Origin of the sequence: Streptomyces monomycini (assembly GCF_022271435.1) — a bacterium.
Classification (GTDB): domain Bacteria; phylum Actinomycetota; class Actinomycetes; order Streptomycetales; family Streptomycetaceae; genus Streptomyces; species Streptomyces monomycini.
In genome coordinates, this window is record NZ_JAFIQY010000021.1 from 1 (window position 1) to 115,015 (window position 115,015).

Sequence of the window (115,015 nt, forward strand, 5' to 3'; positions counted from 1 at the left end):
CTTGATGGGGTAAGGCTCCCAGTAGACGACTGGGTTGATAGGCCAGATATGGAAGCCCGGTAACGGGTGGAGTTGACTGGTACTAATAGGCCGAGGGCTTGTCCTCAGTTGCTCGCGTCCACTGTGTTAGTTCTGAAGTAACGAACTCGCCTTGCCGGCTGGAGTTGTTATCTTCATAGTGTTTCGGTGGTCATAGCGTTAGGGAAACGCCCGGTTACATTTCGAACCCGGAAGCTAAGCCTTTCAGCGCCGATGGTACTGCAGGGGGGACCCTGTGGGAGAGTAGGACGCCGCCGAACAATTTTTGATAGTGGGAAGCCCCGCACCGTATGGTGCGGGGCTTTCTGCGTTGTGCGCCCAGACCCCGGCCGGCGCGGTCCGGAAGGCGGCAAGGCCCGGAGGCAGCACGCCCCGGAAGGCGCCCGGCGGTCCTGTCGAACCGCTCACCGGTTATGTGGGGTGTTGTCGGGCGGTATCCGGACAGGGGGCCCGCGGTGTGCCGGGAGGGAGCGGCCAGGTAAGGTCAGGGGGCATCGTCGGTACGTTCCCACAGGAGGCCCCCGGGTGGAGGTCCAGGAGACGCGCGTCCAGACGGATCGTGTCCTCACCATCCCGAACATTTTGAGCATGGCTCGTCTCGTCGGCGTGCCGGTGTTCCTGTGGTTGATCCTGTGGAAGGAGTTCGGCGGCCCGGACACCAAGTACTGGGCGCTGCTGGTGCTGGCGCTGAGCGGCGTCAGTGACTACCTCGACGGCAAGCTGGCCCGCCGCTGGAACCAGATCAGCAGCCTGGGCCGGATCCTCGACCCGGCCGCCGACCGGCTGTACATCCTCTCCACCCTGGTCGGCCTGACCTGGCGCGGAATCCTTCCGCTCTGGGTCACCGCGGCCCTGCTGGCGCGTGAACTGATGCTGCTGATCGCCGTCGCGGCCCTCGCCCGCCACAAGTACGGACCTCCCCAGGTGAACTTCCTGGGGAAGGCGGCTACATTCAACTTGATGTATGCCTTCCCGTTGCTGCTGCTCAGCGACGGAGAAGGCTGGCTCCACACGCTCGCTGAAATTTTCGGATGGGCGTTCGCCGGATGGGGTACAGCACTGTATTGGTGGGCAGGGATCCTCTATGTGGTCCAGGTCCGCCGGCTCATCAAGGCGGACACCAAGGCCGACTGAACTCGCCGTATGTTTTCGCACCCGGCCCGACCGGGTGCCGAAGACGGAGAACGGTAACTCTCCCGGACGGGCGAAGTCGGCAGGACCGTCGTCTGTTTCGAGGAGGACGCTTCCGACATGAAGGCCGTTGTGATGGCCGGTGGTGAAGGCACCCGCCTTCGCCCCATGACGTCGAGTATGCCCAAGCCGCTGCTGCCCGTGGCCAACAGGCCGATCATGGAGCATGTGCTGCGGCTGTTGAAGCGGCATGGGCTCAGCGAGACCGTAGTGACCGTGCAATTCCTGGCGTCGCTCGTCCGGAACTACTTCGGTGACGGGGAAGAGCTCGGTATGGAGCTCACCTACGCCAACGAGGAGAAACCGCTCGGGACGGCGGGCAGCGTGAAGAACGCCGAGGAGGCGCTCCGCGACGACGCTTTCCTCGTGATCTCCGGAGACGCGCTCACCGACTTCGATCTCACCGACCTGATCCGTTTCCACAAGGAGAAGGGCGCGCTCGTCACCGTCTGCCTCACGAGGGTCCCCAATCCTCTGGAATTCGGTATCACGATCGTCGACGAGGAAGGCAAGGTCGAGCGTTTCCTGGAGAAGCCGACCTGGGGTCAGGTCTTCTCCGACACGGTGAACACGGGCATCTACGTCATGGAGCCCGAAGTATTCGACTATGTGGAACCCGACGTCCCGGTGGACTGGTCGGGTGATGTCTTCCCGCAGCTCATGAAGGAGGGCAAGCCGGTCTACGGCTATGTCGCCGAGGGCTACTGGGAGGACGTCGGTACCCACGAGAGCTATGTGAAGGCCCAGGCCGACGTCCTCGAGGGCAAGGTCGACGTGGACATCGACGGCTTCGAGATCTCGCCGGGCGTCTGGGTCGCCGAGGGCGCCGAGGTGCACCCGGACGCGGTACTGCGCGGCCCGCTGTACATCGGCGACTACGCCAAGGTGGAAGCCGGCGCGGAGCTGCGCGAGCACACCATCGTCGGGTCGAACGTCGTCGTCAAGAGCGGTGCCTTCCTGCACAAGGCCGTGGTGCACGACAACGTGTACATCGGGCAGCAGAGCAACCTGCGCGGCTGTGTGATCGGCAAGAACACCGACATCATGCGGGCGGCCCGGATCGAGGACGGAGCCGTCATCGGCGACGAGTGCCTCGTCGGTGAGGAATCGATTGTTCAGGGCAACGTCCGGGTCTATCCGTTCAAGACCGTCGAGGCCGGTGCCTTCGTCAACACGTCGGTGATCTGGGAGTCCCGCGGCCAGGCGCACCTGTTCGGCGCCCGCGGCGTCTCCGGCATCCTGAACGTCGAGATCACCCCCGAGGTCGCGGTCCGGCTCGCCGGCGCGTACGCCACGACCCTGAAGAAGGGGTCCACGGTCACCATCGCCCGGGACCACTCCCGGGGCGCGCGGGCGCTGAAACGCGCGATGATCTCCGCGCTCCAGGCCAGCGCCATCGACGTACGGGACGTGGAGAACGTGCCGCTGCCGGTCGCCCGGCAGCAGACGGCCCGGGGCAGCGCCGGCGGCATCATGGTCCGTACGACACCGGGCGTACCGGACTCCGTCGACATCGTGTTCCTGGACGAGCGCGGTGCCGACCTCTCACTGGCGCGCCAGCGCAAGCTGGACCGGGTCTACGCGCGCCAGGAGTACCGCCGGGCCTTCCCCGGCGAGATCGGCGACCTGCACTTCCCGTCCAGCGTCTACGACTCCTACACCGGGTCGCTGCTCAGGTCGCTGGACACCGAGGGCATCGGCGAGGCGGGTCTGAAGGTGGTCGTCGACGCCTCCAACGGCAGCGCCGGTCTGGTGCTGCCCAGCCTCCTGGGGCGGCTCGGCGTCGACTCGCTGACCATCAATCCCGGCCTGGACGAGTCCCGGCCGACGGAGACCGCCGACGCCCGGCGCGCCGGGCTGGTCCGGCTCGGGGAGATCGTGGCCTCCGCGCGGGCGGCCTTCGGGGTGCGGTTCGACCCGGTCGGCGAGCGGCTGTCGCTGGTGGACGAGCGCGGCCGGATCATCGAGGACGACCGGGCGCTGCTGGTCATGCTCGACCTGGTGGCCGCCGAGCGGCGCAGCGGCCGGGTGGCGCTGCCGGTGACCACGACCCGTATCGCCGAGCAGGTGGCCGCGTACCACGGCACGCAGGTGGAGTGGACGACCACCTCGCCCGACGACCTGACCCGGGTGGGCCGCGGGGACGACACCATTTTCGGCGGTGACGGCCGCGGTGGGTTCATCGTTCCGGAGTTCAGCAGCGTCTTCGACGGCGCGGCGGCGTTCGTACGGCTGATCGGGCTGGTGGCCCGTACCCAGCTCACGCTCAGCCAGATCGACGCGCGGATCCCGCGCGCGCATGTGCTCAAGCGGGACCTGGCGACGCCGTGGGCCGTCAAGGGCCTGGTCATGCGCCATGTGGTGGAGGCCGCCGGCGACCGGTCGGTGGACACCACCGACGGCGTACGGGTGGTCGAGGCCGACGGGCGCTGGGTGCTGGTGCTGCCGGACCCGGCGGAGGCCGTCACCCATCTGTGGGCGGAAGGCCCGGACGACGCCTCGGCCCAGCAGCTGCTGGACGAGTGGTCGGCGGTGGTGGACAGCGCGGGCCGCTGACCCCCGGCGGGCGTGAACGCGTCCGTACCGTCCCGTGACGCCACCGGCGTGCCGCGATTCGGCGCGCCGGTGGGGCCATTGGGTGACTGCGGCGCCGACGTGCGACGATGTGCGGCATGTCGCAGCAGCGCCCCGACCGGAGCACCCCTCACCAGGCCTCGCGCCCCGACGCCTCGATGTCGCTGCTGACCAACGTCATGGACCACGCCCTGGACGACGGGTACGCGGAAGCGGCGGAGCGCAAGGCCGCGGCGGGGGTGCGGGGCCTGCCCCGTACCCTGCGGGCCAAGTTGGGGCTGGCGGCGGGCCTGGTGCTCGCCGCGGTGGTGGTGACGGTCGGCGCCGCCCAGGCGCGGATATCGGCTCCCACCCTGGCGAAGGAACGCGAAGAGCTGATCAACCGTATCGAGCACGGCACGGCCGACGCCGACGCGGTGCAGAAGCGGGTCGACGCGCTCCGTGACGATGTGGGGACGATGCAGCGCGAGGCGCTGAAGAAGCACGGCGGCGACCGGGCCGAGCTGCTGGCGCTGCTGGCCGGCTCGACACAGGTGACCGGCCCCGGGGTGAAACTCGTCGTGGACGACGCCAAGTCGGCCAAGTCGAGCGGCGGGGGGCCGCGGGAGAGCACCGGCTTCTCGGACACCGGGCGGCTGCGCGACCGGGATCTGCAACGGGTCGTCAACGGTCTCTGGGCGTCCGGCGCCGAGGCGGTCTCCGTCAACGAGCAGCGGCTGACGTCCCTCTCGGCGATCAGAGCCGCGGGAGACGCCATACTGGTCGACAACAAACCGCTGGTGCCGCCGTACACGGTGCTGGCGGTGGGGGACGGGCACAAGCTCGCGACCGCGTTCCAGGACAGTGCGGACGGCCAGTACTTGGACGTGCTGCGCAAGAACTACGGGATTCGTACGAAGCTTTCCGCGGAGAACGAGGTCAGGCTGCCGCCCGCGCCCAGTTTGATCGTACGTACAGCACAGCCGAAGGCCGGTGCCCCGGGTGGCGCCGACACAGGGAAGGGCACATCGTGATCGCCGTACTGGGCCTCATCGTGGGAGTCGTGGTCGGGCTTGTGGTCCGACCCGTGGTGCCGACGGTGGTCGAGCCCTACCTGCCGATCGCTGTCGTCGCGGCGCTGGACGCCGTCTTCGGCGGTCTGCGCGCGATGCTGGACGGCATCTTCGACGACAAGGTCTTCGTCGTCTCGTTCCTGTCCAACGTGGTGGTCGCCGCGCTCATCGTCTTCCTCGGCGACAAGCTCGGCGTCGGCGCCCAACTGTCCACCGGTGTGGTCGTCGTACTGGGCATCCGCATCTTCTCCAACGCCGCGGCCATCCGCCGGCACGTCTTCAGGGCCTGATGCCGATGGCTACGGACGACACCCCCGAGCGGGACGGCACGCCGCCGCGACCGGGCGGCGGTACCCCGCGGGAGCCGCGGCAGGAGCCGCCCGGCGGATCCGGCGGTGCGGACCGCGGGCCCGGTGGAGCGGACCGGCCGGCCGACCGGCGGCCGATGCCGCCCGAGAGCCGGTCGCAGGAGCCGCGGGACGGCGCGGGACGCGCCGCTGACGAGGCGCCGGCGGCAGGTACGGACCAGGCGGCCGGGCCCGGTGCGGCAAAGCCGGAGATGACCGGACGGCAGCGTCTGGCGGCCGGTCTGTGGCCGCCGCGGCTGACCCGGGCCCAACTGATCGTGGCCCTGCTGCTGTTCATTCTCGGTCTCGGCCTGGCAATTCAGGTACGTTCCACGAGTGACAACAGCGCACTACGGGGCGCGCGGCAGGAGGACCTGGTGCGCATCCTGGATGAATTGGACAACCGTTCGCAACGCCTGACGGATGAACAGCGCAGGCTGGAGGGCCAGAAGACCGAGCTGGAGAACAGCTCGGACCAGGCCGAGGAGGCCCGGAAGCAGACCGTGGAGAAGGAGCAGCAGCTCGGCGTGCTGGCGGGGACGGTGGCGGCCCAGGGGCCGGGCATCAACCTGACCATCAACGATCCGACGCACTCCGTCGAGGCGGACAAACTGCTGGACACCGTCCAGGAGTTGCGGGCGGCCGGCGCGGAGGCCATTCAGATCAACGACGTACGGATCGTGGCCGATTCGTACCTGTCGGACGTCCGCGGCGGCGTGGAGGTCGACGGCCGACACGTCACCCAGCCGTACCGTTTCAAGGTGATCGGCAAGCCCGAGGACCTGGAACCGGCGCTGAACATCCCTGGCGGTGTGGTGCAGACTTTGGAGAAGGAGCAGGCCACTGTGTCGGTGAGCCGTGACGGGAAGATCATCGTGGACGCCTTGCGGGAGGCGAAGCGGCCTGACTACGCTCGGTCGTCATCGCGGTGAGCCGGCGACGAATGCGGACGCTTCGGGTCGGGCATGAGGGAGCGGGGGGTCGGCGCACCGTACGGGTGGTGCGTGGTGGAAACTGTGTGAAGGCCACGGACGTTAACAAGATGTCCGGATCGGCCGGTGTGTGCATCGAGGGTTCGTCCTGCCCCACGGGCGGGTCTGTTTCGTTCAAGGGGAATCGCCCGTGAAGTTGTTTGCAAAGCTGTTCGGCAAGAGCGCACGCCAGGAGGGCGGCAGCGGCTCGGCCAAGCACCGCGCCTCGCGCCAGCCCGAGGAGAGCGGCGCCGGCGGAGAGCGTCCGCTCTTCCGCGACCAGGTCGGTGGCCCCGGAGCGCCGGGTGCTCATTCTGTTGACCCCTCCGTGCCCGGCCGCATAGGTTCCCAGGGACCGTCGGCCGCGAACACGGGTGGAGGGGTTGCCTTGCCGGTCTGTACGAGGTGCGGTCACCGCAACGCCGAGGCGAGCCGGTTCTGCTCCAACTGCGGAGCGCCGCTGCGCCCCGGGGCGCAGGCCGAGCGTGCTTCCGAGACGACCTCCACCATCTCCATCTCGGGGCTGGAGGCGTACGACGCGGAGACGACGGGGCAGACGGCGGTGCCGTCGCTGTCCCCCGAGGCGCAGGCGGCCGTCGAGGCGCTGCCCATGGGTTCGGCCCTGCTGGTCGTGCGCCGCGGCCCGAATTCGGGCAGCCGCTTCCTGCTGGACGGCGATCTGACGACGGCCGGGCGGCACCCGCAGAGCGACATCTTCCTGGACGACGTGACGGTCTCGCGCCGCCACGTGGAGTTCCGCCGCGGCCAGGACGGCGGCTTCACCGTCGCCGACGTCGGCAGCCTGAACGGCACGTACGTCAACCGTGAGCGCATCGACTCGGTGCCGCTCGCCAACGGTGACGAGGTCCAGATCGGCAAGTTCCGGCTGGTCTTCTACGCGAGCCAGCGGGGCGTCGGCTTCTGACCGGCCAAGGAAGGCATATGCACCGCACTGCGCCGGGTGGTGCCGGGTCCGCCGGCACCACCTCGGACGGCAAGCTGATGAGCATCGGTACGGTGCTCAACGCGCTGCGCGACGAGTTCCCCGAGGTCACCATCTCCAAGATCCGTTTCTTGGAGGCCGAGGGGCTCGTCGAGCCGCGGCGCACTCCGTCCGGATACCGCAAGTTCAGCGCGGACGACGTCGCCCGGCTGGCGGCCGTCCTGCGGATGCAGCGTGACCACTATCTTCCGCTGAAAGTGATCCGCGAGCACCTGGACGCCCTCGCCCGTGGCGAACAGGTGCCGCTGCCGGCCCCCGCCGCGCCCGCTGGGGAGCTGTTCGAAGGTCTCGGGGAGTCGGCCGGTGACCTGCCCACGGCCGCCCGCATCGGCCGGGCGGAGCTGCTGGCCACCGCGGAGGTCGAGGAGGCCGAGCTCGCCGACTGGGAGGCGTACGGACTCATCGTCCCGGACGCCGACGGCGGGTACGACATCGAGGCCGTGACGGTCGCCAGGCTCGTCGCCGAACTGGGGCGATTCGGACTGGAACCCCGCCACCTGCGGGCGGTCAAGGCGGCCGCCGAACGGGAGGCCAACCTCGTCGAGCAGGTCGTCGCGCCGCTGCGCCGGCACCGCAATCCGCAGACCAGGCAGCACGCCGAGGCCACGGCCAGAGAGCTGGCCACGCTGTCCGTACGGCTGCACGCGGCCCTGGTCCAGTCCGCCCTGCGGGTCCGGCCGACGTGAGCAATGGGTGGCCCGACTACCCAAACCGCCCGGGCACGTCCTAGGGTTGCTGTGTGAACGAGCTCGATGTCGTGGGTGTCCGGGTGGAAATGCCTTCCAACCAACCGATCGTGCTCCTACGGGAGGTAGGAGGCGACCGTTACCTGCCCATTTGGATCGGGCCGGGGGAGGCCACCGCCATCGCCTTCGCCCAGCAGGGGATGGCCCCTGCCAGGCCGCTGACGCACGACCTCTTCAAGGATGTGCTGGAAGCGGTGGGCCAGGAACTGACCCAGGTCCGCATCACGGACCTGCGCGAGGGGGTCTTCTATGCCGAACTGGTCTTCGCCAGTGGTGTCGAGGTCAGCGCCCGTCCGTCCGACGCCATAGCGCTGGCGCTGCGCACCGGTACGCCGATCTACGGGACCGACGGAGTCCTCGACGACGCGGGCATCGCCATCCCGGACGAGCAGGAGGACGAGGTGGAGAAGTTCCGCGAGTTCCTCGACCAGATCTCGCCCGAGGACTTCGGCACCAACAGTCAGTGAGCCGGGTGCGCGGAGGGCCGTCTTCCGCGCATTCGAGTAGCCTTTCCCCGTCCTGGGGCACGAGAAACCACTCGCAGGGTGATTATCACTCGGCGTGGCGAGCGCGGCGATCGTTGACGCACCCCGAGTGACTGCATACCGTCGATGAGGCAGGTCCCGTCCGGGACGTGGAGGACGGAGGTCGGCGTGGCAATCACCGGCGACGGTACGGCGGCGGAAGGGGCGTTGCCGCTCCACCCCGGGGCTGTTGACCGCACCCCGGCACAGGCCGCCGAGGTGCCGGCGGACCGCGGGGCGGAAACCATCGGCTACCGAGGCCCGACGGCGTGCGCGGCCGCGGGAATCACCTATCGCCAGCTCGACTACTGGGCCCGTACGGGGCTCGTCGAGCCGAGCGTTCGGCCCGCCTACGGGTCGGGCACCCAGCGGCTCTACAACTTCCGGGACGTCGTCGTCCTGAAGATCGTCAAGCGGCTGCTGGACACCGGGGTGTCCCTGCAGAACATCCGCACCGCCGTCCGGCACCTGCGCTCGCGCGGGCTGTCCGACCTGGCGAGGATGACCCTGATGAGCGACGGCGCGACGGTCTACGAGTGCACCTCGCCCGACGAGGTCGTCGACCTGCTCCAGGGCGGGCAGGGCGTCTTCGGCATCGCGGTGGGCGTGGTGTGGCGCGACGTGGAGGGCGCGTTGTCGCAGCTCCACGGGGAGCGGGTGGACACCGGCGAGACGCTGGTCCGGCACAACCCGCACGACGAACTGGCGCGGCGGCGCAACCGGGCGGGCTGAGCGGCCGACGGGGCGGCGTGGGGTTCCAGGCGCCGGGTCCTGCGGCGTTCTGAGGCCGGGCCCTGGCGGGTCGATTTCGGCTCGCCGGCGCGGGACCGGGTGTGACGGCGCGGGCCTCTGGGCGAGACGGATCGCAGACGGGCGTCGGGCGTCGGCCGCCTCGTACGCCCGTCACGGCGGCCCGGCGCGTCTCTGCCGCAACAGGAGCACCCCTGACACCTCCGGGCCCCAGGAGACTTTTCCAGCGCCTCGAAGGGTGCCTCACGGCCTTCCGGGCTCGTCCGGCGAGGCCGGTCGGCGCGATTGTCAGTGGTGTGGGGGAGCATCAGTCGTGTGAGACGTGCGCCGACGATCCTGCATCTGGACATGGATGCGTTCTTCGCGGCCGCCGAGCAGGCGGCCAAGCCGAGCCTGCGCGGAAAGCCCGTGGTGGTCGGCGGGATCGGCCCGCGCGGCGTGGTCTCCACGGCCTCGTACGAGGCCCGGGTCTTCGGGGTCCGCTCGGCCATGCCCACCGCGCAGGCCCGCCGCCGCTGTCCGAACGCGGCGTACCTGACCCCGCGCTTCACCCTGTATCGCCAGGTCAGCGACGTGGTGATGGAGCTGCTCCACGAGCTGTCGCCGCTGGTGGAGCCGCTCAGCCTGGACGAGGCGTTCGTGGACCTGGAAGCGGGCGGTGTCGCGGCGGACACCGCGGCGGTGCGGGCGGTGGGGGAGCGGCTGCGGCGGGACATCCGCCGCCGGACGGGACTGACCGGGTCGGTGGGGCTGGCCGGCGCCAAGATGCTGGCCAAGATCGCCTCGGAGCAGGCCAAGCCGGACGGCCTGGTGGTCATCGAACCCGGCACCGAGCGGGAGCTGCTCGGCCCCATGACGGTGCGTACGCTGCCCGGCGTCGGCCCGGCCACGGCGGAGACCCTGCGCCGGGCGGGCATCCACACGGTCGCCGAGACGGCGGAGGCGGGGGAGGCGGAGCTCGTACGGCTGCTGGGCAAGGCACACGGCGTCGGGCTGTACGCGATGGCGCTGGGCCGCGACGAGCGGCCCGTGGTGGCCGAGCGGGACGCGAAGTCCATATCGGTCGAGGACACCTTCGAGGTGGACCTGACGGACCGGACGCGGGTGCGCGCCGAGGTGACGCGGCTGGCGGACCGGTGCGTGCAGCGGCTGCGGGCGGCCGGGCGGTCCGGCCGGACCGTCGTGATCAAGGTGCGTAACTACGACTTCTCGACGCTGACCAGGTCGGAGACGCTGCGCGGGCCCACGGACGACCCGGGGGTGGTGCGGGAGGCCGCGGCCCGGCTGCTGGACCTGGTGGACACGACGGGCGGCGTACGGCTGCTGGGTGTGGGGGTGACCGGTCTCGCGGATTTCACGCAGGAGGACCTGTTCGCCCAGGTGGCGACGGAGAAGGCGGCCGAGGAGGAGGCCGAGCGGGAGCGCCGGGCGGCCGACGAGGCCGCGCGCATGGCTGTCGACGAGCCCGAGCGGCCCCGGCGCTGGCTCCCGGGGCTCGACGTGATCCACGACGAGCACGGAGCGGGCTGGGTGCAGGGCAGCGGCGTGGGCCGGGTGACCGTCCGGTTCGAACAGCCGTGGTCCGGGCCCGGGCGGGTGCGCACGTTCCCGGTCGAGGACCCCGCGCTGCGGCCCGGCGAGCCGCTGCCGCTGGTGGGCGGTCCGCCGGACGGGTGGCGCGACGGTCTGCCCGGTGGGGCGGGCGGCTCCGGCGGCCGTGGGGACCGCGAGGCCGGGAGCCTGGACGGGCCTGCTCCGCAGAGCGGCGGTCCCGCGGGGCCCGGGCAGGCCGCCGGTCCGGGACAGGCCGGTGGTCCAGAACCGGCCGGTGGTCCCGCCGCCCTCGGGAAGACCACCTCGCCCGGCGACGGCGGAACGGAGGAGTCCGGCACCCACGAAGCTCTTCCGCCCGGCGTTCAGTCCTCCGCGCCGGCCACCCTTCCGAACTCCGTGTCGGCCGGTGCGGCGTCCGACCCGGGCACGGGATCGGGGGCCGGGATGTCCAGACGGTAGTGGTGGTAGAGCTGTAGTTCCTGCTCCGGCGAGAGGTGGCGGCCCACCCCGAAGTCCGGCGCGTCCCTGATCAGCTTGCGGTCGTAGGGGACGTGCAGCGCCTCGTCGACCAGATCGCTGGGCTCCAGGGGGACGAACGCGTCCCGGCTGAAGATCCCGGTGCGTACGGCCGCCCATTCCGGTTCACCGGTCGCGTCGTCCAGGTACACCTCGTCGACGGTGCCGATCTTGGTTCCGTTCTTGTCGAACGCCTTGCGGCCGATCAAGCTGCGGGGATCGATATCGGTCTGCACGGTCCCTCCAAGTGGTCGCAACTGCCTTGTGACAACTACCAAACGGCACAATTCATGCCCCGGCCACTCGAAGGAACGCCCGTTCGCCGCGCTGGTAGGCTGGCGAACGGCTGTCGACCCCATGCGGGAGAGTCCTTCGTCGATCGTGGCGGAGGCGCCGAAGGAGCAACTCCTCCCCGGAATCTCTCAGGCTCACGTACCGCATGGACGAGGTCACTCTGGAAAGCAGGGCGGGCCACGGACGGGCACAGCGCCGGAACCCTTCCTCACCGACGGTGAAAGCCGGTACCGCGTGCGGGGCCGGTGAAGCTCTCAGGTTGAGATGACAGAGGGGGAGGCCGTCCGGGCACCAGCGCCGTGGTGCCCCGCGCAGGTCGAAACGACCAGGAGGCCCCCGCAGATGACCACCACCCGCAGCTCCCTGACCGAGCTGGAACGAGGCACCCCGTTCGAGCAGCGGCACATCGGCCCCGGCCCGGAGGCCCAGGCCAAGATGCTGGCGCAGGTCGGGTTCGGATCGCTGGACGAACTGACCGCGGCCGCCGTACCGGACGTGATCAAGAGCGCGGAGGCGCTGGGCCTGCCCCAGGGCCGTACGGAGGCCGAGGTCCTCGCCGAGCTGCGGGCGCTGGCCGACCGCAACCAGGTGCTCGCCCCGATGATCGGGCTCGGTTACCACGGCACGTTCACCCCGCCGGTGATCCTGCGCAACGTGATGGAGAACCCCGCCTGGTACACGGCTTACACCCCGTACCAGCCGGAGATCTCCCAGGGCCGGCTCGAAGCGCTGCTCAATTTCCAGACCATGGTTGCCGACCTGACCGGGCTGCCGACCTCCGGCGCCTCGCTGCTGGACGAGGGCACGGCCGCCGCCGAGGCGATGTCTCTCTCGCGGCGGGTGGGCAAGGTCAAGCAGGGCGTCTTCCTGGTCGATGCCGACTGTCTGCCGCAGACCGTCGCCGTGATCGAGACCCGCGCCGAGCCGACCGGCGTCGAGGTCGTGGTGGCCGACCTGTCCGAGGGCATCCCGGCGGAGGTGGCCGAGCGCGGCGTCTTCGGTGTGCTGCTCCAGTACCCCGGTGCCTCCGGCGCCGTACGGGACCCGCGTGCCGTCATCGAGCAGGCGCACGAGCTGGGCGCGATCGTGACGGTCGCCGCCGACCTGCTGGCGCTGACGCTGCTGACCTCGCCGGGCGAGCTGGGCGCCGACATCGCCGTCTGCACCACGCAGCGGTTCGGCGTCCCGATGGGCTTCGGCGGTCCGCACGCCGGATTCATGGCCGTACGGGAGAAGTTCGCCCGCAGCCTGCCCGGCCGGCTGGTGGGAGTCTCGGTGGACGCCGACGGCAACAAGGCGTACCGGCTCGCCCTCCAGACGCGTGAGCAGCACATCCGCCGGGAGAAGGCCACCAGCAACATCTGCACCGCGCAGGTGCTGCTCGCGGTGATGGCGGGCATGTACGCCGTCTACCACGGCCCGGACGGCCTCGCGGCCATCGCGCGCCGTACCCACCGCTACGCGTCCATACTCGCGGCGGGCCTGCGGGCCGGCGGGGTGGAGGTCGTGCACGGCGGCTACTTCGACACGCTGACCGTACGGGTGCCGGGCCGGGCCGCCGAGGCCGTCGCCGCGGCCCGCGAGGCAGGCGTCAACCTGCGGCTCGTCGACGCCGACCTGGTGGGCGTCGCCTGCGACGAGACCACCGGACGCGCGCAGGTGCACGCGGTGTGGAGGGCCTTCGGGGTCCAGGCCGACATCGAGCAGCTCGACGCGACCGTGGCCGACGCGCTGCCCCAAGGGCTGCTGCGCGGCGACGCGTACCTGACGCACCCGGTCTTCCACCAGCACCGTTCCGAGACCGCCATGCTGCGCTACCTGCGCCGTCTGTCGGACAAGGACTACGCCCTGGACCGCGGCATGATCCCGCTCGGCTCCTGCACCATGAAGCTGAACGCGACGACCGAGATGGAGCCGGTCACCTGGCCCGAGTTCGGGCAGCTGCACCCGTTCGCGCCGGTCGAGCAGGCGCAGGGCTACCTCACCCTCATCGCGGAGCTGGAGGAACGTCTCGCCACGGTCACCGGCTACGACAAGGTCTCCATCCAGCCGAACGCCGGTTCGCAGGGTGAACTGGCCGGCCTGCTGGCCGTACGGGCGTACCACCGCGCCAACGGCGACGAGCAGCGCACCGTCTGCCTGATCCCGTCCTCCGCGCACGGCACCAACGCCGCCAGCGCCGTGATGGCCGGCATGAAGGTCGTCGTCGTCAAGACCGGCGAGGACGGCGAGGTGGACACCGACGACCTGCACGCCAAGATCGAGCAGTACCGGGACCAGCTCGCGGTGCTGATGGTGACCTACCCGTCCACGCACGGCGTGTTCGAGGAGCACATCACGCAGATCTGCGCGGCCGTGCACGACGCGGGCGGTCAGGTGTACGTGGACGGCGCCAACCTCAACGCGCTGGTCGGCCTCGCCGAGCCCGGCAAGTTCGGCGGCGACGTCTCGCACCTGAACCTGCACAAGACCTTCTGCATCCCGCACGGCGGCGGCGGTCCCGGCGTCGGCCCGGTCGGCGTGCGCGCCCACCTCGCGCCGTACCTGCCCAACCACCCGCTGCAGCCCACCGCGGGCCCGGAGACGGGTGTCGGTCCCATCTCGGCGGCGCCGTGGGGTTCCGCGGGCATCCTCCCCATCTCCTGGGCGTACGTCCGGCTGATGGGCGGCGAAGGCCTCACGCGCGCCACCCAGGTCGCGGTCCTCGGCGCCAACTACATCGCCAAGCGCCTGGAGCCGCACTACCCCGTGCTCTACACCGGCCCCGGCGGCCTGGTCGCGCACGAGTGCATCATCGACGTACGGCCGCTGACCAAGGCGACCGGGGTGAGCATCGACGACGTCGCCAAGCGGCTGATCGACTACGGCTTCCACGCGCCGACGATGTCCTTCCCGGTGGCCGGCACGCTGATGATCGAGCCGACCGAGAGCGAGGACCTGCACGAGCTGGACCGCTTCTGCGACGCCATGATCGCGATCCGCGCGGAGATCGAGAAGGTCGGCTCGGGGGAGTGGGACAAGGACGACAACCCGCTGCGCAACGCCCCGCACACCGCGGCGGCGCTCGGCGACGCGTGGACGCACCCGTACACCCGGGAGGAAGCGGTCTTCCCGGCCGGCGTCGAGGCGGCGGAGAAGTACTGGCCGCCGGTACGCCGGATCGACGGTGCGTTCGGTGACCGCAACCTTGTGTGCTCCTGCCCGCCCATGGAGGAGTACGACGGCTGATCCGCCGTCGGCGCGCACCGCTCACGGTCGCGCGGCATGCGAAGGGCCCTCGGCGTCGATGCCGGGGGCCCTGTTGTCCGTTGTGCTCATTTGTCGGCCGGCCGTCGGTCCGTACCGTGCCGTGCTGTGCGGTTCCGCGCGGTGCCGTGCGCCGAGGTGATCAGGCGGCGGTGGCCACGTGCGGCGTGCCCAGGACCCGGTGCGGCGCGATGACCTGGCCGTCCGGCAGCAGTTCGCCGGTGTCCTCGAACAGGAGGACACCGTTGCACAGCAGGCTCCAGCCCTGCTCCGGGTGGTGCGCCACCAGATGGGCGGCCTCCCGGTCGGCGGAGTCTGCGGTCGGGCACGGCGGTTGGTGCTGGCACATGGATGATGTCTTTCGCTGCGATGTGGTCTGATTCGTCCTGCGGCTCGACGAGATGCTCATGGCCGCTCCCCCGTTTCAGTAGGTCGATACCAGTGTTGCCCCACGGGCCGGATTCCGCAGGGATTTGGCTGCAGCGGCACTCACTAGATAATGACGCATCACCCGTGCGGTCGGTTCATTTCAAGTGCGTCCCTGTCACGGGGCGTTGGGAGCTGGGCGGCCGCCTACTCCGCGCGGGTGAGCACAGCGGAGCGCCCCGCGTCCGTGAAGGGCGCGGGGCGCGTTCCTGTGAGGCGGTGTGCTCCTGTGCGCGGTTGCGTCGTACGACCGCGGCCGGTCGCCGTGGAGGACCCCCTGCCGGGTCTCAGGCCGGCGACCCCAGCAGGGGCGCCGGCGCGAGGCGCAGGGTCAGCCGGGGCAGCAGGTCCGCCACCCGGTGCGGCCGGTGGGCGGCGATGCCCGGCGGGGCCGGCGCCAAGGGGACGAGGACGTCACCCGGGGCGGGCACCCCCTCGGAGCCGTCCGCCGAGACGTCGTGGTGCAGCCACAAAGTGAGCATGTACAGCTCCGGCACGGACAGCAGCCGCGGCTGGTACGGGGTCGGTACGGACTCCGCCTGTCGCAGTGCCCGTTCGGTCGACGTGACGTAGGGGCCCTCGCAGAAATGCGAGAAGGTCCAGCCGTCGGCCGTGAGCATGGCTTCCGCGGTCGCCACCGACCGTTCGCCGCTGCGGATCAGGAAACGCCAGCCGGTGAGCCGGGTACGGGGTGGCCCGGCGGGGTGGCTGACATCGTCCAACACGTATACGGGAAGGGGGAGTTCGGGGCTCAGTGGGCCCTGGTGGGCGCGGAGGGCGGGGGTGCGGGCCTCGCGCACGGCGGTGGGGGAACCGAGGGCGGCGAGGACGCTGCGGAGGGCAGGCGCGGGGGCAGGGGGAACATGCAGCGGCATGGTGGGTCGCCTCTCACTTGGGAGACACGGTGGTGCTGGGCATGGTGCGGACGGCGTCGTCAGCGTGCGGGGTCAGAGCGCCAGTACTTGGCCGACCGGGGATGTCGGCCCGGCGGGGTCAGCCGCTTTGCCACAGCCCCGGTGGAACACCGCAACGCTGGGCGCCAACTCTCTGCCTCGTCAGCGAAGTTTATACGACGTGTGTTCACCAAGTGTTTCGGCTAGCCGTTCAGCGGATTGCCGACAAGGCGGAATCCAGACCCCTCCGAAAGGGGTTTTCGGTGCCTTTGTGCGGTGTCCGGCGCCACGGCCTGGTATTCCGCCGTGAACACGGTAGGCCGGATCCGGACGGCCATTTAGCGGATCTCGACGGTATTCACCACGAAACCCTGAGCCGGCCTCCGGTCCCGACGGTATGCCCTCGGAATGTGCCAGCCCGTACGTCTCCCGCAGCCTACCGGTTCCGGCGCACGTCCGAGGCGTTGTCGATCGGATTGCCGGGCATCATCGACCGTAGCGCGATCGCCGGGCCCGCCGGGGAACCCGGCGGACCGGGCGCTGCCGGAAGGCCCCGGCCGGCCTGCCGGGCCGGGCCCGTCGACACGAGGAGGGACGCTCCGATGGGGGAGAAGGTTGCGGCGGGCGGCACCGGTCTCACCGACCGGCAACGCTATCGGAGAAAGCTGAACGAGTGTCTGACGGGATTGCAGAGGCTCCTGAAGGACAAGCGCTTCGACCGCCCCAAGAATCTGATGGGGCTGGAGATCGAGTTGAATCTCGCCGGTCCCGACGGTATGCCGCGGATGATGAACTCGCAGGTGCTGGAGCGCATCGCGAGCCGCGATTTCCAGACCGAACTGGCCCAGTGCAATCTTGAAGTAAATATTCTTCCGCACCGGCTCTCCGGACGCGTCCTCGACCAGCTCGCCGAGGAACTGCGCACGGGCCTGGCCTATGCCGACCGCAAGGCCGCCGAAGTGGCCGCCCGTATCGTGATGATCGGTATTCTGCCGACTCTGGCCGCCGAGGACCTGGTCGCCTCCAACCTTTCGGAGATCGACCGGTACGTCCTGCTCAACGACCAGATGCGGGCCGCGCGCGGCGAGGACTTCGAGATCGACCTGGAGGGCGTCGAGCGGCTGGTCTCCTCCTCGGCCTCCATCGCGCCCGAGGCCGCGTGCACCTCGGTGCAACTCCACCTCCAGGTCACCCCGAACCGCTTCCCCGCCGTGTGGAACGCGGCCCAGGCCATCGCCGCCGTCCAGATCGCGGTCGGCGCCAACTCGCCGTTCGTCTTCGGCCGCGAACTGTGGCGCGAGTCGCGCCCCCCGGTCTTCCAGCAGGCCACCGACGTCCGGCCGCCCGAGCTGCGGGCCCAGGGCGTGCGTCCGCGCACCTGGTTCGGGGAACGCTGGATCGACACCCCGTCCGACCTGTTCGAGGAGAACCTGCGCTTCTTCCCGCCCCTCCTGCCCATCCACGCGGACGAGGACCCCCTCGCCGTCCTGGACGAGGGCGGCATCCCGAGCCTGGCGGAACTGGTGCTGCACAACGGCACCGTCTACCGCTGGAACCGCCCGGTGTACGGCGTCGCGGACGGCGTCCCGCACCTCAGGGTCGAGAACCGGGTCCTGCCGGCGGGCCCCACCGTCACCGACGTCATCGCCAACACGGCCTTCTACTACGGGCTGGTGCGGACGCTGGCCGAGGAGCCGCGGCCGGTGTGGAGCCGAATGCCGTTCGCCGCGGCCGCCGAGAACTTCGACACCGCGTGCCGCCGCGGCATCGACGCCGTACTGAAGTGGCCCCGCCCCGGCCGCTCCGGCGGCCTCGGCGAGGTCGCCGCCGTACGCCTGGTACGCCAGGAACTGCTGCCGATGGCCGCGGCGGGCCTGGACGCCTGGGGCGTCGAACCGGTCGACCGCGACCACTACCTCGGCGTGATCGAAGCGCGCTGCCGACGCCGCGTCAACGGAGCGTCCTGGCAGGCCGCTGCCTACCACCACGCGCTCGGCCGCGGCCTGGACCGGGGCGCGGCGCTGGCGGCGATGACCCAGCGCTACAGCGAACTGATGCACTCGGGGGAGCCGGTCCACGCCTGGCCCGTCGAGTGGACCGCCGCGCCGGTGGCGGCGGGGCGGGGGTGAGGAGGCGGGGCGCTCGGCCTCGACGTCGTGGGTCAGGGCGGTAGGCGGCGACGGTCTTCATGGCGTCGGGCCCGTCCGGGACGGTGCTGCGGTCGGCGACGGCCGGGTACTTTCCGGCGGGCCCGACGCCGTACTCGTTCCGCGGACGCACGGGGCTGCCACCGACGTGTTTCAGGCGGGCCGGGCGGCCCGTCGGGGGCGGCGTCGGGCAAGCTATGACGTTCTACTCGTGGCGTTTCATGTAGGACGCCGCTCATGACGTTTCACGGCAGTGGAGCGGCAGTGCGGAACTGGAGGCAGCTGTGCAGTCGGACGCGCGTCCCGTGACCGGTGCGGAATCCCCTGGCCCGAAGCGGCAGGGCCCGGGCGACGGGCGGGACGACGGCGTGGACGGCGGCCCGGGCGGGGGACACGACGGGGAACCGGGCAGGGGGCCGGGCAGTGGCCTGGACGGCGGGCTCTCGCAACGGCTCCTGCGCGGCGAGATGGTGCTGGTCCTGGCGCTCTCGCTCGGCGCGAGCGGTGTCTCCGCGCTCATCAGCTTCATCGGGTCGCTGACCAAACCCGGCGGTCTCAAGGACCAGGCCGCGATGCTGAACTCCTCGCACGCGCCGGGACGCCCGTGGCTCGACCTCGCCTGGCAGCTGTTCGGTATCGCCACCGCGCTCGTCCCCGTCGCGCTGGTGGCGCACCTGCTGATCCGGGAGCGGGCCGGCGGCCTCCGGGCGGTGGGCTTCGACGGGCGCAGGCCCGGGTTCGACGTGGGCCGCGGCGTCGGCGTGGCGGCGGTCATCGGGGGCAGCGGCCTGCTGCTCTACCTCGGCGCGCGGGCGGCCGGCTTCAACCTGACGGTGGTGCCGGAGGGGCTGCCCGACGTGTGGTGGAAGTTCCCGGTGCTGATCGCCTCGGCGGTGCAGAACGCGGTCGTCGAGGAGGTCATCGTCGTCGGCTATCTGCTGCGACGGCTGGGGCAGCTGAAGTGGACCCCGGTGGCCGCGCTGACGGCGAGCGCGGTACTGCGTGGCTCGTACCACCTCTACCAGGGCATCGGCGGGTTCGTCGGGAACATGGTCATGGGCGTGATCTTCGTCCTGCTGTACCGGCGCTGGGGGCGCGTCGGCCCGCTGGTCGCCGCGCATGCGCTGATCGACATCGTGGCGTTCCTCGGGTACGCGCTGCTGGCGGGGAAGGTGGGGTGGCTGCCCACGGTGTGACGGGCGCTGACGAGGGCGGGAGGGAGCGGGCGGGGGCGGATGGTGACGGGCCGGGGGGACGGTGACGGGCGACGGTCGTCGGCTTCGCCGCCGTACGCCGAGGGGCGGGCCCGGCCGGATGCCGCGGCCGGGCCCGCCCGTGGCGGTTCTCAGGGCGTGGCTCAGGGTGCGGTGAGCAGCTCGCCGTCGATGACGGTGACGGCCGAGCCGGTCAGCAGCGTACGGTCGTCGCGCAGTGCGGTCCGTACGAGACCGGTGCGGCGGGCGGGGCCCTGGAGGCCGGTGAGTTCGTCCCGGCCCAGCCTGGCCGACCAGAACGGCGCCAGCGCGGTGTGCGCGCTGCCCGTCACCGGGTCCTCGTCGATGCCCACGGCCGGGAAGAAGCAGCGGCTGACGAAGTCGTAACCGCCGTTGGGGGCTTCGGCCGCCGCGGTCGCGATCACCCCGCGGCCCCCGGGCGAGGCGAGGGTCCTCAGGTCCGGCTCCAGGGCCCGTACGGCCTTCTCGTCGGCCAGTTCGACGAGGAGGTCCCCGAGCTGTTCGCCGGTGTCGTACGCGCCGCGGATCTCCACGCCCAGCGACGCGGCGACGGCCGGCGGCACCTCGACCGCCGTCAGCGGGGCCGTCGGGAAGTCCATGGTGACCGCGCCGCCGCCGTCGGCCGTCGTGGTCAGCACGCCGCTGCGGGTGGCGAAGCGGACCGTTCCGGTGGCGGTCCCGGTGGTGTGCAGGACGTGTGCGGTGGCCAGAGTGGCGTGACCGCACATGTTCACCTCGGCGGCCGGGGTGAGCCAGCGCAGCGCCCAGTCGGCGTCACCGCCCGCGGGCAGCGGGTGGGCGAAGGCGGTCTCGGAGAGGTTGACCTCGGCGGCGACCCGCTGGAGCCAGGCGTCGTCGGGGAAGCCGCCGGCGTCGAACAGGACGACGCCGGCGGGATTGCCGCCGAAGGGGCGGTCGGTGAAGGCGTCAACGATACGAATCCTCATGGCCTGGAGCTTAGGAGTCCACCTCTGGCATGACTAAGGCCAATCGGATTCATGTGGACTGATTTTTGTCCGTGTCGGGCTCGTATCAGAAGAAGTGGCTGCCTGTCGGAGGGTGTGGTGGAAGCCAGTCAGGGGGACATGCCTCGGGGCGTGGCTTCCCGCTTCCGTGCGTGGCTCCCCGTTTCCGTGCGTGGCTCCCTGTTTCCGTGCGTGGCTCCCTGTTTCAGGGCGCGACGAGCGGCTCGGCCTCGTACGCGCGGTGCAGCAGTGCCAGGAAGTCGGGTGCGTCCGGCAAGGAGGCGGAGCCGATCCGGTGGACGGCCACACCCGGCGTCCACGAGTTCATGACCACCCCGCCGGCCAGCGCGGGCAGGTCGGCGAGAGTGACCTCCTGGACGCGCTGGGGGACACCGAGACCGTCCAGCTGCCGCCGGACGATGCCCATCGTGGTGCCGCCCAGCATCTCGGCCTCCGGCCACACCACCGCGGTGCCGTCCCAGAAGGCGAGGTTCCAGATGGATGCCTCGCTGAGCCGGCCGCGGCGGTCGACGAAGGCGGCGTCGTCGAAGCCGCGCCCCACGGCCTGCCGGAGGAAGTACGTCTTGCCCACCTCGCCCACGTGCTTCACGGCCGGAAGGGTCCGCTCGTGCTCGACCGGCGCCAGCGCCAACGGCCCCTGCGGCCCCGACGCGGCCGGGCCCGTACGGACCAGCACCTCGGGCTCCACCTCGGCCCCCGCCACGGTGAATTCACCTGCCGGCGAGTACACGGTGGCCGTCAGCGACAGGTCGGCCGGCCCAGCCTCCAGCGCCGTCCTCAGGTGGCCCCGTATCCGGTCGTCGGCCACCGCCCGGCCGAACATGACCTCCGAGGCGGTCCGCAGCCGCTCCAGGTGGAGGTCGAGGCCCCGGACCCGGCCCCCGCGCACCTGCATGGCGGTGAAGTGGGCGTAACCCGCGAACGCGAGCGGCGCCAGGTCCCCGGCCGTCGCCGCCCGGCCGTCACGGTGCACAACGAAAGAGGTCACGACATCACTCCAGCTCGTACGGGAAGAGGGGGTGGCGGCAGCGGCCCGTCTTCCGGATCATGGACGGCGGGCGCGGAACGATCGTTCCGTGCACGACGTTAAGGCTTCACACCAATGGAAAGGTCAAACTCGCATGGGACGGGGCAGTGGGGCGGGGCACATGCTGATCGGGGAGTTGTCCCGGCGTACCGGAGTCAGTACGCGGCTGCTGCGGTACTACGAGGAGCAGGGCCTGCTGAACGCGGAGCGCGGCCCGAACGGCTACCGCTGCTACGACGACGACACGGAGCTCACCGTGCGCCAGGTCCGCGCCCTCCTGGACGCGGGGCTGACCACCGAGGCGATCCGCGCGGTGCTGCCGTGCGCGCGGGGTGAGCAGCCGGAGCTCGAAATGTGCGTGGACGTTCGAACCGTCCTGAACCGGGTACTTGCGGACACCGACGCACGCATCGGCGACCTCCAGCGCAGCCGTAGCGCCCTCGTGGGCTACTTGGAGGCGAAGTCCTGACCCGGCGGGTCACCAGCGGAGCGGCGCTTCCTGGGGCGTGACGGGGACCGGGGACACTCGGGGCCGTGCACGGTGCTGCGACACCTGCGGCAAACCGGGAGGTCGTACGGATGCGGAAGCGGAGACGGCTGCAGTGGCGGACGCAATATCCCCTGTCCAAGCGGATGGTCAGGCATCTCCGCCGGGCGCGGTGGGCCTTCGTGGCCTTCTCCCTGTTCGAACTGACCGCGTTCTCCCTGGCCCTGACGGGAGAACAGCCGAGCACCTGGACCCTGATCTGGACAGGCTTCGGCACGGTCTACTTCCCTCTCGTACTCCTCATGACCCATCGGCTCCTGCGCAAGGACAGCAGGGTACGAGCGTCACGAGAGGAGTGACGCCGCCCTGCGGCCCGGCTCCGTCCCTGGACCGCTGCGGATCAGGCGTCATCGCTGGTGGGGTGGAGAACAGCCGCCGCGATGTCGCGCACGCGGTCCAGCGTGATGCCGTGGCGCTGTTCAACGGCGAGGGGGTGTTCGGTGGGCTCCAGCTCGATGAAGGGGAGCTGACCGACGGGACGAGTGTGAACGTGGGTCTTCAGGTTGACGGTGCTGGGCGAGTACGGGGAAAGCTCCGTGGACAGCCACCCGAAGTACGGGCCCTCGGCCTCACGTCCGGGGGCGTGCCGCATGTCCGCTGCGCGAGAGAAGTTGTCCCTGCTCAGGGAGGGGGCCGTGGTCGAGTAGTGCATCGGCAGCTCTGCGTGGCGCCGGCCGCAGCATGAGCAGGGGAAACCGGGGATGTTGGTCATGAACGAGAGACTGATGACCGGCTCCGGCGCAACGAGGTCAGTCGCCTTTCCAGGTCAGCAGCTTGCTTCGGCGTGGCCTCCCGGCGGTCCGGGCTGTGCCCGGTCGGCTGGGTCGGGGTGGATGGCCGAGGCGGACGGCTCATATCGGCGTACTGACGGCGCCGCAAGCGCGCGGGCGAGGACTGGCACGGGTGACGGGCGCAGCGGCGGTCGGTCATGCTCTCGCTGTCGGGCTGCTGCCGCAGTGGCGCGCGCCCTGCCGCCTCCCGGCGTGTTGCGGCGGCATTGGGTTTCGAGGAGCTGGGTTTCCAACTCGGCATCGAAATCGCTTGAAAGAGGAGCGGTGCGGCTCGGTGGGGGCCGAGAGCCGATTCTCACCACCTTCGAGGCGCAGTCCCTCAGCAGCAGTCGGTCCCGCTCCAGCCGCGACGCGAAGCCGACGAGCTGCTTGATCGTCGTCGGCCAGTTCCAGCCCTCAGTGGCGTGACCAGGTGCGCTGAACGGAGCCCCGAACGACTCGGTTCGCTGGGGCTTCGCTGAGACGACGACTCGGTTGAGTGAGGCAGGTCCAGGTCCAGGACTCGCCGACCTCGGGCGTTGCCATCCGAACAGTTCCGATATATCGTTGAGGCATCGCGAACGATCAAAATGATGTCGCGATTGATCATTGATGCAACCACGACACGGAAGGAGCGCCTTATGCGTTCCCATGGACACGAGCACCACGGACACGGCCGGCGCGGTGGCCGCGGAGACTACGAAGGGCGGTTCGAGGAGCGGCGTGCCGCGTTCGGGCCGTTCGGGCCGCCCTTCGGTGGGCCGTCGTTCGGCGGCCGGGGCCGCGGTGGCGGGCCGCGTGGCCGGGCGCGGCGCGGTGACGTACGCGCCTCGATCCTGGCCCTGCTGAAGGACCGGCCGATGCACGGCTACGAGATGATCCAGGAGATCGCCGAGCGCAGTGGCGGAGCCTGGAAGCCGAGCCCCGGCTCGGTGTACCCCACCCTCCAGCTCCTGGAGGACGAGGGGCTGATCAGCAGCGCGAGCGAGGGCGGCAAGAAGCTCTTCTCGCTGACCGAGGCCGGGCGTACGGAGGCGGAGAACGTCGCCGACGCGCCCTGGGAGGAAGCCGGCCGAGGCGTCGACTGGGAGGCCATGAACGAGATCCGTAAGGCGGGCGGCGGCCTGGTCGACGCGTTCCGGCAGGTGTGGGCCACCGGTACGCCCGAGCAGCGGGAGAAGGCCATCTCGGTGGTCAACAAGGCCCGCAAGGAGCTGTACCTGATCCTCGCCGAGGACGAGTGAGCCGCTCGCCGTCGCACGCGCGGGGCTGAGGCGCGACGATGACACGTGAGTTCGGCAGGGGCCGTGACCGGAGGACCGGGTCACGGCCCCTTTTGTGTCCGGACGGGTCTGCGAAGGTTTGAGGTGGTGGTGTGCGTCCCACTCGGGCCCGGGGGTGGCGCGTCGTCTCTCCTTCGCAAGGATGAGATTCCGGAAAGGCGTGCCCAACCACGGGCGGATGCGCAAATGCTTCCCGCCGGGGATGTTCCGGACGTCAGCTGCTGGTGGGGTGGGGACTGTGCAAAACCGTACTGCGTACAACAGTGGAGGGGGCTCGCCCCGCGAGGACCTCGAAACGCGGCTCACCGCGGAGCTCGCGTCGGTGATCTCCGCTGCCCGCAGGCGTGCCACGCGGGACGGTGACCGTCAGGTGGACACGGCCCACCTGCTGCACGGGCTTCTGGAGTCGGACCCGTCGGTACGGGCGGCGTTCGACGGCGGAGCGCAGATCGCCCGGCTGCTCGGCTATCTCGTCCAGCGCAGCATCGGGTACGGCCTCCAGTGGCACGGCACCGTCGAGGATTCCGGCGCGGTGCCGATGGTGACCGAGGGCGTCGCGCCGGGCTGGTCGCCTGCCGCGGCCGCCGCCCTGGACGGCGCACTCGACCGCGCGCACGCCCGGTACGCGACCCATGCCGCCTGCCTGGACCTGCTCGCGGCTCTCGTGGACGACCCCGAGTCGCGCGCGGTCGAGGTGCTGCGCAGGGCCTCGGTCGACACGGAACGGCTGGCGGCCCGGCTGGACGGGGACCGGTCCGGCCAGGAATGACAGGCGTGACAGGGGTGACGCTGCTGACGGCTCCTGTCATGATGTGCCGATGCGTGCGTCTACGGGGAGTGGAGCGGCTCCGGGGGTCGGCGGGGGCCTGGGGGAGCCGGGGGCGTCCGGGAAGCCGGGGGCTTCGCAAGTCTTGACGGTCTCACAAGCTTCACGAGCCTCACAGGCCTCGCCGGTCTCGAAGGCGTCGCGAGCCTTGCGGACTTCGGGAGGGCCGAGGGGGGCGTCGGGTGCGGAACGTCCGGAGAACGGTGACCCGACCGGCCGGAGCCGGAGCGTCGGGCTCACCCTGGCGCTGATCTCCGCGTTCGCCTTCGGCGGTTCGGGAGTGGCCGCGAAACCCCTGATCACCGCCGGTCTCGACCCCTTGCACGTCACCTGGCTGCGGGTCGCGGGCGCCGCCCTCGTCATGCTGCCCGTCGCCTGGCGTCACCGGCGGCTGCCGCTGCGCCGCCCCGCCCTTCTCGCGGGCTTCGGCCTGCTCGCCGTCGCCGGCGTCCAGGCGTGCTACTTCGCGGCGCTCTCCCGCATCCCCGTCGGGGTCGCGCTGCTCATCGAATACCTCGCGCCCGCGCTGGTGCTCGGCTGGGTGCGGTTCGTCCAGCGGAAGCCGGTCACGCGGGCCGCGGCGATCGGCGTCGTCCTGGCGGTCGGCGGGCTGGCCTGCGTGGTGGAGGTGTGGGCCGGTCTCCGTCTCGACCCGGTCGGGCTCGCTCTGGCGCTCGGCGCCGCCTGCTGCCAGGTCGGTTACTTCATCCTCTCCGACCACGGCGGCGACGGTGCGGACGCGGCGGATCCGCTGGGTGTGATCGCGTACGGGCTGCTGGTCGGCGCGGCCGTGCTGACCGTGGTCGCGCGCCCCTGGGAGATGGACTGGCCGGTACTCGGCGGCAGCGCCTACCTGGACGGCACCCGGGTGCCCGCCGTCCTGCTGCTCGTGTGGATCGTGCTGATCGCCACCGTGCTGGCGTACGTCACCGGCGTCCTGTCGGTGCGCAGGCTGTCTCCGCAGGTGGCGGGGGTGGTGGCGTGCCTGGAGGCGGTGATCGCGACGGTACTGGCGTGGGTGCTGCTCGGCGAACACCTCACCGCGCCGCAGGTCGTGGGGGGACTGGTGGTGCTGGCCGGCGCGTTCGTCGCGCAGTCGGCGACGCCGAAGGCGGGCCGGACGGACGAGAGGGGCGGGGGAGACGCGGCGCCTGTACGGGCGGGCGGGGCCGCATCGGGTGTGGACGTACCGGACGAGGACGCATCGGGCGGGACCGGATCGGGCGAGGGTGTACCCGGCGAGGCCGTACCGGACGAGGACGCGCCGCGCCGGGCCGACACGGACGAGGCCGCGAAAGGCGGCACTCCGGGTCTCGAAGACGGCACCGCAGGTCTCGTGGACGGCACTGCGGATCTCGAAGACGGGCAGGGCTTGTCGGCCGGCCGGCGCACCTCCTAAAGTGCCGATCATGCGATTGACCGTGCTGCCCCCTCCTGCCGCGTAGCGCGGGCGGCGGTCTCCGAACGAGAATCCGCCCCGGGCCTGACGTGATCCGCAGGACGCGTACCGCCCCGGGCCGGTCGCTGCTGCCCGCACACGGGACCACGCGACCACTCCACGGCGCTCGGCGCCGTCCCGGATCTCCCGGAGAAGCACAGCCATGCATGGTGTCTCTTCCCCCGCCCTGCCCGTGGGCCGGGGCCTGTTGTACGTGACCGTCGCCGCGACCGCCTGGGGCACAGCGGGCGCGGCCGCCTCCCTCCTCTACGGCAGTAGCGGCCTGGGCCCCCTCGCTCTCACCTTCTGGCGCACCGTCGGCGGCCTTCTGCTGCTGTCGGCCGCACGGGCGGTACTGCGCCGTCGGGCGGTGCACACACCGGATGCCGCCGTACGTCCGAAGCGGCCGCTGCGGCGCCGCGTCGTACGGATGGCCGTCACGGGGAGCGCGCTGGCCGTCTTCCAAGCCGCGTACTTCGCGGCGGTGGAGAGCACGGGACTGGCTGTCGGCACCGTCGTGACCATGGGGGCCGGGCCCGTCCTCATCGCGCTCGGTGCGCGGTTGACCATGGGCGAACGGCTCGGCGCCGGAGGAGTTCCGGCGGTCGTGGGCGCACTGGCCGGCCTGGCCGTGCTGGTGCTCGGAGGCGGTGATTCCGGTACCGTACGGCCCTCCGGTGTCGCCTTGGCGCTGCTGTCCGCCGCGGGCTGCGCCGTGATGACGCTGACGACCCGCCGCCTGGGGCAGGCCGGTGACGCCGCCGATCCGTACGGTTCCACGATCAGCGCCTTCGCCGTCGGAGCCGGGTGCCTGCTGCCGTTCGCCGCGGCCGAAGGGCTGTGGCCGCAGGCGCACGAACTGGGCCGCAGCCTCTGGCTCATGGGGTACATCGCCGCCGTACCGACGGCCCTCGGCTACGGCCTGTACTTCGCGGGCCTGGCGGCCGTCCGCGCGGCCACGGCGTCGGTGATCTCGCTGGTCGAACCGGTGTCCGCGGCGGTGATCGCGGTGCTCTTCCTGGGCGAGGAGCTGACGGCGGGCACGGTTGTCGGTACGTGTGTGCTGCTCGTGGCCGTCGCGGGACTGGCCGTGGCCGAGGCGCGGGAAGCGGCGGCGGCCCGTACGGGCAGGGCGCGCGCGGCGACGGTGCGCTGACCGGCGGGTGGAGCCGGGGCCGACTCGGGCCGCCCCGGCTCCACCGTCCGCCACCCGCCACCGGGCGCCCGGCCAGGCTGCGGACAGGGGCCCTCAGCTGTGGTCGGCCGCCGGACGGTCAGCCGCTGCCGGCCGTCAACCGTCGCAGCTGATGGGTACGGGCCTGGGCGTCACGGGGCGCGGCCCGCTCGGCCAGGCGCTCCGAGATGCGCCGCTGCACGGTCTCGCTCCGCTTGCCCGCGTACTTGAACTTGGCGCGTACGTCCGTGACTTCCAGCCGAAGCCCCCGAATGCCGGGCAGCTGGCGTCCGTACGGCGGGCCGTCGGCGGTGACGGGCGCCGAGCCGCCTTCGGGCTGGAAGTGCCCCATCTGCCGTGCCAGCAGCGCGGCCTTCTCCTGCGGGTCGTCCACGATGTGGGCCGTGCACGTGAGCTGGACGGCGGCGTAGAAGCTGGTGGGGACGCCGTGCTCGGGCGGCTCCTCCTCGGCGGCCTGCCACGGCCCCGGTATGAACACGTAGTCGTCCACGACGCTGAGCAGGACGGTAGGGGCTGCCTCCAGCGCGCGCCATATCGGATTGGGGCGGGCGAGGTGGGTGACGGCCTCCCGGCGGGCCCGGTCGTAGGCGAAGTGCAGGGGCTGGACGAGGGGCGGGGAGCCGGGCGGGCCGTTGACGGCGAGCTGGCCGAAGTCGTGGCCGGCCAGCCAGTCCTGCCACTCGGCGTCGTCGGTGGGCGCGTCCCAGGGATGGATCAGCATGCGCTCCTCCTTCAGCGTGCCGAGAGGTAGGCGGGCTCGGTGATGTCCGGGGCGAGGTCGTCGGCCGGGACGGGTGTTCCATATGCGGGGGCGACCGGCAGGACGCCGCTCCAGTGGGGGAGCGGGAGGTCCTCGGGCTCGTCGCTCGGGCCGCCGGCCCGGATCTTGGCGGAGACCTCGTCCAGGTCGAGGCGGAGGACGGCGGTGGCGGCCAGTTCCTTGGCGTTCGCCGGCCGGGAATCGGCGGCCCGGCCGGGCACGACCTGGTCGACCAGGGCGTCGAGCGCGGCCGTCTTCTCGTCGTGGTCGGTGACCTGGTGGGCGGTGCCGTGGACGACGACGCTGCGGTAGTTGATCGAGTGGTGGAAGGCGGACTTGGCCAGGACCAGGCCGTCGACGTGGGTGACCGTGACGCACACGGGCAGGCCCGGGTCGGCTGTCTCCCCGGCCATCCGCAGCGGGCGCGACCCGGTCGAGCCGTGCAGGTAGAGGCGGTGGCCGGCCCGGGCGTAGAGCGTGGGCAGGACGACGGGGGCGCCGTCGCGGACGAAGCCGAGGTGGCACAGGTAGCCAGCGTCGAGGATGGCGTGCACGGTCTCGTGGTCGTAGGCGGCGCGCTCGCGGGCGCGGGTCGGTACGGTGCGCTCCGTCCGGGTGAAGGACGGCTCCTGGGGCGCCTGGGACATTGCGTTCTCCATTGCACTAGTGCATAATTGGTTTTGTGCTAGGAGAGTATCGGATCGAAGGGCGGCGCGCATCGGAGATTGCCGCCAGTGTCGAGCGAGCCGTCGGTGCGGGTGAGCTCCAACCGGGCGAAGTCCTGCCCCCCATGCGAGAGTTGGCCGTCTATCTGGAGGTCAATCCCAATACGGTGGCGTCCGCGTACCGGACGCTGCGGGACCGGGGTGTGATCGAGACCGCGGGCCGCCGCGGCAGCCGGGTGCGTCCGCGCCCGGCCAGCACGGTCCGCGAGGCAGCGCTGGGACCCCTGCCGCCCGGCGTGCGCGACGCGGCCGCCGGGAATCCCGACCCCGCGCTGCTGCCCGCCCTCGGGCAGGCGCTGGCCGCGGCCGCCGCCCGCAGCGCGGAGCGCCCGACGCTGTACGGGGCCCCTGCGGTCGGCACGGAGCTGGAGCGGATGGCCCGCGCCGCCTTCGAGGCCGACGGGGTGCCGAGCGGCTCGATCGCCGTCACCTCGGGGGCGCTGGACGCGATGGAGCGGGTGCTCGCTGTGCATCTGCGTCCCGGTGACACGGTCGCGGTCGAGGACCCGGGCTGGGGGAGCCTGCTCGATCTGATTCCCGGCCTCGGCCTGCGGGCCGTTCCGGTCGCGGTGGACGATGAAGGGCCGCTGCCCGAGCAGGTCGGCCGGGCGGTGCGCGACGGCGCCCGGGCCCTGGTCGTCACGGACCGGGCGCAGAACCCGACAGGCGCGGTGCTCAGCGCCACCCGGTCGCGGGAGCTGCGCGAGGTGCTGGCGAGCCATCCGGACGTGCTGCTGGTCGAAGACGATCACGGCCACGACATAGTCGACCTCCCGCTCCACCCGCTCGCGGGCGCCACGGACCACTGGGCGCTCGTCCGCTCCACGGCCAAGGCGTACGGCCCCGACCTGCGGCTCGCCGTGCTGACCGGCGACGCCGTGACGGTGGACCGGGTGCGCGGCCGCCAGCGGCTCGGTCCCGGCTGGGTGAGCCATCTCCTGCAAGACGCGGTGGTGCACCTGTGGCGTACGGGAGCGGTCGACCCGAAGGCCGTCGCGGACGCGTACGGCAGACGCCGGAACGCCTTGATCGACGCCTTGGCGGCCCGCGGTGTCCGGGCGCGGGGGCGCAGCGGGATGAACGTATGGATCCCGGTGCCCGACGAAACCGGCGCGGTCGCCCGGCTGTTGCACGCGGGCTGGGCCGTAGCGCCCGGAGCGCGCTTCCGCATGGACTCGCCGCCCGGCATACGCATCACCATCGCGGGCCTCGCGGAGGACGAACTGCCGGCACTGGCGGACGTCGTCGCGTCCGCAGTCGAACCGAAGGAGGCGCGCCGTTACGACTGAAGTGAGCACGGAAGCGTGGGCGCTGCGGACGCGGGGCGCACCGTGAGCCCGGCCGGTGAGATGCCGCATCTCGGCAGGCGCTCACAGGCCGACCGGCCGACTGAACGACTGTCTGACCGGTTGGCCGATTGAATGACGGGCCGGCCGGTTGACCGACTGGCGGACTGGTTGACCGACCGGCCGGCTGATCGAGGATCGAGGGGGAACGATGCTGGTTACGATCGCACGATGTCTGATCAGAGCTTTCTTGTCCGCGGTCCGCGGGTGGCCGTCCGGCGGATCTCCTTCCGGGACCGGGAGGAGATCGCGGTCCTGGACCGTGAGAGCGCCGCACTGCACCACCCGTGGGTCCCCGCGCGGGACACCACGGAGGAGGCGTTTCGCGCGTACGTGGCCAAGTTCGACCAGCCCACCCACGAGGGCTTCGTGGTGTGCCTCCGGGAGAGCGGTGCGATCGTCGGCGGCGTCAACATCAACAACATCGTCCGGGGCGGCATACAGAGCGGAGCCCTCGGCTACGTCGCCTACGCGTCCACCACCGGGCACGGCTATATGACCGAGGGGGTCCGTCTCGTCGTCCGGTACGCCTTCACCGAGCTGGGGCTGCACCGGCTGGAAGCCAACATCCAGCCCGGCAACGCCTCCTCCGTCCGGCTCGTCGAGCGGCTGGGGTTCCGGCTGGAGGGCTACTCTCCTCGCTTCCAGTACGTGGACGGTGCGTGGCGCGACCACGAACGGTGGGCGGTGACGGCCGAGGCGACTGAGACGGCCAACACGGCCAACACGGCCAACACTGCCGAGCATGCCGCCGGGCCGGACCCCCGCTAGGCGGTGCGGCGGGGGCGGCTCTGGGTCAGGGCGGCACCGGCCAGGACGATCAGCGCGCCGACGGGAGTGTTCCAGCTGAGGGACTCGCCGAGCAGGGCGACACCGGCCGTGGTGGCGATCACCGGGACGAAGTAGGTGACCATCTGGGCAGTGGTGGGACCCACCTCCGCCACCAGCCCGTACTGCAACAGGAAGGCGAGCCCGGTGCCCAGGGCGCCGAGCGCGACGACGGCGAGGAGGGGGATGACGGGGTAGGCCGCCGGGGCGGAGGTGAAGAGCACGGTCACCAGGCCGACCTGGGCCGTGGCGAGGAGCATCTGGGTCCCGGAGAGGGCGACGTGGGAAACCTTGGCGCCGGCCAGGGTGCGCCGGACGTAGATCCAGCCGATGGGGTAGCTCAGCGACGCACCCAGAGCCATCACCGTGCCCGCCGGATCCGTTCCGGAGAACCCCTGCCAGGCGCCGAGCACGGTCAGTACCCCCAGGAAACCGAGGCCGAGCCCCGCGACGCGGCGGCGGGTGGGCCGGTCCTCGGAGAGGGCGACGAGGGAGAGCGCCATGCCCCACAGCGGGGAGCCGGCGTTGCAGATGCTGGCCAGGGTGGAGGGGATGGTCAGCTCGGCGTAGGCGAAGAGGGAGAAGGGGAGGGCATTGAGGAAGAACGCGGCGACCGTCAGATGACCCCAGGTCCGCGCGGAGCGGGGCAGCCGCTCCCGCTTGGCGGCCAGTACGGCGATGAGCACCGCCGAACCGAATGCCAGGCGGCCGAAGGTGACGTGCAGGGGAGTGTATCCCTGGGTGCCGACCTTGATGAAGAGGAAGCTGAAGCCCCAGACCAGGCTCAGGATCGCGAATCGCAGACGCCAGTCGAGGGCGCGGCGTGGCCTGCCCCGACGCGCGGTGGAGCGGTCCGAGGTGGCGGCGCCGTCCGAGGTGGCGGAGCGAGGCGGGGGTGAAGGCGCGGCGGGTGCGGTGTCGGTTCCGGAAGGGGTGGTGGCGGAGCTCATGGGGACTACGATGCGGTTCCATGATCTTGTAGCACAAGCGAGTTTTCGTAGGGGGTATCGCTTAGTATTGCTTAGATGTTGAACCTTGATCGCTTGCGGACGCTGAGTGCGGTGGCCCGGCACGGCTCGGTGAGTGCGGCGGCGGACGGGCTGCATGTGACCACTTCCGCCGTCTCGCAGCAACTCGCCAAGCTGGAGCGGGAGACGGGCCAGCAGCTCTTGGCCAAGCACGGCCGCGGCGTGCGGTTGACCGACGCCGGCCGGCTGCTGGCCGGCCATGCCGTACGGATTCTCTCGCAGGTCGAGCTGGCCCAGGCGGAGCTGGAGGCCCACCGCGGTCAGGCCGTCGGTGAGCTGCGGCTCGGCGCCTTTCCCACCGCGGCGCGCGGACTGTTCCCTGCCGCGTTGGCCGGACTGCGTGCCGAGCACCCGCAACTCCGGCCGCGGCTGCGGGAGATGGAGCCCGACGCCTCAGTGCGGTGCGTGGTGCGCGGTGACATCGACCTGGGTGTCGTGCTGGACTGGCACAATCGGCCGCTCTCGCTGCCCGAAGGGCTGGCGAAGGTGCCGATCCTGAACGACCCTGCCGACGTCGCCCTGCCGGCCGGCCACCCGCTGGCGCACCGCGACTCGGTCGACTTGGCGGAGCTGGCCGACGACGAATGGGTCTCCTGGCCGCAGGGCGAGTTCTGCCACGACTGGCTGATGTTCACCCTGCGCGGCCAGGGCATCGAGCCGCGGATCTCGCACATGGTGGACGAGCACCACACCCAGTTGGCGCTGATCGAAGCCGGGCTGGGGGTTGCGGTGGCACCCCGACTGGGACGTGGGCCGGTACCGGCGGGGGTGCGGGTGGTGCCCGTACGCCACACGATGCAGCGGCACGTCTACGCGATCTGGCGCGCCGACGCCGACCGGAGGCCGTCCATTCGTGCCGCGGTCGCCGCGTTGCGCGCTGCGGGTGAGGAGATCGAGGGGCGCTGAAGGGTCGGGGGGCTGAGGTGGCTCTGCAGGGTCCGACCGTGGCCGGGCCCAGCGGGCAGGGCTACCGGTGGTCGCCGTCCGGGAGCAGGGGCGGGGGAGCAGCCGCTGTCCCGCTCGTGCGGAACGACGTACACACACGGCACATCACCTGATGCCAGGTCCAGCGCGTACGGGCTCGGAAGCGCCGGGTGACTGCCAGCCACGCCATGCCGATGACGGTGTCGCCACGGACCATGACCAGGCGGTGGTGCGAGGACGCGTTCTCCCGCGACCACGCCACGAAACGGCGCACGAACGCGTCGCGCGTGGTGATGGGCGGTGCCCCGTCGGCCTCCTGTACCCACTGCCATCGGAGGGCGGCGACGGCGACCAGGCCGTCCGGGCGAGCGGGGCGGATGTGGAGGGTATCCAGGGGGCCATGGGGGCATGGTGATGCGAGGGGCGCCGTCGCGTCACGGGGGTGCGAGAGGCGAGACGACCCCCCGGATCAATCCCAGGTCCAGCAAGTCCTGGGGACGTATCCGGAGGTGGTCGGCGGTGTCGCGTACCGCGTCCGGGGCGCGCTTGAGGATGGCGGCGGCGGCTTCCGGGGCGATGACGGAGAAGTAGCTGTCCGGTGTCGCCCACAGCCGGCCCGGCGCGGCCAACGCCAGCGCTCCGCCGGACCCGCCCTCCCCGATCAGCAGCGAGGTGACGGGTGTACGGACCGAGGCCAGCGCGGCGAAGACGTCCGCGATGGCGGCGCCCGCGCCGGCGCGTTCCGCTGCCGGGTCGTTGGCCGCCCCCGGGGTGTCGATGAGGGTGAGCACCGGTATGCCGAGCCGGTCCGCCATGTGGATCAGCCGGGCAGCCGTACGGAACCCCGCGGGGCGCACGGCCGTACCGCATTGGGCGGCGAACGCGATCGTGCGCCCGTCGCGTCGGCCGAATCCGCAGCGTATGCCCGGGTCGGTGCCGCCGCAGCGGTCGCCGCTGATCTCCTCGCGCCAGTCGAAGTACGCCTCCAGATACGCCGCGGCGCGCGGCCGCCGCGCGTCGCGGGCGGAACACACCGACTCCCATCCGGACGCGGGGAGTCCGGAGGTGCCGAGGGCATTCGGGGGCGGGGCGGCCGTTGTGGCGGGGCTCGCTTCGGCGGGGTCTGTAGTGGCGGAGTCGGCTTCGGGCGGAGCGGATCCGGCTGGGGTCGCTTCGGGTGGGGCCGCTGCGGCAGCTTCGTCCTGGCCCGCCGTCGCGTCCGGTCTCGCGACCGGTGTCGCGTCCGCCGCTGGTGCCCCGTCGCCTCCTGGCGACAGCAGCCGCAACCAGCGGCCGAGTACCGTGCGCAGCTGGTCCGGCGGGACGACGGCGTCGGCCTGGCCGGCCGCTACCTGGCCCTCGGCGCTGTACGCGTACGGGTCGGCGTCCGCCGGGCGCACGCGTGAACCTGCGAAGCCGACCTGCGCGCCCGGCAGCGCGAGCACGACATCCGCGCCCGCGCCGAGTGTCGCCCAGCCGCCGCCGGTCGTCGGATCGCGCAGCACGGCGATCTGAGGGAGCCGCGCCGCCCGGTTCAGCGCGGACCGGCCGGCCACCCGCTGGAGCTGGGTCAGGGCCCGCATACCCTCCTGCATCCGGCTGCCGCCCGTGGCGATCAGCGTCACGACCGGCAGGCGCAGTTCCCGGGCGCGGTCCCAGGCGGCCACCAGTCGATCACCCGTACGCTCCCCCAGGGAGCCGCCGAGAAAACCGAACTCGAAGGAGACCAGGACGGTTTTCACGCCGGCGACACGGGCGAGACCGCAGACCACCGATTCGCTCTCACCGGTCCGTTCCTGCGCCCGCTGCCGTGCGGAGCCGTAGCCGCCCCAGCCGAGCGGCCCGTCGTCGTACGGGGCAACGGCCGCAGGCCCGACCGCCGGGCCGATACCCGCTCCGGCCGTTGGACCGGCCGCCGGGCGCACTGCCGGTGCAGCCGGTCCCCCGGCGGAGTGACCGGAGCCCGACCCCACCGCTCCACTCCCCTCCGCCTCCGGTGCGGCGAACTCCGCGAAGTCGTCCGTCACGACGGCGATCGCCTCGCGCGCGGACCAGCGCGGCGACGGCCCGGCAGGCGCGGGCCCGGCGGGCGCGGAGCATCCCCCCCGCGGTTCCGCTGCCCGTGTCCCCGCTGCCCACGCCCCCGCTGCCGGCGTTCCTGCTGCTGGTGCTCCCGCTGCTGGGGCCCCCGCCGCTGTTCCCGCCACCCGGGTCGCCGGAACCGCTCCCCGGGCCCTCGCTACGCACGGAGATCCCGTTTCAGCACCTTGCCCATGTCGTTGCGGGGCAGGGCTTCGAGGAAGTGCACCACGCGGGGGCGCTTGTGCGGTGCAAGTTGCCGGGCCACGTGGTCGGCCAGCTCGGCGTCGGAGGGAACGGCGACGCCCTCGGCCGCGGGCGTCGGCACGATCCAGGCGACGATCCGCTCGCCCAGGTCCTCGTCCGGCTCACCCGTCACAGCGGCCTCACTGACACCCGGATGCTCCAGCAGGGCGTTCTCGATCTCGCCCGCGCCGATCTTGTACCCGCCGCTCTTGATGAGGTCGGTGGCCTTGCGCCCCACGATGCGGTAGTTGCCCGCCGTGTCGCGGGTGGCCATGTCGCCGGTACGGAACCAGCCGCCGTCGAAGGCCGCGGCGGTGGCGTCCGGGCGGTTGAGGTATTCGACGAACAGGTTGGGGCCGCGGACCTGGATCTCGCCGACCGTCTCGCCGTCACTGGCCTCGACGGCTTGGCCGGACTCGTCGACAAGCCGGACGTACACGCCGGGCAGCGGCACGCCGACGCTGCCGGGCGATGGCTCGCCGTCGGCCCGCACACTCGTGTTCATCAGCGTCTCGGTCATGCCGTACCGCTCGATGACGCGGCACCCGGCGGCCGCGGCGAGCCGCTCGTGGTCGGCGCGCGGCAGGGCCGCCGAGCCGGACACCAGGAGGCGGGCCCGGCCCAGGGCCTTGGCGAGCGCGGGGTTCTCGCCCGCTTCGACGGCCAGGCGGTGGTACATCGTCGGTACGCCGAACAGCATCGTGCCGTCCGCGGTCAGCTCCCGGACGACGCCCTCGGTGCTGAACCGGCCCAGGTGGCGCACGCTGCCACCGCGGCGCAGCGGCCCGAGGACGCCCAGCACGAGACCGTGGACGTGGAACAGCGGCAGACCGTGCACCAGAACGTCGTCGGCGGTCCACTGCCACACCTCCGCCAGCGCGTCCAGCGTGTGCGCGAGCGCCCGGCGGGGGAGCACGACGCCCTTGGGCGGGCCCGTCGTGCCGGAGGTGTAGACGACGAGGGCGGCGGACTCGGCGCCCGGCTCGTACGGAAGGGGCGGCACCTCCTCGACGTCGGTGGCGGGGTCGACATCGAGGCGGGGGAGGGCGGCCAGCGCGCCGGGCAGCTCGGCGTCCGGCTCGGCCAGTACGAGCGTCGGCCCGCTGTCCGACACGATGTGTGCCAGCTCGCTCTCGCCGATCTTCGGATTGACCGGCACGGCGGGCACCCCGGCGAGCAGCGCGGCCACCACGGCGACCGCGGTCTCCAGGGTGGGCGTGGCCCAGACGGCCACCCGGATCTCGCCGTCGAGGCGCTCGGCGAGCCGGCCCGCGACCGCGGCCAACTGGCGGTAACTGAGCGCACGCTCGCCGAAGCGCAGCGCGGGCTGCGGCGACGCGTCGCTCAGCGCCGGAAAGAGCACGTTCACCAGGTCTCCCTCGTTCTGTTCGTCGCACGTCGGTGCCGCCCCGGACCTGCTGGAACGGGCCGACCCCACCACTGTGTCAGAGACCACCGACAACGCGATCAGGCGGCGCCGCGTGGGAGCGCGACCGGTCCGCTGCACCGGGGCGCGGCGGGCGTCCGGCGGGGCCCGCTCAGCCCGGCATCTTGCGGAAGTCCCAGGACACGACGGCTTCCGGAACCAGCCGCAGCCAGGCATGCCGGCCGTCGTACGGCATCTGTTCCAGGCCGAGCCCGCCGAAGTACTTGGTGGTGAAAAGCCGCTCCGGCACGTCCAGTTCCGCGCAGACGTCACCCGTTCGTGGTACCTCGCCGACGAAGGCCGCGCTGCCGGTCAGCTCCACCCCGCGCAGCTCCCCGTAGTCGTGCCCGTCGTCGACGACCACCGCGATCCGCGGGTTCTCGCGCAGCTGGGCCCAGCGCTTGCTGCGGGTGATCGAGTACAGCCAGAGGGCCGTGCCGTCCCAGGCGAACCAGAGGGCGCCGACGTGCGGCGTCCCGTCCGCGCCCACGGTGGCCACCCGGCACGTGCGCTGCTCCGCCAGGAAGGTGTCCCGTTCGTGCGGCGTCATCATGATGCGGCGCCCGCGTCGCTGTGTGCCGGTCATCCGTCGTCCACCTCCGCCGTACGGCCTGACTGATGGTCAGCATCAGGTGCCAGGCATCATCCGGTCTCTTCCGTGCCGGCGCAATGGCGGCTACGCTCACGCGGCCCGGGCGCAGCGCGGCCCGGCCCGCGGAGCCACAGGGGCGACACGGCTCCGGCTCGCGACGACTCCCGCCCCAGGAAGGGACGAGACGATGGCAGCGGACGCCCGCCTCTTGGCACAGACCGATCCGGCGACGACGGCCCTGCTCACCGTCGAGTGCCAGCGCGGCGTCGTCGGACCGGACGGCGCGCTGCCGGAACTGGCGGAAGCGGCGCGCGCGTCCGGGGCGCTCGGGCGGGTGGCGCGGCTGGTCGGGGCCGCGCACGACGCGGGCGTACAGGTGCTGCACGCCGTCGCCGAGCGCCGCCCGGACGGCCGCGGCGCCAACCGCAACGCGCGTCTGTTCGCCGCCGCCGAGCGTCTGCCCGTACAGCAGATCGTCGGGTCGACCGCGGTACGGGTCGCCGAGCCGGTGCCCGTCTCCGATGACGACCTGATCGTCCGCAGGCTGCACGGGCTGTCGCCGCTCGCCGGTACGGACGTGGACCCGCTGCTGCGCAATCTCGGCTGCCGCACCCTTGTCGTCGTCGGGGTGTCGGCGAACGTGGCGATCCCGAACGCCGTCTTCGACGCGGTCAACCTCGGGTACACGGCGGTGGTGCCCGCCGACGCGATCGCCGGTGTGCCGGCCGACTACACCAGGGCGATGATCCGGCACACCCTCGCTCTCGTCGCCACGGTCACCACCACCGGTGATCTGCTCGCGTGCTGGAGCGGTGCGCGGAGCCGGACGCCCGGCCCCCGGACCGGCCCGGTCACCCCAGCTTGATCGCGTCGCCTTCCACGCTCACCTTGGCCGCGACGAGCCCCTGAGTGGCGGGCCCGTTGCGTACGCTGCCGTCGGCGATGGCGTAGGTGCTGCCGTGGCAGGGACAGTTGATCGTGCCGTCCGCGACCTCGTTCACCAGGCAGCCCTGGTGCCGGCACACCGCCGAGAACGCCTTGAACTCACCCTTGGCGGGCTGGGTCACCACGACCTTGCGGTCCTTGAAGACCTTGCCGCCGCCCTCGGGGATGTCCGTGGTCCTGGCCAGCACGCCTCCGGCCGCGCCGGTGCCCGCGCTCCCCGGAGCCTTGCCGCCGGGCTCCGTGTCGCCGTTCTTCGACCCGTCACCCCCGCCGCCTCCGTCGCTCTTCGACGCGTCGGGCGGCGCGGACGAGGCGCTGTCGCCGTACCCGTCCGAGCCGTTGCCGCACGCCGCGAGCGCGGCGGCCAGTCCCGCCGCGCCGGCCGCCGCGACGACCGTACGGCGGGCCGTGCGCGCGTCCGTCCACAGTCCTGGCGACCGCCCTGCCGATCGCCCGGTCGATGTCCGCTGAGTCATGGGGTGCCTCCAACTGTCGGTGACCCAGGGGCCGCCGGATGCCGTGAGCGGTGCGTGTCACGTGGCGCGTGCGTCCTCTGGGCGTTGTGGAAGTTCCATACGGGCGGGCGGGCGCGCGCGTTCAGCTTCTGTCGAGTGCCGAACGCAGGAAATCACGTTGGTGGCGCAGCAGGTTCTCGTTGACCGCCACGTCGGTGGGCGCGTGTCCCGCTCCGGGCAGCGGCAGCACGCTGTGCCGGCGGCCGGCGGCCAGCAGTTCGGCGGAGAAGCGCAGGGTGTGGGCAGGGGCCACGTTGTCGTCCGCCAGTCCCTGGACGAGCAGCAGCGGGCGGCGGAGCAGATGTCCGTGGCCCACCAGGGAGGAACGGGCGTAGTTCTCCGGTGTCTCCCGGGGGTGGCCGAGGTAACGTTCCTTCCAGTGGGTGTCGTACAGCCGCTGGTCCGTGGGCGCGGCGCCGGCGACCGCCGCGTGGAAGACGTCGGGGCGGTGCAGGACGGCAGCGGCGGCCAGGAAGCCGCCGAACGACCAGCCGCGGATCGCCACCCGGGACAGATCCAGGTCCGCGAAGCGCGCGGCGGCAGCGTGCAACGCGTCGGTCTGGTCCTCCAGGGCGGGGGTGAGCTGATCGCCGTGGATGGTCTTCTCCCAGGCCGGACCCCGGCCGGGGGTTCCGCGGCCGTCGGCGACCAGTACGGCGAAACCCTCCTCGGCGAACCACTGCGCCACACAGGCGAACCAGGTGCGGGCCCGTACGGCGAGCTGGACGCTCGGGCCTCCGTACGGGGAGAGGAGCACCGGCAGCGTGCCCGAACCGGGCTCGTACCAGGAGGGGAGATACAACGCACCGCGCAGTTCCCGCCGCCCCAGGAGGAGGTGTTGCGGGCGTGGGGTGACGACCGGGTCCTCGCCGAGCGAGGCGATGGTCCCGACAGTTCCGGGGGCTTCGACGGTTCCGACGGCGGTGTCCTGCCCGGCGGTGTCCTGCCCGGTGGCGCGTGCGCCGGTCACCGGCCCGGCCGGCCCGGGGCCGCGTACCTCGACGACCGGGCCCTCCGGCGTGAGCCCGCTGACGACCACCGTGCCGCCCCCGGCGGCGGCGGTGAACAGCCCCGGCCCTCCGCTCAGCCGGGCCGGCCGGGCCGAGCCGTCCGCCGGGTCCCACCGCCAGACATGCACCTCCGTCGGCTCCTCGCCGGCGGTGAACCACACCTGCTCGCCTTCCACGGCGACGACCTCCCGCACCTGTAATCCGGGCGGCGTCACGGTGGCGCCGCCCACGCTCAGGTGGCGGGTGCCGGGCGTGTCCTCGGGCAGGACGAGGGCTCCTGATGCCGTACGGGCCGGGGTGCCGCGCACGATCTCGGTCCAGGCGAGGTCGGTGCGTTCGTGCAGCGTCCGGGTCGCGCCGGTGCCGGGGTCGACCGCCAGGGTGCGCAGTGTCCGCTGGTCGCGGCTCTGTACGCCGATGAGCGGTCCGTGGCCGTCCCACCCGGCGCTGACGAGGTAGACGTACGCGGCCCGGTCCCACGCCACCTCGACCCGCCGCTCTCCGGAGGCGGCCACGGGTACCGGAGCGGCCGCCGCCCCCGAGGCGGTCACCGGCACGATGTGCAGCGACACGTCCGCGTTGGCCGTCCCCGCCGAGGGATAGGCCACCGTGCGCGGCGGCTGCTCGGGGTGTGCCGGATCGCTGATGTAGCGCCGTTCCACGCCGGACGTGTCCACCCTGGCCACCAGGAGGTGGCGGCTGTCCGGGGCCCACCAGTAGCCGCGCGAGCGTCCCATCGACTCGGCTGCCACGTACTCGGGCAGACCGTAGGTGACGTCCGGGCCTTCGGCGGCCGCCAGCCGCCGGTCCTTCTCGTCCTCCAGGGCGACGACGTGCAGCGATCCACCGGTGACATAGGCGACCAGCCGCCCGTCCGGAGAGGGCCGGGGATCGACGACCGGCCCGGCGGTCCGTACGCGGACGGGGGCGCCTTCATCCGTACGCACCACCCACAGTGCTCCCGAGAGCGCGCAGGCCACCACGCGCGCCGCCGCGTCGGTCGCATACGCCACGACACCGGTGGAATACTCCCGTGCCCGCTCCCGCCGCACCCGCTCCGCCTCGGGCAGCCGCCGCTCCGCGGTCTCTCTCGTCTCTCCGCCGTCCGCGGTCTCCGCTGCCGGGCCGGCTCCCAGCGTCTCCGGATCGATCAACACCCGCTCCACGCCGTCCTCGTACATCCACAGCCGCCCTACGGGGTCGCTGCCCCCGCCCGTACGGACGAAGAGCACGCGGCGGCCGTCCGCGGAGACGCCGAACTGACGCGGCACGCCGAGGGAGAAGCGCCGGGTGCGGGCGAATTGTGCGGGGAAGGCGGCGGAATCGCCTTCGCGGGCGGGGGAGTTGGAGTCGGCGGGCGCCTCGGGGGCGGCACCAGCCGAACGGAAGAGGCCTTCAGCGGGAGTCATGACGGGACTCTGGCACCAAGTCGTCCCGGCTTCCACCATCCATGGCCACGTCTCTGGGCATATCCATGGGCACACGGATGGGCACATGGAATGGGCACACGGTTGGACACATGGATGGGCACGCGGATCAGCGCGCGGATATGACGAAGCCCCGCGGACGGGGGAACCGCGGGGCTTCGTTCGACAAGTGTACATGTGTTCAGGTGTTATGTCTTTTCTGTAGGGCTTGTGGACTCCGTGTCGCTACGCCTCTGCGGGGCCGTGCCTTTCCGTGCCTGGACGGCGCGCCGCCCGCAAGCGCGCCCCGCCCTCCACCGTGGGACGATGGACCCGTGACCTTGGAGGACCTCGTCCGGCTCCGCCGGGCCCGTGACCTGATGGACCGCGAGTACGCGAAGCCGCTCGACGTCGCCGCGCTGGCGCGTACCGCGCACATGTCCGCGGGCCACTTCTCCCGCAGCTTCCGCGCCGCCTTCGGGGAGACGCCGTACAGCTACCTCATGACGCGCCGCATCGAGCGGGCCAAGGCGCTGCTGCGGCGGGGCGACCTGTCGGTGACGGAGGTGTGTTTCGAGGTCGGCTGTACCTCGCTGGGGTCGTTCAGCTCGCGGTTCACCGAGCTGGTGGGCGAGAGCCCGAGCGCGTACCGGGCCCGCCGCCACGACGAGGGCGCCGCCATCCCCGCCTGCTACGCCAAGATCTACACGAGACCGGTCAGGAACGGAGAAGCGCCGCCCGCTCCCCGCCCGTAGCGTTGGCCGTATGGATATCAGCCTTTCGACCTGCTTCATCGCCGTCGACGACCACGACAAGGCGCTCGCCTTCTACCGGGACGTGCTCGGCCTGGAGGTGCGCAACGACGTCAGCTTCGAGGGGATGCGCTGGGTGACCGTCGGCGCGCCGTCGCAGCCCGACGTGAACATCGTCCTCGAACCGCCCCTCGCGGACCCGAACGCCTCGCCCGCCGACCGCGAGGCCTTGACGGAACTTCTGGCCAAGGGCCTGCTGCGGGCCGTCATCTTCACGACCGGCGACTGCGACGCCACCTTCGAGCGCATCCGCGCCGCGGGCGGCGAGGTGCTCCAGGAGCCGGTCGACCAGCCGTACGGCGTCCGCGACTGCGCCTTCCGCGACCCGTCCGGCAACATGCTGCGCTTCAACCAGGCCCGCAAGCAGTGAGCGCGGCGCCCGTCTCCTGAGGACGGACCGGCCGCTTCCCCTGACATGCACAGGGGGGAGCGGCCGGTCCGTGGGCGGCAAGTCGGCAGAGGAGTCAGAGACGGCAGGGGCGGCAGGGGCGGGAGAGATGGCCGCTCGGCCGAGTGACGCCTGCTCTGGCTGGATATTTCCTCAACAACGCCCGCCTCTCCAGCCACACTTGTACGGCACGTACGACGCGTTGGCGACAGCTGTCCGAAGGGCCCCGCATGCACCCCGAAACAACAGGCCGCGACAGCACGCCGCCGGCGTCGGCGCCGGTGCGGGACAGACGTACCGGCGGCCGTGTCCCGCTGCGCGCCGATCTCAAGGCGGCCCTGCCCGACGCCGGTGCCGCGGTGGTGGTCACCGTCGCCGTGTTCGTCTTCCTGTACCTGCGGATGCGGTCCGGCGCGTCCGCGACGGTCTCGGTCATGCCCTTCATGGACGACCCCCGCACCTACTGGATGTACCTGCTCAGCCAGGCGTTCGGCTGGTCGGGGCTGCTCTGGTCGTGGGGGACGGTCATGCTCGGGCTGCTGCTGTCCGGCCCCCGGCCCGGCCGGCTGCCGGTCTCCCGGACCGTGCTGGAGCGCTGGCACCGCACCACCAGTCTGACGACGATGGCGCTGATGTTCGCGCACGCGCTGATGTTCGCCGCCGAACTGGTGCGTGACGCGGGCGGGACGGCTTGGACGGCGCGCCTGTGGTCGGCGTTCGCCGACACGTTCGTGCCGGGCTGGTACGACTCGGGTACCGGCAGGCTGGCCATCCCCATCGGGCAGGGCGCCCTGTACCTCGCCGTCCCGCTGGGGCTGCTCTTCTACGTCCGGCACCGCATCGGCGCGTCCGCCTGGCGCCGGCTGCACCGTTTCGTCATCGTCGTGTACGTGCTGAGCGTCTGGCACACCCTGCTGTACGGCACCAACGTCTGGTACGACGAGTGGCCGCGTACCGTCGTGTGGCTGCTGCAACTGCCCGTCGCGGTGCTGCTCCTGCTCCGGCTGCTGCGTCCGGCGCGGCGGGCCGAGCGCCTGGGGCTGCCCGGGCGGCAGCCGGAGGCCGCGCCGCTGCGCTGGACGGCCCGGGCCGCGGGCCGCGCCGCTGCCGCCGCGGTGATCGTCGGGCTGCTGGCCGTGGTCCTCTCCGGCCACGACGGCGGGCGGCCCCGGCCGGACGAGCCGCCCGCGACCGCCCCGGCCGGCCTGGAGCCGGAGTGACCTGGCACCGCGACAGCCGGTCAGGCACCTGAGTGGCCCGCGACCGCCCCGGCCGCTCAGGAAGCGGAGCGACCCGTACTGCCCCAGCCACTCAGCAACCCGAGTGCCCCGGCACCGCAACAGCCGGCCGATCGCGCTCCCCGGGGAGGAACGACACCTGCGGCGCCCCCGTACGCGGGCTGACGGAGACCTCGGCCGTCACGCCGTACACCTCGGCCAGCAGTTCCTCGGTCAGCACCTCGGCGGGCGGCCCCGACGCCGTGACCTGCCCCTCGCACAGGACGTACAGGCGGTCGCAGTAGTACGCGGCGAGGTTCAGGTCGTGCAGCGCCACCAGGGCCGTGGCGGGCAGCCCGCGCAGGATGCCGAGCACCGTCAGCTGGTGCCGTACGTCCAGATGGTTGGTCGGCTCGTCGAGGACCAGCAGGGAGGGCCGCTGGGCCAGGGCGCGGGCGATGAGCACCCGCTGGCGCTCGCCGCCGGAGAGCCGGTCGAAGGACCGGTCCGCCAGCCCGGCCGCGTCCACCGACTCCAGAGCCCACGCCACCAGTGAGGCGTCCTCGGCGCTGTCGCCGTCGAGCAGCCGCTTGTGCGGTGTACGGCCCATCGCGACGACCTCGCGCACGGTCAGGTCGAAGTCGGCGCCCGTCTCCTGCACCACGGCCGCCACCGTGCGGGCCAGCCGCCGTACCGGCAGCGACCAGGCGTCCGTGCCGTCCACCCGGACCTGCCCCGCGGTCGGCCGCAGCACCCGGTAGACGGCGCGCAGCAGGCTGGACTTGCCGCTGCCGTTGGGCCCGACCAGGCCGATCACCTCGCCGGGCCGGGCGGTCAGGGAGACGTCGTGCACCAGACGGTGGGCCCCGGCGGTGAGCGTGAGGCCGTCGACGGTCAGTTCGGTCGCGCTCATGCCACTCCTCGGTGCACGGTACGGCGGGCGTCCCGGCGCATCAGCCACAGGAAGAACGGTCCGCCGCACAGGGCCGTCAGCACACCGACGGGGATCTCCATGGGCGCGGCGACGGTACGTGCCGCGATGTCGGCCCAGATCAGGAACACCGCGCCGGCCAGTGCGGCGGCGGGCAGCACCCGGCGGTGATCACCGCCCACGAACAGGCGCACCACGTGCGGCAGCATCAGGCCCACGAAGCCGATCGGCCCGGCCGCGGCCACCAGGACGCCGGTGACGAGCGAGAGCAGGACGAACATCCGGGCCCGGAACCGGGCCACGTCCAGCCCCATCGTCGTGGCGGCCTCCTCGCCCGCCAGCAGCAGGTTCAGCGACCGGGCCTGGACCAGCAGGACCGCGATGCCCAGCAGCAGCGCCAGTCCCGGCAGCCACAGCGTGCCCCACTGCACCCCGCCGAGGCCCCCGAGGGTCCAGGCGAGGACCGCACGGGCCTCGTTGCCCCGGTCGGAGGTCAGCAGCAGGATGTCCATCACCGCCGTGAGCACCGCCGCCATCGCCACTCCCGACAGCACCAGCCGTACCGAGGTGATGCGCCCGCCGGTACGGGCCGTCGTGTAGACGAGCAGCAGGGTCAGCAGCGCGCCGGCGAAGGCGGCGGCCGGCAGCGACAGCGGGCCGAACAGGCTCACCCCGAAGACGATCACCATGACGGCGCCCAGGGACGCACCCGAGGAGACGCCCAGCAGATACGGTTCCGCCAACGGGTTGCGGACCAGCGCCTGCATGGCCGTACCGATCACCGCGAGCCCCGCGCCCGTCACCGCGCCGAGCGCCACCCGCGGCGCCCGTACGTCCAGCACGATGGTCTCGCGCGCCCGGGACCACCCCGGGTCCGGCAGGTCGGCGCCCAGCGCGTGGGTCACGATGCCCCACACCTCGCCGGGTGGTACGTGCACCGACCCGATCGCCATCCCCGCCGTGGCGGAGACCAGCAGCAGCACGCCGAGGACGACGAGGGTGACGGCGAAGGACCGGCGGCGCGGCGGCGTCTCCTGCCGGTGCTCGCGGACGACCGCCGTTCCGGCGGCGGCGGTCACCGGAACCGCTCGGGGTGCAGGGCGCGGGCCAGCTCCTGCACCGCGTACGGCGGCCGCACCCCCACGAGGGTCGCGGTCAGCGGCAGGATGACGAACCGTTTGTTCTTGACAGCGGGCACGTCGGCGAGCGCGGGCTGCGACAGCAGGAACTTCTTCTTCGCCTCGACGCTCCCGGCCCCCGCGTAGTCGTAGATCGCGATGACCTCGGGCTTCCGGTCGACGACCTGCTCCCAGGACGCGTCACCGAAGACCTTGTCCAGGTCCGCGAACACGTTCCGGCCGCCCGCGAGCTGGATGATCTCGGTGCCGAGGCTCTTGCCGCCGGCGGTGAAGGCCGCCTTGTCGCCGCTGTCGTACACGAAGACCGGTACGGCCGGGGCGCCCTTGACCGCTTGGGCGGCCCGGTCCACCCGCCCCTTGAGGTCGGCGGCCAGCTTGTCGGCCCGTTCCCGGATGCCGAAGATGCTGCCGACGGTGCGGACCTCGTCGTACGCGTCCTGCATGGACACCTGCTTCTTCCCGCAGTACTCGCGGTTGAGGTAGGTGTTGATCCCGGCGTCGGCGAACGCTTTGCGCGAGCGGCCCTCGTTCTCGGCGAAGGCGCTGGCGTACCCGCCGTAGACGAGGTCGGGATCGGCTTCCAGAACGGTCTCGAAGGACGGTTCCTTCTTCGCCAGCTGCGGCAGCGCCTTGTAGTCCGCGCGCAGCTCCGGCAGGACGGCCGAGTCGGGGAAGGCGGTGCCGATCATGCGGTCCTTGAGCCCCAGCGCCAGCATCAGTTCGGCGGGGTGCTGGTGGATGGTGAGGACCCGGGAGGGCGGCTTCCGGTAGGTGGTACGGATGCCGCAGTTGTCGATGGTGACCGGGAAACCTTTCGCCGCGGTGGCCGCGGGCTCCGCGTCGTCCGCGGTGCCCCGCGATGTGCCGCAGCCGCCCAGCAGGACGGCGGACAGGGCGAGGGCCACCGCCGGTGCCGTGGCGCGCCGCAACCGGCGCCGCCGGGCGGTGGGGGGAGAAAGAGGGGGACGGGTCGTGCCGTCGTACACGTAAAGCCTCCTGCGGAGTCCGCGCTCCTCGGAACGGGCCCGCGACAGGCCAGTGTCCTGACTCCCGGATCGATGTTCCCCCGGCCTTCCCGCGCCGCGCGCGGTGGCCCGATCTGCCTGATGGCGGGTCACTCCCCGGTCACAGTGGCGGGACCGCGCCGGAATCGCACCGGCTTCCTGTCTCCCGTCGCGGTGATGACCAGGTGATATTACGGGCGGTCGGACCGGGGGCAAAGGGCGCGCGTACGGTTCCGCGCGCCGCCTCCGACGTGCGCGCGCCGTCCGCGGTGTGCGGGCGCCGGGCCCCGCCGTGCGGCCCGGCGCCCCGCTCACGCCGCGCGGACCGCCCGCAGCACCAGCCGCTCGGCGTCCTGGTCGTACGGGCGGCCGTCGAAGCCGCCGAAGATCTCCACCTCCTGGAAGCCGGCCTCCCCGGCCATCCGCCGCAACTCCACGGCGCTGTAGACGAACCAGACCAGGCTGGTACGCGTCACCCGGTCGCCCCGTACGAGCACCCAGTCGCTGCGCAGCCGCGCCCAGTCGTCCAGCACGGTGTCGGTCTGCACCAGCAGGTCGGCACCGCGCTGCACCACCTTCGGCGGTGTGACCTTACGGGCCAGCAGTTCCTTTCCGGCCATGTCCAGGAGCAGGGTCCCGCCGGGCGCCAGGCAGTCGTGCATCGTGCGCAGCACACGGGCGTTGTCGGCGGGGTCCTCGAAATAGCCGAACGACGTGAACATGTTGAGGGCGACGTCGAAGGCCCCGGGTTCGGTGAACTCCCGCATGTCGGCCTGGACGTACCGGGCGGTGACCCCGGCGTCGGCGGCTCGCTTGCGGGCGCGGTCCAGCATCACCGGGCTGCGGTCGACACCCGTCACACCGAAGCCCCTGCGGGCGAGCGGAACGGTGAACACCCCCGGGCCGCAGCACAGGTCCAGCACCCGGGCCCCGGCCGGGAAGGACAGCAGGGGTGAGGTGTCGAGCAGTTCCTCGGCCTGGGTGTAGCGCCCGTCGGAGAAGAGGAAGTCGTAGAACTCGGTCCAGAAATCATCGTCCTGGAATCCGCCCGTGTGCGTCATCGGGTACCGGTTTTCCTTCCGTGAGGTCCGTGGTGACCGTGGTGACCGTGTGGTCCGTGGTGGCTGTGTGGTCCGTGGTGACCGTGGGGTCCGTGAGAGGGGTGACGGGGGTGCGGGCATCGGCGGTGACGGGAGCGGCCGAAGCCGTCCCGCGCCTGCGCCGCAGGGCCAGCAGAAGTGGCGGCAGCAGGACGCACTGGGCCGCGGCGAAGAGCCAGAACCAGCCCGCGTGCCCGGCGCGTTCGCCGAAGCCGTAGAGCTGCCCGCCCAGCACACCGCTGGCACAGGCGCCCAGCCCCGCGGCGAGCCGCTGCTGTCCGAAGACCACGGCGTCCGAGCGCGGACTGCGGCGCAGGGCCTCCAGGTCGTTCTTGAGGAAGAGCACGATGTCGCCGAGCGTGATCAGGACACCGCCCGCCAGCAGGGCGGTCCGCGTCCCGGCCGCCAGGACCGCCATCCCGGCGGCCAGACCCGCGAACCCGATCGCCAGGGCGAGGGGGTAGCTCATCCGCCGGATGGCGCCCGACGCGAGCGGCTGGACGACGATGACCAGGACGAAGCAGGTCAGCAGCACCAGGCTGTAGAACTCGCTGGACGCCCGCTCCACGGCGTACACGGCGAGGTAGTGCTGGAAGTGGAAGTAGAGGTAGAACGCCAGGCCGTTGGCGACGAAGGGGAGGACGGCGATGCCGGTGAGCAGGCCCTGGCCGGCCACTGGCGCACTGCCGGGCTCGTCCTTTTCCGGCCCCACCGCAGGCAGGCGCGCATGCCCCACGGCGACCACGGCGAACAGCGCCGTCACGACGAGGAACAGCGGGCCGGGGGACGACAGCACGAACGGCCCCGCGACGAGCGGGCCCACGGCCATCCCCGCGTTGAGCGCCGCGTTGCCCGCGGACAGGAACGCGGGCCGGCGCTCCTCGGCCACCCCGTGCACCAGATACGCCTTGTTGGCCGGCAGGTACAGCGCGGCGCCGCAGCAGGTCAGGATCAGCGCCGCCACCGCCACCGGCGGCCACCGCAGTGCCGCCAGGAACGCCGCGAACCCCGCCGTACGCACCACCAGCGCCCAGAGCATGGTGCGCCGCAACCCCACCCGGTCGGCGAGCGCACCGCCGAGCACCCCACCCGAGAACTGCACGAGGGACGCGGCGGCCAGCACCACGCCGACCGCCCCCAGCCCCATCCCCAGCCGCTCGTGCAGGAAGACCGACATGAACGGCAGGACCATGAAACTGCCGAGCGGGATGAGGAAGGAACTGAGCAGCAGGAAGCGCAGCGGCCCGGTGAGGGTGGACAGCGCGGTGCGCAACCCCGGTCCGCCGCCGACGCGTTCAGCCACCGGAGCCCTGGCCTGCCCGGCTCACCGTAGCCCCAACCGCCGTACCGGCCGCGTCCGCCGGCCCCGCCGCGTCCGCCGGTCCCGCTGCATCCCCCGGTCCCGCTGCATCCCCCGATCCCGTCGCGTCCGCTGCCCGGAACGGCTCCGTCCGCACCCGTACGGCGTTGGCCGCCGCGACGGCGCAGTGGGTGGCCAGTTCGGCCGTTTCCGCCTCCGCGTAGACGATGCCCGCGTATCCGCGGCTGTCGCCCAGGTGCTCGACGGGGTCGCCGGTCCGCTTGACCGGGTACCAGGCGGGGGAGCCCGGCATGTCCGGCAGCCGGTCGAGTCCGTCGACGCCGGTGAACACCCCCGGCTCCTCCGGGTATCCGAGGACGAAGGCCGAGGCGGGGCCGCCGGGCAGTACCGCGTCCATGAGTCCGGGGCGGCTGCCGAGGGCCGCTTCCACCATCGCCTCGTACACGTTGACACCGAGGGCCCGGCACAGCCCTTCACCGACGAGCGCGCCGCCGATCCGCGGGTTGATCTCCACCACTTCCGGGCCGGCGGTGGTCAGGGCGAACTCCACGTGGGCGAACCGGTCGGTGTAGCCGACGGCGGCCAGCACCCGGTCCAGCCACTGCTCCAGAGCGTCCCGGCGCGGCTGCGGGAAGGCCACGGGGAACGCGGTGATCTCCTCCCGGAAGTGCGGCTCGGGCGACATCAGGCGGCTGGAAACGCCCAGCAGGCGGGTCCGTCCCGCCCAGGTGAGGGTCTCCGCGCTGTACACCGGCCCGGAGAAGTACGGTTCGGCGAACAGGCGGCCCTTGAGCTGCCGCCCGGCGGCCTCGGCCAGTGCCGCGTCCAGCTCCCGCTCGTCCCGTACGAGCCAGACGTTCTGGCTTCCGGTGCCCGCGGTGTCCTTGAGGATCGCGGGCAGGCCCACCGTCTTCACCAGCAGCGCGGCCGTCGCCGGGTCGCCACGGTCCGCTTCGGCGGCGCGGGCCCGGGTCAGCCCGGCCTCGAACAGCCGGTCGCGTACGGCGGCCTTGTCCCGGGTCAGCCGCAGCACCGCCGGGGCGAGGCCGGGCAGCCCGAAGCGGGCGGTGAGTTCGGCGCCGACCAGCATCCAGGTGTCGGTCGAGCTGATCAGCCCCCGCAGGTCAGGGGTACGGCCGAGCTGCTCCGCCACCAGTTCCGTGTCGAAGGTCTCGGTCTCCACCACATCGACGGCGCCCGCGGGCAGCCGCTCCAACTCATAGGCGTAATACGCGGGATCGCGGGTCAGCAGCCGCAGGGGCTCGCCCAGCCGGGCGGCGGCGCGCGACAGGTGGCCCAGTCCGAAGGTGAGCGATTCCAGGCAGACCACGGTCATGCGCGGGCCTCCTTCCGGGGGGACGGCCAGGGGGCGCGGTTCCACGCCATCGTCGACCAGGGCATGGTCATCTCCTCGGGGCTGCCGACCTCCGTCGGCTTCAGTGCGGCCAGGTCCGCGGCCTCCCGGTGGCGGGCGTACACCCGTTCCACGTAGCGGTGGCCGGTGTCGGCACCGATCACCAGGTGGAGCCGGTCGGGGTGGCGGCGGGACTCGTAGGTGGCGGTCAGGTACGCGGCGCCGGTGGACAGCCCGGCGAAGACGGCGTGCTCGCGCAGCAGGGCGACGGCGCCGGACATGGCGTGGGTGAAGTCCATCCAGTGGACCGCGTCGTACAGGTGGTGGCGGACGTTGTCGAAGGGGATCGAGGAACCGATGCCGGCGATGATGGCTTCCGGGTCGTGGTGGTCCTGGCTCCCGAAGGTGACGCTGCCGAACGGCTGCACCCCGACCAGCCGGACGCCGGGATCACGGCGGCGCAGATGCCTCACGAGGCCGCCGGTCGAGGCGCCCGACCCGACGCCGCCGACGACGGTCAGGCTGTGGTCCGGCAGAGCCGTGGCCACCAGGTCCGCGACCTCCTGGTAGCCCAGGTAGTGGATGTCGTCGTGGTACTGGCGCATCCAGTGGACGCCGGGCCGTTCGGCGAGGATCTCCCGTACCCGCCGTACCCGCATCTCCTGGTCGAGCTTGAGGTTCTGCGACGGTCTGACCTGCTCGACCGTCGCGCCGAGTATCTCCAGCTGGGCGAGGGTGGTGGCGTCGACGGTGGTCGAGCCCACGATGTGGCAGCGCAGTCCGTAGCGGTGGCAGGCCAGCGCCAGGGCGTAGGCGTAGATGCCGCTGGAGCTGTCGATCAGGGTCTGCCCGGTACGGATGGTGCCCTGGTCGAGCAGTTGGCGGACGGCCGCCAGCGCGGAGTAGATCTTCATCGACTCGAACCGCAGCAGCACCATGCCGTCCGTGAGCCGGACGAGGTCGGGGATCTTGAGGGCGTCGGCTATGTGGGGATGGGCGTCGGCTCTGTGGGGATGTGTCACGCGTAGCCTCCTTGGGCGAAAGAGCACTGGTGACCGAGCGAACGGAAGAAGGCGGACAGCTCGCCCTTCAGGGACGGCGCCGGCCGGCCGCTGAAGAGGTAACCCACCAGCGATCCGGTGTGGGCGACGAAGACGCCGTCCGCGCCGAATTCCTCGCGGTGGGCCAGCACGGTTTCGAAGGTGTGCTTGGGCAGCACCTCCTGGGAGAGCACACTGCTGAAGGTCGCGGCCCGGGCCACGGCTGCCGGGTCGCCGGAGGCGAAGCCCTTCAGGAGGTCGGTCAGACACCGCTCGTACTCCGTGGCACAGCGCCGGTAGTGCCGCCGCAGCAGCGGCGTGACCGCGGCGGTGTCCACCGTGCCCGGCTCCATGACGAAGGCGGTGTGGAAACCGATGCCGGTGCCCAGCCGCCGTACGACCCGGTGCCGTCCGCTCAGATGGAGCGCGAACTCGTCGAGGAACACGCTGTCGGCCCGCTCTATCGCCGCCAGGACGCGAAGGACGGCCCCGGTGTCGTACGGCAGCGAGAAGACCCGGAACAGGCAGCGCAGGGTCGCCACGATGTCCGCCGTCGAGCTGGCCATGCCCACCCCGACGTGCAGGTCCGAGTGGGTGCTCCACCGGCCCGGCGGCAGCGTCAGGCCGAAGTGCTCCAGGAAGAGCCGCGCGGCCGTCGCCGCCTTCGCGCCGAGGGGCGGTTCGCCGGGCGGCTCGTCGCCGGGGCCGGCGCCCGGCGCGAAGTACACCCAGGAGTGGCGGTCCACGGGGAACGAGACGATGGCGATGTCCGCGTCGCCGCCGGGACGCAGCGGGCCCTGGAACAGCTCGCCCAGGGTGCCCTGGCAGACGCCGGAGACCCAGCGTGCCGGGTCGCCGCCGGGGGTGGTCAGCATCGCGCACCGTACAACGGCCGTGCCGCGCCGGGTCGTCGGCCGCCCCGGAGACATTCCCTGCGGTATTCCTCGGTCACGAACACGCCCTCTCTCGCCGCACCCGGTCCGAGGATTTCGACCGGTGAGTGAGAGGGCGGCCGCGCCGGTACGCGCATGGCTCCGCCTGTACCACCGACCCAGCCCTCGCGGTCACCGTGGACAGCGCGTGCGTCCGTTCTCGCTCGCACGCGCGCAGTGGCAGGTATCCGGACTCATGGGCACGTCGGCCGGGCCTTCCGGCAACAGCTACCGGCCACCGTTTCCCGCACCCCTCGTCCGGGTCCGGTGCTGTATCGGTGGCTTTCGCTCCCACTCACCGCTGCGGGACAGTCCCGGATTTCCACCGGGTTCCCTCTTACGACGCCCCACGGAGAGTGGCGCGAACCGACTGCGCACATCAGCGTAGAGGCGTTCCCGCCACCGCAACAGGGAGGTCCGGGTGGTTGTCCGGATTGGTGCCGCTGACAGGCGCGGGCGGTGTGCAGTACGGGGGCCGCGGCCCGCGGGAGCCTGTCACCAGGGGTCCTGCCGTGCAGTACACCGCCCGTGCCCCGGTTCACACATGTCAGGTGGGGAGGGGGCGTCACGGTCCTGCAACAGATCCACTCGCCGGGCCCGGTGGCTGGTTTGAGCCTCCGCGTCGTCGGCTAGAGGTGCCGCTGGGAGCCCTGGGGCCGATGTGGTCCGCCAGCGGGCTTCTTCCCCCACCACCAGCCGGCTCGTCCGGCACCCAAGAGGAACGAGTACACATGAGCAGGAGCGCGGAGCCCTCGGACGTCCGGAAGCCGCTGAGCGGCAAGCGGCGGCTCGCCTTCGGACTGTGCGGCGGCGTGGCCGCCCTCGCGGTGGCGGCGACAGCGGTGGCCGCCACCGGCGGGACCGGCACGGAACGGAACACCTCGCCGCAGCCCGGGAAGGCCGCGCAGGCCCTGAAGGTGATGAGCCTGAACACCTGGCACGGTGGCGCGAAAGTGCCGGACGGCGTCAACAAGATCGTGCGGCAGATCAAGGACTCGGGCGCCGACGTCGTGGCCTTGCAGGAGTCGTCGAGCCCCGTCGCCAAGGAAATGGCGGGCAAACTGGGATGGAAGCACTACACGGCCAGCGGGACGGATGTCGACCTGCTCAGCAGGAAGCCGGTCGAGAAGACGGACGCGTTCTCCGAGAAGGAGTCCGGCGCGAAGGCGATCGCCGCGAAGATCCAGGGCGTGTGGGTGTACTCGATCCACCTCGACTACACCAAGTACGGCCCGTACAACGCCTGCTTCGACCAGGACAGTTACCAGCAGATCTACGCCGACGAGGCGAGCCGGAAGGCCCAGGCAGAGGCGATAGCGAAGTGGACCGGATCCTCACCGGCCATCGTGGCGGGGGACTTCAACACCCCCTCCCACCTCGACTGGACCGAGGCGACCAAGTCCGGACACTGCAATTCGGCGGTCGCCTGGCCCGCCCCCAAGGCGTTCGCCGGACAGGGCTTCAAGGACTCCTTCCGCCAACTCCACCCCGACCCTGCGAAGGTACCCGGCGAAACCTGGTCCCCCGTGACCAAGAAGAACAGCGACTACGGCAACAAGCCGGAGCCGCAGGACCGTATCGACTTCATCCTGCACCGGGGCGGTTCCCTGGAGCCCACCGACTCCAGGACGTTCGGCGGCGGCCCGGACTGGCCCTCCGACCACCTGGCCGTCGTGACCACCTTCCGCCTCTGATCGGTCACCGGCGCCTCCCCACCGCCCCGAACGGACGATGATGGAGGCTCACTCCCGCCGTGCGGGCCACTCCGCGCGGCGGGGCCGGGCTGTCAGTCAGGAGGCGTTGGCCATGCGGATCCCCGGACCCGAGCCCCGGCCGGACGGCGGGGTGGGCGCGGTCGCCGCGGCGGGCGGGCTGCACACCTACCAGCTGCGGCTGCACGCCGAATACGGCCCCGTCGTACGGTTCCAGCTGCCGGGCGCCGAGACGGCCGTGTCGGTCGCCGACCCCGTACTGCTGGAAGCCACGGCCCACATCGACAAACGTCCGGAGCGGCTGTTCGAGTTCCTGGCCCCCCTGTGCGAGGCAGGCAACTTGCAGGTGCTGCCGGCCGAGGAACACACCCCTTGGCGGCGTGTCCTGCTGTCGGTGCTGGCCGGACGCCCCTCCCACGAGCGGCACGTCGAACGGTTCACCGCACTCGCGGCCGGACTCGCGGACCACTGGGGCGAGCGGGCAGGCCACGGGCCCGTCGCCTTGCAGAAGGACCTCACCGCGCTGTCGCTGCGGATGATCTGCGCCTACGCGCTGGAAGGCGAGGCCGCGGACCCGGACGGCGTCGTCGCCGCCTTCGAGGAGGTGCTCACCGAGTACCTGGGACGGCTCTACCAGGTGCCGGTACCGGGCACGGAAGAGGAACGTGCCGAGCGGGCGGCCCGGGCCCTCACCTACCTGCGCGCCACGGTGGACCGGGTGGTCGCGGCGCACCGCTCCGGAGGCCGCGCGGACCGCAGCGATCTCATCGGGGCGCTCGTCGAGGCCGGTGAGCGGCCCGCGCGCATCCGCGACACCGTCATGGTGACGCTGCTCGCCGCCCACCACACCACCGGAGTTGCCGTCTCCTGGACCCTGCACCTCCTGGGCCGCCACCCGGAGGCGGCCGAGCGGGTCGCCGCCGAACTGGACCGCGTACTCGGTGACCGCGCCGTGCCCGAGTACGCCGACCTGCGGCACCTCACCTACCTGGACATGGTCCTGAAGGAAGCGATGCGGCTCTACCCGCCCGGCCCGTACGGCGCGCGGGAGACGACCGAGCCGCTCGTCCTGGGCGCCTACGAACTCCCGGCGGGGACCACGGTCTTCTACCCGTTCTGGGCCGTGCACATGAACCCCGACCACTGGCCGGAGCCCGAGAAGTTCGTCCCCGAGCGGTTCGCCCCGCAGGAAGTGGCCGGGCGGCCGCGGCTGGCCTACATCCCGTTCGGCATCGGACCGCGCAGCTGCGAGGGCGCCGGTCTCGCCATGGTCGAGGCCGAACTGGTCCTGGCCGTCCTGCTCAAACGCTTCCGCTTCCGGCCCGCGCCCGGGCACCGGGTGACACCGGTCGAGCGCTTCGTGCTGTGGGCGCGCGACGACATCCGGATGCTCCTGACACCTCGCGACACCGCGCCGCGTGCCTGAACCCGGTGCCTGAAACCTGCGCGTGCTGCCGGGGCTGGTGTGCGGGGAAGCCGGGTATGCATGGGGCGGCAGTGCCGGTGCGAGCAGGGGAGTGGCCATGACGGAGTGGTTATTGGCGTTCGACGCGGGCTGTGGCACGTGCAGCGAGGTGGCCGGGGATATCGGCGGCCTGGTGGACCACCGGCTGACGATGGTGGGGCTCGGGGACGCACCCGTACGCGCTCTGCGGCACCAGGCACTGGGCGACGACCCGCCGTTCGTCCCCACGCTCCTGGCGGTGCAGGGCGACCGGGTACGGGCGTGGACGGGCCCGGCGCTGTCGGTCCGGCTGTGCCGCCTGCTGGGGCCGGTCGGTTCCCTGCGGGTGGTGCGGGCCCTGAACCGGACCGACGTGCTCGTGCACGGTGACCGGCGCAGGCTGCTCAAGGCCGTGCCGGGCCTGGCGCTGGGCGCGTTCCTGGTCTCCGGCGGTCTCGCCGCCCCGGCCATGGCCTCGCCCGGGCGCCGGATGACGGCTGCCGGCGCCGAGGAATGGGCCGCCGGGCTCGAACGGCTCCCCACCGGCTACCGCGAAGTGGCCGCGTTGCCGATGCCGCAGCGCAGGGCCGTGTACGCCCGTATCCCGGACCGGGCGAAGGCCGGCCTGTGGCTGGAGCACGTACAGCGGTACCGGACGGCACACCCCGAGCTGTCGAAGCCGCGGGCGGCGATGCTGGAGAAGGTCGCCGCGGCGGTACCGGCTGTCTTCGCCGGGAGCGGTGCCTGGTCGGCGGCGGACGTCGACCGGCTGCGGGAAGAGTCGCTGGCGGTGCTGGGCCCCGACGTGTCGTTCGCCGCGCTCGGGGTGCTCGGCCCGGCCGAGCCGTCCGCCCCCGACGCCTCCGGGGGGTCCCGCCTGCTGATGAACTGCGACTGTCACAAGGGGGCCAGCGGTTGCAGCTCCTGCGGCAACTCCGTGCCCTGCACCCCGCAGGCGTCGGGCTGCGGGTGGCTGTGGCAGCAGAACTGCGACGGGGTGTGCGGGGGCTGAGGCACCGGTGTACGGGCAGGTGGCCGAAGGGCCACCTGCCTGCGGTACGCCCCCGCACTCCGTCGAACACCCGGCGCGTCGCAGTCTCAGAACGCACCACCGAGGCGCTCGATCAGCAGCCGCGCCGTCTCGTCACCGCCCGCGGCGGCCCCGGCCGCGACCGCCCCGACGGCGATCGGGGCCAGACACCCCTTGAGCGCCGCCACCGCGCGCCGTACCGCGCCGCGGTCCGGTCGGTCCCGGCCGGCCTCGTCGAGGATGGCCGCTTCGATGGCTGCGGCATCGTCCAGGACCTCCTCCGCGACGGCCAGGGAACGCAACTGGCGCAGGGTGTCGGCGACGGCTTCGACCAGGGCCTCGAATTCCGGGGCGACCTTCCGCCCGTCCGTACGGGCGGAGTTCTCCGAGCCGTCACCCCAGGCCAGTGACGAACCCACGACATCGCCGTACGTCACCGGACCCTGCACCTTGCCCGTATTGCCGTTGCCGACCTGGAATATCCTGTCGCCGAAGTGCGGGGATTCGCTCATCGGGTCACCTTGCCCGTGTTCTGATTGCCGAACTGCTTGATGGTGTCGCCGACATGGAAGTTCTCCACCTGGAATTGGAACTCCGCCTGCGGATTGTCGATCGCGTCCGTGATCGCGTGCGATATCTGGGCCACCAGATTCTTGTCGGGACTCGTCAGGACGGCGTACGGCGCGCCCGCCGTCTCGATGTTGAGCCGGTGCAGCCTGCTCCGCGTCACTGCCATGATCAGCCGCACGAGGACGGAGACGACCAGCACGGCCACGCCGGCGAGCACGGGCGGGGCGACGAGCTCGACGAGGGCGACGCGCCCGCCGCTGCTGAACAGCAGTACGGCCATGAACGCGGCGCATGCGGCGAAGCCCCAGGGCCCCACGCGCTTGAGGATCAGCCAGAGCCTGGGCTTCAGCTTGACCGTCGTCACACAGGCGATGTTGTGCAGCGGGTACGCCGCGGCGCCGACCCACAGGACCCGCCGGCTGACCTGGACATTGATCACTTCGCGTTTGTAGAACATGTTTCCCCCGAGGTGGCACGCTGCCCGAAAAGCCACGGCCGGACCAGCATTGCCGAAAGGCCGCCGGGTGAACAGTGGTTACGCGAGATCCGGAGGGTGGACGCTGTGCGTGAACGTTTCCTCAGAGATTCGATTCCCAGGGCTTCCGGGATTCGACGCAAGCAACTCCGCGCGCCGGAAAGCCCGCACGGCGAACACCGCCGACGGCACACCGGCCGCCGGCTCTCCCCCTCGCACCGCGCGCCCACCGGTCCGGGATACTGGGCCGGTGGGAATGCGGATAGCGGTGCTCGGACCGGTACGGGTCTTCGACGGCGACGGGACACCGGTCGGCATCGGGGGCGCCAGACCGCGCATGCTGCTGGGCCGGCTGGCCCTCGCGGCGGGCGACCTGGTGACGCCCGCCGCGCTCATCGACGGCCTGTGGAGCACGCGGCCTCCCGCCGACGCGCTCAACTCCCTGCACGCGTTGGTCTATCGGCTGCGCAAAGCCCTCCCTGACGGCGAGCTGCTGGAATCGTCGGGCTCCAATGGGCGGCGTCGACCCCGCCGACGTCACCGCGAAGAACCGGGAGTCGATGTTCGAGGAGCCCGGCCTGCCGCTCCTGGACACCACCGAGTACAACAGCTCCTGGGCCTGGTCGGCCGGCAACGTCATCTCCATGACCAGCGAGATGATCAAGGTCTGCGACGCCTTCGTCTCCGGCGGCCTGCTGCCGGAACCCCAGCACCGTGCGATGTGGTCCCTGGTCTCCACCGAGGGCGCCCACTGGATGCCGCACGCCGCGTACGGCCTGCGCGTGTTCGAACTGGACCCGGCGGTGACCGGCGGCCACACGCTCCGCGGCCTGGGCGGCAGCATGCAGGGCTCCCACTTCGCCGTCGTCGGCACGGCCGACGGTGCACAGACGATCGCCCTGCACACCAACATCGAGTTCAAGACCTGGCAGGTCCTCTTCCGGACCCCGGAAGCCGAGTTCGGGCTGCCGGCCGTCGAAGGGGTGTGACAGCGCGGACCGGAACCGCCCCGGCCCGCGCCACGTCGGAACCGCCTCAGACCACTTGTACGCCGATGAGGCAGGTGTCGTCGTCCGTGTCGGACTTGCTGTGGGTCAGCAGGCGGTCGAGCCGGTGCTCCAGAGAGGCCGCGGGAGCCTGCGCGGTGGCGAGCAGCTGGGCCAGCGACTCGTGGATGGCGGTGTCCCGCCGCTCGACCAGGCCGTCCGTGTACATCAGCAGGGTGTCGTCCGCCTCCAGCTGGAGCACCGCCTCCTCGTACGTGGCTTCCGGGAGCGCTCCCAGGAGCAGCCCGCGGACCAGCGGCAGCCTGCTCGCCTCGTGACCGCGGACCAGCACCGGCGGCAGATGCCCGGCCCGCGCCCAGCGCAGGGTGCGGGTCCCGGGGTCGTACACGCCGCAGACGGCCGTGGCGGAGACCTGGTCGGTGAGATGGTGGGCCACGATGTTCAGCCAGGACAGCAGCTGCCCCGGGCCGGCTCCGGTGACGGCGAGGCCGCGCAGGGCGTTGCGCAGCACCACCATGCCGGTGGCGGCCTCGATGCCGTGCCCCGCGATGTCACCGACGCACAGCAGGACGCGCCGGGAGGGCAGGACGACGGCGTCGTACCAGTCGCCGCCCACCAGGGACTCGGTCTCCGCGGGCCGGTAGCGTACGGCGATCTGCAGGCCGGGAGCGCGCATGGGGCCGCGGCTCGGCGGCATGATGGCCTGCTGGAGCTGGAGCGCGAGGCGGTTGCGCTCGGCGGACTGCTGCTCGGTGTGGGCGAGCTGGTCGCGGGTGGCGGCGAGCGCCACCTCGGTCCAGTGCTGGGAGGAGATGTCCTGGTAGGCGCCGCGGACGGACAGCAGACCGCCGTCGGCGTCGAGGACCGGCTCGGCGATCACCCGGATGTGCCGCGTGACGCCGTCGGGCCGCCGGAGGCGGAAGGCGGCCGAGGCCGGGCGCCGGTGGTGCAGCACGGCGCGCTGGAAGCGGCCGATGGCGATGCTGTCGTCCGGGTGCGCGTGGGCGGCCAGGTCGTGCAGGGACACGGGGGTGTCGGTGGCCGGCCGTCCGTAGAGGGCGAAGAGCTGACCGTTCCAGGTGATCTCGCCGGTCAGCAGGTTCTCCTCGAAACCGCCGATACGGCCGAGGCGCTGGGCGTGCTGGAGGAGGCTGGCGAGCCGGGCGGTCTCGTCCTCGATACGCCAGATGAGCAGCACGCTGTTCCCGTGCCGGCTGACGCTGATGTCGGCGACGGCGGCCAGCGGCACCTGGTCCACCAGTGCGGTCAGGGTCGTCCGCCGGGCGCGGAAGGGCTCTCCCGTGGCATAGACGCGCTGGACCTTGTCGAAGAGTTCGCTCTCGTCGGCGGCCATCGGGTACGCCTCCAGCAGCAGCGCGCCGTTGACGAAACCGCGGGGCCGGCCCGCCGGGTCCATGAAGCGGTCGTTGACGTGGTGGATGCGGAAGTCGGTCAGGTGGCCGTCGGCCCCGAGATGCGGGGTGAGGACGAGCGCCGGGTCGTGGAGGCCGTCCGCCAGGTCCACCAGCTCGGCCACGGCGGGGGAGTGCCGGGCGGCGGACGGGCCGCGCCCCTGGGGGGCCGGGGTGTCTTCGAGGGTGTGGGCGCACAGTTGGGCCAGCGCCTCGATCTGGCGCATGATCACGGGCGGCTGCGCGGGGAGCGGCTGCTGCCAGCAGATCTCCAGGACACCGTGGATACGGCCGCCGGTGCCGGCGGGCAGTGCCATCCGGCCGCCGTGCGGGTGGTGGGTGTGGCCGATCGACGGGATGCCCGTCTCGGCCAGGGAGACGAACCGGACGGTGTCCCGTTCGGTCAGCGCCTGGCGGGCGACGGTGACCACGCCGGGGGGTACGTAGCGCCAGCGCACCGCCTCGTCGGCGGGGAACCCCGCATGGCCGGCCAGGGTCAGCGACATGTCCGAGCCCGCCGCCCAGATGGCGACGGCCGTCGCGCCCAGCGGCGCCAGCGCGTGCTGCAGCAGGGAGTCGGCGACGGCCTGGGTGTCGTCGGCGGCCAGCGCGGCGCTCTCGGCCGTACGCAGCCGTACCGCGACGGCCGGGTCCGTCCCGCCCCGCCCGGTCCGGGTGCTCCGCAGGAAGGCGTCGGCGATGTCCGCCACGCGGTCGTGGGCCGCCTGGTTGATGATGTCCACGGCCAGCTCCAGCTGGGAGACATCGGCCTGCTCCGCGAGCTCGGCGAGCTGCCGGGTCGCCTGCGCCGGCCCGCAGTGCAGCCGCTCGATCAGGACGCCCTTGGCGAGTTCGATCAGGGCACGCCCGTCGGCCGCCGCGTGCGCCGCCTGTACTTCGCTGCGCAGCCGCTCGACCGTGGCGGCCAGGCGGCCGACGGCGGATATCTGTCCGGGCCGGGCGCCTGCCGGGGCGGGGCCGGCCGCCGGCAACGCCTGCGCGGACAGGGCGTCGGCGGGCACCGGCGGTACCTGGTCCCGGCCGGACCCGGACCCCGGCGAGACGCCGTCCCCGGACGGGGTGCCGACGTGCTCATAAGTGCTCATGATGCTGCCGATTCTTCGAAGCGAGAGGTGCGTTTCGTGAGCGGGTCGGGGAGGTGCCCGGCCGTCCGGACACCTCCCTCAGGAGGCCAGCCACCTGCGGACACAGGAGATCAGGTCGTTGGTGTCCACCGGCTTGGTGACGTAGTCGGTGGCGCCGGAGGCGAGGCTCTTCTCCCGGTCCCCGGGCATGGCCTTGGCCGTGACGGCGATGATGGGCAGATGGGCGTGGGCCGGCATCTGCCGGATCCGCGCGGTCGCGGTGTAGCCGTCCATCTCGGGCATCATCACGTCCATCAGGATCAGGTCGATGTCCGGGTGCTCGATCAGCGTCTCGATCCCCTTGCGCCCGTCCTCCGCGTGCCGGACGGTCAGGCCGTGCAGTTCCAGGATGCTGCTGAGCGCGTACAGGTTGCGGGCGTCGTCGTCGACGACGAGGACCGTACGGCCGTTGAGGCTGTCGTCGACGGGCTGGGGAGCCTGCTGCACGGGCTCCTCCGGCCGCACCAGCGGCAGGACGTCACCGGGCTGCTCGGCCGACAGGTGCAGGGCGATGCGCTCACGCAGCTCGTCGAGGCTGGAGAGCAGCTCCAGCGGCTGGGTGCTGGCGCGCGCCTGCAGGACGCGTTCCTGCTCCGCCTCCAGGCGCCTGCTGTTGTGCGCGAGGACGGCGACGGTCCGTACGGCCGCGTCTCCGTCCATCGCGTCGAGGAACCGCAGCGCCTCGCCGTCGGTCATGTCCAGATCGAGCACCACGCAGTGGAACGGTCCGGCGGCCAGCGCCCCGGCGGCTTCCTGGGCACCGACCGCGGAGACGACCTCGATGCTCTCCTGGCGGTCGCCCAGATCCTGGCCGCCGGTGAACTCGGCGACCGCGCTGTCGGCCACATGGGAGAGCAGCCCGCGGGCCCGCTCCTCGATCACCAGCAGCCGGCGCGGCTGCGCGGGGGCCGCGACGGGGGTGCGCGGCTGGCTCTCGCGCTCCTCGTCCCGCGCGTCCGCCGCCGCCTCCAGGGCAGGGACCGCACCGGTCTGCTCCTGGAAGTCGGCGCGCGCGACCGGCAGATAGAGGGTGAAGGCGCTGCCCTGCCCGGGCGTGCTCTCGGCGGTCACGGCACCGCCCAGGAGGTGCGCGATCTCCCGGCTGATGGACAGCCCGAGGCCGGTGCCCCCGTACTTGCGGCTGGTGGTGCCGTCCGCCTGCTGGAACGCCCCGAAGATCACGTCCAGCTGCTGCTCGGCGATGCCGATACCGGTGTCCTGGACCCGGAAGGCGACCACGGGGCCGCCGCGCAGGACGGTGTCGGGCAGCTCCCTGTCGGCGGCGGGCTCGATCCGCAGCTCGACGCTGCCCTGCTCGGTGAACTTGACCGCGTTGGACAGCAGGTTGCGCAGGACCTGGCGCAGCCGCGCGTCGTCGGTCAGCAGGTCCACCGGCACCCCGGCCGCGGCACTGATGCTGAAATCGAGGCTCTTCTGCGTGGTCAGCGGCCGGAACGTCGCCTCGACGTAGTCCAGGAGCTGCCGCAGCGCCACCCGCTCCGGGGTGATGTCCATCTTGCCCGCCTCGACCTTCGACAGGTCGAGGATGTCGTTGATGAGCTGGAGCAGGTCCGAGCCCGCCGAGTGGATGATGCCCGCGTACTCGACCTGCTTGGGCGTGAGGTTGCGCGTCGGGTTCTGCGCCAGCAACTGCGCCAGGATGAGCAGGCTGTTGAGCGGGGTCCGCAGCTCGTGGCTCATGTTGGCCAGGAATTCCGATTTGTACTTCGACGCGAGCGACAGCTGCCGCGCCCGGTCCTCCAGCTCCTGCCGCGCCTGCTCGATCTCCAGGTTCTTGGTCTCGATGTCGCGGTTCTGCGAGGCGAGCAGTTCCGCCTTCTCCTCCAGCTCGGCGTTGGAACGCTGAAGCTCCTCCTGCTGCCGGGTCAGCTCCCCGGAGCGGGCCTGCAGCTCCCCGGCCAGCCGCTGCGACTCGTCCAGCAGCTCGTCGGTACGGGCGTTGGCGACGATGGTGTTGACGTTGACGCCCACCATCTCCATGAGCTGTTCGAGGAAGTCCTGGTGCACCGGTGTGAAGAGGGTGAAGGACGCCAGCTCGATGACGCCGAGGATCTGGTCCTCGACGATGATCGGCAGCACGATCAGACTGCCCGGCGCCGTCTGGCCCAGGCCGCAGGAGATGCTGATGTAGTCGGCCGGCACGCCGTCGGCGACGATCGTCCGGCGGCTGCGGGCGGCCTGGCCGACCAGGGACTCGCCCAGCCCGAAGCGGTCGTGCCCCGTACTGTCGGCGGGCCGGCCGTAGGCGCCGACGAGCCGGAGCACGGTGCCCTGCCCGTTCTCCTCGGCCAGGTAGAAGGCGCCGTACTGGGCCGAGACGAGCGGCGTCAGCTCGTCCATGACCAGCTCGGCGACGACCGCCAGGTCCCGGTGGCCCTGCATCAGCCCGGAGATGCGGGCCAGGTTGCTCTTGAGCCAGTCCTGTTCCTGGTTGGCCCGGGTGGTCTCGCGCAGGGACCGCACCATGGAGTTGATGTTGTCCTTCAGCTCGGCGACCTCGCCGGAGGCGTCCACCGTGATGGAGCGGGTCAGGTCGCCCTCGGCGACCGCGCTGGTCACCTCGGCGATGGCCCGTACCTGCCGGGTGAGGTTGCCCGCCAGCTCGTTGACGTTCTCCGTCAGGCGCTTCCAGGTGCCCGACACGCCCTCGACCTCGGCCTGACCGCCGAGCCGCCCCTCGCTGCCGACCTCGCGCGCCACGCGGGTGACCTCGGAGGCGAAGGAGGACAGCTGGTCGACCATCGTGTTGATGGTGGTCTTCAGTTCCAGGATCTCGCCGCGGGCATCGACGTCGATCTTCTTGGACAGGTCACCGTTGGCCACGGCCGTGGTGACCTGGGCGATGTTGCGCACCTGGCCGGTCAGGTTGTTGGCCATCGAGTTGACGTTGTCGGTCAGGTCCTTCCACGTACCGGCGACGTTCGGTACCCGGGCCTGGCCGCCGAGCATTCCTTCGGTGCCGACCTCGCGGGCCACCCGCGTCACCTCGTCGGCGAAGGCGGACAGCGTGTCGACCATCGTGTTGATCACGCCGGCCAGCGCGGCGACCTCGCCCTTCGCCTCCACCATGATCTTCTGCGACAGGTCGCCCTTGGCGACCGCGGCGGCCACCTGGGCGATCGAACGCACCTGGCCGGTCAGGTTGGAGGCCATCACGTTGACGTTGTCGGTCAGGTCCTTCCAGGTGCCCGACACGCCCCGTACGGTGGCCTGCCCGCCGAGGTTGCCTTCGGTGCCGACCTCGCGGGCGACGCGGGTGACCTCGTCGGCGAAGGCCGAGAGCTGGTCGACCATCGTGTTGATGGTGCTCTTCAGTTCCAGGATCTCGCCCCGGGCGTCCACGCGGATCTTCTGCGACAGGTCGCCCTGCGCCACGGCGGTGGTGACCTCGGCGATGGAACGCACCTGGGCCGTGAGGTTGTCCGCCATCACGTTGACGGACTCGGTCAGGTCCTTCCACGTGCCGGAGACGCCCTTGACGTCGGCCTGGCCGCCGAGCCGTCCTTCGGTGCCGACCTCGCGGGCGACGCGGGTGACTTCGTCGGCGAAGGCGGAGAGCTGGTCGACCATCGTGTTGATGGTGTTCTTCAGCTTCAGGATCTCGCCGCGGGCGTCCACGGTGATCTTCTGCGACAGGTCGCCCTGGGCCACCGAGGTCGCGACCGCCGCGATCGAACGCACCTGGGACGTGAGGTTTCCGGCCATGAAGTTGACCGAGTCGGTCAGGTCCCGCCAGGTGCCGCCCACCCCGGGCACCTGAGCCTGGCCGCCGAGCCGTCCTTCGGTGCCGACTTCCCGGGCGACGCGGGTGACTTCGTCGGCGAAGGCGGAGAGCTGGTCGACCATCGTGTTGATGGTCGTCTTCAGTTCCAGGATCTCGCCGCGGGCGTCCACGGTGATCTTCTGCGACAGGTCGCCCCGGGCGACCGCCGTGGTCACCTGAGCGATGTTGCGTACCTGGGACGTGAGGTTTCCGGCCATGAAGTTGACCGAGTCGGTCAGGTCCCGCCAGGTGCCGCCCACCCCGGGCACCTCGGCCTGACCGCCGAGCCGCCCCTCGCTGCCGACCTCGCGGGCGACGCGGGTGACTTCGTCGGCGAAGGCGGAGAGCTGGTCGACCATCGTGTTGACGGTGTTCTTCAGCTCCAGGATCTCGCCCTGCGCGTCAACGTCGATCTTCTGCGACAGGTCGCCCCGGGCGACCGCGGTGGCCACCTGCGCGATGTCGCGCACCTGGGTGGTCAGGTTGCCGGCCATGACGTTCACCGAGTCGGTCAGATCGGCCCAGGTGCCGGAGACCCCCGGGACCTCGGCCTGACCGCCGAGCCGGCCCTCGCTGCCGACCTCCCGTGCCACCCGGGTCACTTCCGAGGTGAACTGGGACAGCTGGTCGACCATGCCGTTGAAGACGGTGGCGATCTCGCCGAGCAGCCCGTCGTCCTCCTCCGGCAGACGGGTCCCGAAGTTCCCGTCGCGTACGGCCGTCAGCCCCGCGAGCAGCTGCCGCAGCTCCGGCTCGCCGACTCTTCCTCCCGTACGCCCCGACCTCGTCCGCGACACCGGACGTGCGTTGTCGCCCGCCGTCTCTGCAGCCATGCCCCGACCTCGTTCCACTTACCGGACCCCAGGCGCAGGGCACGACGGCGCTGTGGACCCTGCCTCAAAGGCGCGCACACCTGTGCCTCACGCCGACACCTCGTGACCTTGCCGCACGGCAAGTACCCGAAGAATACCGCGCGGTGTCACATCGGAAGACGTGACAAGCTCACTTTTGTCCCGGTCCGGTGCTGGACTCGTGCGCTGATTCTGTGCACTGGCCGCGGTGTTCGCGCCGGCGCGCAGGACGCGGAGGACGCGGATGACGCGGCGGACACAGCCGCGGCGAGCGCCGCCTTCTTCTATCGGCGCGGTGGCCCGGCCCCGTCGCGTTTTCGCGCGAGCGCCTGACGTGCCCGCCGCGCCTGCCACCACACCCGCACGTCCTGCGCCTTCCTGAGTACGGTCAGGGCAATCACCAGGAAGACGGCGGAGAAAAACCGGCGCAACGGGACCTCATTCCGGTTCCGCGAGAGCGAGATGTCACGCTCAACGAGCCCGCGGCAAACAGGTGACGGCCCGGCCTGATGATATTTCGGCGGCGCGGGAACCGCGAATAAACCGCGCGGGCGCCGCCGCGACCGGCGATCCCGGCAGGCAGTCCGAAAATCTGTTGTGCCGCACGGCCGGTGTAGCCCGTTAGGGTTACCGCCGCTTGTGCTGCGGTGGCGTGCTGGTCAGGATGCGCTGACGTCGGCCGAAGAAGCCCAGCGGGGACCCGGCACGCGACGGGCCCTTTCGCTGTCCGGCCACGGGACCGTGCCGCCCTCGCATTTCCGCGCAGTGAGAGGCTCATGTCAGTCAACTCCACCAAGGCCCCGTCCCCCGATCGGGACATCGCGGTCGTCGGAACGGCCTGCCGCCTGCCCGGCGGCATCACCGACCTCGACAGTCTCTGGGCAGCCCTGTCGGCCGGCGCGGACCAGGTGACGGAGGTCCCGGAAACCCGCTTCGAGGTGGCACGGTTCATCGACCCGGCCATGCCGCGGCCCGGAAAGAGCTACACCAAGGCCGGCGGCTTCCTGGCGGACGTCAGCGGTTTTGACGCCGCCTATTTCGGCATCTCGCCGAAGGAAGCGGCACAGATGGACCCCCAGCACCGGCTGCTGCTGGAGCTGGCCGTCGAAGCCTGTGACGACGCCGGGGTGGCCCCCGCCGCGCTGGCGGGAACGGACACGGCCGTGTACGTGGGAGTGTCGGACCACTCCTACGGGGCGCTGCAGATGATGGTGCCGGAGCACGTCAACGCGTACACCATGTCCGGGGCCGCGTCGTCGATCGCCGCCAACCGGCTCTCGCACTTCTTCGACCTGCACGGCCCCAGCATGATCATCGACACGGCCTGCTCGTCGTCGCTGGTGGCGCTGGCGGAGGCGTGCCGGGCCCTGCGGGACGGCACCAGCCGCACCGCCCTGGTCGGCGGCGTCAACCTGCTGCTCAGCCCGCAGCACTTCGTGGGCTTCTCGCAGGCGTCGATGCTCTCGCCCAGCGGACGGTGCCGCTCCTTCTCGGCGGACGCCGACGGCTACGTACGGGCCGAAGGCGGGGGCATGGTCCTGCTCAAGCGGCTCGCCGACGCGCTCGCCGACGGGGACCGGGTGGACGCGGTCGTCGTCGACTGCGCCGCCAACAGCGACGGGCGCACCCCCGGGCTGGCCCTGCCCCGCATGGAAGCGCAACGGGCCCTGCTGGCGGACGTCTACGCCCGCGCCGGGCTGACCGCGGACGACATCGCCTACCTGGAGGCGCACGGTACGGGGACGCCGGTGGGGGACCCCGTCGAGGCCGAGGCGATCGGACGGGCGCTGGGCGTCCACCGCACCACGGGTGCCCTGCCGATCGGTTCGGTGAAGACCAACATCGGTCACCTGGAGCCGGCTTCGGGCATGGCCGGGCTGCTCAAGGCCCTGCTGGTGCTCCGGCACGGCGTCATCCCGGCGTCGCTGCACGCGGGCGCCCGCAGTCCGCACATCGACTTCGACCGGCTGCGGCTGCGCCTGGTGGACCGTGCCTGTCCGGCCGGTATCGGCGAACGGTCGGTGGTCGGTGTCAACTCCTTCGGGTTCGGCGGCGCCAACGCGCACGCGATCCTGGCACCCGGACCCGCCGCCCGGGCCGTCGCGAAGAGCGCCCCGCCGGCCGCGGGGCCGCTGCCCGTGGTGGTCTCGGCGCGTTCCGCGGCCGCCCTCGACGAAGCACTGAGGCGAGCGGCGCGGCACCTGTCGGCCGCCGACGCGGAAACGTTCTACGACCTGGCGTGGACCATGAGCGAGCGGCGCGGCGGGCATCCCCTGCGGGCGGCGGTGCTGGCCGCTTCGCCGGGGGAGGCGGCGGCGTCGTTGGGTCAGTTGGCCGGGACGCCCGAGTCCTCTGAGTCCTCTGAGTCCTCTGAGACTTCTGAGCCCCCTGACTCCTCTGACTCTTCTGACTCCTCTGACTCCTCTGGGCCCTCTGGGCCTTCCGAGTCCTCCGAGGCCGGGCGCCCCGCTGAGAGCACCGTCTCTTCGGACCCGCCGTCGCCGGGCCCGCTCCAGCCGACCCCGCCCCAAACGCTTCCGCCCCAGCCGCCCCCGCACCCGACCCCGCCACCGGCGCGCCGGACTGAAGCGGTCCGCGACGGGCGTCCGGTCTTCGTCTTCTCCGGCAACGGGGCCCAATGGGCGGGCATGGGCGCCGACCTGCTGCGCGAGGACGCGACGTTCCGCCGCGCGTTCGCCGCCGCGGACGCCGCCCTGGCGGGTGAGCTGGGCTGGTCCGTACGGAGTGAACTGGAGCGGCCGGCCGGCCGGTGGCGGCTGGCACGGACCGAGATCGCCCAGCCGCTGATGTTCGCTCTCCAGGTCGCCTTGACGGCGATGCTGCGCCGCCAGGGCGTCGAGCCGTCCGCCGTGCTCGGGCACAGCGTCGGCGAGATCGCGGCGGCGCAGACGGCGGGAGCCCTGTCCCTGGCGGACGCGGCGCGCGTCATCGCCGCACGCGGCCGGGCCCAGGCCGCCACCGCGGGCGCGGGCCGGATGGCGGCGCTCACCCTGCCCCTCGGGCAGGTCCAGGAACTGCTGGAGCGCTACCCGCAGGTGGAGCTCGCCTGCGTGAACACCGCGCGCGACGTGACGGTGGCCGGTCCGGTCGCGGCCGTACGGGACTTGGTGGCGTACTGCACCGGCCGGGGTGTGGCCTGCGTCCTGCTCGACCTGGACTACGCGTTCCACAGCCGCGCGATGGACCCCGTCCGTGACCAACTGCTCGCCGACCTGGCCGGGCTGCGGCCGCGGGACGGCACCGTCCCGATGGTCTCCGCGGTGACCGGGCGGCCGGTGACGGGCCGGGAACTGGACGCCGCCTACTGGTGGCGCAATGTGCGCGATACCGTCCAGTTCGCACCGGCGGTGACCGCCCTGCTGGACGAGGGCTTCGACGTCTTCGTCGACATCGGGCCGCATCCGGTCGTCCGCCCGTACCTGAGGCGTACGGCGGCGGCGTCGCCCGTCCCGGTGGCCGTCGTGCCGACGCTCTTCCGCGCTGACGACGGTGCCGGTGACGGCGGCGGTGACAGCCGCGGCGACAGCGACAACGACAGCGACAGCGACAACGACGGCGACGGCGTGCGGCGGATGCGGGACGCGACGGCCCACCTGATCGCCGCGGGAGCCCGTGTCGACTGGCGCGCGCACTTCCCGCAGCCGGGTCGGGTCGCCCGGCTGCCCGCCTATCCCTGGCAGCGCGAGCGGCACTGGAACGGCGAGCGCCACACCTGGTCCGGCGACATCGGCACGTACGACCACCCCCTGTTGGGCGTGCGCACGGCCCACTGCGAACCGACCTGGACCGGCCCGGTGCAGCCGCCCCTCGTCCCGTGGCTGGAGGACCACCGCGTCGCGGGCGCGGTCATCCTGCCCGCGTCCGGCTACGTGGAAATGGCGCTGGCGGCCGGGCGGCGGGTCCTGGACGCCGCCTGCGAGGTGGAGAACCTGGAGCTGACCAGGCCCGTCGTCGTCCCGTGGGACGATCCCGGCCAGGTGCGCCTGGAGCTGACCTGGTCCCCCGAGGACGGCGTGGTCGGCATCGCCGCCGGGGACGGCCGGGCCGGCCGCGCACGCCGGCACGCCCGCGGCCGGGTGCGGCAATTGTTCGGCCGCCCGCACCCCGGCCTCGACGTGGCAGCCGTACGGGCCCGTTGCCCGCGGCACATCTCCGCCGCTCGGCACTACGCCGCCATGACCGCGGCGGGGATCGACTACGGCCCCTCCTTCCAGGTCCTGCGGGACCTGTGGGCCGGGGACGGTGAAGTGCTCGCCCGTTACCGTCTGACGGCCGACGCGGCCGGTTACGAGGTCCATCCGGCGCTGTTCGACGGGGCGTTGCAGGCCGGTCTGCCGCTGATCGAGCAGGCGGTGGGTCAGCAGCGTGACGCGTACCTGCCCGTCGGATTCGGCGCCGTACGGGTGTGGCGCACCCCCGCGTCCGAAGGGCTGGTGCACGTGCGCCGACGCAGCCGTACCGTCACCGAACTGTGCTGGGACATTCTCGTCACCGCCCCGGACGGTACCGTGCACGCGCAACTCGAAGGGTGCCGCCTGCGCCGCTTCGACGGCATGCGGTCCGTTCCGCCGAGCTACCAGCGCACGGTGATGCGCGCCGCCCCGTACGAGGACCAGGCGGTGGCTCCCAGCCCCCTGCCGCCCACCGCCGACCTCCTCGCCGGCGCGCAGCACCGCCTCGGTCCGCCCGACCCCGCCGATCGCGTCACCGTGACCGGCCACGAGCTGAAGCAGGTCTTCGCACGGGGTGCCGCCGAAACGATCGCGGGACTCCTGCCGGACCCGGCGGCCGCCTTCACCGTGGACGATCTGGTGGCCGGCGGCATGCTGGGGCGGCACCGCAGGCAGGCCCGGCTGCTGCTCGGCCTCCTGGAGCGCCAGCAGCGTGCCGTACGGCTGGACGGCGAGCGCTGGCGACTGGCCGCCGCGGACGGCCCGGCCGCGGAGCGCCCGCACCCGCTGGACGGCAGCAGCACGATGGACGGCGGCAGCCCGGTGGGCCCGGCCGTCACCCTCCTGAACAACCTGTGCGCACGGCACGGCCGAGACCTGCTGCGAGGCGAAGCCGAACTCCTGGAAAACATCCTCGACGACGGTGTCTCGGCCGCGTACGAGCAGGTCTACGACATCGAGTTCCCCCTGCGCCGTCACAACCGGGTGCTGCAAGCCGTGGTCTCGCAGCTGGTGGACCGGTGGCCCGCGGACCGTCCGCTGCGCGTCCTGGAGGTCGGCGCGGGGACCGGCGGCGTGACGGCGGCCGTGCTGCCCGTGCTGCCTCCGGACCGTACGCGGTACGTCTTCACCGACGTCTCACCGCAGTTCCTCACGCCGGCGCAGAAGCGGTTCGCGCGCCACGACTTCGTCGGCTACCGGACCTTCGACCTCGACCAGGAGCTCGCCGGCCAGGGCCTGACCGAGGGCGGCTTCGACCTCGTGATCGCGGGCAACGCGCTGCACACCGCCACCGAGGTGGCCCCGGCGCTGCGCCGGGTGGCGCGGCTGCTGGGCCCCGGCGGGCGGCTGCTCGCACTGGAATCGCACGACATGGACCTGCTGGCCCCGCTGTTCGGCTCCCTGAGCAGCTTCTGGAACGTCACCGACCCCGGACTGCGCGGTGTCTCTCCGCTGCTCTCCGCCGAGGCATGGCTGCGGTTGCTGCCCTCGTGCGGCTTCTCCGACGCCACGCCGGCCGACCCCATCGCCGACGCTCCCGACGAGGGCTTCTCCGTCTTCATCGGCACCGCCGGCACCGCGCCTGCCGCCCCACCCGCCGCGCCCACGGCTGACCCCGGCACGGCCTGGACCGTGGTTGCCGAGGACACCGGGCGAGGCGGCCTGGGCGCAGCGGTGGCCGATGCCCTGAGCGCCGCGGGCGCCCCGTCGGTCCAGCGGCGGACTGCCGCAGACCTGCTCGGCGACGGTGATCGGTGGCTGCCCGTGCCGCACGGCGATGTGGCCGTGGTGGTGGTCCTGGAGACTCCTGAGCCCCGGACCGGACTGGACGGCGGCGCGCGGGACGCGGTCCAGCACACGGTCCTGCGCGCGGGCGTGCTGAGCACCGCCGCCCGCGCGCTGGACGCACTCTCCCCCGACCGCGAGCGCGCCCTGTGGCTCGTCTCCCGGCCCAGCGGCGCGTTGCCCGCTCCCGAGCAGCCCTCGTGCCCCCTGGACGCCGCTGCCTGGGGCATCGCGCGCACGGTCAGCAACGAGCACCCCGACCTGGTGGTCAAACGACTGTCGTTGCAGCGCACCGGCGACATCACCGCCGACGCGCAGCGGGTCGCACGGGAACTGCTGACCCCGTCCGACGAGACCGAGGTGGCGCTGACCTCGGCCGGCCGGTTCGTGCCGCGCCTGACCGAACTGCCCTCACCCACCGGCCCCGGACCGGGCGACGGCTTCCGCGCCTACACCCTCGACGCACGCGATCCGGGCCTCTCCTACCGCCTGACCTGGCAGGAGACCACGCCTGCGGACGCCGGTCCGGGCCAGGTGGCGGTCGCCGTCCGGGCGGCCGCCCTGAACTACCGCGACGTCATGCAGGCGACCGGCCTGCTGCCCGCCGAAGCGGAGGAGATCACCGGCGGCCAGGCCGGACTGGGCCTGGAATGCTCGGGCGTCGTCACCGCGGTCGGGGACGGTGTCACCGCGCTGGGCGTGGGGGACCGCGTCTTCGCCCTGGCCCCCGACGCGCTGAGCACCCACACCGTCACCTCCGAGCACGCCGTAGGCCGTATCCCGGACACGATGTCCTGCGCCGAAGCCGCCACCCTGCCGGTGGCCTTCCTCACCGTCCACTACTGCTTCGCCCGGCTGGCCCGCCTGGCCGCGGGAGAGACCGTACTGGTCCACGGCGGAGCGGGCGGAGTGGGCCTGGCCGCCCTGCAGTACGCCCGGCACCTCGGGGCACGTGTCATCGCCACCGCCGGGTCCGCCGCCAAGCGCGACCTGCTGCGCAGGCTCGGCGCCGAACACGTCCTGGACTCCCGCACCCTGGCCTTCGCGGACGACGTACTGCGGCTGACGGACGGGCGTGGCGTGGACGTCGTCCTCAACTCGCTCGCCGGGGAGGCGGCTGCCCGCAGCCTCGAACTGCTCACCCACGGCGGCCGCTTCGTCGAACTGGGCAAACGTGACATCTACGAGAACCGCCCGCTGCTGATGCGTCCGTTCCGCAAGAACATCGCCTTCTACGCGGTCGACCTCTTCGGACTGCTCCAGGACCCCCGGCTGGCGGCGGATCAGTTCGCGGAGGTCACCGCGCTCGTCCACAGCGGTGTCTGCCGGCCCCTGCCGCACAGCAGCTACCCGGCGGCCCGCGTCGACGAGGCTTTCAGGCTGCTGCAGCACTCCCGCCACGTCGGCAAGGTCGTCGTGACCTTCGGCCCGCAGGACCCCGCGCCCCGCGTCGAGCCGCGCGGCACCGTGCCCGAGCTGGATGCCACGGCCACCTATCTGGTGACCGGCGGCCTGTCCGGCTTCGGCGCGCTCACCGCCCGCCATCTGGCCGAGCGCGGCGCCCGCCACCTCGCCTTGGTCGGACGGCGGGGCGCCGGCACGCCCGAAGCCGAAGCCCTGCTCACCGGCCTCGCCTCACGCGGCGTCCAGGTGTCGGTCCACCGCGCGGACGTCAGCGACGCCGGGGCCATGGCACGGGTCGTGGCCCAGGCCGCCGCCTCCGGACACCCGCTGCGCGGAGTCGTCCACTCGGCCATGCACCTGGCGGACGGCTCCCTGCGCGACCTGACGGTCCGGGAGTGGGAGGCCGCCCTGACCCCCAAGATGGCCGGGGCGGCGGTGCTGCACGACCTCACCCAGCACCTGGACCTGGATTTCTTCCTGGTCTACTCCTCGGTCACCGCCATGCTGGGCAACATCCGGCAGGCGAACTACGTGGCGGGCAACCTCTACCTCGAAGCCCTGGTACGGCGGCGCCGGGCGCTGGGCCTGCCGGCGACCGCGCTGGCCTGGGGCGCTCTGGGCGAGACCGGCTACGTGGCCCGCAACGACCTGACCGGCGTGATGAGCCGGGCGGGGTTCGAGCCGGTCAGCTCTCAGCAGGCCCTGCACGCCGTCGACGCCGTCCTGTCGCACCCCACGGACGTCCTGGGGGTCGGCTGCTACAACTGGGCGCCGTTGTCCCGCGTCCTGCCCGCCTGCGTCACACCCCGCATCGTCACCCTCCTGCCGGTCCTCTCCGAGGACGCCGGACACAGCAAGGAGGAGCTGGCGCGCACCCTGGCCCGTATGCCGGTGGACGACGCCCGCGCGCTGATCGCCGGCATCGTCGCCGGACTGTTCGCCGACGTACTGCACATGTCGCCGGAACAGATCGATCATCACCGGCGGCTGGACGAGTACGGCATGGACTCGCTGATGGGCACCGAACTGCTGGTCACCGTCAGGCAGCAGTTCGACCTCGACCTGCCGCCCATGGAACTGCTCAGGTCCGAGGGCACCATCGCGGACTTCGCCCGTATCGTGCACACCCGGCTGGGGCTGGCCCGCTCCACCGGCGCGCCGTCGGGCTCCGTCCCCGAGCCCCGCACACCGGAGGAGGAGACCGCCGTCGCGCCCGGTGGCAGCACCGGGCGGGGAGCGCTGCCGTCCCCGTCCTGATGGTGGGGGAGAGGACGGTACGCGCCGAACGGCATGTTCACGCCAATCTGTCGGCGGTGGTGCGGACATGGCCGGGCGACGGCGCCCGCGCGGGCATACGCGGAACAGCGGCTCGGCCGCGGACACCGACACGGAAGGCGGCACGATGCCGATGACGCCGGACTCCCCAGCGGCAGTGATCTTCGACCTGGACGGCACCCTGGTCGACAGCGGGCGCGCGTACCTCGCGGCGGAGCAACAGGCCCTCGCCCACTTCGGGTACCACCACTTCACCGCCGCCGACCACGCGGAGTTCGTCGGGGTGGGCATGCGGGAGATGTGGCAGCGCGTCGTGGCGACGCGCCCGGTGGCGGCCGGAGCCGACGAGTTGCTGGAGCTGGGCAACCGGCTCTACCTCGCAGGGATACGGCGCTCGGTGCCGCTGCACCGGGGGGCGGTGCACCTGGCCGAACTGCTGCACGAAGCCGGTGTGCCGCTGGCGGTGGCGTCGGGCTCCTCCCGCCAGGTGATCGGCGCGGCGCTGGCGTCCGGCCGCCTGGACCGGCTCTTCACCGTGTGCGTCTCGGCCGAGGACGTCCCCAGGGGGAAGCCGGATCCGGCCGTCTTCCTGGAGGCCGCACGGCAGCTTTCGGTTCCGGCGGAAGCGTGTGTGGTCGTGGAAGACGCCGCCACGGGGGTCCTCGCGGCGCTGCGGGCCGGCATGCGCTGCGTCGCGGTCACCCGCGAGGCCGCCCGCGGGTGTCCGCGTGCCGTCCGTTCGGGGCGGCTGCTGATCGCTGAACACACGGATTTCGACGCGCACGACGTCGTACGCCGGATCGGCGCGGCGGGAAATGTGGCGCCGCCGCGCACCACAAAGGCGCCGGGGTGAGAGACGCGAGAAGGCGCGGGTATACGTCCTCCATGTTTTCCGATGTGTCCTGGGCGGCATTCTTTCCCTCCGCGTTGCTGCTGGCCGCGACGCCCGGAGCCAATCAGCTGTTGGCCCTGCGCAACGGCGTCCGGCACGGGTTACGTCCGGCGCTCGGCGCCTCGCTCGGCCGGTTCACCGCGTTCACCCTGATGGTGATCGCCGTGGCCGCCGGGCTGGGCGCCGTCCTGACCAGGTCGGCGGTGGCTTTCAACGTCGTCAAGTGGTGCGGGGTGGCCTACCTGCTGTGGCTGGGGCTGCAGACCCTGCGTACGGCGCTGCGCGCGAAGAACCACCCGGAAACCGAGCCGGGCGACGACGAACCGAAAGGCCCCGAAGAGGAACAGGAAGCGCCCCGTAAGGCGCCGGGATGGCGGCTGGCACGGCAGGAGTTCATCGTGGCGGTGACGAATCCCAAAGCGCTGATCCTGTTCGCCGTTTTCCTGCCGCAGTTCCTGTCCCGCGACGCCCACCGGGTCACCGCGCCGTTGCTGGCCCTGGGCCTCGCCTATATCGCGGTGGAATTCTGCTGCGCCTGGGGATATGCCGCCCTCGGGGGCCGGCTGAAGAAGGCGGGGATCGGCAGCGGCACCCGGCGGCGCCTGGACGTGGTCACCGCCTTCGCGATGTGGGGCCTGGCGGGGTGGCTGGCGACGGAGAACCGGTGAGCGGCCCGCCTGCGCGGGCCGCTCGAACGGCAGAGGTCAGCCGCGCGCCGCGGAACGGCGTGCGAGCGGCCGGATCGGTATGTCCTCGCGGCGGCAGTAGGACGCCGGGCGGCGGACGGCGCGCCGCAGCGCGTTCCAGTTGTTCAGGGTGCGGACCAGCCCGTCGTCCGGGGCGCTGTGCCAGAACCGGTTCTCGTCCTGGTCACCGAGGAGCGGGCAGAACAGCGAGACGGCGAGCGTGATGCGACGGCCGCGGGTGACGGGGGTGACGGCGTGGTAGACCCTGCTGCCCCGGGTGAACATCGTGTCGCCGACGTGCTGGAACGGCGCGATGTGCACATCGGGGTGCCGGGGCCCCTGATCCGTGATCTCCTCCCGCCGGGCCTCGAAGTCCCGCGGGTGCCCGCGGTAGTAGATGTAGTCCCCGCCCTGGTGCTCCGCATGGTCGGAGAGGGTCATGGTGAACACGTAGTTCATGCCGTCCAGGTGCCACTTGGCCACCAGCGGCGCACGCGAGGCGTCGGCGGCCGCCTCGTAGTAGTTGATCTGCACGCCGGCGTCGCGCAGCGGGTGCGGGATCAGCGGCACCCCGACCAGCCGCGAGACGGTGTCCAGGTAGACCGGGTCGCGGACCATGGCGTGCACGAACGGGGACAGGGCCTCGACCCCGCGGAGCCGCCGGGAGACGACGTAGTCGTTGTGGACGGCGCTGGCTTCGAGGTTCTGGCAGATGCCGCGCAGTGCCGCCGCGCCGTCCGGCGTCAGCAGCCGTACGGGGCCGGTCATGGCCAGGTCGTCGGCCAGGTCCGCGCGGCCGTGCAGCTCGCTCTCCCCGTAGCCGAAGGAGGCCATCCGGGCCGCGACGGGCGGCCGTTCCGCCGCGGGAGCGACATAGGACGAATGCCAGGCGGGTTCGCTCGCGGCCCGGTACGGAGCCGCGATGCGGGACCCCGTGTGCAGGGACCTGCGGAGCCGGTCCAGGCCGGTGGTGATCGTCGCGACGCGTGTCTCTTCGGTGGCGAGTGTGGTCGTCACTGCTCCTCCTCGGTGTACGTCAGCGGGCGGCGGCACGGAAACGCGCTGCCTGATGTTCCTGGTCACGCACCCATTCGTCGTGCACGGCCGGCAGCGGGTCGTCGAGCAGGAGCCGGGCCAGGCTGTTGCCGTCCTTCCACGGCTCGGCGGCCGAACGCATCACCAGCACCAACGTGATCCGCTCCCCGTCGTGGAGGGGCTGGGCGGTGTGCAGGAGCCGCCGTCCTTGCATGAGCACCGCGTGCCCGGTGCGCTGCGGCACGGCGGCGTGCTCGTCGGCAGCCAACCGCCGCCCCTGTTCCAGCAGCTGCCGACCGCGCTCCGGGCTCCCCTGGAAGATCAGTGTCGAGCCGCCCCGGTCCGTGCCGGCGGTGTGCAGCGGGATCAGCTCCACCACGGCGGCCCCGTCCGTGTGGTGGGCGATGGGCACCTCGCCCGGCCGGTAGAAGTTGATGTGCGAGGCGGCCCGGGTGATCGGGTACGGCTCCAGTTCCGTACCGGCCAGTTCGCTCAGCGCGCGTAACCGGTCCTGGTCGTGCATCAGCGTCTTGACCGCCGGAATGGCCTCGTGAGCGGCGCGCAGATGGCGCAGTCCCAGATAGCGGTCGGCGCTCTGGGCCTCCCATTCGGTACGGGCCAGCGCGCGGGCCTCGTCGAGGACGGTGGCGAGCAGCTCCTCCGGATAGCCGTGTTCGTAGCGGGCGTACCCGAGGTCGCACACGGCGTCGACGTCGTACGCATGGCCGGTGATGCTGCTCAGCTCGCGGCGTTCGAGCAGGCGGTGCATGTCACGTCCTCTCGCTCACGGTGATCACTGCGGTCAGTGAGTGCCCGACGCCCAGGCCGCAGGCCAGCCGGTGCTCGACGGCCCGCAGCCCGCGCGCGAGCATCGGCCCGGCGACGTCGGGCGGCAGGTGTCTCGTGGGGTCCTGCGACGCGGCCGCGTCCAGGACGGCGTTCCACTGGGAACGGAACCGGCCGAAGAACGCACGCACCGCCTCGGGCGAGTCGTCCGGCACCCGCGGTGCGCGCAACTGCTCCAGAGGCACCATGCTGCCCGACTCCAGCCGGTTGATCAGCGAGCGGTAGGGCGGCAGCTCGGGGTTGAAGTGGCCGGTGGCGGTGTGGCGGCCGACCATGATGGAACGGTCGAAGAGCTGACGGCGCTGGACGCGGCAGCCCGCGTCCGCCGCCGCGGCGCTGATGCAGGCGTTGAGGTGGTGGGCGTCCCAGAAGGTCATGGGAACGTCCTGGGTCTGCTGGTCGCTCTGGAAGAAGCTCATCCGGTACGGCCAGCGGGTACGGCCCCACTGGGGCAGCCACTCCAGGGAGTGACGGCCGAGCACGTCGATGACCGCCACGGACCGGGTGCGGTGGCGCCGTACGATGTCGAACAGCCGGGTCAGGGTGGCTCGCAGCTCGTCCTCGGTCAGGTGCGAGTACGGCACGCCGCAGGACAGATAGAGGTCGAACGGCGTCTCGGGCAGATCCGTACGGACGTCGCCGTGCCAGAACTCGGCGTCGTCCTCCTCGTGATGCGTACGGGCCGCCAGGCTCAGCAGCCCCTCGTCGAGGTCGAGTCCACGGTAGGTCAGGCGGGGCAGGCCGGACAGGTTGCGGGTCGCGCTCAGGGCCCGGAGCAGGTGCAGTCCCTCACCCGCGCCGCACCCGATGTCCATCACACTCAGGTCCTGCCGCTGCGGCACCTCGGCGAGCGCCGCCTGGAGGATGGCGAAGGTGACCGGCTCCTCCCAGAGCTTCTTGACGGGATCGCGACGGTGCGGCGAGGTGTAGTGGTCGACGCCAGGGGCGTACAGGCCGTTGTCGGTGGACTCGTGCTTCGGTGACGCAACACTGCTGTGCATGAGTCTCCCTTGCTGCTTGCGGTGTGCAGTTGCACGTGCCACCGACCCATGAACGTAAGCATCGCAAGAGAGCGAACCAGCCACTTCAGCACCAACCGGCCCTTGAGACGGCGCAGGTCGTCTGTTCCCCCGAGGGGCGGCGAGGTACTTGAAGATGACGCGATCCGTCTGCTGCCGTCCGTCCGTCGCCCAACGCACCCTGTGAGCACAATCGTTGAGGCCGCCGAACGCCGCAGTCCCGCTCAGTCGCCCACGAAGACGGCCTCGCCTCCCGGCAGGGCGAGCGGCTCCCCGAAACGGTCAGGGCCGGGGGCCGGCGTTCAGATGCGCCAGGTGCGGATCCGGTCGGCCGCGTCGTAGCTGTCGGCATGACCGGCGTCGACCTCCCGGGCGAGGTCGATCAGCGCGCCATACGGCGGGTCGATGCCCTCGCCCGCGGCGTCCATGTACGCCACGGCGACGGCGGCACCGTACAGGGCATTGCGGGCCGGCAGGGGGCGCAGCCGGATGATGGCATGCATGAGGGCGGCCGCACGCCAGGCATTGTCGGCGACGGCGCCGATCTGCGGCGTGTTGACGCGGTGGCGGGCGACAGCAGCCACCAGGCCGGAGAAGTCGTGGACCGAGGGGTGCTTGGGCAGCACCTCCGCCTGCCGCTCCAGCAGCCAACGGATGTCGATGTGCAACCCCACCTCAGGCCGCCTGTCCCGGAACGCCGGCGGCATCCGGGCGAGCGGGAGCGTCGCCGGGGAACGCGGCGTCGAAGGCGTCGGCGGCCCGGGCGACGAACTGCCGGAAGGCCTCCGCGGCGCCTTCCAGACGCGGGTCACGGACCGAGTGGCGCGCGGCCTCGGCGATCAGCGTGGTCACCGTGGTGCCCTTGGCCTCGGCCTGCTCCCGCACCTGGGCACGCAGTTCCTCAGGGACCCGGACGGTCACTGGCTTCGACATGCTCCGACCGTACAGCAGGGTGTACAGCACAGGTGCGGATCCGGCCGCCCCGGCGCCGTACTGGTGCCGCTCCACCAGGTGCCACCGTCGCGGAATCCGCCCCGACGCGGGGCGACCCGGACGCCGCCCTGGCCGACCGGCCGACCCGGCCCCGGGACGACCGTGCCCTGTCTGCCCCGCAGCGCCGGCCTTGGTATCCCCGCCTGTGCCAGGCAAAGAGGGGCCCAACCAAGACCGGAGCGCCGGCAGTTCATGTCCCTCGACGAGCCGCGTACCGAACCGCGTCTCAGCCCGCGTGCGGCTGCCTGGTGGCGGTCGAGAGACGGCCGGCGGCGAGTTGCCACTCGCGGTGCAGGGTGCCCAGGGGAATGCGCTTCTGGAAGAGCGGGGTGCCGAAGACGGTCAGCTGGGTCTGGAGCGAGCCCGACAGGTCCAGCCCTCCGAAGACCTTCCAGTCGGCCGTGGCGGAGCCCTTCCCGTCGGACGAACCGGTGAGCACGGCGCTGCCTTCGCCGCGCAGGTACGGAGCGAGGTCGGCGCTCACACCGGCCATGCCGTACAGGCCGACGCTCGCTTCGGCTCCGAGTGCGGCCTTGACCTGGCCCGATGCCGTCACGGTGGCCTGTACCGGGGTGGAGGTCAGGCGGGACTCGCTGACCGGCTTCCAGCCCTTGGCCCACGTGTAGCTGCCGCCGACCCGGAAACCGCCCTTGAGGTCCTGTTCGACGTCGACACTGATCCTGCCGTCGGCCTCCACCGCGAGGTAGCAGGTGAGGTCGAGATTGACGACGACGGGTACCGGGCCGACCTGGATGACGGGATCCGCGTGCAGCTTGGCGAACGGCAGGCGCAGCGGCTTGTCCTTCCCGGTCGACGCGGCGGCCTGGCCCTTGAACCGCCACTGGGAGGACCAGTCTCCGGACAGCCCGACGTGCGCGCCCTCGGGAGCCGTACCGGTGCCGGCGGCGTCGGAGTCCGCGTGCGTACGGTGGCCGTTGTAGCCGAACTCCACCTTCGGGGAGAGCTGGACGAAGCCGGAGACCGAGGCGGCGGCGCCGGCCGGAGCCCCTTCGGCGGTGGCCACCGACGCGCCGACGTCAAGGCGCAGACTGCCCAGGGGCAGCGTGGCGCCGTGCGGACCGAACCGGTGCCCACCGTTCTTCGCCCAGGACACCTTCACACCCTTGACCAGCGGCTCGACCGAAATGCCTGCCGGATCGACGGGCACCTTCCCGTCTGCCTCGCCCTTGCCCAGCAGCGCGTCGAGCGTGGCCGGGGCGGTGTTGACCTCCGTGCCCTCGCGCGTCGTGCCCAGCACCTTGGTGACCTTGGCCAGTACGCCGCTGGGGGCACCGGGAGCAGGCGCGCCGGCGATGACGTCACCTACGGCCACCGCCGAATTCTTCCCGGGAGCTTCGGGCTTGGCGGTCTTTCCGGGCCCTTCGGAACCGGAGGAAGGCGTCGGGGAGGAAGGCGAGGGGGTGGCCGGGGGCTTCCTCGGGGAATCCGCCGGCCCGGCGATGACCGCGCGCCCGCTGCGCCGGTCGTACGAGGCGATGCGCAGCGAGGACTTGTGCGCCGCGCGCCCGTCACGGGACGGGCGCGCCACGGCGGTGGCCCCGGCCGCAGCGGACGGTGCCGGAACCGGGGTGACCGGCAGTTGCCGCCGGTCGCCGGTGCTGTTGCCGTTGGTCTGGTCGGGCGCGGCCTCCAGCTCGGCGGCCGGAGTGGCGGCTGTTCCGCTACTGCTGCCGGGACCGGCGGCCTCGGCGGGTCCGGCAGCGCTGTCGGCGCTGCCGGCGCCGGCCGCCGAACAGCCTGCTGCCAGCAGGGAGATGGTGGTCATCGCAGGTATGAGTGCCTGCTGGGTGAGCTTGCGCAAGGTGGGCCCTGGGGGACGTGAGGTGGGGAGGCGCGCTACGACGGAGTCGACTCCGTGAGCGGCGCCTCACGCCAACGGGACGGTCGCGATGATTCGCGGAACGGATCTGCGTGATCATGCCATGACTTACGCACCCGCGGAAACTTCACCGATGATGTCGGACGGTTGGACCGGACCAGTAAAATTGTTTCTCGATAAACGATTGCCGCCGAGTCCTGGCTCGGCTGGTCCGATCCGGTGTCAGGTCGGTATCTTCGCAACCAGCCGCCGGTCGGGGTTGGTTGGTGGGGTGCCCGGCAGGGCCGCGTGCCGCGCCGCCGCCCCCTGCCGCTACAAATGACGCCCCAACCTCATTATGTAATGCGCTCTTCGAAAGTGCGGCAATTGATTACGGTGAACCTCTGCGGAGGGATGCCGGAATTTCGTGTCCGCTCTTCTGGTGGGCGCTGTTGCGGCGCCTTGTGGTTATTCCCGAGTTCGCGGAACAGGGTGGCCGCCGGGGGAGTAGCGGCCGGCCATCAAGGGGACGCCGAGCAGCGGTTCCAGGCGCCTGAGCAAGTGCTCGGAGGTGCGCTCCAGGGCCGCCTGGTCGGCCTCCTGGACGATGAACCGGGCCAGGGCCTGGCCCCGGGCCACCTCGCTGCCGGGGCCGGTGTGGTTTTCACCGAAGCCGATGATCTCTTTGACGGAGGGGTGCTGGGCCAGTGGTGCGAGGGTGGCTTCGGGGCTGAGCCGGCCGGCCTCGCGGGGTATGACGACGCGGACCGCCGTGCAGTCGACCCGTGGGGGCGGCGCGGGAAAGTCGTCGGACCCGGCAAGGATGGCCAGCAGGGCGGCGTAGACCTCCTGCCCGGTGGCGTGGCGGTACGCGACGGGCAGGCCGCCACCCATGACGCGGGGGTTGAACTCGACGAGGACAGGTCCCCGTTCGGTGACCATGATCTCAAGGTGGAAGACCCCGATGTCGGCGCCGATGGCACGGCAGACCTGGCGGGCGTACTCCCAGCAGGCGTCCGCCTGTCGCGCTTCGAGGTCGGCCGGGATGAACGCGCCGAGAGCGGTGACTCCGTCGCCCGCCCAGCGCGAGCGGCCGCTGATGCACAGCGGGAAGAAACGGCCGTCCCGTGCGCCGATCTCCACCGACACCAGTTCTCCCGCCAGGAACTCCTCGATGAGGAGACCACGTTGGAACTGGCCGCGCCAGTCCTCGGGAACCGCGTCGAGACCGTCCCGCAACCCGTGCCAGACCGCTCTGGCCTCTGCCGTGCTGTGGACGACACGGGCGAGCAGCCCGGCTGCTCCGGAGGGCGGTTTGATCACCACGGGGTACCCGATCCGCTCCGCCGCCGCCACCGTCGTCGCCTCGCTGGTGGCCGTCGCGAAGCGGGCGGAGGCCAGGCCTGCGGCTCGCAGCGCCTCCCGGCAGCGGTCCTTGCGCCGGGCGATGAGCACCGCCTCCGGGGACGTGCCCCGCAGCCCCAGCGTTCGGCAGGCCGCCGCCACGGCCTCGACGGACATCTCGTGCTGCGTGGTGACAAAATCGATGGGGTGTTCCGCGTGGCACTTGGCCAGTGCCTCCGTCACCGCGTCGGCGTCGGTGGTGACCAGCCCGTCGACGAGGCGGTCCACGGACGAGACCAGCGCCAGGTTGGCGTCGGTGAGCCGGTACTGGGGGCGCACGGACTGCACATAGGTGACCCGGTGTCCGGCGTTCTTGGCCAGCCTGATGGTCTGCAGGGCGGCCGGGTTGGAGTCGACGATGGCCAGGTGCATGGAGTTCCCGGTGCGACAGAGTGGGCTGGGACGTGGACGCTGATCAGCGGTAGTGGGTGACGCCGTCCCTGACGCGGTAGGGATCGCGTTCGTAGAGCTGGAACGCGACCGCGTCGTGGCCGTGGAAGCGCTCGCCCGCGGCGGCCATGTTGCGCCGCAGGAACCCTCGGGCGTAGCTCTCCGCGTCCTCGTCGGTGAGTGCTTCCAGGTAGGACCGGTGTTGCAGGACTGCCTCCACGGCACGGTCCTCGGCGCCGACGACCCTCATCGCGTGCGTGGGGTACGGCGAGCCGGCGACCGCCGCCCACCGGACGCCTTCCCACGGTTCGAGGCCGTCCTCGGGGAAGACGTAGCGGTTGCCGGCGTCGACGACGGCGTCCAGCGCGGCCCGGCCGACGACACGGTGGTCCGAAGTGTTCCAGGAGACGCCACGCCAGTCGTCGTGATGGTTGATGGTGAGCACCATGTCCGGCCGGTGGCGGCGGATGGCGGCGGCGAACTCCCGGCGCAGCGCCAGGGAGTCCGTGATCAGCCCGTCCGGGTGGGACAGGAACTCGACCGAGGTCACTCCGGCGACCGCCGAGCTCGCGCGCTGTTCCCGTTCCCGCAGCGGCCCGGCCGCCTCCGGAGGGCATCCGTCGATGCCCGACTCGCCGCGGCTGGCCAGGACGTACGCGATCTCCTTGCCGCTGTCGGTCCAGGTGATCACCGCCGGTCCCATGGCGTACTCGATGTCGTCCGGGTGCGCCACCAGCGCCAGCGCGCGTGACCAGGAGGTGGGCATGTCCTTGAGGGGTACCGTCATCGTTGCACCTTGCTTTCGGGGTGGGCGCCGCCTGGGGCGGCGGTGGGACGGCCGTCCAGTACGGCGTCGATGCGCCGCAGGCCCTCCGCCAGGACGTCCGGCTCCCGGGCGAAGGTGAGGCGGATGCCGTTCTCGGTGCCGAACACCTCGGCCGGCATCAGCAGAAGGCGCTCCCGGCGCAGGACCTCGCGGCAGAAGTCCAGCGAGGACGGCAGCCCAGGGGTGTGCAGCCAGGCGTACGGGGTTCCTTCCGGCTGCCACATCCGTAGCGTGCCGTGGTGCCGGGCGACCCACCGCTCCAGGATCCGCAGGCCGTCGGCGATCAGCCCCTGGTAACGGCTCACGTGTTCCGCACGGTGCTGCAGGATCCCGATGGCCAGCCGTTCCAGGATCACGGAATTGGCGATGGTGGTGAAGTGCTTGTACTCCATGGCCCTGGTCACGGTCTCGGGCGGCCCGCACATCCAGCCCACGCGCAGCCCCGGGACCCCGTAGACCTTGGAGACACTGGAGACGGAGACGGCGTACTCGTACGACTTCACCCAGGAGTCGGCGCCGAGGTCGGCCACGTACTCCTCGTCGAGGACGAGATGGCCGCCGTGCGGTCGCAGCGCCTCGACCAGGCCCTCGATGCCGGCGGCGGTGACCCGTCGGCCGGTCGGGTTGCAGGGCGAGTTGAGCACCACCGCCTTGGTGCGAGGAGTGATCAGGCCCAGTGCCGCGGCGATGTCCGGGCGGCCGTCAGCGGTGGTGCCGACGGCGTCCACCCGGCATCCGGCCCGGGACAGCACCGGTTCCGCCTGCTGCCAGCCGGGGGTGAAGACCACGGCGTGGTCGCCCGCGGACAGCAGGGTGCGGTAGAGGAGGTACAGGGCTTCCTGACCACCGTGGGTGATGCCGATGTGGGACGGATCCCGCCCGTAGAGACCGGCGACGAGGTCGCGGAGCGGGGACGTCCCACGGTTGTTTCCGTAGTCGAGGAGACAGTCGGCGGGCAGGGAATGGTCGGAGAGGCGGCTGCCGCCCACATAGCTGTCGCCGAGGTCGATGTCGTAGCGGCCTTGGGCCTCGTCGAAGTACCACTGACGCATGGTGATCGCGGTCATGAGGCCAGCCGCCGACGGAACGCCGGGGTCCACCGGCCGGCCACCACGGAGCGGACGGGTCCGGTCAGGGTGACCTCGCCGGTGTCGGAGACGCCGACGCCGAGCGTGCCGCCGGGCATTTCCACGGTGACCTCGGCGCTGGTCAGCCCGAGTGCGTGAGCGGCGACGGCCGCCGCACACGCGCTGCTGCCCGAGGCGAGCGTGTAGCCGGCACCCCGCTCGTAGCATTCGATGCGGATGAGGTCGGCTGCGCGTACTTCCATGAGCTGGACGTTGACGCGCTGCGGGAAGCGTTCGTGGCGGACGAGGGCGGGCCCCAGGCGACGGGCTGTCTCCTCGGTCACCTCGCTGCCGTCCAGCGGGACGACGCAGTGCGGGTTGCCCAGGAACACACAGGTGGCCGTCCACTCCCGCTCCAGCGCGGGCAGGGTTTCGCGCAGCATCTCCCGGCGCGGCCCGGTGGCCCCGATCAGCTCGCTGTCCAGGGAGGCCCGGCCCATGGAGACGCGTACGGGTGCGGGTTCGGCTTCGGCGGATCGGCCGGAGCCGGGGAGGGCAGTGCCCGGTCCCCGCGAGTCCGGCTCCAGAAGTTCCACGGTCGCCGGGCCGGCAGGAGTGTGGACGGTGAATTCCGGCTCCTCGGCCCAGCCGTAGTCGGACAGGTAGCGGCCGAAGATGCGCAGGCCGTTGCCGCTCTTCTCGCACTCGCTGCCGTCGGAGTTGAAGGTGCGCAGCCCGAATCCGTGCTGCGCCGGGAGAGGGCCGTAGAGGATTCCGTCGGCGCCGGGGCCGTGGTGGCGATCGCAGATCAGCCGGATGTTCTCCGGTGTCGACACCGCCTGGGCGGCGGCCGGAGTGATGACCAAGTAGTCGTTGCCCAGGGCCTCGTACTTCACGAAGTCGTGGCCGTCCGGCACAGCTTCTCGATGGGGCAGGGGACTCGCCATGGCCTTACCGCCCCTCAGGCTTCTGCGCCGGCCTCGACGAGCGACCGGTCCCGCATGCGGAGCAGCAGCTCGTCAAGGTAGTCCCGCGAGGTGTTGAGCCTGATCATCGCCCCCAGGGCGATGTCCCGGCCGGCCAGAGGATCGCCGTCCACCAGCGGTGCCACGACGTTCTTGAACCAGCCGGAGGCGTGCCCGGCGTCGATGCCGATGTGCAGGTCGTGGTAGGTGATGCCGACTTCGGGCAGGTCCAGCCTGCGCCAGGTGTCGACCATGCAGCGGAAGCGGCGGGGCGCCAGGTACTCCGTCACGCCGAAGTAGCCCACGGCCTTGTAGTAGTGCCGACGACCGAGCGCGAGGCAAGCGGAAAGGTTTCCGCAGATCACCGCCTCCAGCATGAAGCTGTCCCGGATGTAGGCGCTGTCAGCGCCGATCGCCTCCAGGGCCTGGGAGAAGAGGCTCGTGTGGACGAGCCCGGCGTCGCCGTTGCCCATCTCGTCCCAGTAGTTCGCGGCGATCTCCATCTTCTCGCCGCCCGTCCGCCCCATCTGCATCGAGGCGAGGATGTCGTCGAAGCGCGGGTCGAGGCTGGTCTCCTGGGCCAGCAGCAGCCGCAGGTCTTCGGGGGTGCCCCGGTGCGCGATGTGCTCGTGGTAGAGCGGGTGCCACCCCGCGGGGTGTTCGTTGACACGATCCTTGAGCCAGTGGACGTACTCGGGCCCGGACCGGGGGTGGTCTCCGACGCTCGCCTCGTCGATGCGGGCAAGCTCGTGGCCGAGCACGGCGCGTTCCAGGATCGCGGCCACGTCCCGCAGGAGGGGCTGTCGTTCGTGGTCGACCTCGGCGACCGGCACGCCGGAGAAGTCCCGGTCGTAGACGAGGGCGAGGAGCTGGTGCAGCTCGGTGAGCGCTGTGCGGTCGCGGCCGCTGTAGGCGCGCTCGGCGAGCTCCTCGCACGAGGCGGCCAGCTTGCCGCGGGACGTGTAGTCGGCGGTCAGCCGGGCCAGTTCGCCGGCGGTACAGGACTCCAGGGCGCGCACCACGGGGAGCGGGCCCGCGGCGAGATGGTTCTCCCAGTATTTTTCAGGCATATGAGATCAACGCATTCTTCTCGGTGCGGTGGCAGGGTGGGCGAGGGTCAGCCGACGGTGTCGGACAGGGCGGCGGCGTCGTGCTCGTTGCCGTACCACTTGTGCTGCCAGCGCGAGAAGGCGACGATCACGATGTCCCGGTGACCGGGCCGGCCGTCGGCCGAGAGCACGTCCGTCACGTCGTGGGCGATGGCCTTGTCGTCGAGGAGGACGGCCTGGCCCGCGGTGAGCGTGCCGGTCCAGAAGGGCTCGTCCGCGCCGGGCTTCCACAGGCGGGTCTGGCCGCCTGCCACGTTCTCCCGGCGCAGTACGGCGATCATCACGTACTCGTGGCCGTCGTGGTGCACGCCTTCGGGAGTCAGCGGGCCGGGGCGGCCGGCCTCGGCCCGGGTGCGGTTCTGGTGCACGTTGATCTGCCAGTCCTCCCCGCGGTCGAGGCCGATACCGGCGATTCCCTTGGAGATCAGGCCGGTGAAGTCGGCCTTGACGGGCTCGTAGACACGCCGGATGCCGCCGGCCGCCTTGTTGAACTTCTTGTATGCCGTGTAGTCCCTGTGCGGCAGCAGCTCGAAGTGCCAGGAACCGGATGCGGTTGGGGACAACCGGTATTGCGAGAACCGTTTGAAACGCGTGCCGTGGCCCATGTAGTCGTCGACCGGGAGACTGTCGTAGCTGTCCAGCAGATCCGCTGGAACGGACGGCAGGTCGATGAGGGTGAAGCCCTGGCTGCCGATCGGCATGCGTTGCTCCTTCGCGAGTGGGAAAGTCCTGGTGGGCAAGGTGGAGCGGTTCCGATGGAACGGGTGCCGTGCCGGTCCGACCCTCAGTCGACCGGGTGGGTGACCGTCTGGCGCAGTGCGCGGGCCCAGGCGTGGAGACCGGGGTCGGCCAGGGAACCCAGCAGCCAGTCGTGATCCAGGTCCTGGCCGGCCAGCGACGGCACGGTGACCAGGCGCAGCCCCGCGGCGCGTGCCGCGCGGATGCCGGTGTTGGAGTCCTCGAAGGCGACACAGGCGGTGGGGGCGGCGCCGAGTGCCTCGCAGGCGGCGAGATACAGGTCGGGCGCGGGTTTCGGAGTCGGTACTTCGTCGGCCGCGAACGACACCGGCAGCAGATCGGCCAGGCCCGAGCTCTCCAGGGCGGTGTCCAGAAGTGACCGGGGGCTGTTACTGGCCACGGCGACGGGAAGTCGTTCTGCACAGGTCCGGACCAGGTCCGCAGCGCCGGGCAGCGCAGCCGCTCCGCCGGCCAACTCCCGTCGTACGCCGTCCAGCAACTGGCTGGCCAGCACCTTTCCGTCACCGGGCCGGTCGAAGTATGCGGCCATCACCTCGCCGACGCCCTCCACGGTCCGGCCGATCACCAGCTGCTTCTGGGTCGTGCCGAAGGGGTGGCCGTGCTCGCGAAAGAGCGCGCTTTCGGCCCGCGACCAGCAGGTTTCGGTGTCGACGAGCAGCCCGTCGCAGTCGAACACGATGGCTTCGAACTCGGTGGGCAGGGGAAAGCCGGCGGGACGGGGCTGGGGGGAGCTGGCCAAAATTCCTCCAGTGTTTTCGGCACGTGATGCTTCAGCGGCGCTTGATCAGCGAGCAGCCGACCCGATGAGAGACGAAATCACGTCACGGGGTGAGAGGTTGCGGGGCTTTGTAGCCACAGGCTCGACATGAGCTTCGTAGGGGCGCCCTTCTGGTCCGACTACGGCGAGGAGAAGGCCGCCGCATGGCTGAAAAGGGAGCTCACAGCGTGTGCGTCGACACGGATAGCAGATGAACTCGACGCATAGTAGCGGTAGTTGGGGAATGAACCTTTGTGGTCTACATCACATGCATGATTGTTGACGCGGTTCGCCAAGATCCGCTGTTCTGTTCTCGTCAACGTCGCACCAGGAAGTCCACCAGTCGCCGAAACCGACTGTGCACGAGGGGGCGTAAGCCTGAAAAGGCAATGTGATGTGGTCCTTTTGGTGCCCGTCACGGTCCGCTGGGGCAAATTCGGAATCCGTGAATCCGGAGGACATCCGCCTGTCTCGGGAAGGGGGTGAATCACCATGCGCAAGTACAACAAGCCGGAGGCCAAGACGGTCAACCAGGGCACCGTTCTGGGTGCGGTGGTCTGACCCGCAGTGGTCTGATCACGCAAAGGGGTCACACCTCAGGGCCGTGGCCTTGAGGTGTGACCCCTTCAATGCGTTCTGCTTCACCTTGCCAGGAGTGGCGTCCGGTCGCTGTGGGGCGCCGCTCCTGGCGGTGGGAAATCAGTAGCTGAAACGAGCGAGGTAACGATGTGTGGTCTGAGCGGTATCGCTCGATTGGGCGGCAGGGCGCTGGATGGCGCTGCGGACTCCCAGCTCCGACGAATGGTCCAGACCATAGCGCATCGCGGCCCCGATGGGGAGGCCTATTACCGGTCAGGATCGGTCGGATTCGGTTTTGTACGGCTGTCATTGGTGGACCTGGCCGGCGGTGACCAGCCGCTGCGGACCGAGGACGACGACCTGGTTCTGATCGCCAATGGCGAGATCTACAACCACAAGGAACTGGAGGCCACGCTTCCGAGCGGCACGCGGCTGCGGACCCGTTCCGATTGCGAGGTGCTGCTGCATCTCTACCGTCGCGACGGACTGCGCTTCCTGGACAAGGTGCGGGGGATGTTCGCCTTCGCCTTGTACGACCGCACCCGGGACCGGCTGTTGCTGGCCCGTGACCGTTTCGGCGTGAAACCCGTTTTCTACCATCAGAACGACGAGCGGGTCGTCTTCGGCTCCGAGGTCAAGGCGCTGTTCGAGGACCCCGCCTGCCCTCGTGAGCTGGACTGGGAGCGCGCACTGCGGGACCAGTCGATGACGCGGGCTCCGGCATTCGACGAGAGCCCGGCCCATTCGTGGTTCAAGGGCGTCGAGCTCGCTCCGGCCGGCTGTGTGGTCTCCTTCGACCTGCGGTCCGGCGAGCGCACCACGCACCGCTACTGGTCGTTCCCCGAGTTCGACCCCTCGCAGACGGCTTCCGAAGAGGAATTGGTGCGTGGCTACGGCGACCTGCTGGCTTCCTCGGTGGACGACTGCGAGATGGCCGATGTAGAGATCGGACTTTTCCTCAGCGGAGGCATCGACTCCGCCGCGGTGGCCGCACTGGCCACCGGCAAGCCGCAGACCTTCACGGCACTGAACGGCAGCACGCTCGCCAACGGCGACGCCGAGTGGGGGCACCGCACCGCCCGCTCCCTGGGACTGGCCAACCACCAGGTCCTCTTCCGTAGCGACGACGTGCCCGGTGTGGAGGAGTGGAAGCGGTTCGTCTGGCTGATGCAGACGCCGCTGGCCGGGCCCGAGGCCTTCTACAAGCATGAGATGTACCGCTACGTCCGGGAGCAGACGCCGCACATCAAGGCCATGCTTCTGGGCGGGGGCGCCGACGAGTTCAACGGCGGCTACTCGAAGGGCATCGCCGGTGGCGGCGAGTGGCCCGACTTCATGGGCAACCTCCAGCGCATGGCGGTCCGCCGCGACCAGTACCGCAGCCCCGAACTGGGTGCCTGGTGGGATGTGCCGGGCCTGTCGCTGGTGAGGCCCGAGGTGCTGCGCGAGGCCGCGGGGCACCCGGCGCACGAGCCGTACGAGGCGCTGTTCCGCTGGAAGTACCGTGACGTGCAGCAGTACAACTGCTGGCACGAAGACCGGTCGGCCGCGGGTAACGGCATCGAGGCCCGGGTTCCCTTCCTGGACCACCGCCTCATCGAGCTGGTGGCCGCGGTCCCCGAGGCACTGCGCCCGCGTCTGATCTGGGACAAGCAGATCCTGCGCCGCTCCCTGGTCGGCCATCTTCCCGACGAGCTGGTGCGGCGGCCCAAGGGGCCCTTCTTCTACGGTGAAGGTGTCCGGCACACCTACCGCGCCTTCGGCGCCATGCTCGCCCAGGACGGCGGCCGGTTGCTGGAAGAGGCGCTCAGCGGGCCCGGGGCCAGGCAGTTCCTGGACGCGGACAACCTGCGGGCCACCCTCCGGCAACTGCAGGCCGACCCCTCCTCCGGGTACGTGGAGTTCCTGCTGTCGGCGGTCAACCTCGGCCTGCTGGAGCAGATGGCCGCCTCGCTGCCCGCCCCGCACGTCCAGGTCGCCAAGTCGCCCGTGCCACGGTCGGTTCCGGTCGTGGACTGGGACACCGACGCGGAGAAGGTCAAGGCCGAGGTCGTACAGCAGACGCCCGTCGACGCGGGGGCCGTCGCGGCCCTCGCGGGCAACGTGCTGCTGCTCAAGGACCCCGCCGAACCGTCGGTGTGGTACGTCACCATCGACGGCGAGATCGAGTACGTCCTGGACGAGGACGAGCTGCCCCAGTGGCCCGCCGTGTTGCGCGCCCTGGACGGCGAGCGAACGATCAGCGAGGTGCTCGACGGGCTCGGGTGCAGCCTGGAGGCCGTGCACGATCAGCTCGTCGAAGCCATGGAGTTCGGAATCGTGGCGACCGTGGACGCGGCGGCGTCGTGACGATGGTGGCCGGCCCGGCAGCGCACGGCGAAAGACGGCCGCCCCGGCCGGCCGCCCCCTTCGCCCCTGAGGGCTCACCGGGCGACGCCATTTCCCAGAGCGTCATAGAACCACAGCGCGTACACGAGGACAGGAGCTGGTCGTGAAATCGGACTTGGACGGGTGCCTGGACGTTCTCCAGCACAAGGAACTGGTCCCCGAAGACCCGCTCGCCGTAGTGGTGGTCGGCTCGGTCACCCGAGGCTGGGCCCACGCCGCGAGCGACTACGACCTCTATGTCCTCACCAAGGCCCCCTGCCGGGTGCCGGGTGGCCGGGCGATGGCGATGCCGCTCACCCCGGACACCGTCACCACCGTGGAGTTCGCCGACGACGACCAGCGGTACGAGGTGACGTACTGGACCGACGCCCAGGTCGACCAGGTGCTCGGCAAGGTCACCTGGGAGGCGTTCGACTCCGGTGAGTCCTCGCTGCGCGTTCTCACCTCACAGGAAGAGCTGTTCCTGGAGCGTCTGGTCGACGGGGTGGCACTGGTCGGCGCGGAGTGGCTGGAGCAGCGCGCGGAGCAGCTGCGCGATTCCGCCTACCGGGCCTTCGTGGCGACCCGCTCCCTGTCCGAGTCGGACGGCAAGGTCGAGCAGGCCCTCGGCATGCTGGAGGCCGGCGACACCCACAGCGCCGTCCTCGCTGCCCGGCTCGCCTTCGAGCAGGCCACCGACGCCCTCTTGGACAGCCATGGTGTCTACGGCACCAACACCCCCAAGTGGCGTGCCCGCCGGGTGCGGGAAGCGGCTCTCGACGCGCTGCCCTTCGAGCGGTACTGGGCCCTTCAGACCATGGCCGACCTGGACCCGAAGCACCCTGACGCATGGGTGCGCCGGACGGCCCAGTTCTGCAAGGACCTGTCCCTGGAGGTGGAGATCTGATGGCGGAACCGCACCCCTTCGGACCCGAGGCGGTACCGCGGCGCAGCCTGACGGCGCGGATGCGCAAGTTCCGGGGCAAGCTCCTCGTCGCCAGCGGACCGCATGCCGTGGAACTCGACGAGCTGGGCGCCTTCGTCTTCCGGCGGGTCGACGGCTCGGCGACCGTCCAGGGCATCGCCGAGCAGCTCGCCGCGGAATACGACGTCTCCGTGGAGGTCGCCGCACAGGACATCGGCGAGCTGCTCGCCCAGCTCGCCGACAGCGGCATGGTGGAAGCGGCCGGACCGTGATCGTCACTGGTGGGGCTCCTGCCCCGCACGGGGGACGCACCGACCTGCCGGTGGACACGGTGACCACGGCTGTGGCTCACCTGCCGGCGCCCCGCAGGTCCCGTACGCGGTGGCGGGCCGAGGCCGGGAGGGTGAAGGGAGGTCCCCCGTGTGCGGAACAGCAGGCATGTTCGTGGGCTGTGCGGCGCTGACCCAGTGCCCGAAGCAGATGCTGCTCCGAAGGGTGGCCGCCGAAGACGCCCTTGAGCCGTCCACGCCCCCACTCGACTACCGCAGCCCTTTCCGTAACTGGCACGAACGCGCCGCCGTGCGGCAGTCACCGCGCCGGACCTTGCGGGAGGACGAGACCGGCCGCCACTACTTCCCCCCTGAGCTCGTCCCCATCACCCAGCACCCGCTGGTGCGGGAGCTGTCCGAGGCGGTTCAGGAGGAGATCCTGGTCCAGCACCTGTACCGCTACCTGGACTTCACGGCGAAGCTGGAATCCCTGGTGGTCAACCGGACGGTCCTGTCGATCGCGCAGGGCTCCGTCGGCGTGGAACTCCCGGACGAGATGAGGTTCGACGCGTACAAGATCTACTGCGACGAGGCGTACCACACGCTGTTCTCGGTCGATCTGGCGCGACAGGTGGAGCGGCGGACCGGGATCGCCCCGCGTCTGCCGCGGCAGCCGTTCTTCCTGGACCGGCTCCACCGGCTGCTCGACGAACGTTCGGCCGCCGACGGCGTGCTGACCGAACTGCTGTTCGTGGTGGTGTCGGAGACCCTGATCTCCGCGAGCCTCGCCGAGGTTCCCGACAGTTCCGAAGTGGTCGCCGCGGTCTCGGGGACCGTACGCGACCACGCGGGTGACGAGGGGCGTCATCACGCGTACTTCGCCATGTTCTTGCGTCGGATGTGGGGGCAGCTGTCGCCGGCCGAACGGCGTGCCGTGGCGCGGCTGGTGCCCCGGCTCATCGCCATGTTCCTCCACCCGGACCTGCCCGCGATCAGGGAGGAACTGATCGGCTACGGACTCGGCGTGGACGACGCGCACCGCGTCGTGGCGGAGACCTACCGGCCGGAAATCCTCAGCCAGCACCTTGCCGCCATGTCCCAGCAGACCGTGCGCTACTTCGAGTCGCTCGGCGCGTTCGACGATGCGCGCGCGCTCGAGGAACTGCATGCCTACGGGATCAGGAATTGAAAGAGAGATTGACGGCTCATGATTGAGACTCCAGCCCTCCCGGTAGAGGTGCACTGTCACGGTTTCGGCGAAGTGGATTTCTCGGAATTCTCCCAGCTGGATCTCCAACTGCTGGACCGCAGGTCCGCGGAGGAAGGCGTGGTGTGCATACCCACGCTCTACCTCCACAGGTCCGCCCTCGCGAAGTTCGAGTGGTTCATGAAGCGGTACGCCGACCTGCGCCGCAACGGCAAGCTGCCGCACATACCCGGCATCGCGCTGGAAGGGCCGCTGCTCGCCAGCCACGGTGGGACTCCCGCGGCGACCGTCTGGGCACCCACCCGCCACGAGTGGGAGCGCCTGGCCGCCCTCGGCGACCTCGGACTCGTCTACACCGTGATGTCACCCGATGCCTTCACCACCGCCTCGGGTCTGTACGACAACCTCGACGACCGGCACCCGGGGCTCGACTGGATCATCCCGGTGCTGCTGGCCCACGGGGTGCGGCCCGCGCTCGGACACTTCACCCGGGCGGATCCCGCGGCCAGCGCCGAACTCGTCCGGGACATCGTCGACATCGCCTGGGAGAGCGAGTGGACGGGTGCCGGGGCCCGAGTGATCACCGACCACCTGTTCAACGACATGCCGCTGAACATCAAGCACGCCTTCCGCACCTCGGTCGCCCGGGCCAAGCGCGAGGCCACGCTGGCCGCGTACGACCTGCCCGGCTGGACGCTGGCCGACATGAGCGAGATCGCCGGCCCGGTGCCCGCCGCCATCATGAACGAGGCGGCCGCCGGGCGTATCGCGGCCTGCATCAACTTCGACGGCGAGCATGTCGACCTCTCCATCGCCACGCGTGCCGCCGAGCTGATGGGCCATGCCAACACCATGCTGATGACCGACCGCTGCGACTCCGCGCGCATCGGCGGTCAGGCATTGCACCAGACCGAGGACAACGGGCTCTGGTACCAGGACGGAGGCATTGTCGCGGCCGGTTCCCAGCCCCTGGCGCGGCAGGTCCGCAACGCCCAGGCACAGGGAGTGGACGACCAGCCGCTGTGGCAACTGATCAGCGGCACGGCGCACCGTGCCTTCGGCACCCAGGCGGCCGACCCGGGGCTGCGGGCGGACGCGCTGACCGTGCGGCGGTGAGCACCGTGCACGCCGAGGCGCCGGCGCTCCCCTCGAACAGCACCCTCAAGGCGAACACAGGAGAAAGCGATGCTTGACGAACTGGACCGGCTGACCATCGACTGGTCGGACCTGCACAAGGCGCGGGCCCAGACCCACGAGATCCTCACCGCTCTCGCCGAGGACAAGCAGACCATGACGCACTTGCTGGAGCGCGCCCGTGAGGAGGAGGACCTCTTCGACAAGTGCGAACACCATCGGCTGCTGGACAAGCTGGTGATCTATGACGCCCTGGACCGTGGCTTCCGTATCCGGGTGCACGTCTCCACCGAGGACCACCGCGACCGTCCGCACGACCACCGCTTCACCTTCACCTCGCTCATCCTGCGCGGCCACTACCGCCACGTCCGCCACCAGCTGGTGGGCCGTCCCGACGAGCGGATCCCGGAGGACGCCCAGGACGACTTCGACGCCAGGGACTCCGACCTGCGGGTGATCCCCCGGTTCGTCACCAACGAGATCCCCGGCAACTGCTACACGCTGCACCATTCGGAGATCCACACCACCTACACCACCCCCGACACCGTCTCCCTCTTCCTGCGCGGCCCCGCGGAGAAGGAGCGTTCGCTGATAACCGAGCGGGAGACCGGCCGGGTGTGGTGGCGCTACGGCGAGGACAAGGAGAAGGACGCCCGCCGGGGCAGCAAGCGCATCAGCAAGGCGTACTTCGACGAACTCACCACCCGGCTGCGGGGAATGGAGGTCCTGTGATGACGAGCCTGACGACCGACCGCACCCAGGCCGCGGTATCGCTCATGGAGTCCCTCCCGGCCGTGAACTGGGACGACATCGAGTCCGCGGCCGAGGTCACCGAGCGCATCGCGCACCGCCTCGGCGACGACCCCGAGCTCCTGAACACCCTCGTCGAACGGGTCCGGTACACGCCGGAGCTGCGCGAGAAGTGCGAGTGCCACGCGCTGGACGACAAGATCGTCATCTGGGACGACCAGGAGAAGGGCCTGCGTATCCGGCTGCGGCTGGCCAATACCGACCAGTACGAGCGGGTGCACAACCACCGCTACAGCTTCACCGCCTACATCCTGAGCGGCGCCTACCGGCACACGCTGTACGCCACCGACCAGCCACTGGACGAGACGGCCGACGTCGAGCGCTTCTGGCCGTACTTCGTGCGCGAGGAGCCGCAGGGCCGCTGCATCACCCTCGACCACGAGCAGTTGCACACCACCATCACCGAGCCCGAGACGATCTCGCTGATGATCCAGAGCCCGGCACGCAAGAGCCGGGCCTTCATGATCCGCCGCGCCGACGGTCATGTGTGGTGGCGGCTGGGAGCCGCGGAGGAGAGCGAGGAGCGCCGCCGCGAGGTCCGGATGACGGACGAGCGGTTCGAGCACTGGATCGGGCGCCTGAAGGCGCTGGGAGTGCTGTGACCATTCAGGAGAGCGTCCTGCGCTACGGCGACTCGCCGTGGCAGCGGGTCGACCTGTACGTCCCCGCGGAGGGTCCGGCCCGGTCGGCGGCTGTGATCTTCCACGGGGGGTTCTGGCGGCACGACCGGATCGCCCGCGACCTGGAGCCGCTGGCCGTCGCCCTGGTGCGGCGCGGGTGTGCCACCGCGGTGGTGGAGTACCGCCCGGCTTGGGACGGCGGTCTGTGGCCGGCGGCGGCCGAGGACGCCCGTACCGCGCTCGGCCGGCTCGACGCCGGTGGCGCGCCGTGGCAGGACGCCACGATCGTCGGACACTCGGCGGGAGCGCACCTCGCCCTGTCCGCTGTCGCCGGGCAGGGCGCGGGGCGACGCGTGGTTCTGCTGGCACCCGTCGTGGAGCTGGCCTACGCGGCCGCGGCCGAGGTGGGTGGCAAGGCCGTCGGGCACTTCCTCGCCGGGCATCTGGCGGCGGGGGGCACCGCCGAGGAAGCGACGCCCCGGCCCTCTCAGGCGGACCTGGCGTCGCTGACCGTCTTCGAGGCCGCATGTGACCAGGCGGTTCCCGCAGAACTGACGGAACATCAGCTCTCTGGCTGGCGCGAGCGCGGGCTCGTCACGGACCACCACGTCGTTCCCGACGCCCGCCATATGCACCTGGTCAATCCGGAGCGGGACGGCTGTGCCCCGGTGCTGACGCTGCTGGCCGGCGCTCCGGTTTCCGCAGAGGGGAGCGTGTCGTGACCGGGACGGCGTGCCGGACGCGTGTTCTCGGCCCGCACGCGCCGGGACGGCCGCTGCGTATCGGTGTGCTGGCCTCGGCGACCGGCGGGAACCTGCGCACGCTGCTGTCGCTGCGGCACGCCGAGCCGGACCGCTTCCACGTCTGCCTGGTCGCCTCCCACGGTCAGCGGGTCAAGGCCTTGGACGTGGCCCGGGAGGCCGGCGTGGAGGCATGGGACGGCGACTTCGACGCACACTGCGGATCGGCGTCACAGGCGGCCGCGGCCGGCCCGGACGCCGTACGCCGCTACCGCGACCGGGCCCGCTCCTGGCACGACCGGCTCGACGTGCGCCTGCGCTCCTGGGAGGAGTGCAACGGCCCGCTCGACCTGGTGGTCCTGGCTTACCACCGCTGGATCGAGGGCGAGCTGCTGAATCGTTACGCCTATCGGATGGTCAACCAGCACCCGGGCGACCTGAGCATGCTGGCGGCCGACGGCAGCCGGACGCTGACCGGCAAGGACCCGGTGCGGCTCGCCATGAGCCTCGGACATCGTACGACCCGGACGTCCTGCTTCCTTGTCGACGCCTCCCAGGACGGGGGCGCCGTGCTGTGCATGGGCCCCCCGGTGCCGGTCGGCTCGCGCCGGCCCACCGTGGAGGACGCCTGGCAGCAGGAACTGCTCCAGAAGGAACGGAGCGACCGCCCGTGTCTGGAGTGGACGGTGCGCGCCTTCGCCGCCGGACGTCTGGCGGTGGACGCCGCCACCCACGCCGACGGCAGCCGGGTGGTGCTGGTCGACGGGGAGGCCACCCCGCTCGGAGGAAAGAGACTCGATGACACTGACGACTGACGCGGCGTGCCGCTCGGCAGTTGCGGCCGACGCGCTCGACGGACTGACGGCCGACCCCGAGAAGCGCGAGCTGTACCGCTACGACACCTATCTGCGCGAAGGGCTGGCCTCCTTCGAGGGGATGCGGGCACTGGCACGCTCCCATGCTGTGACCTTCGTCGTGCTCAAGCCCGACGCGGTGGCCGGCCGGCGTTGCCGGCGCCTCCTGGACGTGCTGTCCGAGGAGGGCTGGTTCCCGTTGGCGGCGACCACCGTGCGTTTCGAACCGCTGCTGACCCGCGAGCTGTGGCGCTACCAGTTCAATGCCGCCTCGCGGCAGCGCATCGCGGTCGTCGACCACCTGCTCGGCTCGGGCCCCTCCCTCCTGGTGCTGCTGGGCGACGCCCGGCGCCCGGAGTGGCTGCCCGCCAGCGTCCGGCTGACGGCCGCCAAGGGCAGCGCGGACCCCGAAGCCGCGAGTGGCGCCGATCTGCGGACCCGGATCGGGCGAGTGAACGGCCTGTTCAACTTCATGCACACCGCGGACGACCCGGCCGACGTCATCCGTGAACTCCAGTTGTTCTCCTACCAGGCCGGGTGGGACTGGTGCCGTCAGGCGCTCACCTCCGGCGGCCCCGGGCAGCCGCCCGTACCTGACGGCGACCCTACGCACGATCTGCTGCGGGAGCTGGAGGCCGGCATCCCCCAGCACGACCTGGATCTCGCTCTCTCCCTGCGCCGCCTGGAGAAGGGCACGGACACCTGGGCCGAGCTGGCGAGGACCGCCGCCGCACCCGAGCACATCGACGTATGGCTGTCCGAACTGGGCCGCACCCCACTCCCGTACGGCAGCGCCCGCTGGGACGTCCTGTCGGTGGTCACCGGCTGGATCGACTGCAATGAACCGGGGGTGCTGCCCTTGCTGGCCACCTCGTCGGCCCACGCCTGGCAGCACGCCGCACCCGGTGCAGCGGCCCCTACGAAGGAGGGCGAGACGTGGCCATCCTGACCACTGACGCACGGACCACCCGGATACCCTCCTTCGCGGGTGCCGGCAACTTGATCTACCGTTCCGCGGACGTCCCCCGCTTCGTCAGCGGCCAAGGCTGCTTCCTCCGGACCGCCGACGGGCGTTCCTACTTGGACGCCGAGGCCGCCAACGGCACCCTGGCCTGGGGGTACGACAGTGAACTGCTGCGGGAGGCACTGAACCGCTGCATGGAGCTGCCGGCCCTCCCGTCGTTCTGCGAGTCCGACCTGCGCCTGGCTGTCCTGGAACGCATCGAGCGGCTGTGCTCCGAGGCCCTGGGAACGCCCGGCCGGGTCGAGCTCGACCTCGGCGGCGCCCAGGGCATGGAGACGGCGCTGCGCATTGCTTTCAGCAACAACGGGCCGGGCACGGTCATGGTCTTCGAAGGCGCCTTCCACGGCCGCTCCGGGGTGACCAGCATGCTCAGCAGCAGCCCGCGCTATCGCGAACTGCTGGCTGCCTGGGGGCTGGAAGTGGTACGGCTGCCCAGCCCTGACTGCCTGCGCTGCCCGCACGCAGACACCAGCGGAGACTGCTCCACCGGCTGCGCCCGGGCCGTCACCCGTTGGGGTTCCGAGACCAGCGGTGTCGGCGGCCGCGCCCACGCCCGTAAGGTCTCCGCGTTCATCTTCGAATCCGTGCAGAACGTCGGCGGAATGGTGACTCCGGACCCCGCGCTGTTGCGTGCGGCCGTCGAGCACGCCCGCGCCCAGGGGGCCGTGATCATCGCTGATGAGATCTTCACGGGCATGCACCGGGTCGGCCCCCGCTGGGGCTTCCAGCGCGCCGGCGTCCGCCCGGACATCGTCGTGACCAGCAAGGCCCTGACCAACGGCGGGGCCGCGGTGAGCGCCGTCTGGGCCCGGGAGCCGCTGGCGTCCCCCGAGCACTACCCGCCGGGCAGCCACTCCGCCACGTTCGTGGGGATTCCGCACGCGCTCGCCGTGGTGGACACCGTGCTGGACCGCTGGGAGGCGTGGGAGGACGTGGAGCGCGACGTCCGCACCCTCGAAGCCGGTCTGGACACCCGGCTGCAACAGCTGGCGGACCGGTACCCCGGACTCATCAAGCGGCACGATGCCATGGGCGCCACCGCCCGGATCGTCCTGACCGGCGGCCATGCCGCCAGGATCCGGCAGTTGAGTTCGCACGTCCACCCCGACCACGGCCTGCTCGTGGCCTCGACCGGCATGGCACCGGACGTCATCAACATCCACCCGCCGCTGGTGACCGGCGAGTCCGAGCTCGACCTGCTCGCGGACATCCTGGGCCTTGCCTTCCGCGCACTGGAAAGCGAGACGGGAGACGGCCCGGGGAGGAACAGACCGTGACCGAGGATTCCGATCCGCTGATCTGCGTGTGCGCCCACGTCAGGGAGAGCGAGATCGTTGCGGCGGTCGCCCGCGGCTGCCGCGACCTGGCAGCCGTACGTGAGGCGACCTCGGCCAACACCGGCTGTGGCGACTGCTGCGAGGACGTCGAGGAAGTCATGGAGTACGCCAGGGCCTGAAGCAGCCACCATGGCGCTGCACACCGGACCACCACCCGGCCCGGCCGGGGCGAGACCTTGTGAAGGAAGACAACCGATGACCACGTTCTTGACGGAACTGCCGCCCGGAACCCAGGAGAAGGGCATCTTCTCCCTGGGCGACCTGGACCGGGACGAAGTGCACCAACTCGTACGGCGCGCCTGCGACTTCCAGCACGACATGGGCGCGCACGATCGCCCGCTGAGCGGCCGGGTGGCCGGCATCCTCTTCACCAAGACCTCCACCCGCACGCGTACGGCGTTCACCACCGCCGCTGTCCGTCTGGGCGCCGCCCCCATCACCTTCGGTCCCAACGACCTCCAGACCAACACCGGCGAGTCGATCGCCGACACCGGACGCATCCTGGGCTGCATGCTGGACCTGCTGGTCGCCAGGACGGCCGGGCCCCTCGACGAGTTGCGGGCCATCTCCCGGAGCGGTGACATTCCCGTGGTCAACGCGATGGCCGCGGAAGAGCACCCGACCCAGGGAATCTGCGACCTGGCGACGGTCGCCCTGTGCCGGGGCGAGGTCGACGGCGCGCGCATCCACTACCTGGGGGAGGGCAACAACACCGCCATCGCCCTCGCCCAGGGCATCGCCCACTTCTCCGGCTGCACGCTCACCCTCGCCACCCCCAAGGGATACGGGCTGCCGGCCGACGTCCTCCAGTCCGCGGCCGAGCGGGCGGCGCGGCTCGGTACCAGCATCACCGAGGTGCACTCGCCCGACGAACTCCCGGGCGAGGCCGATTTCGTCTACACCACCCGGTGGCAGACCACGGGCACCACCAAGCCGGACGCCGACTGGCGGGAGAGGTTCCTGCCCTTCTACGTCGACGACGCGCTCATGAGCCGCTGGCCGCAGGCCCGGTTCCTGCACGACCTGCCCGCCCATCGCGGCGAGGAGGTGGCCGGCAGCGTACTCGACGGCAACCGGTCCATGGCCTGGGAGCAGGCCCGGATGAAGCTCACCAGCGCCATGTCCACGCTGGAATGGCTGGCCGACCGGCTCTGACCACCGCCGCACGACGTCCGGCCGCTCCAGGCACAACAGCACGAGAGAACAGAGACAGGAAGCACCTCCCAAGATGCCCAACCTCATCGGCTATACCACCGTCGCCGGACTGATCGTGGTGTCCCCAGGCGCGGACACCTTGGTGGTCATCAGGAACGCGCTGCACGGCGGCGGCAGATCGGCCGTGCAGACTGCCGCAGGAGTGTGCATCGGCCTGGTCGCCTGGGCGGTGGCATCGGTGGCGGGCCTGTCGGCCGTGCTGGCCGCCTCACCGGCCCTGTTCACCGCGATCAAGATCGCTGGAGCCGCCTACCTGGTCTTCCTGGGGATCCGTGCCATCGTCTCCGCGCGCCGGCCGATCGGCGACCTGGACACGCCCACCCGGCTGAACTGGCGCCAGGGGGCGCTCACCAGCCTGGGCAACCCGAAGGTCGGCGTCTTCTACACCTCGTTCCTGCCGCAGTTCATCCCGGCCGGAAGCGGTTCCCTGCCCGTCTCCTTGACTCTGGCCGGCATCCACATCGCCCTCAGCTTCCTGTGTCTGTGCGCCTACGCCCTGCTGGTGCTACGGCTCGGGAACATCTTCAAGCGGGACGGGTGGCGCCGTGCGCTGGAGACCGTGGGCGGCGGGGCGCTGTGTGCCATCGGCATCTGGCTGGTGGTCTCAGCCGCGTTCTAGGGCGCTTCTGACGGATCTCCGCCGCGTCGCGACGCCCGGCACTCCCCAGCTCTTCGCGCAGGGGGGACCCCACTCGCCGCGCGGCGTAGAGGGACAGGCGGCTCCGCCGCATGCCCCTGCACACCGCACTCCCCCTAGTTCTTCGAGCAGGGGGACCCCCAAGAGCACGCACCGAACGCCGCTCAGTGTGCTCCACGGAGATCCATCAGAAACGCCCTGGTCCGCGAGCGGTCCCGGATCGGCCGGATCCGCGGCAGGTCACCGTCCCACGACACAGGCAAGAGGAAATCCCATGAAGTCCCCGATGGACCACTGGTACGAGAAGGCGGGTGTCCGCAGAGACCCCCGGCGCGTCATAGCGCGAGACCTGGAGGCGGGGAAGACGCTCTTCCCCGAGGCGCTGATTCCCTATCTGGACCACCCCCTGGTGCGGGCACTGGGCCCCGACGAACGCTTCCGCATCGTCACCCGGCACCTCTACCAGTACCTGCACTTCACCATGCACTTCGAGACGAGCGTGGTGAACCGCGCCACCGAGCGCATCGCCAACGGCTCCTCGGGCCTGGGGGTGAGGCCCCCGATGCGACTGGACGCCTACAAGATCTACTGCGACGAGGCCTACCACGCGCTGTACAGTCTCGACGCCATCGAACAGGTGCGCGGCGCCACGGGTGTGGACGTGCCCGCCTACGATTTCGCGCCCTTCCTGAAGCAACTGGACGGCATCGGCGCGCAGGTCATGCCGGGCGAGCCGGTCCTGACTCAGCTGTTGCAGGTCGTCGTCTTCGAAACACTGGTCACCTCCATCCTCAAGGACATCCCCAAGGACCCCCAAGTCGTCGACACCGTACGGGAGATCGTGGGCGACCACGCCGAGGACGAAGGCCGGCACCACGCCTACTTCTCCGGGTTCTTCAAGGAGCTGTGGACCGACCTGGACCCGGGGATGCGCGAGCGCTCCGCGCGTTGCCTGCCCGCGTTGGTCTCCCGCAGCCTGGCGCCGGACCTGGCGCCGGTGCGCACCTCGCTGCGCCTCGCGGGCCTGGGTGAGGACGCTGTGGAGCAGGTCGTCGCCGATGCCTACACGGCCGGACGGGTCCGCCGGCATACCCATGACTCGGCGCGGCACACGGTCCGGCTCTTCGCGTCGGCAGGCGTGCTGGACGTGCCCGGAGCCGACGAGGCCTTCGCGGCGGCGGGCCTGGTGTAACTCCGGCCACGCCATCGCGGTGGGCTCCGGCCGTGCGGCGACGTCGTCAAGTCGTACCGGGCAAGGGGAATCGATGTTTCCGCGCGGCCATGGCGCGCGCCCACTACAGGAGACTTTCGTGATACTCGACCACATCTATGAAGCCATCATCGACAACGTCTTCCTACGCCTTGACGAGCTGGTGCCCGGCAGCGAAGTGTTCCTCAAGCTGGAAGGGCTGAACCCGGCCGGCTCCATCAAACTGAAGGCTGCCCTCGGCATGGTCGAGGATGCGGAGCGCGCGGGGATCGCGGGACCGGGCGACCGGATCATCGAGTCCTCCTCCGGCAGCCTCGGAGTAGCGCTGGCGCTGGTGGCCGCCGCCAAGGGGCACCCCTTCACCTGTGTCACCGATCCGAATACATCGCCGCACAGCGTCGCCTTGATGCGCGCCCTGGGCGCGGAAGTGGTCGAGGTGAGCCGCCGCGATGCCAATGGCGGATTCCTCGGAACGAGGATCGCCTACATCCGGGAACGGGTGGCTGCGGAGCCCGATGTGGTCTGGTTGAATCAGTACGCCAATCCGGCCAACCCCCGTGCGCACGAGATATATACTGCCAGGGCGATCCTGAGTGAAATCGTGCGTATCGACTACCTCTTCATCGGTGTCGGAACGTCCGGAACGCTGATGGGCTGCCTGACGCACTTCCGCAAGCACTCGCCGGCCACCCGGATCGTCGCCGTCGACTCCGAGGGTTCCGTGACCTTCGGATTTCCGCCGAAGCCTCGGTACATACCCGGGCTGGGAACCAGCAGAAAGCCGGAAATCTGCTGCCCCGACGCACCCGACGAGGTCATCCTCATATCCGAGGCCGACGCCGTCCGCACCTGCCGTTCCTTCGCTCAGCGGGGCGTCTTCGTAGGGGGTTCGACCGGCTCCGTCCTGGCCGCCGTGGCGCACTCGGCCCCGAAAATCCCCGAGGATTCCCGGGTGGTGGCGCTCTCGCCGGACTTCGGGGACCGTTACACGCATACCGTTTACAACGATGACTGGGTGACCCGCAAGTTCGGCCCGGAAGCTGTTTCCATCGGCGAACTCGCCGGCCAGACAGGGAGATGAGCTAGATGTTTTCTTTTCATGTGGTGACCGGCTCGGAGGCCCGTCGCATCATTTCCCGCTCCAGGGTGGACATCATCCGGCAGGTGCGGCACACCTACCTGCTGCACCATGAAGGACGGACAGTCAATCCGAACAGTTACTTCCTGCGGTTCCCCGAGAAGCCGAATTCCCGCATCATCGCCCTGCCCGCGTACGTGGGGGGCGAGCAGGGTGTGGCGGGTATCAAGTGGATCGCCAGCTTCCCGGACAACGTCTCCTGCAACGTGCCGCGTGCCTCCGCCGCGTTGCTGTTGAACGACTACGAGACCGGCTATCCCTTCGCCTGCCTCGAAGCGTCGCAGATCAGCGCCGCACGGACGGCTGCCTCGGCGGTCCTCGGTGCCGAGGCGCTGCAGGGCGGAACCACGGCCAGGAAGATAGCCGTCGTCGGCGCGGGCATCATCGCCCGCAACATCGTCGAGTTCTTCCAGGCTGCCGGCTGGGACACCGGCCAGTTCGCCGTCCACGACACGGTCCCGGACTACGCGGCCAAGCTGGCCGACTTCATCGGGGAACTCGGCATGACCGCTTCCGTGGAGACGGAGCTGGCCAAGGCGGTCGACGGCGCGGACGTCGTGGTCTTCGCGACCACGGCCGCGGAGCCCTACGTGGTCGAGGAGGCCGCCTTCGCGCCGGGGCAGAACGTCCTCAACGTGTCGCTGCGCGACATCGGTCCGGACGTCATCGCGAATTCCCACAACATACTGGACGATATCGACCACTGCCTCACCGCGAACACCTCACCGCATCTTGCGCAGCAGAAGTTCGGGCATCACGATTTCGTCGACGGCACGCTCGCCGGTGTGCTGACCGGCGAGGTACGGCTCGGACGCGACAAGCCCCGGATCTTCTCGCCGTTCGGCCTCGGGGTCCTCGATCTCGCGGTGGGCATGCATGTGTACACCTCGGCGAAGGACAGCTGCACGGCAGTGGAGATTCCGGATTTCTTCGGCGAGACCGAACGCTGGTCCCGGCAGCCCGGATGAGTACTCTAGACCGTCGACGTATCGCCAGGAGGCAATAGGAATGAGCGAGTTCGGCCGGTCGCGCCGCAGGTCCCCGGGTGCGGAAGCGGGCATACGATGACGGCGCAGCGGGGGGACGCCGAGCCGGCGGACGTGACGGCTCCGCCCGCACCCGCCGGCACCACCGCCGCCCGCCGCGGCAACGCTTCCGTCTTCTGGCGCTACTGGACGGCGTCCACGGTCAGTCAGGTCGGTGACGCGGTCACCACGGTCGCCCTGCCGCTGCTGGCCGTCGGCGTGCTGCACGCCTCGGCGTTCGAGGTGAGCCTGCTCCCGGCCGCCCAGTACGCCGCCTGGATCGCGATCGGCCTGCCCGCCGGCGTCATCGTGCAGCGCCTCCCGCTGCGCGGCACCCAGGTGGTGATGGACCTCATCAGGGCAGCCGCCATCGTCTCGGTGCCGGTGGCCTACGCGCTGGGCGTGCTGCACCTGGCCCAACTCGTGGTCGTCGCGCTGATCGTCGGCCTGGCGACCGTGGTGTTCGACGTCGGCAACTCGACGTTCCTCCCCGCGATCGTCAGCAAGGACGAGCTGACGGTACGCAACAGCCTCACCTCCGCCTCCACTTCGGCGACCCAGCTCGGCGGGCCGTCCATCGGCGGCGTGCTCGTACAGTTCTGCGGCTCGGCGCTCAGCCTTCTCCTCGACGCCGTCAGCTACGTCGTCTCCGCCCTCCTCCTGTGGAGCCTGCCCAGACCCGCCTGCACCACCGCGCCGGCGAAGCGCGAGTCGACGCTGGCACTCATCAAGGAAGGCTGGCGCTTCATCGCCCACCACGCGGTGATCCGCCCCTGCGTGGCAGCCGCGACCCTGGTCAACTTCATCCTGGGCGGCCTGATGGCGCTCACCCCCGTCTTCCTCGTACGAACCCTGCACGCCCCCGCGAGCCTCGTCGGCCTCCTGATCGCCACCGAAGGCCTGGGCAGCCTGTTCGGAGCGGCACTCACCACCCGCATGGCGAACAGGTTGGGCAGCGCCCGGACGCTTCTGTACGTCACAGCCGCCGGTCCCGTGTTCGTTCTGTTCCTGCCGCTCGCGCAAGGCGGTTGGGGCCTGCTGCTCTTCGCCGTGGGCAACCTGGGCTTCGGGGCCGCAGCGGTGGTCATGAGCATCCTCACCCGCACGCACCGGCAGACAGTGACCAGCATGGAACTGCTGCCCCGCGTCATGGCCACCGTACGTTTCGTCTCCTGGGGAGCCATCCCCGTCGGCGCCCTGACGGCCGGAGCCATGGCCACCGCACTGGGCAATCGAGGCGCCATGTGGACGATGTTCGCCTTCGCCTTCCTGGCCCCGCTGGCCCTGTGGAGCAGCCGCGTCCGGAAGATGCGGGACCTGATCTGAGGGCGGGCGAAGGCGGGTCGCTCCCGGCGATCGTCGAGGCCGACGATCCCGGTACGTAGGTAAGTCGTCCACCGGACCGGCCTGGCCTGCGTTGATGCGGCTTTTTACGCCTCTGACCTGCGGAGACCGGCCCCGCTCAGTGCCATCGTCGGTTTCCTGCTCGCCGCTTACGCCCGTACCCGCCCGCCGGCACCGGGTCCGATGCTCCCGGTGCCGCAGGACTCGCCGAGTCGCGACGGCGTCACCACCAGTGCCTGGGGGCTGACCGTTCTGATCAGCGTGCTCCTGCTGTTTTGGGCCGTGTACGCGTACGTCGGCGGCCGGGGCCGGGCCGCCGACACCGCGCGGAGCATGAGCGCCAAGGACCCTGCCGTGGTGGTCTTCAGCAAGGACGACCTCATGATCCGAGGTGGCGGCAGCTGCTACTTCCACGTCCGGGAGAAGGGCAGCGCCTTCGGGTTCCGGTACTCGGGGCCGCGCCTCTTCCACATCGCCGGGGATCGTGTCCATATGTCGTACCGGTCCGCTGGAGCCCGGGGCACGGGACGGTGTGGGTGTTGGAGAAGAGTGACAGCGTACGGGTGGAGTACGTCAGCGGACGTGCTGCTCCCTCAGTCGTTCCGCGCGTGCCCCGGCCCCGGGCTGGGGGCGATCAGGGTGATGGCGGCATCGATGAGGGCCCGGATGCGGTCGGCAGTGAACCGTTCGGGTTCGAAGGGGTGCATCATCATCCAGCCGTCGCCCATGGCGCTGAGCTGGTCGGCGAGCAGGTCGGCGGGGATGTCGTCGCGGACGGTGCCGTGGGCCTGGCCGGCGGCGAGGGCCGCGGCGTGTGCCTGGCGGTAGCGGGCGTAGCGCCGCTGGATGAGGGCGGCGAAGGATGGTTCGTACCGGGCGTGGGCGAGCAGCTGGGACATGACGGGCCAGAAGTCGGGGTCGCGGGCGACCAGTTCGAGCCACCGTTCCAGGAGCCCTCTGAGGTCGGCGCGTTCCCGGCCGGCGGCGAGCATCGCGTCGTACGTGTCGAAGCGGCTCTCAGCCAGCGCGGTGACGAGTTCATCCTTGTTTGCGAAGTAGTAGGTCACCGCTCCGGTCGTGCATCCCGCGCGCTGGGCCACCTTGCGCAGTGAGGCGTTGGCGTACCCCTCCCGCGCGATGACCGATGCCGCTGCCTCCAGGAGCGCGGCGCGTTTCGCGGCGTGGTCGCCGGTGGGGCGTCCGCGCCGTACAGCCTGCTCGGTCCCGTTGTCGCCGCTCACTCGTCGGACCTCCCCTTCCGTTGCCCGTGATTCTGGCACACCTTTTTCGTAACAAGCGTTGTGTAAAAGGCGGCCGTCTTCTACCGTTCTTGCGTCTCCCCGCCTGAAAGCCTGAAGGAGAGTCACCGATGGATGAGTCAGTTCGGGAAGCGTTCAGGGAAGACGGCGCCGTCCTCATCGAGGACTGCCTGGAGGAAGGGCAGTTGGCGCGGTGTCGTGAGGCGTTCGACTGGGCCGTGGCGAACCCCGGCCCGCACGCGGCAACGATGTTCGACGGGACCGAGCGGCGCTCGCACGTGGACAACGCCAACCCGCTCGCCAAGGAACGGCTGGACGCGATGGTGTCGTCGCTGCCGTTCGGCGAGCTGTTCGCCGGGCTGTGGGGCTCGGAGCACGTCTGGTACTTCGCCGAGGAGGTCTTCCTCAAGACCGGCGGGCGGAGCGCCCGAAGCTGCTGGCACCAGGACACCGCGTATCTGCCCTGGGCGGGCGAGCACTGGGGCAACGCGTGGATCAGTTTCCAGCACGTACCGAAGCGCAATTCGCTGGAGGTCGTCCGCGGCTCCCACCGCGGCGTCCAGTACGACGGGACCACCTTCGATCTCGACGACCCGACCGAGCCGTTGCACGGCGGCGGCGTCCTGCCGCGGCTACCGGACATCGACGCCGAACTCGCGGCCGGCCGCGACACCCATGACGTGCCCTACGACGTGCTCTCGTGGGCGGTCGACCCCGGCGACGTCCTCGTGCTGCACCCCCGCTCGCTGCACGGCGGCGCCGGCGTCGACGCCGGGTGCCCGGACCGCCACACGCTGGTCCTGCGCTTCTTCGGCGACGACGCGGCGTTCCGCCCCCTGCCGACCGTGAACGAGCGCTACGCCCGCGACGGCATCCTCTTCGTGGAGGAGATGGCGAAGCTGGCCCCGGGGGACCCCTTCCGCTCGCCGGTCTTCCGCCAACTCCTGTGACCACACCGCCAACTCCCGTAACGGCAATGGCGAAGGGTTCTGCGACTTGAAACGCCAACTCATCAACCCGCCGCACACGCAGGCGCTTTACGAGCAGCTGCACTTCTCGCAGGCGGCCCGCGCCGGCGACCTGATCTGGGTGTCGGGCCAAGTGGGGATCGACCGGGACACCCTGCGGCCCGCCGCCGGCATGGAAGCTCAGGCCCGGCTCGCGTTCGAGGGCGTGAAGAACGTTCTGGAAGCCGCGGGAGCCGGCCTGGCCGACATCGTCGAGCTGACGACGTTCCACACCGGTCTCCGAGGCGACATGGGGGAGTTCACCAAGGTCAAGGACGAGTACCTGCCCGACCGGTATCCTGCCTGGACCGCCGTCGGCATCACCCAACTGGCCCGTCCTGAACTGCTGGTCGAGATCCGAGCCGTCGCCATGGCCGGCAGCGGTGACGGCTGATCCGGCCCCCGCGCCCCGCTGCCCCCGTGCCCGTGCCGCACGCGACGCGGGCACGGGGGCGGAGAGCGGATCGAGGGGCGTGACGGACCCGCTCACGTCCGCCTCGGGATACGCGGTAGCCGGGTATGGCGCGGTCAGCGTGCTCCTCGGCGCGGCACGCGGCGCCTACCCGTACGGAAACTCACTGCTCGTACGGGGAGCGGAGGCCACACTGGTCGTCGACCCCTCGCTGTCGCTCGCAGCAGCAGCGCCGCCGCCGGCCGACGCGGTCCTCGTCAGCCACGCGCACGAGGACCACATCGCCGGCCTCGGTGGCTACGACGTACCGGTCCATATCCACACCGCCGACCTCGACGCGCTGCGCTCCCGCGAGGCGATGGTCGCCGGGCTGGGCCTGCCGCCCGACGCGGCCGACGCCACCGACCAGGAGCTGCGGGACCGGTTCCACGTGCGCGGACGCCCGGACGCGGCGGGGTTCGACGACGGCACCGTGTTCGACCTCGGCGGCCGCACGGTGACCGTCGTCCACCTCCCCGGCCACACGGCAGGCCACAGCGGCTTCCTGATCGAACCGGACGGGTTCCTGTTCATCGCGGACATCGACCTCACGTCGTTCGGCCCGTACTACGGCGACCCCGGCAGCAGCCTCGCCGACTTCGAGGCGTCGATGCGCCGGTGCCGCGAGATCGACGCGCGCTGGTACGGAACGTTTCACCAGAAGGGCGTGATCGAGGGCACCGCGGAGTTCCGGCGCCGGATCGACGCGTACGCCGGCGTGGTGGAGAAGCGGGAAGCGGAACTCCTCGCGTTCCTCCGCGAGCCGCGGAGCGTCGAGGAAATCGTCGAGCACCGGCTGGTCTACCGCTCCCACATCGAAGGTCCGCAGGTGAGGCCCGTAGAGCGCAGGACGGCGGCGCAGCACCTGGAGCGGTTGACGAGCGAGGGCCGGGTCGCCGAGGTGGAGGAGGGGCGGTTTCGTGCGACGTAGGCTCCACGCTCCCTCATACGGCCCGGCCAGGACGCCCTCCGCCACGAGAACGTGCCGCCTGGTGCCACGAGCCGGGCCGAGAGGGCGAGCACGACGTGGAAGAAGGGCACAGCCGGGACGCGGTGAGGCGCCGCCTCCGCCGCGGCCAATCTGGTCGGCAAGCGCCTGGTGCGCAGAAACCGTCCGGACCGGGAGGCGGCCCGGGTGGCCGTGGCCCGGCACGTGCCCATGCCGGCCTCGGCCTCGTTCCCCCCCTGAGCACACGGCCTCGGCCGACGCGTTCGCCGCCGCTGTCGGATCCGTCCTGTCCATGGCCGGGCCGCCGCTCGGCCTCCTGGCAGCCGCGGTCGGGTCTTCCCACGTCCACGCCGGCGTGCACTACCCCGGGGACGTGGCCGCGGGCGCGCTCCTCGGCTTCGCGAGCGCCGCCACGGTACGGGAGTGCTCGACGATCGGCGGAATCACCGCTCGGTTCACCAAGGATCTGCTCACGCTCCACCCACAGCTCGAAGGCAGGCTCGGGGAGGGAATCGGCCGACGCCACCACCGTGTGGTGCCGTTCCGGGCGCTGGGAGCACGGGAGGCCTCGCCGACCTTGCGAACCCTCCCGGGCCGATCCATCTGGCCGGCGACTACCAGCTCGACATGCCTTCCCTTGCTGATGCGGCAACGTCGGGCGAGAACGCGGCGAGGGTGGTTCCCGTGAGCCTGAAGTAACGAGGACGAGCTCGTCGCCCGAGGCAAGGAGCCCTGATGATGGCGCTTCTGAGCCTGCGAACCGCACGCCGCGGAGTGGCACCCGGCGCACTGCCCCAGGCCGGAGACGTCGGGCTGGCTGGGGAAGCGATTGATACGATGTCGAATCGTGTTCGAGAACAGTGCAGCAATCCGGGGGCAGAAGCGTACGCCCGGCGTCCAGCGCCGTGGCCAGGAGCGACGGCGCGCGATCCTCGACGCAGCCGAGGCCTTGCTCGCCGAGCAGGGCTACGAGGCCGCCACACTCAAGGCGATCGGCGAGCGCGCGGGCATCCCGACCGCGTCGATGTACCACTACTTCCCCGACCGGCACCAGGTCGAGGCCGAGCTCCTGCGGCGGCACATGACCGAGCTCGACACGCGCATCACGGCCACGCTGGAGAAGCCCGAGGCTCAGACGCTGCGCGAGGCGGTCGACGTGATGATCGACATCCTGTGGGACTACTACCGTGCCCATCGGAGCTGCACCGAGCTGTGGTTCACGGGCCGCCACCAGATGCTCGTCGAGCTGGTGCGGTCCTTCGACGACGTACAGGCGGAGCGCCTGTGGCGCCATCTCGTCAACCGCGGCCTCGCCTCCGCCGACACTCCGCGGCTCGCCGTACAGCTCTCCTTCGAGGTGGGCAATCGCCTCTTCGACGTGGCTTTCCGCCGCACACCACAGGGCGACGGCGCAACGATCGACGAAGCGCGGCGCCTCATCACCGCGTATCTGGAGTCGTACTCCTGACAGGGTTCGCAGGGGAGTGCGTTCCTCGCTTCCGCCGTCGCAGGCAGTTGTGAGAGGGGCCGGCCCGGCCTGGAGGGCGACACGTTCTACGGCGTAACCGGCAGGAGTGCCCGCCGCTGGCGGAGCTTCAAGGTCATGGGGCCGGCAGTCCACCGTCAGAGGAGGTCGCCCTTGCCTCAGTCGCCGGCTCAGCGCCGACACAACCACTGGCTGTCCGGCCCCATCGGTTCCGTGCTCGAACCGGCGCCCCGTGCGGCAGTGGCGCTCGTCCTGGTCGCCAACGCCTTGATCTGCGTGGCCGTGTCCTTCGCGGTCGCGTTCCAGGCGGACAGTCTCGTGGAGGACGAGGGAGCGCTTGAACTCCGGGCCGGGAAGCCACGTTCTGGAGCGACTACCTCTTCTTCGCTTTCTCCGTCATGACGACGTTCGGCACGGCCGACGTCGCGCTCACCTCCCGAGAGACGCGCCGTGCCGTGACGGTCAACTCCTGCGTCGCATTCGTCTTCGACACCGCCACCGTGGCGAGCCTGGTGTCCGCCCTCGAAGGCATCTGAGAGGGACGACCCGCACAGCGGCCGGCCCTTCGGCCGTGCCTTCGCCAACGAGTCGGGCGTGGCTCCTCAGCGCCGGCGACCCAGGCGGTCCGAAATGCGGTCGACCACCCACCCGGCCTTCAGTGCCGTCGCGCCGAGCGCGAGCGAGGGCATGTATGGCGGTCGCGGCCGCCAGATCGCACGCAGGTCGTCGTGGACCTCGTCACCGGCGAGCCGGTCGGCCAGCAGCGTGCCGACGTAGGGCGACTGGGACAGCCCGTGACCGTTGCAGCTGACGGCGTAGAAGACGTTCTTCGTGGCCTCTCCAGCGACCGGGAGGAAGGACGTCATGGCCACCCACCCGCCCCACGCCCGATGCGGCGCGACGTAGCCGAGCGACGGGAACCGCTCGTGGAAGCCCTGGACGAGATCCGCCACCACCGCGCGATCCGGCTCGTGGGCACCCAGCGCCGGCGGCGCCGCCTGGAGCCGACGGGTACCGAACATGATCGTGTCGCGAGCGGTGCGCCGGTAGTTCTCGAGAATCGTGTGCGGGGTGATGATGCCGGTACGGCTTGTCCAGCCGATCGCCGCCAGACGGTCGGGATCGACCGGCTCGGTCTCCACCAAGCTGGTCCAGACGGGCGTGATACCGCTCGGGGCGATCTCCAGGTCGCGGGAGTGGGCGTTGGTCGCGAGCACGACCCGCTCGGCGTGGACGCGCCCGCCCGGCACGCTGAGCACGACGCTTGTACTGTCCGGCTCGACGGCTTGGACGGCCGTCCGCTCGAACACCTTCGCGCTCGACGCCAGTAGTGCGGCCCTGAGTCCGAAGGCGAGCTTCCCGGGGTTCAGCAGGCCACCGCCCCGCTCGAAGATGCCGCCCAGGAACGTTTCCGGCAGCCCGAAGTCACGGCCGTCGACGAATTCCACGTCCGCCCCCGCGTCGCGGAGGATCTGCATGTTCTTCCTCAAGTGCCGGAGTTGTCCGGTGGAGACGGTGGCGATGACGTTGCCCGTGGGGTCGTACTCGCAGTCAAGGGCGAGGCGGCCGATCAGACCTTCGGTGAACTTCGCCGCACTCCCGCCGTACCGAACGAGGTCGCGCAGCCGGCTTCGGTACAGCAGGCGCAACAGTTGCGGGTCTCCGGCCAAGGCATTCGACAAGTAGCCCGCGTTGCGTGAACTCGCACCCCAGCCGCAATACCCGGCTTCGAGCAGAATCACATCGACTCCGCGCTCCGCGAGCCGGAGCGCCGCCGCCATCCCGACAAGACCACCGCCGACGACTGCGACATCGCACCGGACCTCGTGCGGAGTCGTGATCACGCTGTGGCTGGACACCGATCGGGGCGCCTTGGACGGAGGTGCCGTGCGCTGGTCAGCGGCCGGGCTTCGCCGTCGTCCGACGGCGTATGGGGCAGCGGACGGTGGGAGTAGTGCGCAGGTTCGGGATCGGTCCGGCACGCAGGAGCGAGGACTCACCAGTGCCAGACGGGCCGACCAACACCGGCACGGGTCTCTCGCGCACCATGACCAGCAGCTGCTGGATGAGGTGGTCTCGGCCGAAGAAGCGGTCCTGGTCACCTGTCCCGTAGCGCGCCGGCCCCG

Annotated in this window: 98 protein-coding genes, 2 rRNA genes, 2 pseudogenes and 3 riboswitches (1 of these 105 cut by a window edge); of the genes and pseudogenes, 60 read left to right on the forward strand and 42 right to left on the reverse strand. The window is 71.3% G+C overall.

What is annotated here, in order from left to right; genetic code table 11:
* The 12 genes from JXZ78_RS22735 to JXZ78_RS22795 all read left to right on the forward strand — a co-directional run.
* Positions 1-106 (forward strand): 23S ribosomal RNA (locus JXZ78_RS22735); the annotation flags it as partial.
* A gap of 76 nt (positions 107-182) precedes the next feature.
* Positions 183-299 (forward strand): 5S ribosomal RNA (rrf, locus tag JXZ78_RS22740).
* A gap of 265 nt (positions 300-564) precedes the next feature.
* Positions 565-1,173, forward strand: coding sequence for a cardiolipin synthase ClsA (clsA, locus tag JXZ78_RS22745; protein WP_030019924.1), 609 nt, complete (start codon positions 565-567; stop codon positions 1,171-1,173).
* A 117-nt stretch (positions 1,174-1,290) separates the two neighbouring features.
* Positions 1,291-3,786: a mannose-1-phosphate guanyltransferase gene (locus JXZ78_RS22750; protein ID WP_030019925.1), complete on the forward strand. Its 2,496-nt coding sequence runs from the start codon at positions 1,291-1,293 to the stop codon at positions 3,784-3,786.
* 116 nt (positions 3,787-3,902) lie between these two features.
* Positions 3,903-4,817: a DUF881 domain-containing protein gene (locus JXZ78_RS22755; protein WP_030019926.1), complete on the forward strand. Its 915-nt coding sequence runs from the start codon at positions 3,903-3,905 to the stop codon at positions 4,815-4,817.
* Complete coding sequence (locus JXZ78_RS22760; protein WP_003984969.1) at positions 4,814-5,146, forward strand: small basic family protein; 333 nt, start codon at positions 4,814-4,816, stop codon at positions 5,144-5,146. The genes JXZ78_RS22755 and JXZ78_RS22760 overlap by 4 nt, the downstream gene beginning before the upstream one ends.
* A complete protein-coding gene (locus JXZ78_RS22765; protein ID WP_238783306.1) occupies positions 5,146-6,135 on the forward strand; it encodes a DUF881 domain-containing protein in 990 nt (329 codons plus the stop codon). The genes JXZ78_RS22760 and JXZ78_RS22765 overlap by 1 nt, the downstream gene beginning before the upstream one ends.
* Before the next feature lie 148 nt (positions 6,136-6,283).
* Complete coding sequence (locus JXZ78_RS40340) at positions 6,284-7,099, forward strand: double zinc ribbon and FHA domain-containing protein (protein ID WP_208870149.1); 816 nt, start codon at positions 6,284-6,286, stop codon at positions 7,097-7,099.
* Positions 7,100-7,116: 17 nt separating this feature from the next.
* Complete coding sequence (gene ftsR, locus JXZ78_RS22780) at positions 7,117-7,863, forward strand: transcriptional regulator FtsR (RefSeq protein WP_030019929.1); 747 nt, start codon at positions 7,117-7,119, stop codon at positions 7,861-7,863.
* Positions 7,864-7,916: 53 nt separating this feature from the next.
* Complete coding sequence (locus tag JXZ78_RS22785) at positions 7,917-8,390, forward strand: bifunctional nuclease family protein (protein WP_003984965.1); 474 nt, start codon at positions 7,917-7,919, stop codon at positions 8,388-8,390.
* A gap of 186 nt (positions 8,391-8,576) precedes the next feature.
* Entirely contained in the window at positions 8,577-9,179 is a 603-nt protein-coding gene (locus JXZ78_RS22790; protein ID WP_030019930.1) for a MerR family transcriptional regulator, read from the forward strand.
* Between the two features lie 333 nt (positions 9,180-9,512).
* The gene (locus JXZ78_RS22795; RefSeq protein WP_033037652.1) at positions 9,513-11,210 is read left to right on the forward strand and encodes a DNA polymerase IV; all 1,698 of its coding nucleotides are present in this window, start codon (positions 9,513-9,515) and stop codon (positions 11,208-11,210) included.
* Here JXZ78_RS22795 and JXZ78_RS22800 read toward each other — a convergent pair.
* Positions 11,114-11,503 carry a PRC-barrel domain-containing protein gene (locus JXZ78_RS22800; RefSeq protein ID WP_030019932.1) on the reverse strand — a complete coding sequence of 130 codons (390 nt, stop codon included), beginning with the start codon at positions 11,501-11,503 and terminating at the stop codon, positions 11,114-11,116. The genes JXZ78_RS22795 and JXZ78_RS22800 overlap by 97 nt on opposite strands.
* 114 nt (positions 11,504-11,617) lie before the next feature.
* Positions 11,618-11,715, forward strand: a riboswitch (glycine riboswitch).
* A 188-nt stretch (positions 11,716-11,903) separates the two neighbouring features.
* Between JXZ78_RS22800 and gcvP the strand changes: the two genes are divergently transcribed.
* Positions 11,904-14,789: an aminomethyl-transferring glycine dehydrogenase gene (gcvP, locus tag JXZ78_RS22805; protein WP_030019933.1), complete on the forward strand. Its 2,886-nt coding sequence runs from the start codon at positions 11,904-11,906 to the stop codon at positions 14,787-14,789.
* Positions 14,790-14,949: 160 nt separating this feature from the next.
* Here the strand turns inward: gcvP and JXZ78_RS22810 are convergent, their stop codons facing one another.
* Together JXZ78_RS22810 and JXZ78_RS22815 are read right to left on the reverse strand one after the other, a co-directional pair.
* Positions 14,950-15,156, reverse strand: coding sequence for a DUF5999 family protein (locus JXZ78_RS22810; protein ID WP_030019934.1), 207 nt, complete (start codon positions 15,154-15,156; stop codon positions 14,950-14,952).
* 364 nt (positions 15,157-15,520) lie between these two features.
* Positions 15,521-16,108 (reverse strand): hypothetical protein, encoded by a 588-nt coding sequence (locus tag JXZ78_RS22815; protein WP_030019935.1) that lies wholly within the window; start codon positions 16,106-16,108, stop codon positions 15,521-15,523.
* A 620-nt stretch (positions 16,109-16,728) separates the two neighbouring features.
* Here JXZ78_RS22815 and JXZ78_RS22820 point away from each other — a divergent pair.
* Together JXZ78_RS22820 and JXZ78_RS22825 are read left to right on the forward strand one after the other, a co-directional pair.
* Positions 16,729-18,255 (forward strand): glutamate-cysteine ligase family protein, encoded by a 1,527-nt coding sequence (locus tag JXZ78_RS22820; protein WP_030019936.1) that lies wholly within the window; start codon positions 16,729-16,731, stop codon positions 18,253-18,255.
* A gap of 485 nt (positions 18,256-18,740) precedes the next feature.
* Positions 18,741-19,469 carry a CPBP family intramembrane glutamic endopeptidase gene (locus JXZ78_RS22825; RefSeq protein WP_050502452.1) on the forward strand — a complete coding sequence of 243 codons (729 nt, stop codon included), beginning with the start codon at positions 18,741-18,743 and terminating at the stop codon, positions 19,467-19,469.
* A 161-nt stretch (positions 19,470-19,630) separates the two neighbouring features.
* On the opposite strand, the gene JXZ78_RS22830 is transcribed toward JXZ78_RS22825, so the two are convergent.
* Positions 19,631-20,455 carry a PhzF family phenazine biosynthesis protein gene (locus JXZ78_RS22830; RefSeq protein ID WP_030019938.1) on the reverse strand — a complete coding sequence of 275 codons (825 nt, stop codon included), beginning with the start codon at positions 20,453-20,455 and terminating at the stop codon, positions 19,631-19,633.
* A gap of 223 nt (positions 20,456-20,678) precedes the next feature.
* Positions 20,679-21,482 (reverse strand): aminotransferase class IV family protein, encoded by an 804-nt coding sequence (locus JXZ78_RS22835; protein WP_030019939.1) that lies wholly within the window; start codon positions 21,480-21,482, stop codon positions 20,679-20,681.
* Positions 21,483-21,642: 160 nt separating this feature from the next.
* Here JXZ78_RS22835 and JXZ78_RS22840 point away from each other — a divergent pair, with 160 nt between their 5' ends.
* Together JXZ78_RS22840 and JXZ78_RS22845 are read left to right on the forward strand one after the other, a co-directional pair.
* On the forward strand, positions 21,643-21,990 hold the full coding sequence (locus JXZ78_RS22840; protein WP_030019940.1) for a MerR family transcriptional regulator: 348 nt from the start codon (positions 21,643-21,645) through the stop codon (positions 21,988-21,990).
* 110 nt (positions 21,991-22,100) lie between these two features.
* A complete protein-coding gene (locus JXZ78_RS22845) occupies positions 22,101-22,367 on the forward strand; it encodes a hypothetical protein (RefSeq protein ID WP_030019941.1) in 267 nt (88 codons plus the stop codon).
* 41 nt (positions 22,368-22,408) lie between these two features.
* Here the strand turns inward: JXZ78_RS22845 and JXZ78_RS22850 are convergent, their stop codons facing one another.
* Entirely contained in the window at positions 22,409-22,780 is a 372-nt protein-coding gene (locus JXZ78_RS22850) for a DUF2199 domain-containing protein (protein WP_030019942.1), read from the reverse strand.
* A 122-nt stretch (positions 22,781-22,902) separates the two neighbouring features.
* On the opposite strand from JXZ78_RS22850, the pseudogene JXZ78_RS22855 reads away from it, so the two are divergent.
* From JXZ78_RS22855 to JXZ78_RS22875, 5 genes and pseudogenes are all read left to right on the forward strand, one after another.
* A pseudogene (locus JXZ78_RS22855) lies at positions 22,903-23,113 on the forward strand (GNAT family N-acetyltransferase); the annotation flags it as partial.
* Positions 23,114-23,479: 366 nt separating this feature from the next.
* On the forward strand, positions 23,480-24,082 hold the full coding sequence (locus JXZ78_RS22860; RefSeq protein WP_030019943.1) for a PadR family transcriptional regulator: 603 nt from the start codon (positions 23,480-23,482) through the stop codon (positions 24,080-24,082).
* Positions 24,083-24,359: 277 nt separating this feature from the next.
* The gene (locus JXZ78_RS22865; protein WP_030019944.1) at positions 24,360-24,890 is read left to right on the forward strand and encodes a Clp protease N-terminal domain-containing protein; all 531 of its coding nucleotides are present in this window, start codon (positions 24,360-24,362) and stop codon (positions 24,888-24,890) included.
* 304 nt (positions 24,891-25,194) lie between these two features.
* On the forward strand, positions 25,195-26,346 hold the full coding sequence (locus JXZ78_RS22870; protein WP_106968781.1) for an EamA family transporter: 1,152 nt from the start codon (positions 25,195-25,197) through the stop codon (positions 26,344-26,346).
* 202 nt (positions 26,347-26,548) lie between these two features.
* Positions 26,549-27,541, forward strand: a complete 993-nt coding sequence (locus tag JXZ78_RS22875; protein ID WP_030019946.1) for a DMT family transporter — start codon at positions 26,549-26,551, stop codon at positions 27,539-27,541.
* Positions 27,542-27,659: 118 nt separating this feature from the next.
* Here JXZ78_RS22875 and JXZ78_RS22880 read toward each other — a convergent pair whose 3' ends face one another.
* Together JXZ78_RS22880 and JXZ78_RS22885 are read right to left on the reverse strand one after the other, a co-directional pair.
* The gene (locus tag JXZ78_RS22880) at positions 27,660-28,301 is read right to left on the reverse strand and encodes an FMN-binding negative transcriptional regulator (RefSeq protein ID WP_030019947.1); all 642 of its coding nucleotides are present in this window, start codon (positions 28,299-28,301) and stop codon (positions 27,660-27,662) included.
* An 11-nt stretch (positions 28,302-28,312) separates the two neighbouring features.
* Complete coding sequence (locus JXZ78_RS22885; RefSeq protein WP_030019948.1) at positions 28,313-28,987, reverse strand: pyridoxamine 5'-phosphate oxidase family protein; 675 nt, start codon at positions 28,985-28,987, stop codon at positions 28,313-28,315.
* Between the two features lie 35 nt (positions 28,988-29,022).
* Between JXZ78_RS22885 and JXZ78_RS22890 the strand changes: the two genes are divergently transcribed.
* A complete protein-coding gene (locus JXZ78_RS22890) occupies positions 29,023-30,354 on the forward strand; it encodes an aminotransferase class I/II-fold pyridoxal phosphate-dependent enzyme (RefSeq protein ID WP_078624225.1) in 1,332 nt (443 codons plus the stop codon).
* Between the two features lie 228 nt (positions 30,355-30,582).
* On the forward strand, positions 30,583-31,182 hold the full coding sequence (locus JXZ78_RS22895) for a GNAT family N-acetyltransferase (protein ID WP_050502427.1): 600 nt from the start codon (positions 30,583-30,585) through the stop codon (positions 31,180-31,182).
* Here JXZ78_RS22895 and JXZ78_RS22900 read toward each other — a convergent pair.
* The gene (locus JXZ78_RS22900) at positions 31,179-32,189 is read right to left on the reverse strand and encodes a DMT family transporter (protein WP_030019951.1); all 1,011 of its coding nucleotides are present in this window, start codon (positions 32,187-32,189) and stop codon (positions 31,179-31,181) included. The genes JXZ78_RS22895 and JXZ78_RS22900 overlap by 4 nt on opposite strands.
* Positions 32,190-32,264: 75 nt before the next feature.
* Between JXZ78_RS22900 and JXZ78_RS22905 the strand changes: the two genes are divergently transcribed.
* Positions 32,265-33,173: a LysR family transcriptional regulator gene (locus tag JXZ78_RS22905; protein ID WP_030019952.1), complete on the forward strand. Its 909-nt coding sequence runs from the start codon at positions 32,265-32,267 to the stop codon at positions 33,171-33,173.
* Positions 33,174-33,625: 452 nt separating this feature from the next.
* On the opposite strand, the gene JXZ78_RS22910 is transcribed toward JXZ78_RS22905, so the two are convergent.
* The 3 genes from JXZ78_RS22910 to JXZ78_RS22920 form a co-directional block, all read right to left on the reverse strand.
* Entirely contained in the window at positions 33,626-35,080 is a 1,455-nt protein-coding gene (locus JXZ78_RS22910; protein ID WP_050502453.1) for a carboxyl transferase domain-containing protein, read from the reverse strand.
* 350 nt (positions 35,081-35,430) lie between these two features.
* The gene (locus JXZ78_RS22915; protein WP_030019954.1) at positions 35,431-36,885 is read right to left on the reverse strand and encodes an acyl-CoA synthetase; all 1,455 of its coding nucleotides are present in this window, start codon (positions 36,883-36,885) and stop codon (positions 35,431-35,433) included.
* A 169-nt stretch (positions 36,886-37,054) separates the two neighbouring features.
* The gene (locus JXZ78_RS22920; protein ID WP_030019955.1) at positions 37,055-37,528 is read right to left on the reverse strand and encodes a pyridoxamine 5'-phosphate oxidase family protein; all 474 of its coding nucleotides are present in this window, start codon (positions 37,526-37,528) and stop codon (positions 37,055-37,057) included.
* A gap of 193 nt (positions 37,529-37,721) precedes the next feature.
* Between JXZ78_RS22920 and JXZ78_RS22925 the strand changes: the two genes are divergently transcribed.
* A complete protein-coding gene (locus tag JXZ78_RS22925; RefSeq protein WP_050502429.1) occupies positions 37,722-38,399 on the forward strand; it encodes a cysteine hydrolase family protein in 678 nt (225 codons plus the stop codon).
* On the opposite strand, the gene JXZ78_RS22930 is transcribed toward JXZ78_RS22925, so the two are convergent.
* Both JXZ78_RS22930 and JXZ78_RS22935 read right to left on the reverse strand, forming a co-directional pair.
* Positions 38,386-38,955 carry a Rieske (2Fe-2S) protein gene (locus JXZ78_RS22930; RefSeq protein ID WP_078624227.1) on the reverse strand — a complete coding sequence of 190 codons (570 nt, stop codon included), beginning with the start codon at positions 38,953-38,955 and terminating at the stop codon, positions 38,386-38,388. The genes JXZ78_RS22925 and JXZ78_RS22930 overlap by 14 nt on opposite strands.
* A gap of 121 nt (positions 38,956-39,076) precedes the next feature.
* Positions 39,077-41,413: a S9 family peptidase gene (locus JXZ78_RS22935; RefSeq protein ID WP_238783307.1), complete on the reverse strand. Its 2,337-nt coding sequence runs from the start codon at positions 41,411-41,413 to the stop codon at positions 39,077-39,079.
* Positions 41,414-41,745: 332 nt separating this feature from the next.
* Between JXZ78_RS22935 and JXZ78_RS22940 the strand changes: the two genes are divergently transcribed.
* The 3 genes from JXZ78_RS22940 (at position 41,746) to JXZ78_RS22950 (ending at position 43,830) form a co-directional block, all read left to right on the forward strand.
* Positions 41,746-42,165: a helix-turn-helix transcriptional regulator gene (locus JXZ78_RS22940; RefSeq protein WP_030019959.1), complete on the forward strand. Its 420-nt coding sequence runs from the start codon at positions 41,746-41,748 to the stop codon at positions 42,163-42,165.
* A 10-nt stretch (positions 42,166-42,175) separates the two neighbouring features.
* Positions 42,176-42,592 carry a VOC family protein gene (locus tag JXZ78_RS22945; RefSeq protein ID WP_030019960.1) on the forward strand — a complete coding sequence of 139 codons (417 nt, stop codon included), beginning with the start codon at positions 42,176-42,178 and terminating at the stop codon, positions 42,590-42,592.
* A gap of 248 nt (positions 42,593-42,840) precedes the next feature.
* Complete coding sequence (locus JXZ78_RS22950; protein WP_238783308.1) at positions 42,841-43,830, forward strand: ferric reductase-like transmembrane domain-containing protein; 990 nt, start codon at positions 42,841-42,843, stop codon at positions 43,828-43,830.
* A 91-nt stretch (positions 43,831-43,921) separates the two neighbouring features.
* Here JXZ78_RS22950 and JXZ78_RS22955 read toward each other — a convergent pair whose 3' ends face one another.
* The 8 genes from JXZ78_RS22955 to JXZ78_RS41105 all read right to left on the reverse strand — a co-directional run bounded on the left by JXZ78_RS22955 (position 43,922) and on the right by JXZ78_RS41105 (position 52,591).
* On the reverse strand, positions 43,922-44,740 hold the full coding sequence (locus tag JXZ78_RS22955) for an ABC transporter ATP-binding protein (RefSeq protein WP_030019962.1): 819 nt from the start codon (positions 44,738-44,740) through the stop codon (positions 43,922-43,924).
* Positions 44,737-45,837, reverse strand: a complete 1,101-nt coding sequence (locus JXZ78_RS22960; protein WP_030019963.1) for a FecCD family ABC transporter permease — start codon at positions 45,835-45,837, stop codon at positions 44,737-44,739. Before JXZ78_RS22960 ends, JXZ78_RS22955 begins: the two co-directional genes overlap by 4 nt.
* A complete protein-coding gene (locus JXZ78_RS22965; RefSeq protein ID WP_030019964.1) occupies positions 45,834-46,883 on the reverse strand; it encodes an ABC transporter substrate-binding protein in 1,050 nt (349 codons plus the stop codon). Before JXZ78_RS22965 ends, JXZ78_RS22960 begins: the two co-directional genes overlap by 4 nt.
* Before the next feature lie 30 nt (positions 46,884-46,913).
* A riboswitch (cobalamin riboswitch) is annotated at positions 46,914-47,097 on the reverse strand.
* A gap of 115 nt (positions 47,098-47,212) precedes the next feature.
* Positions 47,213-47,962: a class I SAM-dependent methyltransferase gene (locus JXZ78_RS22970; RefSeq protein ID WP_030019965.1), complete on the reverse strand. Its 750-nt coding sequence runs from the start codon at positions 47,960-47,962 to the stop codon at positions 47,213-47,215.
* Positions 47,931-49,304, reverse strand: a complete 1,374-nt coding sequence (locus JXZ78_RS22975; protein ID WP_238783309.1) for an MFS transporter — start codon at positions 49,302-49,304, stop codon at positions 47,931-47,933. The genes JXZ78_RS22970 and JXZ78_RS22975 overlap by 32 nt, the downstream gene beginning before the upstream one ends.
* A complete protein-coding gene (locus tag JXZ78_RS22980; protein WP_078624243.1) occupies positions 49,297-50,658 on the reverse strand; it encodes an ATP-grasp domain-containing protein in 1,362 nt (453 codons plus the stop codon). The genes JXZ78_RS22975 and JXZ78_RS22980 overlap by 8 nt, the downstream gene beginning before the upstream one ends.
* Positions 50,655-51,698, reverse strand: a complete 1,044-nt coding sequence (locus tag JXZ78_RS22985) for a cysteine synthase family protein (protein ID WP_030019968.1) — start codon at positions 51,696-51,698, stop codon at positions 50,655-50,657. Before JXZ78_RS22985 ends, JXZ78_RS22980 begins: the two co-directional genes overlap by 4 nt.
* On the reverse strand, positions 51,695-52,591 hold the full coding sequence (locus JXZ78_RS41105) for a GHMP family kinase ATP-binding protein (protein WP_030019969.1): 897 nt from the start codon (positions 52,589-52,591) through the stop codon (positions 51,695-51,697). The genes JXZ78_RS22985 and JXZ78_RS41105 overlap by 4 nt, the downstream gene beginning before the upstream one ends.
* A gap of 219 nt (positions 52,592-52,810) precedes the next feature.
* Positions 52,811-53,035, reverse strand: a riboswitch (cobalamin riboswitch).
* A gap of 344 nt (positions 53,036-53,379) precedes the next feature.
* Between JXZ78_RS41105 and JXZ78_RS22995 the strand changes: the two genes are divergently transcribed.
* From JXZ78_RS22995 to JXZ78_RS23005, 3 genes are all read left to right on the forward strand, one after another.
* Entirely contained in the window at positions 53,380-54,342 is a 963-nt protein-coding gene (locus JXZ78_RS22995) for an endonuclease/exonuclease/phosphatase family protein (protein WP_078624229.1), read from the forward strand.
* Between the two features lie 112 nt (positions 54,343-54,454).
* Positions 54,455-55,786, forward strand: a complete 1,332-nt coding sequence (locus JXZ78_RS23000; RefSeq protein WP_030019971.1) for a cytochrome P450 — start codon at positions 54,455-54,457, stop codon at positions 55,784-55,786.
* Between the two features lie 97 nt (positions 55,787-55,883).
* Positions 55,884-56,816 carry a bacteriocin fulvocin C-related protein gene (locus tag JXZ78_RS23005; RefSeq protein ID WP_157851557.1) on the forward strand — a complete coding sequence of 311 codons (933 nt, stop codon included), beginning with the start codon at positions 55,884-55,886 and terminating at the stop codon, positions 56,814-56,816.
* A gap of 86 nt (positions 56,817-56,902) precedes the next feature.
* Here JXZ78_RS23005 and JXZ78_RS23010 read toward each other — a convergent pair whose 3' ends face one another.
* Positions 56,903-57,346: a hypothetical protein gene (locus JXZ78_RS23010; RefSeq protein WP_050502430.1), complete on the reverse strand. Its 444-nt coding sequence runs from the start codon at positions 57,344-57,346 to the stop codon at positions 56,903-56,905.
* Positions 57,343-57,861, reverse strand: coding sequence for a DUF6232 family protein (locus tag JXZ78_RS23015; RefSeq protein WP_030019974.1), 519 nt, complete (start codon positions 57,859-57,861; stop codon positions 57,343-57,345). Before JXZ78_RS23015 ends, JXZ78_RS23010 begins: the two co-directional genes overlap by 4 nt.
* A gap of 530 nt (positions 57,862-58,391) precedes the next feature.
* On the opposite strand from JXZ78_RS23015, the gene JXZ78_RS23020 reads away from it, so the two are divergent.
* Positions 58,392-58,868 (forward strand): hypothetical protein, encoded by a 477-nt coding sequence (locus JXZ78_RS23020; protein WP_050502431.1) that lies wholly within the window; start codon positions 58,392-58,394, stop codon positions 58,866-58,868.
* 46 nt (positions 58,869-58,914) lie between these two features.
* Here JXZ78_RS23020 and JXZ78_RS23025 read toward each other — a convergent pair whose 3' ends face one another.
* Positions 58,915-61,404, reverse strand: a complete 2,490-nt coding sequence (locus JXZ78_RS23025; protein WP_078624232.1) for a SpoIIE family protein phosphatase — start codon at positions 61,402-61,404, stop codon at positions 58,915-58,917.
* Positions 61,405-61,482: 78 nt separating this feature from the next.
* Positions 61,483-66,060: a HAMP domain-containing protein gene (locus JXZ78_RS23030; protein WP_238783310.1), complete on the reverse strand. Its 4,578-nt coding sequence runs from the start codon at positions 66,058-66,060 to the stop codon at positions 61,483-61,485.
* 794 nt (positions 66,061-66,854) lie between these two features.
* On the opposite strand from JXZ78_RS23030, the gene JXZ78_RS23035 reads away from it, so the two are divergent.
* The 3 genes from JXZ78_RS23035 to JXZ78_RS23045 all read left to right on the forward strand — a co-directional run bounded on the left by JXZ78_RS23035 (position 66,855) and on the right by JXZ78_RS23045 (position 76,295).
* Positions 66,855-74,717, forward strand: a complete 7,863-nt coding sequence (locus JXZ78_RS23035) for a type I polyketide synthase (protein ID WP_050502432.1) — start codon at positions 66,855-66,857, stop codon at positions 74,715-74,717.
* A 67-nt stretch (positions 74,718-74,784) separates the two neighbouring features.
* Positions 74,785-75,588, forward strand: coding sequence for an HAD family hydrolase (locus JXZ78_RS23040; protein ID WP_050502433.1), 804 nt, complete (start codon positions 74,785-74,787; stop codon positions 75,586-75,588).
* A gap of 32 nt (positions 75,589-75,620) precedes the next feature.
* Positions 75,621-76,295, forward strand: a complete 675-nt coding sequence (locus JXZ78_RS23045) for a LysE family translocator (RefSeq protein ID WP_050502434.1) — start codon at positions 75,621-75,623, stop codon at positions 76,293-76,295.
* 36 nt (positions 76,296-76,331) lie between these two features.
* Here JXZ78_RS23045 and JXZ78_RS23050 read toward each other — a convergent pair whose 3' ends face one another.
* From JXZ78_RS23050 to JXZ78_RS23110, 13 genes are all read right to left on the reverse strand, one after another.
* Entirely contained in the window at positions 76,332-77,330 is a 999-nt protein-coding gene (locus tag JXZ78_RS23050) for a hypothetical protein (protein ID WP_050502435.1), read from the reverse strand.
* A 19-nt stretch (positions 77,331-77,349) separates the two neighbouring features.
* The gene (locus JXZ78_RS23055; RefSeq protein ID WP_030019985.1) at positions 77,350-78,117 is read right to left on the reverse strand and encodes a hypothetical protein; all 768 of its coding nucleotides are present in this window, start codon (positions 78,115-78,117) and stop codon (positions 77,350-77,352) included.
* Between the two features lies 1 nt (position 78,118).
* Positions 78,119-79,195: a class I SAM-dependent methyltransferase gene (locus JXZ78_RS23060; RefSeq protein ID WP_030019986.1), complete on the reverse strand. Its 1,077-nt coding sequence runs from the start codon at positions 79,193-79,195 to the stop codon at positions 78,119-78,121.
* 320 nt (positions 79,196-79,515) lie between these two features.
* Positions 79,516-79,887 carry a hypothetical protein gene (locus tag JXZ78_RS23065; protein ID WP_030019987.1) on the reverse strand — a complete coding sequence of 124 codons (372 nt, stop codon included), beginning with the start codon at positions 79,885-79,887 and terminating at the stop codon, positions 79,516-79,518.
* A 1-nt stretch (position 79,888) separates the two neighbouring features.
* Positions 79,889-80,146, reverse strand: coding sequence for a hypothetical protein (locus tag JXZ78_RS23070; RefSeq protein WP_030019988.1), 258 nt, complete (start codon positions 80,144-80,146; stop codon positions 79,889-79,891).
* A 286-nt stretch (positions 80,147-80,432) separates the two neighbouring features.
* Positions 80,433-81,992 carry a hypothetical protein gene (locus JXZ78_RS23075; protein ID WP_238783311.1) on the reverse strand — a complete coding sequence of 520 codons (1,560 nt, stop codon included), beginning with the start codon at positions 81,990-81,992 and terminating at the stop codon, positions 80,433-80,435.
* A 501-nt stretch (positions 81,993-82,493) separates the two neighbouring features.
* Positions 82,494-83,801 (reverse strand): ATP-grasp domain-containing protein, encoded by a 1,308-nt coding sequence (locus tag JXZ78_RS23080; RefSeq protein WP_050502437.1) that lies wholly within the window; start codon positions 83,799-83,801, stop codon positions 82,494-82,496.
* Between the two features lie 43 nt (positions 83,802-83,844).
* Positions 83,845-84,606 (reverse strand): PIG-L deacetylase family protein, encoded by a 762-nt coding sequence (locus JXZ78_RS23085; RefSeq protein WP_050502438.1) that lies wholly within the window; start codon positions 84,604-84,606, stop codon positions 83,845-83,847.
* Positions 84,603-85,712, reverse strand: coding sequence for a pyridoxal phosphate-dependent aminotransferase (locus JXZ78_RS23090; RefSeq protein WP_063726078.1), 1,110 nt, complete (start codon positions 85,710-85,712; stop codon positions 84,603-84,605). The genes JXZ78_RS23085 and JXZ78_RS23090 overlap by 4 nt, the downstream gene beginning before the upstream one ends.
* Positions 85,709-86,659, reverse strand: a complete 951-nt coding sequence (gene dapF, locus JXZ78_RS23095; protein WP_063726076.1) for a diaminopimelate epimerase — start codon at positions 86,657-86,659, stop codon at positions 85,709-85,711. The genes JXZ78_RS23090 and dapF overlap by 4 nt, the downstream gene beginning before the upstream one ends.
* Positions 86,660-86,673: 14 nt before the next feature.
* Entirely contained in the window at positions 86,674-87,747 is a 1,074-nt protein-coding gene (locus tag JXZ78_RS23100; protein ID WP_078624233.1) for an iron-containing redox enzyme family protein, read from the reverse strand.
* Positions 87,748-87,794: 47 nt separating this feature from the next.
* Positions 87,795-88,487, reverse strand: coding sequence for a 2OG-Fe dioxygenase family protein (locus JXZ78_RS23105; protein WP_030019995.1), 693 nt, complete (start codon positions 88,485-88,487; stop codon positions 87,795-87,797).
* A gap of 83 nt (positions 88,488-88,570) precedes the next feature.
* Positions 88,571-89,284, reverse strand: a complete 714-nt coding sequence (locus JXZ78_RS23110) for an HAD family hydrolase (RefSeq protein WP_238783312.1) — start codon at positions 89,282-89,284, stop codon at positions 88,571-88,573.
* Positions 89,285-90,028: 744 nt separating this feature from the next.
* Between JXZ78_RS23110 and asnB the strand changes: the two genes are divergently transcribed.
* The 18 genes from asnB to JXZ78_RS23200 all read left to right on the forward strand — a co-directional run bounded on the left by asnB (position 90,029) and on the right by JXZ78_RS23200 (position 107,719).
* Positions 90,029-92,230, forward strand: a complete 2,202-nt coding sequence (gene asnB / locus JXZ78_RS23115) for an asparagine synthase (glutamine-hydrolyzing) (RefSeq protein ID WP_030019997.1) — start codon at positions 90,029-90,031, stop codon at positions 92,228-92,230.
* A 142-nt stretch (positions 92,231-92,372) separates the two neighbouring features.
* Positions 92,373-93,155 carry a nucleotidyltransferase domain-containing protein gene (locus JXZ78_RS23120; protein WP_030019998.1) on the forward strand — a complete coding sequence of 261 codons (783 nt, stop codon included), beginning with the start codon at positions 92,373-92,375 and terminating at the stop codon, positions 93,153-93,155.
* Positions 93,155-93,445 carry a PqqD family protein gene (locus JXZ78_RS23125; protein ID WP_030019999.1) on the forward strand — a complete coding sequence of 97 codons (291 nt, stop codon included), beginning with the start codon at positions 93,155-93,157 and terminating at the stop codon, positions 93,443-93,445. The genes JXZ78_RS23120 and JXZ78_RS23125 overlap by 1 nt, the downstream gene beginning before the upstream one ends.
* A gap of 148 nt (positions 93,446-93,593) precedes the next feature.
* Positions 93,594-94,631 (forward strand): diiron oxygenase, encoded by a 1,038-nt coding sequence (locus JXZ78_RS23130; protein ID WP_030020000.1) that lies wholly within the window; start codon positions 93,594-93,596, stop codon positions 94,629-94,631.
* Positions 94,632-94,649: 18 nt separating this feature from the next.
* Positions 94,650-95,765 carry an amidohydrolase family protein gene (locus JXZ78_RS23135; protein WP_238783313.1) on the forward strand — a complete coding sequence of 372 codons (1,116 nt, stop codon included), beginning with the start codon at positions 94,650-94,652 and terminating at the stop codon, positions 95,763-95,765.
* Between the two features lie 69 nt (positions 95,766-95,834).
* Positions 95,835-96,515 (forward strand): hypothetical protein, encoded by a 681-nt coding sequence (locus tag JXZ78_RS23140; protein WP_030020002.1) that lies wholly within the window; start codon positions 95,835-95,837, stop codon positions 96,513-96,515.
* Positions 96,515-97,195, forward strand: coding sequence for a hypothetical protein (locus JXZ78_RS23145; RefSeq protein WP_030020003.1), 681 nt, complete (start codon positions 96,515-96,517; stop codon positions 97,193-97,195). Before JXZ78_RS23140 ends, JXZ78_RS23145 begins: the two co-directional genes overlap by 1 nt.
* Positions 97,192-97,935, forward strand: coding sequence for an alpha/beta hydrolase (locus tag JXZ78_RS23150; protein ID WP_050502441.1), 744 nt, complete (start codon positions 97,192-97,194; stop codon positions 97,933-97,935). Before JXZ78_RS23145 ends, JXZ78_RS23150 begins: the two co-directional genes overlap by 4 nt.
* The gene (locus tag JXZ78_RS23155) at positions 97,932-98,768 is read left to right on the forward strand and encodes a methionyl-tRNA formyltransferase (protein WP_050502442.1); all 837 of its coding nucleotides are present in this window, start codon (positions 97,932-97,934) and stop codon (positions 98,766-98,768) included. Before JXZ78_RS23150 ends, JXZ78_RS23155 begins: the two co-directional genes overlap by 4 nt.
* Complete coding sequence (locus JXZ78_RS23160) at positions 98,752-99,756, forward strand: nucleoside-diphosphate kinase (RefSeq protein WP_050502443.1); 1,005 nt, start codon at positions 98,752-98,754, stop codon at positions 99,754-99,756. Before JXZ78_RS23155 ends, JXZ78_RS23160 begins: the two co-directional genes overlap by 17 nt.
* Positions 99,744-101,108, forward strand: coding sequence for an aminotransferase class III-fold pyridoxal phosphate-dependent enzyme (locus tag JXZ78_RS23165; protein ID WP_030020007.1), 1,365 nt, complete (start codon positions 99,744-99,746; stop codon positions 101,106-101,108). The genes JXZ78_RS23160 and JXZ78_RS23165 overlap by 13 nt, the downstream gene beginning before the upstream one ends.
* Positions 101,105-101,287 (forward strand): (2Fe-2S)-binding protein, encoded by a 183-nt coding sequence (locus JXZ78_RS23170; protein ID WP_030020008.1) that lies wholly within the window; start codon positions 101,105-101,107, stop codon positions 101,285-101,287. The genes JXZ78_RS23165 and JXZ78_RS23170 overlap by 4 nt, the downstream gene beginning before the upstream one ends.
* 76 nt (positions 101,288-101,363) lie before the next feature.
* Positions 101,364-102,323, forward strand: a complete 960-nt coding sequence (locus JXZ78_RS23175; RefSeq protein ID WP_030020009.1) for an ornithine carbamoyltransferase — start codon at positions 101,364-101,366, stop codon at positions 102,321-102,323.
* A gap of 73 nt (positions 102,324-102,396) precedes the next feature.
* Positions 102,397-103,002 (forward strand): LysE family translocator, encoded by a 606-nt coding sequence (locus JXZ78_RS23180; protein ID WP_030020010.1) that lies wholly within the window; start codon positions 102,397-102,399, stop codon positions 103,000-103,002.
* 292 nt (positions 103,003-103,294) lie between these two features.
* Positions 103,295-104,212: a diiron oxygenase gene (locus JXZ78_RS23185; protein ID WP_030020011.1), complete on the forward strand. Its 918-nt coding sequence runs from the start codon at positions 103,295-103,297 to the stop codon at positions 104,210-104,212.
* Between the two features lie 118 nt (positions 104,213-104,330).
* The gene (gene sbnA, locus JXZ78_RS23190; RefSeq protein WP_030020012.1) at positions 104,331-105,311 is read left to right on the forward strand and encodes a 2,3-diaminopropionate biosynthesis protein SbnA; all 981 of its coding nucleotides are present in this window, start codon (positions 104,331-104,333) and stop codon (positions 105,309-105,311) included.
* A 5-nt stretch (positions 105,312-105,316) separates the two neighbouring features.
* Complete coding sequence (sbnB, locus tag JXZ78_RS23195; protein ID WP_030020013.1) at positions 105,317-106,336, forward strand: 2,3-diaminopropionate biosynthesis protein SbnB; 1,020 nt, start codon at positions 105,317-105,319, stop codon at positions 106,334-106,336.
* Between the two features lie 96 nt (positions 106,337-106,432).
* A complete protein-coding gene (locus JXZ78_RS23200) occupies positions 106,433-107,719 on the forward strand; it encodes an MFS transporter (RefSeq protein ID WP_078624237.1) in 1,287 nt (428 codons plus the stop codon).
* A 611-nt stretch (positions 107,720-108,330) separates the two neighbouring features.
* Here JXZ78_RS23200 and JXZ78_RS23205 read toward each other — a convergent pair.
* On the reverse strand, positions 108,331-108,978 hold the full coding sequence (locus JXZ78_RS23205; protein WP_208870147.1) for a TetR/AcrR family transcriptional regulator: 648 nt from the start codon (positions 108,976-108,978) through the stop codon (positions 108,331-108,333).
* Positions 108,979-109,106: 128 nt separating this feature from the next.
* On the opposite strand from JXZ78_RS23205, the gene JXZ78_RS23210 reads away from it, so the two are divergent.
* The 6 genes and pseudogenes from JXZ78_RS23210 (at position 109,107) to JXZ78_RS41110 (ending at position 113,425) form a co-directional block, all read left to right on the forward strand.
* A complete protein-coding gene (locus JXZ78_RS23210) occupies positions 109,107-109,946 on the forward strand; it encodes a phytanoyl-CoA dioxygenase family protein (RefSeq protein WP_030020017.1) in 840 nt (279 codons plus the stop codon).
* Between the two features lie 46 nt (positions 109,947-109,992).
* Positions 109,993-110,397, forward strand: a complete 405-nt coding sequence (locus JXZ78_RS23215) for a RidA family protein (RefSeq protein WP_030020018.1) — start codon at positions 109,993-109,995, stop codon at positions 110,395-110,397.
* A 79-nt stretch (positions 110,398-110,476) separates the two neighbouring features.
* A complete protein-coding gene (locus tag JXZ78_RS23220) occupies positions 110,477-111,385 on the forward strand; it encodes an MBL fold metallo-hydrolase (RefSeq protein ID WP_030020019.1) in 909 nt (302 codons plus the stop codon).
* A 132-nt stretch (positions 111,386-111,517) separates the two neighbouring features.
* Positions 111,518-111,818, forward strand: a pseudogene (locus tag JXZ78_RS40350) (phosphatase PAP2 family protein); the annotation flags it as partial.
* Positions 111,819-112,250: 432 nt separating this feature from the next.
* Positions 112,251-112,871, forward strand: coding sequence for a TetR/AcrR family transcriptional regulator (locus tag JXZ78_RS23230; RefSeq protein ID WP_238783314.1), 621 nt, complete (start codon positions 112,251-112,253; stop codon positions 112,869-112,871).
* A 416-nt stretch (positions 112,872-113,287) separates the two neighbouring features.
* Positions 113,288-113,425, forward strand: a complete 138-nt coding sequence (locus JXZ78_RS41110) for a DUF1345 domain-containing protein (RefSeq protein ID WP_372498437.1) — start codon at positions 113,288-113,290, stop codon at positions 113,423-113,425.
* Positions 113,426-113,491: 66 nt separating this feature from the next.
* Here the strand turns inward: JXZ78_RS41110 and JXZ78_RS23240 are convergent, their stop codons facing one another.
* Together JXZ78_RS23240 and JXZ78_RS41115 are read right to left on the reverse strand one after the other, a co-directional pair.
* Positions 113,492-114,748 carry an NAD(P)/FAD-dependent oxidoreductase gene (locus JXZ78_RS23240; protein WP_030020021.1) on the reverse strand — a complete coding sequence of 419 codons (1,257 nt, stop codon included), beginning with the start codon at positions 114,746-114,748 and terminating at the stop codon, positions 113,492-113,494.
* 37 nt (positions 114,749-114,785) lie between these two features.
* Positions 114,786-115,015: the 3' portion of an nSTAND1 domain-containing NTPase gene (locus tag JXZ78_RS41115; RefSeq protein ID WP_372498438.1), read on the reverse strand. Its footprint extends 175 nt past the window's final position; the window shows 230 of its 405 coding nt (coding positions 176-405); its start codon lies beyond the right edge, outside the window; the stop codon is at positions 114,786-114,788.

Excerpts from the sequence above, each read along its gene's own strand:
- JXZ78_RS22750 (WP_030019925.1), top strand. The coding sequence starts at position 1,291 with ATGAAGGCCGTTGTGATGGCCGGTGGTGAAGGCACCCGCCTTCGCCCC.
- JXZ78_RS22755 (WP_030019926.1), top strand. The coding sequence starts at position 3,903 with ATGTCGCAGCAGCGCCCCGACCGGAGCACCCCTCACCAGGCCTCGCGC.
- JXZ78_RS22765 (WP_238783306.1), top strand. The coding sequence starts at position 5,146 with ATGCCGATGGCTACGGACGACACCCCCGAGCGGGACGGCACGCCGCCG.
- ftsR (WP_030019929.1), top strand. The coding sequence starts at position 7,117 with ATGCACCGCACTGCGCCGGGTGGTGCCGGGTCCGCCGGCACCACCTCG.
- gcvP (WP_030019933.1), top strand. The coding sequence starts at position 11,904 with ATGACCACCACCCGCAGCTCCCTGACCGAGCTGGAACGAGGCACCCCG.
- JXZ78_RS22810 (WP_030019934.1), bottom strand. The coding sequence starts at position 15,156 with ATGTGCCAGCACCAACCGCCGTGCCCGACCGCAGACTCCGCCGACCGG.
- JXZ78_RS22815 (WP_030019935.1), bottom strand. The coding sequence starts at position 16,108 with ATGCCGCTGCATGTTCCCCCTGCCCCCGCGCCTGCCCTCCGCAGCGTC.
- JXZ78_RS22820 (WP_030019936.1), top strand. The coding sequence starts at position 16,729 with ATGGGGGAGAAGGTTGCGGCGGGCGGCACCGGTCTCACCGACCGGCAA.
- JXZ78_RS22825 (WP_050502452.1), top strand. The coding sequence starts at position 18,741 with ATGGTGCTGGTCCTGGCGCTCTCGCTCGGCGCGAGCGGTGTCTCCGCG.
- JXZ78_RS22830 (WP_030019938.1), bottom strand. The coding sequence starts at position 20,455 with ATGAGGATTCGTATCGTTGACGCCTTCACCGACCGCCCCTTCGGCGGC.
- JXZ78_RS22840 (WP_030019940.1), top strand. The coding sequence starts at position 21,643 with ATGCTGATCGGGGAGTTGTCCCGGCGTACCGGAGTCAGTACGCGGCTG.
- JXZ78_RS22845 (WP_030019941.1), top strand. The coding sequence starts at position 22,101 with ATGCGGAAGCGGAGACGGCTGCAGTGGCGGACGCAATATCCCCTGTCC.
- JXZ78_RS22850 (WP_030019942.1), bottom strand. The coding sequence starts at position 22,780 with ATGACCAACATCCCCGGTTTCCCCTGCTCATGCTGCGGCCGGCGCCAC.
- JXZ78_RS22860 (WP_030019943.1), top strand. The coding sequence starts at position 23,480 with ATGCGTTCCCATGGACACGAGCACCACGGACACGGCCGGCGCGGTGGC.
- JXZ78_RS22875 (WP_030019946.1), top strand. The coding sequence starts at position 26,549 with ATGCATGGTGTCTCTTCCCCCGCCCTGCCCGTGGGCCGGGGCCTGTTG.
- JXZ78_RS22880 (WP_030019947.1), bottom strand. The coding sequence starts at position 28,301 with ATGCTGATCCATCCCTGGGACGCGCCCACCGACGACGCCGAGTGGCAG.
- JXZ78_RS22885 (WP_030019948.1), bottom strand. The coding sequence starts at position 28,987 with ATGTCCCAGGCGCCCCAGGAGCCGTCCTTCACCCGGACGGAGCGCACC.
- JXZ78_RS22895 (WP_050502427.1), top strand. The coding sequence starts at position 30,583 with ATGTCTGATCAGAGCTTTCTTGTCCGCGGTCCGCGGGTGGCCGTCCGG.
- JXZ78_RS22900 (WP_030019951.1), bottom strand. The coding sequence starts at position 32,189 with ATGAGCTCCGCCACCACCCCTTCCGGAACCGACACCGCACCCGCCGCG.
- JXZ78_RS22905 (WP_030019952.1), top strand. The coding sequence starts at position 32,265 with ATGTTGAACCTTGATCGCTTGCGGACGCTGAGTGCGGTGGCCCGGCAC.
- JXZ78_RS22920 (WP_030019955.1), bottom strand. The coding sequence starts at position 37,528 with ATGACCGGCACACAGCGACGCGGGCGCCGCATCATGATGACGCCGCAC.
- JXZ78_RS22925 (WP_050502429.1), top strand. The coding sequence starts at position 37,722 with ATGGCAGCGGACGCCCGCCTCTTGGCACAGACCGATCCGGCGACGACG.
- JXZ78_RS22930 (WP_078624227.1), bottom strand. The coding sequence starts at position 38,955 with ATGACTCAGCGGACATCGACCGGGCGATCGGCAGGGCGGTCGCCAGGA.
- JXZ78_RS22935 (WP_238783307.1), bottom strand. The coding sequence starts at position 41,413 with ATGACTCCCGCTGAAGGCCTCTTCCGTTCGGCTGGTGCCGCCCCCGAG.
- JXZ78_RS22945 (WP_030019960.1), top strand. The coding sequence starts at position 42,176 with ATGGATATCAGCCTTTCGACCTGCTTCATCGCCGTCGACGACCACGAC.
- JXZ78_RS22950 (WP_238783308.1), top strand. The coding sequence starts at position 42,841 with ATGCACCCCGAAACAACAGGCCGCGACAGCACGCCGCCGGCGTCGGCG.
- JXZ78_RS22955 (WP_030019962.1), bottom strand. The coding sequence starts at position 44,740 with ATGAGCGCGACCGAACTGACCGTCGACGGCCTCACGCTCACCGCCGGG.
- JXZ78_RS22970 (WP_030019965.1), bottom strand. The coding sequence starts at position 47,962 with ATGACGCACACGGGCGGATTCCAGGACGATGATTTCTGGACCGAGTTC.
- JXZ78_RS22980 (WP_078624243.1), bottom strand. The coding sequence starts at position 50,658 with ATGACCGTGGTCTGCCTGGAATCGCTCACCTTCGGACTGGGCCACCTG.
- JXZ78_RS41105 (WP_030019969.1), bottom strand. The coding sequence starts at position 52,591 with ATGCTGACCACCCCCGGCGGCGACCCGGCACGCTGGGTCTCCGGCGTC.
- JXZ78_RS22995 (WP_078624229.1), top strand. The coding sequence starts at position 53,380 with ATGAGCAGGAGCGCGGAGCCCTCGGACGTCCGGAAGCCGCTGAGCGGC.
- JXZ78_RS23000 (WP_030019971.1), top strand. The coding sequence starts at position 54,455 with ATGCGGATCCCCGGACCCGAGCCCCGGCCGGACGGCGGGGTGGGCGCG.
- JXZ78_RS23005 (WP_157851557.1), top strand. The coding sequence starts at position 55,884 with ATGACGGAGTGGTTATTGGCGTTCGACGCGGGCTGTGGCACGTGCAGC.
- JXZ78_RS23010 (WP_050502430.1), bottom strand. The coding sequence starts at position 57,346 with ATGAGCGAATCCCCGCACTTCGGCGACAGGATATTCCAGGTCGGCAAC.
- JXZ78_RS23015 (WP_030019974.1), bottom strand. The coding sequence starts at position 57,861 with ATGTTCTACAAACGCGAAGTGATCAATGTCCAGGTCAGCCGGCGGGTC.
- JXZ78_RS23020 (WP_050502431.1), top strand. The coding sequence starts at position 58,392 with ATGGGCGGCGTCGACCCCGCCGACGTCACCGCGAAGAACCGGGAGTCG.
- JXZ78_RS23025 (WP_078624232.1), bottom strand. The coding sequence starts at position 61,404 with ATGAGCACTTATGAGCACGTCGGCACCCCGTCCGGGGACGGCGTCTCG.
- JXZ78_RS23030 (WP_238783310.1), bottom strand. The coding sequence starts at position 66,060 with ATGGCTGCAGAGACGGCGGGCGACAACGCACGTCCGGTGTCGCGGACG.
- JXZ78_RS23035 (WP_050502432.1), top strand. The coding sequence starts at position 66,855 with ATGTCAGTCAACTCCACCAAGGCCCCGTCCCCCGATCGGGACATCGCG.
- JXZ78_RS23040 (WP_050502433.1), top strand. The coding sequence starts at position 74,785 with ATGGCCGGGCGACGGCGCCCGCGCGGGCATACGCGGAACAGCGGCTCG.
- JXZ78_RS23045 (WP_050502434.1), top strand. The coding sequence starts at position 75,621 with ATGTTTTCCGATGTGTCCTGGGCGGCATTCTTTCCCTCCGCGTTGCTG.
- JXZ78_RS23055 (WP_030019985.1), bottom strand. The coding sequence starts at position 78,117 with ATGCACCGCCTGCTCGAACGCCGCGAGCTGAGCAGCATCACCGGCCAT.
- JXZ78_RS23060 (WP_030019986.1), bottom strand. The coding sequence starts at position 79,195 with ATGCACAGCAGTGTTGCGTCACCGAAGCACGAGTCCACCGACAACGGC.
- JXZ78_RS23070 (WP_030019988.1), bottom strand. The coding sequence starts at position 80,146 with ATGTCGAAGCCAGTGACCGTCCGGGTCCCTGAGGAACTGCGTGCCCAG.
- JXZ78_RS23075 (WP_238783311.1), bottom strand. The coding sequence starts at position 81,992 with ATGACCACCATCTCCCTGCTGGCAGCAGGCTGTTCGGCGGCCGGCGCC.
- JXZ78_RS23080 (WP_050502437.1), bottom strand. The coding sequence starts at position 83,801 with ATGCACCTGGCCATCGTCGACTCCAACCCGGCCGCCCTGCAGACCATC.
- JXZ78_RS23085 (WP_050502438.1), bottom strand. The coding sequence starts at position 84,606 with ATGACGGTACCCCTCAAGGACATGCCCACCTCCTGGTCACGCGCGCTG.
- JXZ78_RS23090 (WP_063726078.1), bottom strand. The coding sequence starts at position 85,712 with ATGACCGCGATCACCATGCGTCAGTGGTACTTCGACGAGGCCCAAGGC.
- dapF (WP_063726076.1), bottom strand. The coding sequence starts at position 86,659 with ATGGCGAGTCCCCTGCCCCATCGAGAAGCTGTGCCGGACGGCCACGAC.
- JXZ78_RS23100 (WP_078624233.1), bottom strand. The coding sequence starts at position 87,747 with ATGCCTGAAAAATACTGGGAGAACCATCTCGCCGCGGGCCCGCTCCCC.
- JXZ78_RS23105 (WP_030019995.1), bottom strand. The coding sequence starts at position 88,487 with ATGCCGATCGGCAGCCAGGGCTTCACCCTCATCGACCTGCCGTCCGTT.
- asnB (WP_030019997.1), top strand. The coding sequence starts at position 90,029 with ATGTGTGGTCTGAGCGGTATCGCTCGATTGGGCGGCAGGGCGCTGGAT.
- JXZ78_RS23125 (WP_030019999.1), top strand. The coding sequence starts at position 93,155 with ATGGCGGAACCGCACCCCTTCGGACCCGAGGCGGTACCGCGGCGCAGC.
- JXZ78_RS23135 (WP_238783313.1), top strand. The coding sequence starts at position 94,650 with ATGATTGAGACTCCAGCCCTCCCGGTAGAGGTGCACTGTCACGGTTTC.
- JXZ78_RS23140 (WP_030020002.1), top strand. The coding sequence starts at position 95,835 with ATGCTTGACGAACTGGACCGGCTGACCATCGACTGGTCGGACCTGCAC.
- JXZ78_RS23145 (WP_030020003.1), top strand. The coding sequence starts at position 96,515 with ATGACGAGCCTGACGACCGACCGCACCCAGGCCGCGGTATCGCTCATG.
- JXZ78_RS23160 (WP_050502443.1), top strand. The coding sequence starts at position 98,752 with ATGACACTGACGACTGACGCGGCGTGCCGCTCGGCAGTTGCGGCCGAC.
- JXZ78_RS23175 (WP_030020009.1), top strand. The coding sequence starts at position 101,364 with ATGACCACGTTCTTGACGGAACTGCCGCCCGGAACCCAGGAGAAGGGC.
- JXZ78_RS23180 (WP_030020010.1), top strand. The coding sequence starts at position 102,397 with ATGCCCAACCTCATCGGCTATACCACCGTCGCCGGACTGATCGTGGTG.
- JXZ78_RS23185 (WP_030020011.1), top strand. The coding sequence starts at position 103,295 with ATGAAGTCCCCGATGGACCACTGGTACGAGAAGGCGGGTGTCCGCAGA.
- sbnB (WP_030020013.1), top strand. The coding sequence starts at position 105,317 with ATGTTTTCTTTTCATGTGGTGACCGGCTCGGAGGCCCGTCGCATCATT.
- JXZ78_RS23200 (WP_078624237.1), top strand. The coding sequence starts at position 106,433 with ATGACGGCGCAGCGGGGGGACGCCGAGCCGGCGGACGTGACGGCTCCG.
- JXZ78_RS23210 (WP_030020017.1), top strand. The coding sequence starts at position 109,107 with ATGGATGAGTCAGTTCGGGAAGCGTTCAGGGAAGACGGCGCCGTCCTC.
- JXZ78_RS41110 (WP_372498437.1), top strand. The coding sequence starts at position 113,288 with ATGACGACGTTCGGCACGGCCGACGTCGCGCTCACCTCCCGAGAGACG.